The 85,518-nt window shown below is 35.7% G+C and carries 92 protein-coding genes and 1 tRNA gene (1 of these 93 running past the window's edge); 43 read left to right on the top strand and 50 right to left on the bottom strand.

Annotated features, from left to right (window positions below):
* The 7 genes from KBF89_00900 to KBF89_00930 form a co-directional block, all read left to right on the top strand.
* Window positions 1-197, top strand: the 3' portion of a protein-coding gene (locus KBF89_00900; GenBank protein ID MBP9114886.1) for a hypothetical protein. The gene continues 121 nt to the left of window position 1, outside the view; only the last 197 of its 318 coding nucleotides appear in the window; the start codon falls outside the window, past its left edge; its stop codon occupies window positions 195-197.
* Window positions 198-1,193 carry a ketoacyl-ACP synthase III gene (locus KBF89_00905; GenBank protein ID MBP9114887.1) on the top strand — a complete coding sequence of 332 codons (996 nt, stop codon included), beginning with the start codon at window positions 198-200 and terminating at the stop codon, window positions 1,191-1,193. It abuts the gene before it with no gap.
* A gap of 19 nt (window positions 1,194-1,212) precedes the next feature.
* Window positions 1,213-1,977 (top strand): 3-oxoacyl-ACP reductase FabG, encoded by a 765-nt coding sequence (gene fabG, locus KBF89_00910; GenBank protein ID MBP9114888.1) that lies wholly within the window; start codon window positions 1,213-1,215, stop codon window positions 1,975-1,977.
* A 160-nt stretch (window positions 1,978-2,137) separates the two neighbouring features.
* A complete protein-coding gene (acpP, locus tag KBF89_00915; GenBank protein ID MBP9114889.1) occupies window positions 2,138-2,380 on the top strand; it encodes an acyl carrier protein in 243 nt (80 codons plus the stop codon).
* A gap of 28 nt (window positions 2,381-2,408) precedes the next feature.
* On the top strand, window positions 2,409-3,665 hold the full coding sequence (gene fabF, locus KBF89_00920) for a beta-ketoacyl-ACP synthase II (GenBank protein MBP9114890.1): 1,257 nt from the start codon (window positions 2,409-2,411) through the stop codon (window positions 3,663-3,665).
* A gap of 13 nt (window positions 3,666-3,678) precedes the next feature.
* Window positions 3,679-5,076, top strand: coding sequence for a methylmalonyl-CoA carboxyltransferase (locus KBF89_00925; protein ID MBP9114891.1), 1,398 nt, complete (start codon window positions 3,679-3,681; stop codon window positions 5,074-5,076).
* A gap of 111 nt (window positions 5,077-5,187) precedes the next feature.
* Complete coding sequence (locus tag KBF89_00930; GenBank protein ID MBP9114892.1) at window positions 5,188-5,628, top strand: hypothetical protein; 441 nt, start codon at window positions 5,188-5,190, stop codon at window positions 5,626-5,628.
* Window positions 5,629-5,698: 70 nt separating this feature from the next.
* Here the strand turns inward: KBF89_00930 and KBF89_00935 are convergent, their stop codons facing one another.
* From KBF89_00935 to KBF89_00970, 8 genes are all read right to left on the bottom strand, one after another.
* Window positions 5,699-6,766, bottom strand: coding sequence for a Na+/H+ antiporter NhaA (locus KBF89_00935; GenBank protein MBP9114893.1), 1,068 nt, complete (start codon window positions 6,764-6,766; stop codon window positions 5,699-5,701).
* Between the two features lie 38 nt (window positions 6,767-6,804).
* The gene (gene bcp / locus KBF89_00940; protein ID MBP9114894.1) at window positions 6,805-7,269 is read right to left on the bottom strand and encodes a thioredoxin-dependent thiol peroxidase; all 465 of its coding nucleotides are present in this window, start codon (window positions 7,267-7,269) and stop codon (window positions 6,805-6,807) included.
* Between the two features lie 80 nt (window positions 7,270-7,349).
* A complete protein-coding gene (locus KBF89_00945; protein ID MBP9114895.1) occupies window positions 7,350-7,988 on the bottom strand; it encodes a fasciclin domain-containing protein in 639 nt (212 codons plus the stop codon).
* Window positions 7,989-8,065: 77 nt separating this feature from the next.
* Window positions 8,066-8,659: a hypothetical protein gene (locus tag KBF89_00950; GenBank protein ID MBP9114896.1), complete on the bottom strand. Its 594-nt coding sequence runs from the start codon at window positions 8,657-8,659 to the stop codon at window positions 8,066-8,068.
* Window positions 8,660-8,688: 29 nt separating this feature from the next.
* Window positions 8,689-9,489 carry a tryptophan synthase subunit alpha gene (gene trpA / locus KBF89_00955; protein ID MBP9114897.1) on the bottom strand — a complete coding sequence of 267 codons (801 nt, stop codon included), beginning with the start codon at window positions 9,487-9,489 and terminating at the stop codon, window positions 8,689-8,691.
* On the bottom strand, window positions 9,482-10,768 hold the full coding sequence (gene trpB / locus KBF89_00960; GenBank protein ID MBP9114898.1) for a tryptophan synthase subunit beta: 1,287 nt from the start codon (window positions 10,766-10,768) through the stop codon (window positions 9,482-9,484). Before trpB ends, trpA begins: the two co-directional genes overlap by 8 nt.
* Window positions 10,769-10,860: 92 nt before the next feature.
* A complete protein-coding gene (locus tag KBF89_00965; protein MBP9114899.1) occupies window positions 10,861-11,562 on the bottom strand; it encodes a phosphoribosylanthranilate isomerase in 702 nt (233 codons plus the stop codon).
* A gap of 25 nt (window positions 11,563-11,587) precedes the next feature.
* A complete protein-coding gene (locus KBF89_00970; protein ID MBP9114900.1) occupies window positions 11,588-12,355 on the bottom strand; it encodes an indole-3-glycerol-phosphate synthase in 768 nt (255 codons plus the stop codon).
* 36 nt (window positions 12,356-12,391) lie between these two features.
* Here KBF89_00970 and KBF89_00975 point away from each other — a divergent pair, with 36 nt between their 5' ends.
* Complete coding sequence (locus KBF89_00975) at window positions 12,392-12,535, top strand: hypothetical protein (protein MBP9114901.1); 144 nt, start codon at window positions 12,392-12,394, stop codon at window positions 12,533-12,535.
* 1 nt (window position 12,536) lies between these two features.
* Here KBF89_00975 and KBF89_00980 read toward each other — a convergent pair whose 3' ends face one another.
* From KBF89_00980 to KBF89_00990, 3 genes are all read right to left on the bottom strand, one after another.
* A complete protein-coding gene (locus tag KBF89_00980; protein MBP9114902.1) occupies window positions 12,537-13,823 on the bottom strand; it encodes a hypothetical protein in 1,287 nt (428 codons plus the stop codon).
* A gap of 67 nt (window positions 13,824-13,890) precedes the next feature.
* Window positions 13,891-14,169, bottom strand: a complete 279-nt coding sequence (locus tag KBF89_00985) for a hypothetical protein (GenBank protein MBP9114903.1) — start codon at window positions 14,167-14,169, stop codon at window positions 13,891-13,893.
* 9 nt (window positions 14,170-14,178) lie between these two features.
* Window positions 14,179-15,066, bottom strand: a complete 888-nt coding sequence (locus tag KBF89_00990) for a hypothetical protein (protein MBP9114904.1) — start codon at window positions 15,064-15,066, stop codon at window positions 14,179-14,181.
* A 129-nt stretch (window positions 15,067-15,195) separates the two neighbouring features.
* Between KBF89_00990 and KBF89_00995 the strand changes: the two genes are divergently transcribed.
* Both KBF89_00995 and KBF89_01000 read left to right on the top strand, forming a co-directional pair.
* Window positions 15,196-15,957 (top strand): hypothetical protein, encoded by a 762-nt coding sequence (locus KBF89_00995; protein ID MBP9114905.1) that lies wholly within the window; start codon window positions 15,196-15,198, stop codon window positions 15,955-15,957.
* A gap of 20 nt (window positions 15,958-15,977) precedes the next feature.
* Entirely contained in the window at window positions 15,978-16,169 is a 192-nt protein-coding gene (locus tag KBF89_01000) for a hypothetical protein (GenBank protein MBP9114906.1), read from the top strand.
* A gap of 73 nt (window positions 16,170-16,242) precedes the next feature.
* On the opposite strand, the gene nth is transcribed toward KBF89_01000, so the two are convergent.
* Window positions 16,243-16,920: an endonuclease III gene (gene nth, locus KBF89_01005; GenBank protein ID MBP9114907.1), complete on the bottom strand. Its 678-nt coding sequence runs from the start codon at window positions 16,918-16,920 to the stop codon at window positions 16,243-16,245.
* Between the two features lie 14 nt (window positions 16,921-16,934).
* Between nth and rlmN the strand changes: the two genes are divergently transcribed.
* Window positions 16,935-18,029 carry a 23S rRNA (adenine(2503)-C(2))-methyltransferase RlmN gene (gene rlmN, locus KBF89_01010; protein MBP9114908.1) on the top strand — a complete coding sequence of 365 codons (1,095 nt, stop codon included), beginning with the start codon at window positions 16,935-16,937 and terminating at the stop codon, window positions 18,027-18,029.
* 4 nt (window positions 18,030-18,033) lie between these two features.
* Here rlmN and KBF89_01015 read toward each other — a convergent pair whose 3' ends face one another.
* Window positions 18,034-18,531 (bottom strand): hypothetical protein, encoded by a 498-nt coding sequence (locus KBF89_01015; GenBank protein MBP9114909.1) that lies wholly within the window; start codon window positions 18,529-18,531, stop codon window positions 18,034-18,036.
* Between the two features lie 37 nt (window positions 18,532-18,568).
* On the opposite strand from KBF89_01015, the gene KBF89_01020 reads away from it, so the two are divergent.
* The gene (locus KBF89_01020) at window positions 18,569-18,973 is read left to right on the top strand and encodes a hypothetical protein (GenBank protein MBP9114910.1); all 405 of its coding nucleotides are present in this window, start codon (window positions 18,569-18,571) and stop codon (window positions 18,971-18,973) included.
* A gap of 83 nt (window positions 18,974-19,056) precedes the next feature.
* On the opposite strand, the gene KBF89_01025 is transcribed toward KBF89_01020, so the two are convergent.
* Together KBF89_01025 and KBF89_01030 are read right to left on the bottom strand one after the other, a co-directional pair.
* Window positions 19,057-19,725 (bottom strand): hypothetical protein, encoded by a 669-nt coding sequence (locus tag KBF89_01025; protein MBP9114911.1) that lies wholly within the window; start codon window positions 19,723-19,725, stop codon window positions 19,057-19,059.
* Between the two features lie 64 nt (window positions 19,726-19,789).
* Window positions 19,790-20,596 carry a hypothetical protein gene (locus tag KBF89_01030; GenBank protein MBP9114912.1) on the bottom strand — a complete coding sequence of 269 codons (807 nt, stop codon included), beginning with the start codon at window positions 20,594-20,596 and terminating at the stop codon, window positions 19,790-19,792.
* A gap of 221 nt (window positions 20,597-20,817) precedes the next feature.
* Here KBF89_01030 and KBF89_01035 point away from each other — a divergent pair, with 221 nt between their 5' ends.
* Window positions 20,818-21,036, top strand: a complete 219-nt coding sequence (locus tag KBF89_01035; protein ID MBP9114913.1) for a hypothetical protein — start codon at window positions 20,818-20,820, stop codon at window positions 21,034-21,036.
* 85 nt (window positions 21,037-21,121) lie between these two features.
* Here the strand turns inward: KBF89_01035 and KBF89_01040 are convergent, their stop codons facing one another.
* The gene (locus KBF89_01040) at window positions 21,122-22,888 is read right to left on the bottom strand and encodes a DEAD/DEAH box helicase (GenBank protein MBP9114914.1); all 1,767 of its coding nucleotides are present in this window, start codon (window positions 22,886-22,888) and stop codon (window positions 21,122-21,124) included.
* A gap of 171 nt (window positions 22,889-23,059) precedes the next feature.
* Window positions 23,060-25,756, bottom strand: a complete 2,697-nt coding sequence (gene aceE, locus KBF89_01045) for a pyruvate dehydrogenase (acetyl-transferring), homodimeric type (protein MBP9114915.1) — start codon at window positions 25,754-25,756, stop codon at window positions 23,060-23,062.
* Window positions 25,757-26,133: 377 nt separating this feature from the next.
* On the opposite strand from aceE, the gene KBF89_01050 reads away from it, so the two are divergent.
* Window positions 26,134-26,397 (top strand): metal-sensitive transcriptional regulator, encoded by a 264-nt coding sequence (locus KBF89_01050; GenBank protein ID MBP9114916.1) that lies wholly within the window; start codon window positions 26,134-26,136, stop codon window positions 26,395-26,397.
* Between the two features lie 13 nt (window positions 26,398-26,410).
* A complete protein-coding gene (locus KBF89_01055; protein MBP9114917.1) occupies window positions 26,411-28,039 on the top strand; it encodes an FAD-dependent oxidoreductase in 1,629 nt (542 codons plus the stop codon).
* Here the strand turns inward: KBF89_01055 and KBF89_01060 are convergent.
* A complete protein-coding gene (locus tag KBF89_01060; protein ID MBP9114918.1) occupies window positions 28,036-28,746 on the bottom strand; it encodes an SDR family NAD(P)-dependent oxidoreductase in 711 nt (236 codons plus the stop codon). The two genes, KBF89_01055 and KBF89_01060, sit on opposite strands and share 4 nt — an antisense overlap.
* Before the next feature lie 70 nt (window positions 28,747-28,816).
* On the opposite strand from KBF89_01060, the gene KBF89_01065 reads away from it, so the two are divergent.
* Complete coding sequence (locus tag KBF89_01065) at window positions 28,817-29,920, top strand: glycosyltransferase family 4 protein (protein ID MBP9114919.1); 1,104 nt, start codon at window positions 28,817-28,819, stop codon at window positions 29,918-29,920.
* A gap of 15 nt (window positions 29,921-29,935) precedes the next feature.
* Here KBF89_01065 and KBF89_01070 read toward each other — a convergent pair whose 3' ends face one another.
* Together KBF89_01070 and KBF89_01075 are read right to left on the bottom strand one after the other, a co-directional pair.
* Window positions 29,936-30,568, bottom strand: coding sequence for a LysE family translocator (locus KBF89_01070; protein ID MBP9114920.1), 633 nt, complete (start codon window positions 30,566-30,568; stop codon window positions 29,936-29,938).
* Window positions 30,569-30,596: 28 nt separating this feature from the next.
* The gene (locus tag KBF89_01075; protein MBP9114921.1) at window positions 30,597-31,286 is read right to left on the bottom strand and encodes a DsbA family protein; all 690 of its coding nucleotides are present in this window, start codon (window positions 31,284-31,286) and stop codon (window positions 30,597-30,599) included.
* 210 nt (window positions 31,287-31,496) lie between these two features.
* Here KBF89_01075 and KBF89_01080 point away from each other — a divergent pair.
* Window positions 31,497-31,573, top strand: a tRNA-Gly gene (locus KBF89_01080).
* Between the two features lie 6 nt (window positions 31,574-31,579).
* Here the strand turns inward: KBF89_01080 and KBF89_01085 are convergent.
* From KBF89_01085 to KBF89_01110, 6 genes are all read right to left on the bottom strand, one after another.
* Window positions 31,580-32,446, bottom strand: coding sequence for a hypothetical protein (locus tag KBF89_01085; GenBank protein MBP9114922.1), 867 nt, complete (start codon window positions 32,444-32,446; stop codon window positions 31,580-31,582).
* Window positions 32,447-32,465: 19 nt separating this feature from the next.
* The gene (gene dut, locus KBF89_01090; protein MBP9114923.1) at window positions 32,466-32,933 is read right to left on the bottom strand and encodes a dUTP diphosphatase; all 468 of its coding nucleotides are present in this window, start codon (window positions 32,931-32,933) and stop codon (window positions 32,466-32,468) included.
* 4 nt (window positions 32,934-32,937) lie between these two features.
* Window positions 32,938-33,519, bottom strand: a complete 582-nt coding sequence (locus KBF89_01095) for a DUF3501 family protein (protein ID MBP9114924.1) — start codon at window positions 33,517-33,519, stop codon at window positions 32,938-32,940.
* Between the two features lie 153 nt (window positions 33,520-33,672).
* Window positions 33,673-34,995: a Fe-S oxidoreductase gene (locus KBF89_01100; GenBank protein ID MBP9114925.1), complete on the bottom strand. Its 1,323-nt coding sequence runs from the start codon at window positions 34,993-34,995 to the stop codon at window positions 33,673-33,675.
* Window positions 34,996-35,165: 170 nt separating this feature from the next.
* A complete protein-coding gene (locus tag KBF89_01105) occupies window positions 35,166-35,588 on the bottom strand; it encodes a rubrerythrin family protein (GenBank protein MBP9114926.1) in 423 nt (140 codons plus the stop codon).
* Between the two features lie 21 nt (window positions 35,589-35,609).
* Window positions 35,610-36,029: a transcriptional repressor gene (locus KBF89_01110; GenBank protein ID MBP9114927.1), complete on the bottom strand. Its 420-nt coding sequence runs from the start codon at window positions 36,027-36,029 to the stop codon at window positions 35,610-35,612.
* 210 nt (window positions 36,030-36,239) lie between these two features.
* On the opposite strand from KBF89_01110, the gene KBF89_01115 reads away from it, so the two are divergent.
* The 4 genes from KBF89_01115 (at window position 36,240) to KBF89_01130 (ending at window position 40,228) form a co-directional block, all read left to right on the top strand.
* Complete coding sequence (locus KBF89_01115) at window positions 36,240-36,434, top strand: hypothetical protein (protein ID MBP9114928.1); 195 nt, start codon at window positions 36,240-36,242, stop codon at window positions 36,432-36,434.
* Window positions 36,435-36,485: 51 nt separating this feature from the next.
* A complete protein-coding gene (locus KBF89_01120) occupies window positions 36,486-37,943 on the top strand; it encodes an FMN-binding glutamate synthase family protein (GenBank protein MBP9114929.1) in 1,458 nt (485 codons plus the stop codon).
* Between the two features lie 76 nt (window positions 37,944-38,019).
* Window positions 38,020-39,444, top strand: a complete 1,425-nt coding sequence (locus tag KBF89_01125) for a GGDEF domain-containing protein (GenBank protein ID MBP9114930.1) — start codon at window positions 38,020-38,022, stop codon at window positions 39,442-39,444.
* 106 nt (window positions 39,445-39,550) lie between these two features.
* Window positions 39,551-40,228: a tetratricopeptide repeat protein gene (locus KBF89_01130; GenBank protein ID MBP9114931.1), complete on the top strand. Its 678-nt coding sequence runs from the start codon at window positions 39,551-39,553 to the stop codon at window positions 40,226-40,228.
* A gap of 2 nt (window positions 40,229-40,230) precedes the next feature.
* Here the strand turns inward: KBF89_01130 and KBF89_01135 are convergent, their stop codons facing one another.
* The gene (locus KBF89_01135) at window positions 40,231-41,019 is read right to left on the bottom strand and encodes a histidinol-phosphatase (protein ID MBP9114932.1); all 789 of its coding nucleotides are present in this window, start codon (window positions 41,017-41,019) and stop codon (window positions 40,231-40,233) included.
* Window positions 41,020-41,060: 41 nt separating this feature from the next.
* The gene (locus KBF89_01140; protein MBP9114933.1) at window positions 41,061-41,774 is read right to left on the bottom strand and encodes a hypothetical protein; all 714 of its coding nucleotides are present in this window, start codon (window positions 41,772-41,774) and stop codon (window positions 41,061-41,063) included.
* 63 nt (window positions 41,775-41,837) lie between these two features.
* Between KBF89_01140 and KBF89_01145 the strand changes: the two genes are divergently transcribed.
* On the top strand, window positions 41,838-43,418 hold the full coding sequence (locus KBF89_01145) for a Ppx/GppA family phosphatase (GenBank protein ID MBP9114934.1): 1,581 nt from the start codon (window positions 41,838-41,840) through the stop codon (window positions 43,416-43,418).
* Between the two features lies 1 nt (window position 43,419).
* Here the strand turns inward: KBF89_01145 and KBF89_01150 are convergent, their stop codons facing one another.
* The gene (locus tag KBF89_01150; protein MBP9114935.1) at window positions 43,420-44,676 is read right to left on the bottom strand and encodes a lytic transglycosylase domain-containing protein; all 1,257 of its coding nucleotides are present in this window, start codon (window positions 44,674-44,676) and stop codon (window positions 43,420-43,422) included.
* Window positions 44,677-44,763: 87 nt separating this feature from the next.
* Here KBF89_01150 and KBF89_01155 point away from each other — a divergent pair, with 87 nt between their 5' ends.
* Window positions 44,764-45,705 (top strand): helix-turn-helix domain-containing protein, encoded by a 942-nt coding sequence (locus KBF89_01155; protein MBP9114936.1) that lies wholly within the window; start codon window positions 44,764-44,766, stop codon window positions 45,703-45,705.
* 9 nt (window positions 45,706-45,714) lie between these two features.
* On the opposite strand, the gene KBF89_01160 is transcribed toward KBF89_01155, so the two are convergent.
* The 3 genes from KBF89_01160 to KBF89_01170 form a co-directional block, all read right to left on the bottom strand.
* Window positions 45,715-47,193, bottom strand: a complete 1,479-nt coding sequence (locus KBF89_01160; GenBank protein MBP9114937.1) for an alpha/beta fold hydrolase — start codon at window positions 47,191-47,193, stop codon at window positions 45,715-45,717.
* Window positions 47,193-48,476 carry a Glu/Leu/Phe/Val dehydrogenase gene (locus tag KBF89_01165; GenBank protein MBP9114938.1) on the bottom strand — a complete coding sequence of 428 codons (1,284 nt, stop codon included), beginning with the start codon at window positions 48,474-48,476 and terminating at the stop codon, window positions 47,193-47,195. Before KBF89_01165 ends, KBF89_01160 begins: the two co-directional genes overlap by 1 nt.
* Window positions 48,477-48,594: 118 nt before the next feature.
* Window positions 48,595-49,344, bottom strand: coding sequence for a 2,3-bisphosphoglycerate-dependent phosphoglycerate mutase (locus KBF89_01170; GenBank protein MBP9114939.1), 750 nt, complete (start codon window positions 49,342-49,344; stop codon window positions 48,595-48,597).
* Here KBF89_01170 and KBF89_01175 point away from each other — a divergent pair.
* Window positions 49,343-49,969: a hypothetical protein gene (locus KBF89_01175; protein ID MBP9114940.1), complete on the top strand. Its 627-nt coding sequence runs from the start codon at window positions 49,343-49,345 to the stop codon at window positions 49,967-49,969. The genes KBF89_01170 and KBF89_01175 overlap by 2 nt on opposite strands.
* Here the strand turns inward: KBF89_01175 and KBF89_01180 are convergent.
* Window positions 49,910-51,115: an acetyl-CoA C-acetyltransferase gene (locus KBF89_01180; protein MBP9114941.1), complete on the bottom strand. Its 1,206-nt coding sequence runs from the start codon at window positions 51,113-51,115 to the stop codon at window positions 49,910-49,912. The genes KBF89_01175 and KBF89_01180 overlap by 60 nt on opposite strands.
* A 78-nt stretch (window positions 51,116-51,193) precedes the next feature.
* Between KBF89_01180 and KBF89_01185 the strand changes: the two genes are divergently transcribed.
* On the top strand, window positions 51,194-52,111 hold the full coding sequence (locus tag KBF89_01185; GenBank protein ID MBP9114942.1) for a cation diffusion facilitator family transporter: 918 nt from the start codon (window positions 51,194-51,196) through the stop codon (window positions 52,109-52,111).
* Here the strand turns inward: KBF89_01185 and KBF89_01190 are convergent.
* From KBF89_01190 to KBF89_01205, 4 genes are read right to left on the bottom strand one after another with little or no spacing between them, the layout of a single operon-like run.
* Window positions 52,108-52,827 carry a hypothetical protein gene (locus tag KBF89_01190; protein MBP9114943.1) on the bottom strand — a complete coding sequence of 240 codons (720 nt, stop codon included), beginning with the start codon at window positions 52,825-52,827 and terminating at the stop codon, window positions 52,108-52,110. The genes KBF89_01185 and KBF89_01190 overlap by 4 nt on opposite strands.
* Before the next feature lie 8 nt (window positions 52,828-52,835).
* Window positions 52,836-53,573: a YceH family protein gene (locus KBF89_01195; protein MBP9114944.1), complete on the bottom strand. Its 738-nt coding sequence runs from the start codon at window positions 53,571-53,573 to the stop codon at window positions 52,836-52,838.
* Between the two features lie 11 nt (window positions 53,574-53,584).
* Window positions 53,585-54,283, bottom strand: a complete 699-nt coding sequence (locus tag KBF89_01200; protein ID MBP9114945.1) for a leucyl/phenylalanyl-tRNA--protein transferase — start codon at window positions 54,281-54,283, stop codon at window positions 53,585-53,587.
* Window positions 54,270-54,923, bottom strand: coding sequence for a DNA-3-methyladenine glycosylase 2 family protein (locus KBF89_01205; protein ID MBP9114946.1), 654 nt, complete (start codon window positions 54,921-54,923; stop codon window positions 54,270-54,272). The genes KBF89_01200 and KBF89_01205 overlap by 14 nt, the downstream gene beginning before the upstream one ends.
* Window positions 54,924-55,013: 90 nt before the next feature.
* On the opposite strand from KBF89_01205, the gene KBF89_01210 reads away from it, so the two are divergent.
* Complete coding sequence (locus tag KBF89_01210) at window positions 55,014-55,595, top strand: hypothetical protein (GenBank protein ID MBP9114947.1); 582 nt, start codon at window positions 55,014-55,016, stop codon at window positions 55,593-55,595.
* A gap of 14 nt (window positions 55,596-55,609) precedes the next feature.
* Here KBF89_01210 and KBF89_01215 read toward each other — a convergent pair whose 3' ends face one another.
* Window positions 55,610-55,831, bottom strand: coding sequence for a helix-turn-helix domain-containing protein (locus KBF89_01215; GenBank protein ID MBP9114948.1), 222 nt, complete (start codon window positions 55,829-55,831; stop codon window positions 55,610-55,612).
* Between the two features lie 159 nt (window positions 55,832-55,990).
* Here KBF89_01215 and KBF89_01220 point away from each other — a divergent pair, with 159 nt between their 5' ends.
* Genes KBF89_01220 through KBF89_01260 form a run of 9 tightly spaced genes read left to right on the top strand, consistent with a single transcriptional unit; the run spans window position 55,991 to window position 62,695 of the window.
* Window positions 55,991-56,689 carry a hypothetical protein gene (locus KBF89_01220; protein ID MBP9114949.1) on the top strand — a complete coding sequence of 233 codons (699 nt, stop codon included), beginning with the start codon at window positions 55,991-55,993 and terminating at the stop codon, window positions 56,687-56,689.
* 2 nt (window positions 56,690-56,691) lie between these two features.
* Window positions 56,692-57,954 (top strand): hypothetical protein, encoded by a 1,263-nt coding sequence (locus KBF89_01225; protein ID MBP9114950.1) that lies wholly within the window; start codon window positions 56,692-56,694, stop codon window positions 57,952-57,954.
* On the top strand, window positions 57,954-59,321 hold the full coding sequence (locus tag KBF89_01230) for a CpaF family protein (GenBank protein MBP9114951.1): 1,368 nt from the start codon (window positions 57,954-57,956) through the stop codon (window positions 59,319-59,321). Before KBF89_01225 ends, KBF89_01230 begins: the two co-directional genes overlap by 1 nt.
* A 56-nt stretch (window positions 59,322-59,377) precedes the next feature.
* The gene (locus tag KBF89_01235) at window positions 59,378-60,217 is read left to right on the top strand and encodes a hypothetical protein (protein MBP9114952.1); all 840 of its coding nucleotides are present in this window, start codon (window positions 59,378-59,380) and stop codon (window positions 60,215-60,217) included.
* Window positions 60,214-61,143, top strand: a complete 930-nt coding sequence (locus tag KBF89_01240; protein ID MBP9114953.1) for a type II secretion system F family protein — start codon at window positions 60,214-60,216, stop codon at window positions 61,141-61,143. The genes KBF89_01235 and KBF89_01240 overlap by 4 nt, the downstream gene beginning before the upstream one ends.
* 24 nt (window positions 61,144-61,167) lie before the next feature.
* Window positions 61,168-61,344, top strand: coding sequence for a hypothetical protein (locus tag KBF89_01245; GenBank protein ID MBP9114954.1), 177 nt, complete (start codon window positions 61,168-61,170; stop codon window positions 61,342-61,344).
* 33 nt (window positions 61,345-61,377) lie between these two features.
* Complete coding sequence (locus KBF89_01250; GenBank protein MBP9114955.1) at window positions 61,378-61,791, top strand: hypothetical protein; 414 nt, start codon at window positions 61,378-61,380, stop codon at window positions 61,789-61,791.
* Window positions 61,788-62,249 carry a hypothetical protein gene (locus tag KBF89_01255; protein ID MBP9114956.1) on the top strand — a complete coding sequence of 154 codons (462 nt, stop codon included), beginning with the start codon at window positions 61,788-61,790 and terminating at the stop codon, window positions 62,247-62,249. Before KBF89_01250 ends, KBF89_01255 begins: the two co-directional genes overlap by 4 nt.
* A gap of 2 nt (window positions 62,250-62,251) precedes the next feature.
* Window positions 62,252-62,695: a Tad domain-containing protein gene (locus KBF89_01260; protein MBP9114957.1), complete on the top strand. Its 444-nt coding sequence runs from the start codon at window positions 62,252-62,254 to the stop codon at window positions 62,693-62,695.
* 22 nt (window positions 62,696-62,717) lie between these two features.
* On the opposite strand, the gene KBF89_01265 is transcribed toward KBF89_01260, so the two are convergent.
* Window positions 62,718-63,614 carry a hypothetical protein gene (locus tag KBF89_01265; protein ID MBP9114958.1) on the bottom strand — a complete coding sequence of 299 codons (897 nt, stop codon included), beginning with the start codon at window positions 63,612-63,614 and terminating at the stop codon, window positions 62,718-62,720.
* A gap of 264 nt (window positions 63,615-63,878) precedes the next feature.
* Between KBF89_01265 and KBF89_01270 the strand changes: the two genes are divergently transcribed.
* From KBF89_01270 to KBF89_01285, 4 genes are all read left to right on the top strand, one after another.
* The gene (locus KBF89_01270) at window positions 63,879-64,385 is read left to right on the top strand and encodes a prepilin-type N-terminal cleavage/methylation domain-containing protein (GenBank protein ID MBP9114959.1); all 507 of its coding nucleotides are present in this window, start codon (window positions 63,879-63,881) and stop codon (window positions 64,383-64,385) included.
* A gap of 233 nt (window positions 64,386-64,618) precedes the next feature.
* Window positions 64,619-65,125: a prepilin-type N-terminal cleavage/methylation domain-containing protein gene (locus KBF89_01275; protein MBP9114960.1), complete on the top strand. Its 507-nt coding sequence runs from the start codon at window positions 64,619-64,621 to the stop codon at window positions 65,123-65,125.
* Window positions 65,126-65,748: 623 nt separating this feature from the next.
* Window positions 65,749-66,918 (top strand): PilT/PilU family type 4a pilus ATPase, encoded by a 1,170-nt coding sequence (locus KBF89_01280; GenBank protein ID MBP9114961.1) that lies wholly within the window; start codon window positions 65,749-65,751, stop codon window positions 66,916-66,918.
* Between the two features lie 261 nt (window positions 66,919-67,179).
* A complete protein-coding gene (locus KBF89_01285; protein ID MBP9114962.1) occupies window positions 67,180-67,686 on the top strand; it encodes an inorganic diphosphatase in 507 nt (168 codons plus the stop codon).
* Between the two features lie 4 nt (window positions 67,687-67,690).
* Here the strand turns inward: KBF89_01285 and KBF89_01290 are convergent, their stop codons facing one another.
* The 4 genes from KBF89_01290 to fumC all read right to left on the bottom strand — a co-directional run bounded on the left by KBF89_01290 (window position 67,691) and on the right by fumC (window position 73,257).
* Entirely contained in the window at window positions 67,691-68,905 is a 1,215-nt protein-coding gene (locus tag KBF89_01290; GenBank protein ID MBP9114963.1) for an alpha/beta fold hydrolase, read from the bottom strand.
* Between the two features lie 25 nt (window positions 68,906-68,930).
* On the bottom strand, window positions 68,931-70,079 hold the full coding sequence (locus KBF89_01295) for a class I SAM-dependent RNA methyltransferase (protein MBP9114964.1): 1,149 nt from the start codon (window positions 70,077-70,079) through the stop codon (window positions 68,931-68,933).
* Window positions 70,080-70,085: 6 nt separating this feature from the next.
* Window positions 70,086-71,765 carry an energy-dependent translational throttle protein EttA gene (gene ettA, locus KBF89_01300; GenBank protein MBP9114965.1) on the bottom strand — a complete coding sequence of 560 codons (1,680 nt, stop codon included), beginning with the start codon at window positions 71,763-71,765 and terminating at the stop codon, window positions 70,086-70,088.
* Between the two features lie 79 nt (window positions 71,766-71,844).
* Window positions 71,845-73,257, bottom strand: coding sequence for a class II fumarate hydratase (gene fumC, locus KBF89_01305; GenBank protein ID MBP9114966.1), 1,413 nt, complete (start codon window positions 73,255-73,257; stop codon window positions 71,845-71,847).
* A 52-nt stretch (window positions 73,258-73,309) separates the two neighbouring features.
* On the opposite strand from fumC, the gene KBF89_01310 reads away from it, so the two are divergent.
* Window positions 73,310-74,953, top strand: coding sequence for a DUF885 domain-containing protein (locus KBF89_01310; GenBank protein MBP9114967.1), 1,644 nt, complete (start codon window positions 73,310-73,312; stop codon window positions 74,951-74,953).
* On the opposite strand, the gene KBF89_01315 is transcribed toward KBF89_01310, so the two are convergent.
* From KBF89_01315 to KBF89_01340, 6 genes are all read right to left on the bottom strand, one after another.
* The gene (locus KBF89_01315) at window positions 74,927-76,717 is read right to left on the bottom strand and encodes a M3 family oligoendopeptidase (protein ID MBP9114968.1); all 1,791 of its coding nucleotides are present in this window, start codon (window positions 76,715-76,717) and stop codon (window positions 74,927-74,929) included. The genes KBF89_01310 and KBF89_01315 overlap by 27 nt on opposite strands.
* Window positions 76,718-76,732: 15 nt before the next feature.
* Window positions 76,733-79,099 (bottom strand): AAA family ATPase, encoded by a 2,367-nt coding sequence (locus KBF89_01320; protein MBP9114969.1) that lies wholly within the window; start codon window positions 79,097-79,099, stop codon window positions 76,733-76,735.
* Between the two features lie 178 nt (window positions 79,100-79,277).
* A complete protein-coding gene (locus KBF89_01325; protein ID MBP9114970.1) occupies window positions 79,278-80,018 on the bottom strand; it encodes a PIG-L family deacetylase in 741 nt (246 codons plus the stop codon).
* Window positions 80,019-80,028: 10 nt separating this feature from the next.
* On the bottom strand, window positions 80,029-80,478 hold the full coding sequence (locus KBF89_01330) for a hypothetical protein (protein ID MBP9114971.1): 450 nt from the start codon (window positions 80,476-80,478) through the stop codon (window positions 80,029-80,031).
* Between the two features lie 10 nt (window positions 80,479-80,488).
* Window positions 80,489-81,136: a hypothetical protein gene (locus KBF89_01335; GenBank protein MBP9114972.1), complete on the bottom strand. Its 648-nt coding sequence runs from the start codon at window positions 81,134-81,136 to the stop codon at window positions 80,489-80,491.
* 18 nt (window positions 81,137-81,154) lie between these two features.
* The gene (locus KBF89_01340) at window positions 81,155-81,709 is read right to left on the bottom strand and encodes a LysM peptidoglycan-binding domain-containing protein (protein MBP9114973.1); all 555 of its coding nucleotides are present in this window, start codon (window positions 81,707-81,709) and stop codon (window positions 81,155-81,157) included.
* Window positions 81,710-81,970: 261 nt separating this feature from the next.
* Between KBF89_01340 and lexA the strand changes: the two genes are divergently transcribed.
* The 3 genes from lexA (at window position 81,971) to KBF89_01355 (ending at window position 84,575) form a co-directional block, all read left to right on the top strand.
* Window positions 81,971-82,615: a transcriptional repressor LexA gene (gene lexA / locus KBF89_01345; protein ID MBP9114974.1), complete on the top strand. Its 645-nt coding sequence runs from the start codon at window positions 81,971-81,973 to the stop codon at window positions 82,613-82,615.
* A 148-nt stretch (window positions 82,616-82,763) separates the two neighbouring features.
* Window positions 82,764-83,495: a hypothetical protein gene (locus KBF89_01350; GenBank protein MBP9114975.1), complete on the top strand. Its 732-nt coding sequence runs from the start codon at window positions 82,764-82,766 to the stop codon at window positions 83,493-83,495.
* A gap of 135 nt (window positions 83,496-83,630) precedes the next feature.
* A complete protein-coding gene (locus tag KBF89_01355) occupies window positions 83,631-84,575 on the top strand; it encodes a hypothetical protein (protein MBP9114976.1) in 945 nt (314 codons plus the stop codon).
* On the opposite strand, the gene KBF89_01360 is transcribed toward KBF89_01355, so the two are convergent.
* Window positions 84,572-85,518 (bottom strand): succinyl-diaminopimelate desuccinylase (locus KBF89_01360; GenBank protein ID MBP9114977.1); only part of this gene is annotated, 947 nt, incomplete at its 5' end. The genes KBF89_01355 and KBF89_01360 overlap by 4 nt on opposite strands.

The following is an 85,518-nucleotide window of genomic DNA, read 5'->3' on the forward strand; positions in this document are numbered from 1 at the left end:
GTGGCCCAACATCTGGTTTCGAAGATGAGAATGATTGCCCATATACAATCAAAGAAGCTAAAGAAATTACAGATTATCAAGCTTCACCTATCTTCACTAGACAACCTGTTGGGGTCATAATTTTTTTCATAGCAATTACAAGTGTTATAACAGTTTTAATAAAAGGTCTAAAAAACCCTAAAAATAATAAGGAATAAATGTTTTCAATTTCTGGTTGGGGTAAAGCTGTTCCAAAAAATACCGTTACAAATGATGATCTGTCAAAATATTTAGACACTAGTGATGAATGGATAACATCTCGAACAGGTATTAAAGAACGAAGAATTATTGATGAATCATTAGGTGAAAGCTCTTTGTCGCTTGCTGTTGAATCAGCTGAACAAGCAATGCTGAAGTCTGGAAAGATTTCTTCTGACATCGATTGCGTGATAGTTGCTACAGCTTCAGCAACCCAACCTATCCCCTCTATGGCATCAATAGTTTCTAAACAATTAGGAATTATTGCTCCAGCATTTGATTTAAATGCTGCATGTTCAGGTTTTGTTTATGCGCTTAGTGTAGCTGCCGGATTTTTTGAATTGAAATTATTCAAAAATATATTATTAATAGGTGTTGATACACTTTCAGTAGTCGTAGATAAAAATGATCGCTCTACAGCAATTCTTTTTGGTGACGGTGCAGGTGCTGTTGTCTTAACCTCAAATGACGATCCAAGCTCTGGTCTAATCTCTGCAGATATTGGTGGTGATGCTTCTCAATATGAAATCCTGGAAGTGCCAGCTCGACCAAATACGCAATTAAAAGATCAAGACGTCAAAGAAGTAATAGAACATTTGCATCCATTCTTAGTTATGAATGGTAAAGAAGTCTTTAAAGTAGCCGTAAGAGCTGTAGAAAAATCTATATCTCGTGCTTTAGAAAAGGCTGAGATGTCGGTAGATAAAATAGACCACCTTTTATTACATCAAGCTAATGTGCGTATAATCGATGCTATATGCGAACGTTTAGAAGTGAGTAAAGATAAGGCGCATATAAATTTAGATAAATATGGAAATACATCAGCAGCTTCAATACCAATATTGCTTGCTGAAGTTGCTGACAAAAATCGATTTAGTGACGGGGATCTTTTAGTATTTTGTGGGTTCGGTGCTGGAATGACATGGGGAACATGCATATTGCGCTGGAAAAATTAAGGAATATACAGGTAATTTAATGAATAATAAAACTGAAGACACTAAAACAACTATTGCACTTGTTACTGGCGGATCAAAAGGTATAGGACAAGCCTGTGTAATTGCTTTAACAAAATTAGGTTATCATGTTGCATTTTCATATGCATCAGATACACAAGGAGCTGAGCAAACTATTAAATTAGCTAGCGAATTTGGAGAAACACCACTTGCAATAAAATCTGATGTTTCATCATCAAAAAGTGTCGACGAAATGTTTAGTGAGATAGAAGACAAAATCGGCAACGTTACGGTTTTAGTTAATAATGCAGGTATTGCAAAAGATAATTTAGTTATGCGTATGAAAGATGACGAATGGAATGCTGTTATAGACACAAACCTTTCGGGAGCTTTTTATGCAATTCGTCGTGCTTCTCGTAATATGATGAAAAATAAATGGGGACGTATAATAAATATTTCTTCGATAAATGCATACGTAGGGCCGCCAGGACAAATTAATTATGCAGCTGCAAAAGCTGGCCTTATTGGTATGACACGTTCTGTTGCTAGCGAATTAGCATCACGAAATATTACGGCAAATGTTATTGCGCCAGGTGCTATAGATACGCCAATTTGGAGTGAAACTGCTCAAGAAAGAATTGAGCAAATTACAACTAGTATACCTTTAGCTAGGTTCGGTCAACCAGAAGAGATAGCAAGTGCTGTAGCATTTCTAGCGTCAAAAGAGTCAAGCTATATAACTGGTGTCGTATTGCCAGTTGATGGTGGCGTAGGTATGGGTACATGATTAAATTTCAATTAAAGTTCAATACTTGTAAAAGAAGAGCAAACCATTTTATTTGTAATAAAGTATATGACCAAACAAAGAACTTGTTTTAGAATAATATATTCAAAAACTTAAAGATGTAAAACAAATCTAGATAAAACTAGTAAACGAAAGAGGAAAAATGGAACGATCAGAAATAGTTACAACAATAACTGAATTAGCTGTAGAACTTTTAGGAGTTGACGAATCTAAAGTAACAGAAGCAGCACGCTTTAAAGAAGATCTAGATGCAGACAGTCTTGATATTGTTGAATTTGTAATGGGTATGGAAGAAAAATTTGATGTTGAACTTCCAGAAAGCGAAGTTGAAGGTGTTGCAACTGTTGGACAAGCTGTTGACCTTATAGTTTCAAAACAAGGCTAATTTAAAAAAGGTAATCAGGTAGGCACAAATGATTGATAGAGAAAATTCGAGACGAGCTGTAATAACAGGTATGGGTGTAAAAACTCCTGCGGGTTGTGATATAGAAACTTTTTGGTCACGTATTAACTCAGGAGACTCTTGTGCATCAAAAATTAAAGGATTTGATGCTTCAAAGCTAAGTGTTGACTTTGCTTGTGAAGTTGACAATGAAGAACTTAATTTAGACAAATATGTTAATACCAAAGATGCACGTCGACTCGATCGATTTACACATCTTGGTTTAGCTGCAGCTATAGATGCAATAGATCATTCTGGTATTAAAGACTCACCATACGATCCTTTTCGTGCTGGTGTAGTTACCGGTACAGGTGTTGGTGGTATTTCAACGCTTGAAGAACAATGGTCTGTTTATCAAGAAAAAGGACCTGGCCGAGTTAGCCCATTTTTCGTTCCTTCAATGATGGCTAATGCTATTGCTGGTCATGTTTCAATTATGGCTAACTTTGCGGGAGTAAATATAAATATTACAACTGCTTGTGCTGCAGGTTCTCATGCTATTGGTGAGGCTGCGCGTCTTATATGGGACGGTACTTGCGATGTTGTTTTGAGTGGTAGCGCTGAAGCTGGTGTAACACCTTTGGTTGTTTCAGCATTCGCAAAAATGGGAGCACTCAGCAAACGTGTTGATGATCCTAAAGCTGCTTCTCGTCCTTTCGATAAAGATCGTGATGGTTTTGTGATAGGTGAAGGTGCAGGTTTTATGGTTGTTGAATCACTTGAATCAGCATTAAAGCGTGGTGCAACAATTTATGGCGAAATCGTAGGTTATGGACGTAGTGGTGATGCTTATCATATAACTGCTCCACATCCAGAAGGTGGCGGAGCGGGACGAGCTATGAAAATGGCTTTAGATACTGCCGGCGAAAAACCTAGTTTTGTAAAACATATTAATGTTCATGGTACGTCTACCCCACTTGGAGATATTGGCGAAGCAAAAGCTATCGATACTATTTTTGGAGAAGATGCACCACCAATAACTAGCACCAAGGGTGTTACAGGTCATTTAATTGCTGGTGCTGGATCAGTCGAAGCAATTATTGCTGTACTAACTATTAGAGACAAATCTATACCCCCTACTGCTAATCTTGATAATAAAGATGAGCGTATTGAATTAGATGTTGTAAGTGGTCAGCCTCGTAAATATGATGGTGGACCTGTAATGTCAAACTCTTTTGGCTTTGGTGGACATAATGCTGCTGTGCTCATTGCTCCTTATGAATCATAACTAGTATAGGTATATGGAAAATAAATTCGCTCCTATTAGTATTTCTGATAGATCAGTATTTTTAAATCATCATAGTGCTGTAACTTCATCATCTATAGAAGAAATTAATGGCCGTAAAGTCGTTGTACTTAAAGTTGGTGGCGGATCTCGACATGGTGCCATTACAGCGTATGATGCTGACACTATGAAACAAAGCGTTCAGTTAAGTGGAAAGCTTGGAATACCTTTTCTTACTGTATTAAATACTTCAGGATCTGATATCACTGAAGGTCCAATAGGTTTACACGTTTGGGGTTCTTTCGCAGGCGAACTTGCACGCTTAAGTGGAGTTGTACCAACAGTTGCAATTGTTACGGGTGCATGCGTAAGTGGACCATCGCTAATATTAGGTTTGGTAGATTTTGTTATAACTACTGCCGATGCTTTTGCTTATGTAAGTGGTCCAGGTTCAGTACTAGAGTTCACAGGGGTATCTGTGACTAAAGAAGAAATTGGGTCTCCTACTCTTCTTGCAAATTCTGGGGTTGGATCTTTGTCAGCACAAGATGAGGATGAAGCAATTGAAATCTTTGAATCATTGTTAGAATTTTTACCTGATAATCATCTTTGCGATATTCCTATTATACAAACTGATGATGAAAAAGAACGCGAAACTAAAATAGCACGCGAAACTGTTCCTGAAAATGCTCAAGCCGGTTATGATATGCACGATGTTTTAAACGATGTTTTTGATCTAGATAGTGTTTTAGAAATTCGTCCTACTTATGCACCTAATATGTTGACTTGTTTCGCATTATTAAATGGTCGCTCTGTTGGTATAATAGCTAACCAACCAATAGCTCGAGCTGGAACTATAGATATTGAAGCATCGAGAAAAGCAGCACGTTTTGTTTCGATATGCGATGCCTATAATATTCCTATAGTGACTTTTGTTGATACTCCTGGTTTTGAGCCTGGTAAAGATTTAGAATGGCGTGGAATGATCCGCCATGGTGCCGAATTAGTTTATGCTTATGCACAAGCAAGTGTACCTAGGCTATGTTTGATAATTCGAAAAAGTTATGGTGGTGCTTACATTGTTATGGATTCGAAAAACCTTGGGAACGACTGGTGTGGTGCATGGCCAACTTCTGAAATTGCTGTTATGGGAGCAAGTGGTGCTGTTGCAATTTTGAACAGAAAAGAAATAGCTGCTTGTGATAATGAACAAGAACAAGCAACATGTCGTGAAGGTTTGATTAAAGAATATGAAACTAAATTTTCTAATCCAAATCAAGCAGGAGAATTGGGTTATGTAGATGCAATTATTGAACCTTTAGCTACCCGTTCTATATTAATTCAGGTATTGGAATCACTGATTTCTAAAAAAGAAGAACCAAATATGCGCAAGCACGGTAACTCTCCCCTTTAAAAACGACAAGAGCCTGCAAGGACGGACCCTGCAAAATTAGGACAGACACTGCGGTTTTGTTTTAAAAATGAAAATTTGACTAAATCATAGTTAATTACGTAAAATACCTAGATGACTAGAAATTCAAATGCAAATATACCTTTATCTCTACAAGTTAGGTATGTAGCTCAGGCTATGAATCCATTAAATGTACCAAGAAGATTTTTCAATTGGAAAAATAATACCTCATTTAGAAAAAAAAATAATGCTTTAGGTATTGCACTGATGCTACCAGGATTTGTTTCAGTGCCTGCTGGATCTGTCATGTCTATGAAATATGAAGGGATTGTAGCTGATTGCAATATTCCGTTAAAAAATTTACATGCTGAAATGAGGGATCCTAGAACAGTGCATGAACCAGAAGTTTGTAAGGCTGCGCGCGAAGCAAGTAATCATGGAAAAGATATTTTATATGCAGGAATCGCGGAAATGACAGCCGCAACTACCCTCATTGTGTTAAGAGACTCTCCATTAAATAAACGAAGACCAGAATTATCATCAATTACTCCATAAAAGAATTATTATAATTAAGACAAGTTTTAAGCGAAACAAAATATTGATTTATTCAAATACTAAATAGTGATCAAACTGAATCTTGAACTTCTTTAGATAGGTCTTTTGCTTTATAAGTGAGTATTGAAGCGACTAATCCTGCAAGGACAGTAGCGAATATTATTGCTACCTTACCTATAATCAGCATCTCTGCATTTTCTCTTAAAGCAACATTAACTAGATACAAAGATAAAGTAAAACCAATTCCTGCTATAGCTGCACTAATAAGCATATGCTGATTATTACAATTCCTAGGCAATACTGTCCACTTCTTTTTTACTGAAATCATTGCAGTATAGTAAACACCTAATATTTTTCCAATTGTTTGAGATGTGAGCAAAGCCCAAAATAATGGTGCTGATATTATTGATGTTATTGTCAAACCGGATAAGGACACACCAGCATTTGCTAAAGCAAATAATGGCAATATCATAAAATTTACTACTAGCGTTAAATGTGTTAATAATTTACGACGTATTTTATATTTATGTATCTTTTCAGGGAGTATAAAACCAAGTATAACTGCAATAATTGTTGGAGATAATTTACCATCCAAAATTGATAACATGGCTAAGCCTCCAATGTCATCTATTACAACAAATGCAAGAACAAATATTCTAAGCTCACTAGGAATTTTGCTTGAGAAAAAGCTTAATAGAGCAAGCGCGAATACAGCATCTGTTGCAACCGGTACTGGCAATGAATGAAAAATTGTGGACGCATCAGTAGAGGAAAAAAAATGTGTAGCTATTGCCCAAATGAACATAAAGAGCATCGGTATTAACATTCCACCTAATGCACAGATAAATGGAAGTCGCCTTTGTTCTTTCGTCCTAAGATGACCATGGGTAAATTCATGCCTAATTTCTAACCCAGCAGCAAAAAAGAATATAGACATCAATACTTCATTTACAAAATCAATTCGTGATAAATGGCTAATACCAATACCATTATCCCAAAATTCAATATAAGAAGATGAAACATTAGCGAAGATAATAGCCAGAATTGCAACGAGTAAAATTAACCCACCCGCAGTTCGTTGAACTTTAGTGCTGAGCTGGTGAGAAGTAGCGAAAAGTCGTTTATAAATAAATTCCATGTACCAACAATTCTAATAGTTATATCTTAGATAGGATCTTATAGCGATTTTAATATTTCTTCGGCAAATGGAACAGTGTCTTTTGGAGATATTTTATATTTCGCACCTGCAATTTTTCCTTTTTCATCGACTACAAAACATGACCGAATAATTCCCATATATTTTTTTCCGTACATAGATTTTTCTGCCCAAGTACCATAGCTTTCTGACACATGGTGTTCATGATCAGCAAGCAATGGGAAACCCAAAGTATATTTATCATCAAATGTTTTTTGTTTTTTTGATGTATCTGGTGATACTCCGATTATTTTAGCATTAAGACTATTTAGATCACTAGTAGCATCTCTCAATTCACAGCTCTGGACTGTACAACCAGGTGTGCTTGCACGTGGGTAGAAATATATTACATAAGGCGCTCCTCTGAATTCCTTTTCAGTACGCATATTTCCGTCTTGATCTTCACATTTAAAACTTGGTGCCTTGTCGCCTACTTTGAGTTCCATCATTCTCCCTATTCTTATATACATATTAATAAAAAAAGGGGAAGCAATGCTTCCCCTTTCAATAATTATTTTTTTATTTATTAAAGTTTTAGATCTTTTGGAATCATAACTGTATCTATTAAGTGAATAACACCATTTGATGCATTAACATTAACCAAGGTAACGTTTACTACTTGACCAGTATCTGTAGTCAAAGTAACGTTTCCATCTTTGATACCAACAGTTAGTGTTGAACCTTCAACCATAGTAATTACCTGACCATCGCTTAGATCTGAAGACAAAGCTTTTGTTGCAGCAACATGGTATGTAAGTACTTGTTTTAAAGCATCTGGATTAGCTGCAAGCGCATCTAATGTTGCTTTTGGAACTTTAGCAAACGCAGCATTAGTAGGTGCGAATACTGTGAATGGTCCTTCGCTACTTAAAGTATTAGCAAGTCCTGCTTTGACAACTAAATCTACAAGTGTTGAAGCGTCTGGGTTACCTGATGCAATTTCAACAATAGTTTTTGAGTTACTACTCATTATTTTATCTGCTGGAAGACTACTATCGTCTTTCGTCATCATTACATCATCTTTTTTATCCATATCTTTAGACTTAGATGTTTCTTCTTTTTTAGATTTCTTATCATCTTTAGTATCACTATTATTGCTACAAGCAACAAGCACTAATGATAGAGCCAACATGGCTACTATTACTTTAAATATATTTTTTCGCATTTAAGCTCCCTTTTAAGAGTTACACCAGTTTTCCTGGATATATATATTACGAAGCAAAAATATTTCTTGGATTAATTTTATGTAGATATTTTTAAGGTATCTTTTGGCGAATTTTCAGAAAATGGTACAAATGCTCCCATTGTGGTTACAAGTTGTTTAAGCTCAGAATCGCTTTCTACTCTAATATGATTTTGATTTACAACAATCTCAGTTAAAATAGATTTTTCTTTGTTAGAAGTCGATGACCATCCAGCATAATTTCCTACAGTAAACCCTTGAGCATCTGAAGGTCTCTCGAATTCGCAAGTAATAGGATAAGAATAGATATCTATAAAATCCCTTGAATTATCACCAGTCTTTAAAAACCTTTGCAAAACTTCTTCACAACCAGTAGCGGTTTTAGTTGCCGGAATTAACTTTACAGATGTTCTTTTATAGTTGATAGGTACATTAATTGGTTGGTTTACATATCCTAAAGCAACAATCTTCTTCACAAATCCTTTGGTCAACCTGACATCCGTCGAAGGTGAAGATTTTTTATCTTCAGAATCGAAAACTCCACTAACGAATACAAATGCTATGGCAACAACAATTATTATCGTAGCAATCGTAACTAATCTTTTATTACGAGCTATCTTTTCATTCAACTTTTGTGATCCTTGTCGTACCATGGATACCTTTCCTGTTTTAGATCTTTCGACTACGCTAAGGATGAAGAATCAATAGCTTGTCTTAAATCTGATACAAATTTACCTATATCATCTAAATCATTTGGCTTGTTCATCAATTTTGCAACAATAGAAGACCCAACAATTATTCCATCACAATATTGCGAAATTTCTTTCGCTTGTTCGGCTGTCCTAATTCCGATTCCGCAATAAGAAGGTTGAATTGTATTTAATTCTATATCCTTGAAAAATTCTATTATTTCTTCATCAAAACTTACTTCTTGACCAGTTATACCTTTGAGTGCAATGGTATAAAGAAAGCCTTCACTTTTATCTAATATTTCTTCTTTACGAACATCATTAGTTGTAGAACTAATCAATTGTATATGTGAAATATCTGTATCATTTAATGTTTCATCTAATAAGAAGGACTCTTCATATGTCAGATCTGGAATAATTAGTCCGCTTATATTTGCGTCATTACAACTTTGTATAGCTAAATCTAATCCATGTGAATATAAAATATTCATATAGGTCATTACTACCAACGGCCTTTTAAATTTTAGCTCACTAAGTTCAGCAAGTAATTCTAAAGTATGACTGCCATTTTCAATTGATCTATATGATGCTTGAGCAATTATTGGGCCATCCATTGTTGGATCACTAAACGGGAGTCCAATCTCAATAATATCTGCACCGTTATCTATACATACAGCAATTGCTTCTTTCCAATTTTCTATACCAGCAGTAATGTATATTACTAATGCTTTATGTTTTGAAGTCTTCATCTCATTACAATAATTAGATAATGACTTATTTAATTTTTCAGACATTGCGATTCTTCTTAATTTCTTCAACGTAAGTAATAATCTGTTCATTGAAATCTTTATTCAATGTATAAACATCCTTATCACCACGACCAGACATAGTAATTACAATTTTTGATTTTTTTTCACAAATATCTTTTGCATTTCGGAGTAACCAACCAATGACATGCGCAGATTCTAATGCGGGGATTATACCTTCTAAAACCGAACATGCTGCCATACCGTAGAGTGCATCATCATCAGTTGCATTTAAGTATTGAGCACGACCCTGCTCGGACAAATATGCATGTTCAGGACCTACGCCTGGATAGTCTAAACCGGCAGAGATAGAGTGAGCTTCTTGGATTTGGCCATCATTGTTCTGAAGGAACATAGATTTCATACCATGTACAATTCCTTTGCTACCTTCGCCAATAGCAGCACCATGCTTACCTGTGGCAATTCCGTCACCTGCAGGTTCAATACCAATCAATTTTGAATTCGTATTTATAAATCCAGAAAAGGTACCGATTGCATTAGAGCCACCGCCAACACATGCCACAACATAGTCAGGATCACGTTCAAGACGAGTACGAAATTGTTCGCGTGTCTCATCACCGATGACTCTTTGAAATTCACGTACCATGTAGGGAAAAGGATGAGGTCCCATAGCGGAACCTAAACAATAATGCGAATCATCTATACGAGATACCCAGGATCGCATTGCCTCGCTCACAGCGTCTTTAAGTGTTGCACTACCACTCTCTACAGGGATAACTTTTGCTCCCAACATTTTCATTCGGAAAACATTTAATTCTTGACGTGCAACATCGACTGACCCCATATAGACAGTACATTCCAAACCAAACAAAGCAGCAACAGTTGCACAGGCCACTCCATGTTGCCCAGCACCTGTTTCAGCAATTAAATGGGTCTTACCCATTTCAACTGCCAATAATCCTTGACCCAATACATTATTTATTTTATGTGAACCTGTATGATTTAAATCTTCCCGCTTTAAATAAACTTCGAAACCACTTACTTTTGAAAGGTTTTCGCAATAAGTTAGTGGAGATGGCCTCCCTGCATATTCACTTAGTAGTTTCGCAAATTTTGTACGAAAACCAATATCATGCCAGCATCTTTCAAAAGTTTCTGAAATATCGTCTAATGCACTAATAAGTGTTTCGCCGACAAATCTACCTCCGAAATCCCCAAAATACCCGCCAGAGCTAGGTTGAGGACCGGGAGCATCTAGATGTACACCGTTAATATCAACTTCTAGATTATTTACATTTAAATCCATACATATTTCCAATAGTTACTCGACGCTTAATTTAACAACATTTTAGTCGAAACAATTCAATATATTACATCTAGTTTGATTTCAAATAGTGATTATTGGCCGTCGTCTGCCCAATCATAGATTAATGAAGCGTTTGATTCATCATCATAATCTTCACTATTTTTTTCTTTTTGAACATTTTCAGATTTTTTATCAACAGATTTAGCAATATCTATAAATTTTTGCATCTTAGATGCATCTTTTTTTCCTGGTTTAGATTCAACACCAGTAGCGACATCGACGCCGTATGGTCTTGTTCGACGTATTGCCTCTTCGATATTATCTGGGTTTAACCCACCAGCAATCATCAACCTAATTCCACTTGGTGCATTATTTACTAAACGCCAATCGAAAGTACGGCCACCACCTGGGGTTTGTGCATCTAATAAAATGATGTCAGCTGGCGAATTACCTGCACTTGATAGATGCGGATCTTCTGCTTGTAGAGCTTGAATTACAAATGGTAATCGCTTTCGAATCCATCTAACTTCACTTACAGGTTCACGTCCATGTAGCTGCGCTCCACTCAATCCAATTTGCGTGACTGTTGAAACAATCATATCTGGATTCTCATTTTTAAATATTCCAACAGTAACTGTGCCATGCGGAAGTCTTTTGATTATTGATTCTGCTTCAGTAGTTGAAATTTTCCTTGGAGATCCATGGACGAAGTTAAAACCTAAACAATCGGCTCCCATAGCAATGGCTAGTAAAGCATCTTCTTCATTAGTAATTCCACAAATTTTTACAAACACATTCTATTCTATCTTTTTTCAATGACTAAATATGTCGTATATCTTTAATAAATTTAATAGAGTTACCACTTTGGACAAGAGCTTGGCCTATTAACAGGGCATCTGCACCATATTCATTGGCCACTTGAGCGTCGGAAATAGTGCTTATTCCTGATTCCCACACGTTCACAATATCTTTATTTCTATTTAGGAGTATATATTTCATTGCTTGTGTATCTTCTTTAAACGTTTTTAAATCTCTAGTATTTATCCCAATAAGATTTGCCCCAATAATCTCATTCGCATATTTGTATTGAGAGCTATCGTGTGCCTCCACCAGCACTTCTAACCCTAAAGATTTAGCAAGTTTATAAAATATGGCGAGTTTCTCATTACCAATGGCATCAATTATTAGCAATATTGCATCTGCACCCATTAGATAACTTTGAAAGATTTGTCTCTCATCGACTATAAAATCTTTGCGTAGTACAGGCAATTTAATTGAATTTCGGACATTTGCTAAATCGTCTGTTTTTGCGCCAAAATATTCTTCATCTGTCAATACAGATACTAATGCTGCACCACCTTGTTCATATTTCTTTGCTAACGCACATGGATCAACTATTTGAGCCAATTCACCTTTACTAGGAGATTTTCTTTTAATTTCAGCAATAACATCAAGATTATTTGTCCATTCTATTTTCCTAATATCAGTTCTAGGATTTTCTTTAACTTTTCTCTTATAATTATCTAAACTATCTAATTTCTCGACTTCACTTTTCTTTGTCTCAATTATTTGCTCTAGATAGTTCATACCTAAAGTTTAGCCAGAAAAAAATATTAAAACACTGTGAAACGAACCTCCGCAACTTTACCAAAGATAAAGGTCAGGACAGAGAGTGAAACAGTCGATTCAACATTTTTAGCATTTTCAGTATTTTTAGTATTTTTAGTATTTTCAGCATTTTCAGCATTTTTAGTATTTTCTACATAATCTAATTCTGCCTACAAAGTAACTCTAAATATTTAGTACTACCAAAAGGCACTTTTTGCTTTACAACCCCATGTGCTCCTAAAGCAGTAGCCATCATGATTGTTTGATTTCCGAATACCTCATTTATATCATCTATGGTTTCTGTTATCACTTCGTCTTTAAGACGATCGTGGAAGAGTTCTAATTGCATATTAGTTTGCTCGGCTTTATGTAAATGATAACAAGTGATACTCGCCATTGAAATTATTTTATCCTTTGGACGTTGGTTAAAAATCAACATTGCATTTTCGAATAATTTCCTATCATCGCCAAATGGTTCTTTAAACAAATGTCTTTTATACCAGCTATCACCGTCTTTAAAACCCAAGTAAACATATATTCCTTTTGCCATAACTTCGTTATATCGAAGTTTTTTTGCTGTTGTATAACACAGATAAGAGAATCGTTTTACTAATTCTCTTTCATCTTTAGTCCGTACATTAAAAACGTGCTGACGACCAACGTTGCCTAAATTAGTTTGGACATCGTCAACTTCATAACCGCGCATTCTTTGATGCCAATGTATACCTATGATGCTTTGGAAAACATATTTCTTTAAAACCCGTGGTGGAGCGTTCAAGAAATCTATGGGACTGTCTATACCTCGACGGTTTAATCTTGCTTCAAAACGATTAGCAATACCAGGCAAATCAGTAAGTTTAAGACTCCGGTATTTATCTTCGAGATTATTATGGTCAATAACAGTTAGCCCATCTGGCTTATTAAAACCTGCAGCAAGTTTTGCCAAAAACCTATTTGGAGCAATACCAATATTGCATTTCATCCAGCAGCCTAGATCTTGCCTAAGGCGATCTTTCATTTCATAACCAATATCTTCTAAAGAACGATTATTAATATTATTTCTTGTTCCATGAAAGTCGACTATTCCTTCGTCGATACTTTTCATCTGTACTTTTGGAGAATAACTTTTCATAATTGCCATAAGTTTTTCGTAGGCATAATGATATTTAGGAGGATCTGTTTCGACGACTATTAGGTCAGGTATCATAGCTTTGACTTCATCAAAACGCATGCCGACTTTTGCGCCACGAAATTTCGCTTCATAGGAAAGTGCAACCATACAGCACGCTGGACTGATACGATTCGTCACGCCAACAGGACGACCGCGTAAATGTGGGTTTGCTTGCTGCTCAATAGTTGCAAAACAACTATTGAGGTCAATATGCATGACGTTTGGCTCTTCTTTATTTAAATCATCATTTACATAGCCAAAGCGAATATCATACATATGTTCGTATTATAACTATAGGGTGTGACAGTCGTCAAATCCGTTCAAGAAATCTTGCGATACAAGGCTAGTCGTCTACAACAACCTTTGAAATTAAAGTCCAAACAAGTCTTTCTGCGTCTAACTCTATGCGATAATTAGCTAGCCCATCGGACATGTCAAAGATGTGAACCATCCTGTTACCTTTAGTAGTCGGATGACGTAAACCGAGTTCAGTAAACTCCACCGTCTTGCCCCTATGTTTAATCTTTCTTGGGAAACAATAGTCTTGCTCACTTGCACCTATATTAAAAATGCATAACACTTCTATTCTTTCATTTATCAAGTCAGCGTCTATGCTCGCCATAGCCTGGCCCTAAACACGAAAGTTACCATTAACTTTATCTATCTGGACAACAGGCACTTTTTCTCCTGAAGGATCGAGTACATAAACGTTGTCCTTGCTTTGTTTCAATAGCTCGCTACCCTTCCTAGTAAATCTTCCAATAGCAGTGTACCTACCCATATACTTTTCAAAATCACCCATATCTACATCACTTAATAAAGACGACGTAACGGACCCTATTGCTTGGTTTCCTGAAAAAACTTCTAAACCTTCCAATTCCTTTTTATCAACGCAAAGCGCAAAATAAGTAAATGGTGTAGAAGCTGAACGTGAATCAATGCGACACACCAATTCTTGGCCTAAGAAACATCCTTTGTTAAAAGAAACAGACTTTTCTTCAAGCCCTGCTTCTTGCGCTATTGAATTATCTCCCAAATCTTTAAATACTGAAACTGCTCCATTTGATATTCGCAGATTTGTGTAATGGTGTTCATCACTAACTTCCACATTTTGATTTTTTGGTGATAATGAAAGCATTAAACCAATTTGGCCAAATAAGTTTTCATCGATGATAATGCTATCCTCTAAAGTCTGATCTGCAATTTTTGCGCTATATTTATCCGTAACATCCTCGATAGTTGCTTTGGTTCGTATCAAAAACCGCGCCAGAGAATCTTTTAGACTAACCACTCTATTTGGTTCCGATATAAGCAGAAATTCATCACTATTTAAAGAATATACATAAAATGCGTATATTGTCTTACCTGCTGGATTCAAGAGTAAAGATGTTTGTGATGTACCTACCTTTAACGTCTCAATATCCGCACTAATTATCGCTTGTAGAAATTTCCTAGATTCCTCACCACTAATGAGTATGATATTTGGTGAAATATTGATGGTTTTAGTTTTAAAAGTCATTTGTTTACTCTAATTGTATATAAAATCCATTACAACTCTTGGTAATTTAAATTACATTATTGCCACTTTTACAGGATAATTGTAGAAAAGAACCTTGCATATATTACTAGTTAGTAGTTTAATGTAAGTATGACGACCAGTGTAAATCGTCCCACTAGATTGCCGAGAATAGTTCGCCCCGATATAGAGGCGGAAAAAGATCGTTTCTATTTGGGTCTTGTTGAAGGAAATGCTAACACAGGCGAAGGCCCGTGTATCCGTGTGGGCTATAGAGTTCCACTTCCTACGCATGGTGATGCAAGGCCTGAAGACAGAGAATTATCCAAATCAAAATTAGTAGCTATCGCTAATGAACCCATTAAAGACGGTTTTATCCAGCCAGAGCGTAAACCTGCAACCCTTACCGTATATGGTATGTCAAGAAACGCATCAGACGATTCAACATATACCTTTGCAATGGCGCTAGGAATAGTCGACGGTGCTGCATATGGAAGAATTATAAAATCTCAAGATGGAATAAATACCAAATTTCAAGGTCGGATTATGAGTAGGGATTTACAAGGAGGACTAGCGACAGACTTTGATGGCTTCTCAACGGGTCATTCTAATCTCTTTTGCATAATCGACCCTAATACAGGAACACTAACAGACATTGACTTAGGGTTATTACTTAAGTTAACAGTCGATGCTGGTACGATCCCGCTAGAAGGTCATGGCCATAATGTGGAAATATCGGATAAAGATGTTCGGATACTACAAGGAGGTGAAGAAGTAAAACTAGGATTAGAAGAGATAGCAAGAATAGCTGAAGGTCTAAAATTTGACGCGCCTAGTACACCTTCAACGATTCCTGAACACCAACCACCTTCCGGTCACTGTATTGTATACTGACATATAACTATAATATTGAGATGTCAAATACTATTACTGCTGAATTATCTTCTATATCAACACAAGCTCAAGAACTTTTAGATCGCATAACTGCTTTAGGCGATCAATATCGCCATACTCCAGATTCTCTATTTGTTGCAGAATGTAATACTGCCGAAAAAAGTCTTACACATTCAATTAGAGCAATAGAACGAGCTCAAAAACTCATTTAAGGATTCGTCGAATTTATACTTTTTACCCATGTAAGGTCCAAACCTAAAGTATCTCGAAAAACTCTGTGTGAATTTAATGCTTTTTAGCCTTGTCAAATTTTCCAAAACTTGGACAGATATCTGACAGGAAACAAATATTGCACTTTGGTTTTTTAGCATCACAAATTTGACGACCATGTTCAATTAAGCGCAAAGAGAAATCGCCGCCTTCTGATGGGTCAATTAGTTTATTTAATTCGAATTCAATTTTTACTGGATCGGTTTCTACGGTGATTTTTAGCCTATTGCATAATCTAGATACATGGGTATCTACAGGAATACCTGGTTTAGCAAATGCAACATGGAGAATGACATTTGCAGTTTTACGACCAGTTCCGGGCAATGTGACAAGATCTTCCATATTCTCAGGGACTTCCCCACCAAAAGCTGAAACTAATCTCTGAGCCATAGCTATTATATTTTTTGCTTTATTATGAAAGAACCCAGTTGATTGGATCAATTTCTCTACGTCGACTTGTGATGCACTTGCTATGTCGCTGGGATTTGGATATTTTTTGAAAAGCGCAGGAGTAACTATATTTACTCTTTTATCAGTACATTGCGCACTTAAAATTGTTGCAACTAGCAATTGGTAAGGATTTTCATGATCTAATGCACATTTTACGACAGGATAAAATTCCTTTAATCGTTTATTTATTTCAGTTGTTCGCTGTTTATATCCCCTTGGACGAGCCATAACTACACAATACATGAGATAATGTATCTATGACGATTGATAACGAAAAATTGCTCGATATTGTGAGTAATCGTAAACCTAAAGAAAAGCCAAAACAAAGTATATATTCACTAAATTTAGATGCATTAAAAGAATGGTTTGAAGCTAAGGGCGAAAAGTCCTTCAGAGCAAAACAAGTAGTCGACCAACTTTTTGAAAAAAGAGCACCTTTAGAAGAAGTGACCACATTACCTAAAGTATTGATTGATGATCTTAAAAAAGATTTTGGCTACGCTTTGGAAGTTCAGACACTAGCTGTTTCTAAAGATAAAACAAAAAAATGGTTGTTTAAATTACATGATGGTTTATTTATTGAAACTGTATTAATGGAATATGCTGGAAGAGCAACAGTTTGTGTATCTTCTCAGGCAGGTTGTGCAATGGGATGCACATTTTGTGCAACTGGACAGGCTGGCTTTGACCGTCATTTAGAGGTAGGAGAAATATTAGAGCAAGTAGCAAGAGCTTGTCATAGTACTAGTTCTCGAATTTCCAATATTGTATTTATGGGCATGGGAGAACCATTGGCTAATGTTGATGTTGTTTATAATGCCTGTCAGCGTTTAACGCGAGATTGGGGATTCTCAGCTCGCCATATTACTGTTTCCACTGTTGGAGTTGTACCTGGTATGAAAAAAATGGCCAAATGGGAACTACCAGTAACATTAGCAATTTCTTTGCATTCTCCATATGATGATATGCGTAGCGAAATGATTCCTTTAAACAAAAGATATGATATTGCTGAGGTATTAAAGGCTGGAGAAGAAGTTTCATATTCTCACGGCCGTAGGGTAAGTTTCGAATATTGTGCAATTGATCATAAAAATATTAACGATAAGTGTGCTCACGAATTAGGCAACTTACTTAGAGATTTTCAAGGTGCTGGTGGTGCCCATGTAAACATAATCCCTCTAAATCGCACTAAAGGTTTTAATGGTAAGGCTCCTCGGCATGTTGAAATACAGAAATTTGCTGATATCGTAGAAAAATATGGCGTAACTGTTTCCATCAGAAAAAACCGTGGTACTGATATTGATGCAGCATGTGGTCAATTACGTGAACGCGAAACAACAAAAAATAATTAATCTATTAATTAGAAGGAATAATAGTGTTGGAATACCAAGGTTTATTAAATGGCCAACTTTTTAGATAGGTTTTAATATCGCTATAGAGTAATTCGTATTTTCCAGAATCAAATGCTTTTTGAGTCACCCACCAGCTCACGTCAACATCAGCTCCCATTGGTGTAATTATATCTTTATTTATTACACCAATCGGATATAAATAAAAACAACCAGCATATTCACCATTAAGTGCTCGGACAACAAATGCCATCGATCGTCTAGCTTCATTTTCTTTATTATGCCATTGTAAATCTTCTTCATTTTCTTCAATTGTAAATCCTTCAAAAGGCCATTGTGAATTTCGCGTTCGATTTATAATTTCAATACTTGACATAAATGCTTTGTAATCTTTCACTAGATGATCAATATTAAGTAATTCGATTGTAAAATTAGTGGATTCAAACTTAGGTATCTTAAAATCAATATTTAATTTCCAATTTTCTGGCAATGTGTTATTTTCCATGGGTAAATTTTACACCTTATTGAACTAGTCTATATAAATGAATAATTCTAAATTTGTTTGGTATAACCAATTTCTTCCTCAGACTTTAATGAGTGCAATGATACTTCTATATTTTAGAGGTGCTTTAGACCTTATTTTCAGCTTAAGAAGTATGTCTGTTTTATCGTTAATAGTTTTTGGTGGATATATACTTGGAGCATTTGGTATTGCTAACTTGCGTTGGTGGGGAATCATTATCGGTGTTATATCAATAGGTTATGTATTTGTTCAAGTAACTTTTATTGCACTAAAAGAAGGAGCATCAATATTTGATGTATTGGGTTTTTTCTTTAATTCAACACATATCATAAATACTTTATTTGATATAGCAATCATAGCTTTATTGGTACACCCAATGTCAATAAATTATGCAAAGCGAAATTTTACAAAAAGAATTCCGTAAACCAAATAGATTTTTCTCAATTTGACTCACGGTGTTTAGTAACTTTTTCCTAAGTTCTTTATAAACGTCGGATTTAAGATAGATTACTTAAAATCAGGATGGCCTAATTCGCCATATAATTCATCAGCAGTAGCCCAACCAAAAGCAACAACGGATTCGCCCTTTGTGTAGTCATTATTACCAACAATTTCTAAAGCCACTTTATTAGTAGATTTAATTGGCGCTGTATAAAAAAGCGGAGTTGATTTTTTAGACTTTTTAGTATTAAAAGTCTTTTCATCGAATGTAGACTCACAATCAAAACGCTTTGCTAAATGTCGACCCCAGTTACGTTCTTCTCCAGTAGGAGCATACCCAGGACGAGGAACGACATCTTGTCGTTGAGCCAAAAATGCATATGTTGAAGGAAAAGCAAGTCTTGTACCAATAAGTACATCTTCGTCGGGAAACGAGATGGCACTTCTTCTGTATAATTCTGAAATAAGTAGTTCTGCAGTTTCTTTACATTTCTTACCCGGACGGATCGCACCGAAGCTCCATAGTGTTGCGGGAGTACCACCAATACGCTCTAGAGAGCCAAATAGGAAACCATCAAGTCCTGCGTTACGAGCAGTAACAATAATTGTATACTTCTCGACGTGTTCATCGATAACAGAGTCTGGGATAATATAACCAGATTCACGAATTAGCTCACCAAACTCATCGAGCTCAGCAGGTTTTAAAGATACGGTGTCGCGGGATTCAATAATCATTAACCATCAATTCTACAACAAAATCAGCTTATGCGCGAGTCGGTTAGAGTATTATATACGACTTCTAAGCTATATCTAGCTCAAAATCATATATTCGGTGGTTTATATTCGATTCTTGAGCTGCATCACCATATTGAAATCCAGACCAACTCAAGACTATAGGGTCATCGCTAACATACCAAGTAGCGTATTCATTAGAATATCTTTTTAGTAGTTCTAATGCTCGTAATTTCGTATCAGCATTAAGACCTCTTAAGGCATCATCAAAAACTATTGGTAAAGTCACAAAACCTGTTTTTGGTCTGTTAGCAAGGATTTGAGATATTACACTAACAACCTGATCAGGTGTTAGGCCTCCTATAATATCATCTGATTTTAGACATTCATTTCGTTGTGCCAAATAGTTTGCTTTTTGAAGTATAAGTTCTTTACGCAATATTGCTTGTGAACCCTGTACGTTAGTAGAATCTGCATAAAGTGTATAGTTTGTAAATCCAGCCTTATTTAGCTCTTTAGTTAAATTTTTCTGCGCAACATCTAATTTCTTCCAATTATGTTTCGTAGAATTTCTCTCCGCTAAACGAGTTGCTTCAACTACTTTTAGTTGTGCTTTCTCTATAGATGGATATTTTATATCTACTTTGTCAACATCTAATTTATTAAATTTCTCTTCAACAATCGCAATATATGTTTCAATCATTCCTAACAATAAATTATTCGAATTATGACATTCTTTCTCTATCATTTCTCTAGTAATTATTATTTGATCTACACTTCGATCTGATTCAAACATTACAAGTAGTTCTTTTGCAATTTCTTTAGCATTATCTTGTTCATTGACTACAGTGAAATGTCCATTAATTAATCTCATGTTCTTCTCCAATATTTGTTAATAGATATTTCGACAATTTATTAATTTACTTAAAAGATTGAATAATTATTCTTAATATTCTCACTATTAGTGATATTTGAACCATTCTTAATTTTTATAATATCTGTGATTAAATTCGGCACGTGACTGAATACTGCTCTAGAATGTATCCTTCATGTAATTAACAATATTTCCGGCAGAAATATGCCAGGTGGTGCAAAATGGCCCGTAAAGGCAGAGCGAGACGATTTAAAGAGGCTCGAGAGCTAAAAGAGGGATTTGACGACGGTCTTTTCGAAGAGACGAAATCATCCTTAGCTGAAGTTGAAGAAGGTCAAGAGGGTTGGAAATCCTTGGATAAAGAGGATTCTGATACTGAAGTTGAACACGAACGTATTACAGATACGAAAGACGATGATTACGATCCTTTAATGGACTAATCGCTAAAAAGACCAGGCCCTTAAGTCGAGTTACCCTAATTAGGACAATTCAACCAAGGACCTGGTCTTTTAGTATTATTAGCTTTTATTGTTTCAAGAATGTAATTGAACGTCCTAGTTTTCCAGCACGACCTGTACGACCTATACGGTGACAGTAATCTTGATAAATTCGAGGTGTATCGTAATTAATAACGTGACTAACGTTAGGAATATCAATACCACGAGCTGCAACATCAGTAGCAACCAATACTTGAACAACGTCATCTTTAAATTTTTTCAAAGCGCGTTGACGGTGTGGTTGAGATTTATCACCATGGATAGATTCTGCACCAATACCCTCGTCATTTAAACGATCACATATTTGTTGAACAAAAGATTTTGTTTCACAGAAAATGAGAACTTTATCAACTTCTTTTTCATCAAGAATTTCTAGCAGTTTCTCCCACTTTTCCATTGTGTTACGAGCATAAGCTACATCTTGTTGGACATTAGCTGAAGTGTCCCCTGTTTTAACAGATACAGTTTCAGGATTGTTCATAACAGTTCCAAGAAGTTTTTTAATTGGTTCTGTCATTGTCGCAGAAAAACAAAGAGTTTGTCTGTCTTCTGGGATTTGAGCAATAATGAAACGAATATCGTCGATGAAACCCATATCTAGCATAAGGTCAACTTCATCTAAAACGAAAGTTGAAACATTTCGTAAATCTAAACAACCTTGTTTGAAAAGGTCTTTCAAACGTCCAGGTGTTCCGATTACAATGTGCGGATCTCTACGCAAAGCTTGCTTTTGCTTGTGGATTGAAAGACCACCAACACAAAGTGTTGAATAAAGTTTCATACCATGAGAAAAACTCTTGAACTCTTGTTCAATTTGTTGAGCAAGTTCGCGAGTAGGTGCAATCACTAAAGAGTTAACACCTTTAGAAGCATTTTGAAATAAAGAATTAATGATTGGTAAACAAAATGCTGCAGTTTTACCTGTACCAGTATTTGCAAGACCTAGAACATCTTTGCCTTCAAGTGCAAAATGAATTGTTTGGTCTTGAATAGGTGTCGGTGTAACATATCCTTTTTTTGTGATATTCTCAGTTAGTTCAGGGACAAAGTCAAAATCAACAAAAGCATGTTTAATTTCATGAGTTTGTTCTGGAGTTAGTTCTTTAACATCATTCATAAAAAGGTTTGGATCCAAAGCTTTCATTTTTGAACCGTAGCCTCCACGACCTCCGCGTCCACCACCGGAACCACCACGACCGCCGCCGCGTCCTCCGCCAAATCCTCCACCTGAACCACCACGGCTTGCGCCACTACGTGATCCACCTGAACGAGCGTTCCTTGATTCTGTACCTCGAGAATCTCCGCGATGATTTTTGAATCCTCCTGAGTTACGAGGCTTGAAGCCGTCACCATCACGAGATGAACGTTCTGATCTATCACCACGAGGACGGTCATCACGTGAACGACCTTCGCTACGCCCACGAGATTCAATGCGATCACGATCACCGCGATATTCATTACGTCCTTCAGAACGTCGATTTTGATCTCTAGCACCGCGGTCATCTCCTCGGTTACCACCGCGGGAATCTGAACGTCCTTCACTTCTTCTATTATTCGAAGATTCGCCTGAGCCTCTTGAAGAGCGGTCATTGCGATCTGAACGTTCTGATCTTTCATTGCGACCTTCGGAGTTCCGGCGCGGATCGCTTCGCCGACCTTCGCTAGATTTATCATTTGATGATACGCGCGTATTGCGAGCAGAACCTAGACCAATGCCACGACGACTACTTGGTTTTTCTCTTGAATTTCTTTTTTCGCCAGATTTAGGCGTTGAATCATTATTAATATCAGACATAAAGTCATTACTCTTTTCTATTTAATTATTTGTCTTGTAACAAGGACGAATAACAATAGAATTTTCATGATAAAAATTACTAGTAATTTATTACTCGCACGTGAGGATATACATCCTATCACATAAATACTATTTGCACTAATTGGCTATCGAAGTAGCTAAATCTGGACCTTACCTATTTCTAGGATCATCGATTTCTGTATCGATTCCAAACTTTTCTAATGCCTTAGTAACCATATGTGGTTCTATATCTCCACTTTGTGAGAGTCCATCTAATGTTGCAACAACAATATGTCCAGCGTCAATTTCGAAATGACGTCGTAAGGCGTCGCGAGTATCACTAAATCCATAACCATCAGTACCGAGTACCACGAATGGTGAAGGTACAAAACGCGAAATCATATCAGGTAAAGATTTCATAAAATCGCTAACAGCTATAATTGGACCTTGAACTGAACCCAAAGTTCTTGTTATAAATGGTACTTTTGCCATAGCTTCTGGGTGTAAACGATTCCAACGTTCACATTCCAAAGCGTCATTGCGCAATTCACCATAAGAAGTAACACTGTAAATGTCTACAGCTACATCAAATTCTTCGGCCAAAACTTTTTGCGCCTCAATCGCTGCTCCCATTGATGAACCAGAAGCTAAAATATTAGCCCTATATGAACACACTTTTTCTTCAGGTTTATAAAGATAGATACCTTTAATAATTCCATCTTCAATTTCTGTTTCACCGATTGTTCCCAATCCTGGCATTGCAGGTTGGATGATATTCTCATTGTAAGTTGTTATGTAATAGAAACCTTCTTCTGGAGCTTCCCCATACATCTTCTTTATACCATCGCGTACTATCACAGCCATCTCAAAAGCAAAAGCAGGATCATAGGCTTTACAGTTAGCAACTGTGGACGCTAAAACCAATGAATGGCCATCACAGTGTTGTAGACCTTCACCAGTAAGAGTTGTACGACCAGCGGTTGCACCAATCATAAAACCTTTACCACGCATATCGCCAAAGGCCCAAATTAAATCACCAACGCGTTGGAAACCGAACATAGAATAGAATACAAAAAATGGTATGAATGTTTCACCAAGTGTTGCATAGGCTGTACCAGCAGCGGTAAAGCTGGAAAGTGATCCAGCCTCTGTAATACCTTCTTCTAGAATCTGGCCGTCCTGAGCTTCCTTATATGAAAGCATTAGACCAGAATCAACAGGATCATATTGCTGGCCATGAGGAGCATAAATTTTAACTTCGCTAAACAATCCGTCAAAACCAAAAGTACGACCTTCGTCTGGGATTATAGGAACAATTCTTTTACCAATTTCTTTATCTCGCAATAAGGAACGCAACATACGACTAAATGCCATTGTTGTAGATGCCTCAAGCTTCTCGCCAGAACCTACAAGTATTTCATTATAAGATTTATTATCTGGCATTGGAATTTGTTTAGATCGCACAACACGCTCAGGAGAATATCCACCTAATTCATTTCGACGTTTAACCATATATTCATATTCAGGAGAATCGAAACCAGGATGGTAATATGGAGGAGCCCCTTCTGATTCAATCATCTCATCTGTGATTTCATCTAAACGTAAAGTTGTACGAAATCTTTTTATATCGTCAAGATTCATTTTCTTAACTTGGTGTGTAGCATTACGTGAAGCTATTTGGTCTCCTAGAGTCCATCCTTTAATGGTTTTAGCTAAAATTACTGTTGGCTTACCTTTAGTGTTGGTAGCTTCTAAGTATGCTGCATAAACTTTTTTGTAATCATGGCCACCACGAGGTAGGCGTTCGATTTCCTCATCGCTTAGTATTGAGAATATTCTTTGTAGTTCTGGATCATCACCACAAAACTTTTCACGAATTTCGCCGCCACTTAATGTTGATAATTTTTGGAATTCCCCATCTACAGTCTTGTTAAGTTTTTCAACAAGTACACCTTGCGTATCGAGATCAAAAAGAGCATCCCATTCTCTACCCCAAATAACCTTGATGACGTTCCATCCGCAACCATGAAAAAGCGATTCTAATTCTTGTATTATTTTACTGTTTCCTCTGACTGGTCCATCAAGTCGTTGTAGGTTACAGTTAATTACAAATGTAAGATTATCAAGACCTTCATTCGCTGCCATACGCAAAGCAGTGACAGATTCAGGTTCATCCATTTCGCCGTCACCACAAAAAGCCCAAACTCGAGAGTTCGATGTATCAACAATATCTCTATTAAGCGCATAACGATTAAACCGTGCTTGGTAACAAGCATTTATAGGACCTATACCCATTGAAACAGTTGGGTATTCCCAAAAATCAGGCATACGTCTAGGGTGAGGATATGAAGGCAAGCCTTTACCTGTAGTTTCACGTCTGAAATGATCGAGTTGCTCGCTAGAAAGTCTACCCTCTAAGAATGCGCGTGAATACATACCAGGTGCAGCGTGGCCTTGATAATAAATTTGATCGCCTACACCATCACCGTTTTTGCCTTTAAAAAAATGATTAAATCCAACTTCGTAAAGTGATGCTGCTGACGCATACGTAGAGAGATGTCCACCTAATCCATCGAAACGATGGTTTGCTCTATCAACCATTGCGACAGCATTCCAACGAATTATTGAACGAACCTTACGTTCCATATTCTCGTCACCAGGAAACTCTGGCTCTTGATCTGTATCTATCGTGTTAACATAATCCGTTGTTATTGGAGTGGGAAGATCAACACCGTTTTCTCTTGCATGATCCATAACTTGAGTAAGTACATAATCAGTTCTTTTCAATCCACGATTTTCAATCATTGAATCTACTGATTCAATCCATTCTTCCGTTTCTTGTGGGTCAATATCTGGCAATTTGGTCATACATACAATCTAGGCCAAAAGCATGTGCAGATGTGATATTTAGATACTTGATTTGCTTACTTAAGTTAATTCTTAATTCTTGAACTAACAATATATTTAATAAATGGTCAATATAGAACTTGCAACTGCTATACCCCAGGGGGTATACTAATAGTAATAAATAAGGAGAAATAAATGTGTAGAGCGACAAAGTGTAAGAACTGCAATAAAACAACATGGGCAGGATGTGGAAATCATATCGATTCTGTAATGCGCAATGTTGCAGAATCAGATAAATGTAAGTGCCAAAGAGATCAGTCTAATAAGAATAGCCACGGATTTTTATCTAAAATATTTGGTAAATAAAATCTAATTACAGTTCCGAGAAAAGAGCCGCGATGACACAAATACCAGGTGATATAACACCACAAATTATTACAAGACTTAAAAAAGTCCAAGGCCAATTAGGTGGTGTTGTTCGTATGATCGAGGAAGGACGCGACTGCGAAGAACTTGTGACACAACTAGCGGCGGCAAGCAAAGCATTAAACCGAGCAGGATTTACAATAGTTTCACAAGGTTTAAAAGAATGTGTAAAATCTGGCGACTCAAGTGGCATCGATGAAAAAAAGCTAGAAAAAATGTTTCTAGCTTTAGCGTAGAAAGTAAAATTTTATGAGAACAATAATTATTGGTGGAGTTGCTGGTGGAATGTCTGCTGCAACAAGATTACGAAGATTAGATGAGAATGCGGAAATAATAGTTTTCGAAAAGGGAAATGAAGTTTCATTTGCCAACTGTGGACTCCCCTACTTTATTGGCGATGTGATAAAAGACAGAGATGATCTATTACTACAAACACCTACAAGCCTAAATGATAGATACAACTTAGATGTACGAGTTAATCATGAAGTTATAAAAATTACTCCTAATGATAGTTCTGTATTGGTAAAAAATACAAAAACGAATATTGAAGAAAGCTTTGAATACGATAATTTAATATTATCAATGGGAGCATCACCATTTATCCCACCAATCGATGGAATAGAAAATGCATTTCCACTCCGCGATATGTATGATGTAGATCGCTTAGTTGTAGCCACCGAACAAGCAGTAATAAATAATGAATCAGCTGTAGTCATTGGCGCAGGATTCATAGGTGTTGAAGTTGCAGAAAACCTCAAAAAACGAGGACTGAAAGTAACAATAGTTGAGCTATCCCCTCAAGTACTTCCTCCTCTAGATATAGAGATGGCTTCATATGTTGCAGAAGATATCATAAAAAATGGTGTAGAGCTTAGATTAAACACTTCAGTAGAAAAAATTACGAATAAAACTGTCACTCTTTCTACTGGAGAAATAATTGAAGCAGGAATGGTTGTAGCAAGTATAGGTGTAAGACCAGAGACAAAATTGGCTAGTGAAGCCGGGCTAGAAATTGGTGAAAGAGGTGGCGTTGTAATCGATGAATTCCTCAGGACTTCAAGAGCTAACATTTACGCAATAGGTGATATGGTTGAAAAACATGATATCCAAACAGGGAATTCTGTATTAATCCCATTAGCAAATCTTGCAAATAAACAAGGTAGACGAGCAGCGGACATCATTGTAGGGAGAAAGCCAAGTTCATCTGCACAAGCATTGGGCACAGCAATAGTTAAAGTTTTTGACCTAGCAATAGCAACTACAGGAGCCAGCGAGAGATTATTAAAATCACAGGACAGAAATTTTAAAGCTATCCATACCCACCCTTTGGACCATGCAGGATATTATCCAGGTGCAGAAACTATGCATTTAAAAACACTTTTTGATCCAGAGACAGGAGAATTACTAGGAGCACAAGGTATTGGTTCATCGAGTGTAGCCAAAAAAATAGATGTTATTGCAACAGCAATATTTGGAAATATAAAAGCTAATGAATTAATAGATCTCGAGTTGGCATATGCCCCACCTTACGGATCAGCAAAAGATCCCATAAATATGATCGGCTATATATCTGAAAATATATTGCAAGGAGAAAATACGATTTCGCCAGATCAAATACCATCCGAATGCACACTAGTAGACGTACGTACTAAAGAGGAATATTATGAAGGTACAATCCCTGGCGCAATAAATATTCCGTTAGATGAATTACGATCAAGGATTAATGAATTCCCAAAGAAGAATGTAGTGGTATTTTGTCAAATGGGTCAACGGGGCCACAATGCAATAAGCATACTTAAGCAATTAAAAATAGAGAGTTCTAATTTAGATGGTGGTTACGAGACTTGGATGTCTTTTGAAAAAGCAAAAAATATTTAAATAGGATAAATGCTTCCATCATAATTTAAAAACTTTCCGTTATCATTAGGATCAAAATTCTCTATTAACTTATATAACGCGTCTGAGGCTTCTTCTGGAGTGAATTCACCATTAGGATTCATTTCTGTTATGACTTCATTCGGATGAACCGCGAATGTTTTAACATTTTCAGGCAAATAATCAACTAAACATTTAGTAAACATAACTAAAGCAAGTTTGCTTGCCCTATATCCACTAGTTCGCGTTTTCTCATTAAAATCATCTTGAAAAGAAGCACGTTTACTTGCGACGTTTACTATAAAACTATCCTTGTTTTTCATTAAATCTATAAAGTTTTTTGCAACCATCATTGGAGAAATAGCATTAACATCAAACATTAAAAGAAGTTTGTCTCTATCAAAACTAGGAATATCGCTAACAAACTCTTTGCCACCAAATATTGCAGAACTTCTCGCCAATCCTGCATTGTTTATAATTAGATCAACAGAACCCTTTTCTGTTGCAATTTTTTCTGCCGCTCTTTCAATAGAAAGATCACTAGTAACATCTAATAATATTTTTTTTACATTCTCAACTTTAGTACCATAATCTATAGCTTCGTCCAAATTTCGAACACCTGCATAAACATAAAAATTATTCTCTGCAAGATGCTGAACTAAAGCCCTACCAAGACCCCGAGCTGCTCCTGTTACTAATGCTGTTTTCATGAGTATTATTTTAGCAATAGCTTATGATAATCTTTCATTGAGTTGAGGAAATATGCGAGTTCTACAAATAATGGGAAGATCAAGTGACGCAATACATCAACATGTGGATTCTTTAAATACAATACTTAAACGTAATAAAATCACATCATCTATAATTGCTCCTGTTGGCGCTATGAATGGCTTATGCAAAGAAGATTATTGTTATCCAATTCCTAGATTATCTAAACCACTCTCACTATATTCTTGCTCTAAAGAAGTAAAGAAACTAATCAACGATTTTGAAGTGTTACATGCGCATGGAATTATAGCGGCACTCATTGCTTTGCGTGCGAGAAAATTAGCTAAAAGTAAAATACCAGTTGTTATGACTCTTCACAACTTTGCAGTGCAAAGAATCGATGGGTACAAATTTTTTATTAAATATAGAATTGAATCCATAATTCTTAAAAAAGTTGATTATATAATTTGTCCTTCTGAATATGCTGAAAGCTACGCAAGAAAGTTTACTAATAATAGAATAGACATAACTACCATCCTCCCCGTTGGTAAGACCATATTAAAGAAGGATATTATTTCAGCTAATAATATTAGAGACCTTACACGTGATCATTTTTATATAAAGCACGATGATCCCCTTTGCATTTCACTGAGCCGATATACAAGACAAAAAGATTTCACTACCTTAATTAGAAGTTTTAAATTAGTTGTTGAAAAAATTCCAAATGCTAAATTGATCATAGCTGGTCATAGTACTTATAAAAGTACTGTTAAATATCAAGAATTATTAAAAAAGATTAAACTTGAAAATAGCATTCATCTGTATGGAAATATCAATAATCCAGATAACTTACTAGCAGCCAGCGATTTATTTGTATTAGCTTCAATCTTTGAAACTGTTCCACTTGTTCTGATTGATGCTTTAAAATTTGGAAAACCCGTAGTAATGACAAAAGTTGGTGTTGCTAAAAAGATACTCGATGGAACTAATGGAATATCCGTCCCGATACTTGATCCTCAATCATTATCTAAAGCATTAATCGATTGGTTAAATAAGATTAAAGAAGGAAAAGTTGATCCTAAATTAATTGAAAAATCAATTGAGAAAACTACTGATCTTAAATATACAATTGAACCCATTATTGAAATATATAATGCTCTGTCTCAAACTAATTAGTATTTTACTTAACTTCTAGCTTCTGCTTGTAGAAGTAAGTTTATAAGCCAAACCTAAAAATATTGTCGCACTTGCACCATCTAGCCATCTTTGAACTATCCTTCGTTTCAAAAATCCACCTAATTTATTCACACTAATTGCTAAAATTGAAAACCAAATAATAGCGACAACTACTTGAATGATAGATAATGCAATGAGTTGCGGGCCAATATTTTTCTGTCCAACAACAAACTGTGGCACGATAGCTACGAAATATAAGGCTGCTTTTACATTTAGTACATTTGTTAAAAAACCTCTAAGTATATATTTCTTTGCAGAATACGTTTTTATAGCTTTAGTATTCTCCGGCTCTTCTATATTTTTATTTTTAAAAAGATCAACAGATAATTGAATAGCTAGAAATATTAAATAACTAGCACCTATCCATTTAACTATTTCGAATGCCCTTGCTGATTTTAACAATAGAGCAGAAAGTCCGAATGTAGCAGCAGTACCATGCACTATAAGACCTGCACCAATACCAATCGCGCTAAAAACAGCTTCACGTTTACCATTCCTTAGTGATGTCCTCAAGACTAGAAGAAAGTCAGGTCCAGGTATAGATACAGCAATTAAAGCTGTAGTTGCAAATAAAATGTAATGAGCCATTAATATAGTTTAGTTCAACAAAGAAAAATTAAAAAATAGGGCAGGCATCACCTTCACCAGAAATTTCTGATGAAGTATCGGGAAATAACAAAGCCGTAGACTGAACATCTGGTCCAACTTCACGAGTTCGTTTCAATTCATAAAAGGCATTTAGTGAAATCATTGTAGAAATACCATCATATAATTTAAGACTATCTTGCATAGTTGGAAGTTCTGAAATTACTGGACCAAAAAATCCTCGATCTCCTTCAGGTGTTTCAAGAATCATGATAGGAACACCAACATCATCACCTACAGTTTCCAATGCAAGTTCTATGGATTTCTTTATTGCAATATCGTAACTCTTATCATTCTCTGCTTTAGCATATGTTTTGTCTAAACCAATTTCGACTAATACATCTACTAGCCAATCTGTATTTTTAGACGACTCAACATGTAGACGTTTCCCGATCTCAGTATAAAATTTTGCAACCAAATCATTTGCTTGTTCGCCACAATCCTGTTTAATTTTTTCAATTACTCTTAATAGGCCATGAGTCATACGCGCAGCAGGACCATATCCATCTTCGCTTGTATCATCTAACACATCATTTTTTGCTGCAAGGGAAAATGAACAGAATTCAATTTCTAGATCTCTCTGAGTTGCTACTTGAGTCATCCAACGTGATGTAATCCAGCACCAAGGACAAATAGGATCAATGTAAAATCTAATTTTCATGAAAATATCTTACAATATATACTCTGTTTTATCTCACACGTATGCGAATGTATATATGATGTAACATGATAAGCTGTTGATAAGTTTCTCAAATATGGTCAATTTGACTATCTGATAAATAAATCTTTTATTTATATCTGTGCTCGCTTAGAAATATAGTTGTTTTTCGAAGTAAGATAACTTTTCAAGTTTTTGATCCAATCAAAAAATGCGGACTTGGCTCAGTCTGGTAGAGCGTCACCTTGCCAAGGTGAAGGTCGCGGGTTCGAATCCCGTAGTCCGCTCCATTAAGCCTATTCAGGCACTACTATTCGAACCCCGTCTTGAGAAACATCTAGTTTTGATACTTGAAATGAGCATCCATATTCAACTTTTTTAATTTCTTCTAATGTTTCATCTAATTTATCATCATCGACAAAAGCTGCAACGCTAGGCCCCGAACCTGAAAGCCAAGTTCCAGAACACTCTAGAGATCTAAAACGATCGTATGCGAGCTTTGAAGGTATACATGCAGCCAATCTTGAGGGCTGGTGAATATTATCTTCAGTTACAATTTTTAAAACTTCATCATTAAAAGTATTGCCAGCCAACATTGCGACTAACATTGCAACATTGCCGATATTTTCAACTACTTGGATCTTAGGAAATTCATTAGGCAATATAGTTCTAGATTCTTTAGTTGAAGTTGTTACATCAGGTCTAAAAATTACTAAATTTAAACCCTGCTCTTCTGGTTTACAATCAAATCTAATTACATGTCCACCAACGGTTACACAAAAACCACCGTACGCGCTTGGAGCGGCATTATCATCATGACCTTCTAAATCACCTGCAATGCGAAATGCTAAATCGCGAGCATTGATTTCATCTTCTCCATTTTGTATTAATGCGCTATATGCGCCAGCGACTCTAGTTGCACCAGAAAAACCCATTCCACGAGCATAAGGTATATGGCTTTGCAACCAAATATTTTTAAGTTCTGTTACACCACCGGCTTTTTTGTATGCAACTATTGCCGGGTGAGATTCCTTTGCTGGTTCCCAGAAACCACCTCTTGGTTGTTCATTTAATGCTATTGAAAAATTTACATCGACTGCTAAACCTAAAGAATCAAAACCAGGACCAATATTGGCACTAGATGCAGGGGCGGAAACTATCATGACTATAGACTAGCAAAAATTATACTCCTGTGGAGCCGAACCCGCCAGTGCCTCTATCTGAATCTTCTAAATCGTCCACAACATTCCAATTGACACTCTCATATTTCTGGATGACGAGCTGAGCGATCCTGTCACCTTTTTTTATTTCGAAAGTATTACTTTGATCCGTATTTATTAATATAACCTTTAATTCATCACGATATCCAGAATCTATCAACCCTGGACTATTTAGGACGCCAATACCATTCTTTATTGCTAAGCCACTTCTTGGTTGAACAAAACCTGCATAACCTATGGGAATGGCAATTGCTATACCAGTTGGAACAAGTGCCCTCTCACCAGGTTTTATAATCAGATCAGCCGCACTTTGTAGATCATATCCCGCATCACCACGATTCTGAGCCTTTGGCAGGTTTACACTCTCATTTAGTTTACGCACTGGAATCGTTATTGTTGTTTCTGTTGTTGTTAATAATATATCTGACATGAAATTATTCTACTAAATCATTTTTAAGTTGTGCGATTGATGCAGTACTTAAAATAGCAGTATGTGTATACTGAGGATGATTGATGCTCAAGCTTATCTCATTATCACATTTTAAGAATTTTTCTCTTTGATCATCAGGAAATTCAAAGAATATATAGTGAACAGCAGAAGTCGCTTCATCATCACGTGTCAACCGTTCTTCGTCAAGTTCATATGCTTTTACAGTTTCATCACCAAAATTAATCTGAATATATTTCTGTATTCCTGCAAGTTTAGGGAGCCATTCCCTCAACTGAGATTCATTTGTTAATTCAATAAACATCGTAGATTTTAATATATTGCGAGAAGGGATTAAATCATTATAAACCTTTAACTCACCTTCTATTTTTTCATCTGTATAAAGTTTTTCTGCTCTTGCCATTTCTTGAATTTGAAAACGCATTGTTTCCTTATTCTCGAACATGAATGTTAAGAATTTACCTACATGAATCCGTCTTATCTTTTTGATAGCTATAATATTTTTACGAAATTCTTCTCGCTCTTTCTCATAGGCTCTTACATCTTTAATATCATCTAGCGTTAACATAATTTCTCTTTTCCTTAACTACACTCGGAATAACCTAAAGCCATTCCTCCATCTTTAATATCATCTAGCGTTAACATAATTTCTCTTTTCCTTAACTACACTCGGAATAACCTAAAGCCATTCCTCCATCTTTAATATCATCTAGCGTTAACATCATTCTTCTTCTCTTTTTTTTGTAGCTTTCACTTCTCCGTTAAACATTTCATTTCCATAAGCCGCATTAAGCACTTGTATGGGATGTACGGGCAAACGACCTGTACCTTCCTCAATTGCAGTATTTGCTAAATTGCAATCTCCTGCAACTAAGTTTGATTCTTTTTTATTGACAAAATCCATAAGTGGTTTTGCTATTTTTCTAGCCATAGAGACATTTTCTTTTCTTAGACCCCACGTGCCATCTATTGCAGAGCAACGCGTCGTCATTTCCACTTTTGCGCCAGTAAGTTTCATCAATAATGACGATTGCGGGCCCATATTTTGTGCTCCATAGTGACATGGTTGGTGCCATGTGATTGTGTCAAATGTTTGACCATCAAAATCCTTATTTAATGGACTGATTTTATGTTGCTTCATCAAATATTCACTTACATCATAAGTATTATCCGCCACTTTTTGAGCATCTTTTGAACCTAGATAGTCGATGTAATCTTTTTTCAAAACGTAACCACAAGTTGGTTGAGGAACAACAATATCGTATCCTTCATCGATTGCTTTTGATAATATCTCAACATTCTTTTTTGCATTTTTTGTAAAACTTTTTGTATCTCCTGCATCAAGATGTGGCATCCCACAACATACCTGACCTTTTGGCAATGTACATTCAATCCCATTTTTTTCGTATACACCAACAACGGCTTTACCTATATCAGGGTTTTGATATTCAACTAAACACGTTGGAAATAAAGCAACTTTCACATCACGCTTATTAGTAATATTGCTTGTACGTTTTTTAAACCAACTAGAAAATTTAGTAAATGTAAATGTAGGTAAAAGTCTTTCTTTGGAAATACCCGTTGCTTTTTCTATGATAACTCGCACTGGTTTTATCTCATTTGTTTTATTAAAGATAGGTGCAACTTTTGTTACTAGTTTTCCTTGCATATCTGTCTTAGCAAGAAGTTTTGCGGAACGCGTTGTTTTACCGTCTTGATTCATTATAGATAATGCACGTAACATTAAACGAGGAAAATCTATATTCCATTCTGTATCGGTTTCTGGATTATAAGGACAATTCGTGTAGCAAAGTTTACATTGGAAGCATTCATTGACTATTCGGTCATTCTCTTTTTGAGTTATAGCTGATGAATCACCTTCATGAATTTCATCTACCATTTGAAATAATGATTTGAAGCTATAACAATATTTAATGCAAAGTCGACAGTCGGCACATTGATGAAATGTTTGATCTAATTCTTTTTTTAAGTCTGCTTTATCGAAATATAGATCATCTAGTGGATCATATAATGAAGTTGTCATCTGTTTCCTTATATTTTAATTTTACCTATAATTAGCTATTGTGAGCATCGATCGTTCTTAAATAAACGCAATTACAATTTAGCTATTTAAGCAACACGACTAAGACCTATATATTTTCTGAACAAAGTGGAAAACTAAATTTTCCACTTCGCCCAGTATTAATAATTAGTTTATGCGTCTAAGTTTTCTAATGCTTTCGCAAAACGACCAGCATGGCTTGTTTCGGCGCGCGCTAATGTTTCGAACCATTCTGCCACTTCGTCAAAACCTTCATCTCTTGCGGTTTTTGCAAAACCAGGGTACATCTCACTGTATTCATAAGTTTCACCTACTACTGCAGATTTAAGATTATCTTCTGATGAACCAACAGGTTCTCCAGTAGCTGGGTCTCCACAATCCTCTGCTAAAAAGTCAAAATGGCCAAAAGCATGCCCAGTCTCACCTTCTGCTGTTGAACGAAATACTGCTGCAACATCTGGGTATCCTTCTACATCAGCTTTCTGGGCAAAATACAGATACCTTCTATTTGCTTGGCTTTCTCCAGCAAATGCTTCTTTTAAGTTTTCTTCTGTTGATGTTCCTTTTAGGGTCATCTTCTCTCCTTTGTTGTTTATTTACATTCTTTTCGCACATGACTTACAAATCCCTTTATAAATCACTTCGGTTTTATCAATTTTTCCATATTCTGATATTTTATTATTTATATAATCTTCGTTTCTTAAAACATCATAGACTGATTTACATTCGGAGCAGACAAAGTGGTCATGATCATCTTCAACGTATGGATCTACTCTTAGTTGCCCCATCCCCAAATCTATTAAATTAATAGCTCCAAGCGTATCTAAATCGCTGACTATCTGATAAACAGTCTTTAAAGATAGTGTTGGCTGATCTTTTGATACTTTTGCGAAGATCTCATCAATTGTAGGATGACTGTGGTTACCAGAAATAGCCTCTAAAACAGCTACGCGTTGTGGAGTAATACGTCCACCGCCACTTCTTAATAAACTCACGAGTTCAATAACTGATTGCATATCAACAATATATCACTATTAACAATCATTGTCAACAAGTGTAAATTTCCAATAATATTTAACAAAGATATTTAGGCTCCAAATAGCATTCATTGGTTTATCTGTCCACAAGCCAAAAACCTTATAATGGACATTTGTTGAAATAAGCCACAGAAAATCCACATAAAGAGGTACTTGTGATCCACAAAGTCTTCATGGGATAATCAAGATATGACTTTCCAAATAACACTCACAGACAACAAATATGAAACAATCGACTTAGCTGACGGATATGAACTTGAAGGGCCTTTAACGACTTTCTTTGCTTCTGATGGGCATACTATGCGACTTTCATCTTGGTCAACACGCTTAGCAAGCTTTAAAACATCTGAAATAATCTGTATCAGGAAAATTGACGAAAAATAAAATAGTCTGCCAGAACACATGTGATAACTATACAAAGTCTATAATTTTTAAATGGAATTTAATTATATACTTATAGGCATTTTAGTATTTTTATTAATTATAGCTATTTATGATCTAATTCAAAATAAACATACAGTCACACGCAACTTCCCCATTATTGGCCATTTAAGATTTCTCCTTGAAAAAGTTGGTCCAGAAATCAGACAATACCTAATCACTGATAATGATTCAGAAAGACCTTTTTCAAGAGATCAGCGTAGGATGATTTACTCAACAGCCAAGAAACAAAATACCAACTTTGGCTTTGGTACAGATCAAGATTTAGACAATACATCAAATTATATAATAATCAAACAATCAACATTCCCATTTATACCAGACAAAGATAGCGCTACAGGTGTTGGGCCAGATTGGAATTTACCATCTAAAAAAATTATTGGTGAATATAGAAATCGCGAAAAGAAATTTAGACCAAATTCTATATTCAATATTTCAGGAATGAGCTATGGCGCACTTGGTCCTTCAGCAGTCACCGCATTAAATAAAGGTGCAAAAATAGCTGGAGTTATGCAGTCGACTGGTGAAGGATCTATTAGCCCATATCATCAAAATGGAGGTGATTTAATTTGGCAAATTGGAACAGGATATTTTGGTGCTAGAAATCTTGACGGTACTTTTAGTGAAGAAAAATTTTTAGAAACTGTTGGAAAAAATCCTACGATAAAAGCAATTGAAATAAAATTAAGCCAAGGCGCTAAAGCAGGTTTAGGCGGTATATTACCTGCATCTAAAATCACTAAAGAAATAGCGGAAATACGCGGTATCAAAATGGGGCAGGATTGCCATTCACCAGCGAGACATAGTGCATTTTCAAATGCTGACGAAATGCTAGATTTCGTTGAAAGAATTAGTTCCTTAACTGGTTTACCTGTTGGTATTAAATCTGCTGTTGGCGATATATCATTTTTTCAAGAATTAGCATTTAAAATGTCCCAAGATCCAAGTAGAGGAATTGACTTTTTGACCATAGATGGTGGAGAAGGTGGAACAGGTGCAGGCCCGTTAACCTTTACAGATCATGTTTCATTACCATTTATGATAGGTTTTCCAAGGGTTTATAATATTTTTGAAGAGAATGATTTAATAAAAGACTTAACATTTATTGGTTCTGGTCGACTTGGATTACCCAGCCGTGCAGTTAGAGCCTTTACTTTAGGTGTCGACATGATTAATGTTGCACGTGAATCTATGCTTTCGATAGGTTGCATTCAAGCACTTAGATGCCATACTGGCCATTGCCCAACGGGAGTTGCCACATCTAATCATTGGCTGAATAGAGGACTGAACATTGATCGTAGTGCACTTAGGTGTGCTAATTATCTCATAGAGATGAGACAACAACTTGCTACGCTTTCTCACGCATGCGGTTTAGCTCATCCTGGTGAATTCACAGATAAAGACATCGAAATCATTAACGCACAACAAAATAGTGCAAATAGGACAGAATAATTTTTTCACCGGTATTTCTACTTTATAGGCCATATTGCCTATAATTTTACGATAAATTTGTGTCGATATAATATAGGTGAAAACTATATTAGAGAACTCGCGTACGACAAGGCTTGGTGCCACAGCTATCATTTTCATGATGTCGCTTTTAAGCAGTTTCATTCCTGATTTTTATAAATCTTCTGGCGCCATAATCTTAATATCTACTGCGCTATTTGCATGGCAGATATTTGAATCTATATTAAAAAATATAAAAACAGGAATCATATCTTTATCTGTTTCTGCATTATTATCCTGTTCATTAATATCTTTAACAATTATTAATTCAACTAACCCGAAAGATTTAGAAGCATTTACCATAGCTGTCGTATATTCATTTTTAACATTATTTTGTATTAGTATAGAAAACAACAGGTCATATTTTTGGATCTTTTTCACATTAATAATCATTTCATGTACGGCATCAAATTATTTATACAACGAAAGTAAGAATACGACATTAATTTCTATATTATTAGCATTGTCTTTAGCATGTTTTGGATTCATTGTGCATTCCAACTATATTCCACTTTTGAAAAAATTAGATATCGCCAAAAATAGAGCCGACGTTATGACAACAATTACAAAATTCTCACGAGAATTTCACACCCGTGAGCCTGAAGAAGTTATACGCAATATTGTCTCTGTAACAAAACAATTAGGATATATTTCTGCTGCTATTGTTTCCTTCGATCGTAGAAGTAAAATTGTCGAAGATGGCGTTAAAATTAATGATTTGTTACTATATGCTGAAAAGGCATCATCATTGAGAAGAGTGGTTATTGAATCAGCAAAGAGTCATAATAATTCACAGCAAAATGATATTGCATCTGCACCAATCTGGTTTAATTCCAGATATAGCGCGGCATTGATAGTACAGTCAGCAGCAAACAAGAAAATAACAGATAATGATTCTGCTGCATTAGAACTATTAGCTGATCAAGCTGGTAGAGCATTAGAAAATGCTGTAAAAACACAAAGTGATAGAAGAGCTGTTGAACGTTTACTCGATGAGAGCCAAAGAGATAAATTAACAAATATCGGAAATAGACGTTATGCGGATATGATGATATCCACAATGGAACCTGGTGATGTACTAGCCATGATTGATATTGATGGCTTAAAATCTACTAACGATAGATTTGGCCATGATGCAGGCGATGAATTATTAAAATCCGTTGGAACATTCTTCCAGGAACAAATTCGTGTACCAGATTTATGTGCCCGATTAGGTGGTGATGAATTTATAATTTTACTAAAAGGTGCTAAATCAGGGGCTCCGCAGATTTTAAACCGTCTCATTAAAATGTGGCAAGAAAAACAAATATATGAGACTACCCTTTCTATAGGTATGAGTGTTCATTGGCCTCACAGGGAGATTAATGAGACTATAAAAGCTGCTGATTCTGCACTCTACCAGGCAAAACGAGAAGGTAAAAACCGTCTTATAACAGCGAGTTAAGAGTTAAGTTAATATTAATTGGATAAAAAGTAGTACGAATATGACGCACTAGACGAATAACGCGAAATGGTTTAATATTATAGGTAACATATACCTAAGGAATGATTTGAGCGAAACATTTTTCAATAATGATACTGTAGATTTTGGTGGATTTATACTTAAATCAGCACGTGAGACTGAAGCAAATGGAGATATGAGATCTGCTTCAAAAACATATGCCCATGCTTGGCGTGCTGGCGCATCGGCAAATAATTTAGAGATTTCAAGTATTTCACGTTTAGAACTTTTCTCAGTTGTATTATTAATAAACGATTTGGTATTTACTTCAGTTTTATATAGAGATCTTATTTCAACTTTTTCATTAGATAATAGATTTCATTCTGCATGTGCTCACTATGATTTAGGAAAGCTATACCGCAATTCATGGGAAAATAATGAAATACTAAATCCATCAGATGCGACTAAACATTTATTAGCTGCAAAAGATGAGTTTTTTGATCTAAACGAATTGAGAAATACAGCGTGCGTCGAAATGGATCTTGCTCATATATATATGCACATAGATAAAATTGAACATGCTACTGAATTGCTCAGTTCAGCAAGGAACAAATGGGAAGAACTTTCTGAATTAAATGGGATGGCTGAATCTGCTTTAAGTTTGGGTGACTGCAATACATTAATAGGAAAGAACGAAGTAGCCGAAAAGTTTTATAGACAGGCATCAAATGAATTTGACCAAGCTGGCAACAATCTGATGAAACTAACTGATCGTAATTCTAATTAAGACTACTTACCAGAAATAATTATTTTTATTATTTCATCATGAATTAAGCCGTTTGTTGAAACGAATGTTGGTTCTCTAAAAGAATCTTTACCATCAAATGAAGTTGTACGTCCGCCTGCTTCTTCAACAATTAATTTTAAAGGTGCAACATCATAAGGCTGTACATGAGTGTCCAATCCTAAATCTATGGCACCTTCTGCCACTAACATATGCGACCAAAAATCTCCCATACCTCTTGCCCGCCATATGAATTTATTAAGATTATTTAGAGATTCTGGATAACCAGCTTTTTCGAACCCTGTAACATCGCCATAACTAGCTTGTACATCTTCGAGTTTAGATGTTTTACTTACCGATATACTTTCTCCATTAACAAAGGCTCCACCATTTTTTAAACCCATCCATCTTCTATGAAGACTGGGAGCAGATGCGGTTCCAGCCATTGGAATATCATCGACGCAAAAAGCAATCAATGTTCCCCAGACCGGTACACCTCTCAAAAAATTTTTAGTTCCATCAATCGGGTCAATAATCCATGTACGCGACTGAGAATGAATCTCTTTGCCAAATTCTTCACCCTCTATTTTATCATCTGGAAAAATGTCAAGGATTGCATCACGAATCTTAATTTCAGTTTCACGATCGACTTCCGTCACTGGCGACATATCATCTTTTGTCATTACAGAAAAATCTCTATCTTTAAATCTCTTTAGTGTAAATTTATCTATTTCATCACATAGTTGGGATATGAAATCGAATTCTTTTTGATATTTGATTTTCTCGCTAGCCATTACAACATTCTAGCTTATCTATTAGAGTTCAAATACAAAATTCAAGCTTTTAATAATGCAGCAAATGGTTTACCAAATTTCTTAAGTTCGCTTGAAGTAATTGTCTTAAAAAGAACAGTACCATGCATACGCATAAGAGATACCGTCTTGTTCGCATGTTCGACCATCATATCTTCAATTTTATCAGCCGCTATATCAATCAACGCTTGAGGCATGAAGCGAATATCTCTTAATAGGGTTGCAACGCCAATTTTACTAAGGCTCCACACAGTTTTCTCCATAATTTCAACTATCATCTGATCATCATTTTCATCTAACTCAATGAACATTTGCATTAGAGCAGTACCTCTTTTAGGTATTTTAAGTATCAATTTATCTACATCGTTATTAGTTGAAGTAATAAAACAAGTTTCGGTTGAAGTATTTTCTAAAACATATTTTCTTATATCGCTATATTTTGAAATTGAATCATAAATTTTTATTTTCATTAGAAGGATACCATCAACATCGCTAAAAGTCATCGTGCCTTTTTTACGATCTATATCGCACATACCTTTTACAGCATCGTATACTAAAGTTTCATCTTCTACTAAAACATCAAATGAGTTTTGAAAGTTTCGCTTAAATAACAATGCTGAGAGAAAAGATCCACAAGAGCTATAAGGTATTGGCTCGATACATGCCAATAAATCCCGTAGGTACGGGATGCTCTTAAATTTATCTTGAGATATAGTTACTTCATACTGGTAATTCATAATTATATATAGATTCTACGTCTTAATCTAAATAAATAAAGTATTTTCTTCTATAATCAATTTATGAGAGTATGCGCCATTGACTGTGGTAGTAATTCATTCCATTTACTAATTGCTGATGTTGAAAGAAAAGATCAATTTGAAATAATTGTAGAAGATAAATCGCTTCTATATTTAGGCGCGGAAGTAGCAACTAGTGGAGAGATATCGAAATCTAGCTTATTGCGCGCGAAAAGAGTTATACGACATTATAAGACTCTAATATTAAGACATAATGTTGAAGTAGTGAAATGTGTGGCTACTAGCGCAATACGCTCTGCAAATAATGGTGACCTAGTAATAAAGTCATTAACAAAAACACTAGGTCATGAAATAAAAGTGATCTCAGGTGTAACTGAAGCTGAATTAATTTTTCGTGGTATTTCTGCTGTTTCATCACTACCAGAAACAAGAGTATTAAATGTAGATATGGGAGGTGGTTCTCTCGAATTAATGGTTGGTCAACGTAATTTTTTAGAGTATGCAACTAGCGAACCATTAGGCGCCAGTCGACTTTCACGCACCCTTAAAGTATGCGACCCACTTAGTAAAGAAGATATAAAAGAGATAGAAAAACAATGCTCTAAATATTTCATAGATTTTAAGAAGCATTTTAGTAAAAGTTCATTTTCTAATATTGTTGTTTCATCTGGTACTTTAAATAATTTAGTAACTATGGCAAGGTCAATGACAGATAGCTATGTACCGGCTACTAACTCTAATGTTTCTGCTTCATCGAGTGAGCTAAAAATAATATGTGATCTTTTGATTTCAAGTAATAAAAAAGATCGTAATAAAATAATAGGTTACGACAACAATAGAGATGAATATATTCAAACAGCTGCAGTAATTTGTAATTACATTTCTACTATGGCCCTAGATGACTCTCCTTGGTACTCATCATCATTCGCTTTAAGAGAGGGTCTTGTTTTAAAAGTTGGTGATGAAATATTTAAAGAAGAATATACATCTCAAAAAGATATTGCAAACGCAACAATTAATACCATTGATAAGAAATTATTAGCATTAGAAAGAACAATAATAGCAAATAACAAAAAATCGAAGGTAAACATATATGAACATGGCCAATATGTGGCCAAGCTCACTTCAATAGTATTTTCTGAACTAAGTGAATTACACACATTGGATAATAACGAACTTGATATTTTGGAATATGCAGCAAGACTACATGACTTAGGTGAAACTATATCTAGAACAAAACATGATGTTCATGGAGCCTATATCCTCTTTAATACTCCCCTTCCAGGATTCTCGCCAAATGAAGCAACAATGTTACGTTCTATAGTTAGATGCCATAGGACAAAGAATCCGAAGACTTCAGATAAATATGTAGGACGCCTAAATGATAAAGATTTAGAAAAAGCGAAATGGCTAATTGCAATATTGCGTATTGCAGATGGTGCTGATGCTGGCAAATCAAATTTAGTCGAAAATATCAAAATATCAATAAAGCCTGATGTTATTTATATCTATCTTTTTTCAAAGTTTGATCTGGAATTGGAAGTATATTCAACACGTAGGAAACGTTTGCTTCTAGAAGAGTTATCTAATAGAGATGTCATTGTATCTCAAAGTGAATATTAATTTATGGGGCGACGTTTTCGATTACAGGAGCAGCTACAATAGGCATAGGATTTAATCTTGGAGCCCCTAATAACTCATACTCATGACCTTTTGCTAACACAAAATCAACATAAGAATTTGAATGATTATAGGCATAGACGGCTTGTCTTCTATATTCATCATTAGTTAAATTCGGAGCAGAAGAACATAAATACTGAGCTGTTGCTAGTGCTCCATCATAAAGATTTTGAGGGTCAAATAATCCATCACCATTGCCATCGCCTTTCCATCTATTCCAAGTGCCAGGTATAAACTGCATAACTCCCACTGCTCGATCCCATTCAGTGTCGCCATCATATAAACCTTTATCTGTGTCACGAATTGCAGCGAAGCCCTGACCGTTAAGAGGCACACCTATAATGCTTGGAGTAACTGTTCCGTTTGCACTAATAACAGCTCCACCGAATCTGCCATGATTAGATTCAGCCCTACCAATACCGGCTATCAGCCACCACGGAATAGCACATGTAGGATTATTCTGTGCAATAGTTTTCTCTGCTCGTAAATATGAGTCCATTGTCAGAACTGGTATGTCAAAGCCATCGAGTGAAGCTACTGGCAATACTGACCCAACTATACTTTTGGTAGAGTTAACTTCTTTTTGTTTAGCTAACATATCAGCAGATATAGTTTTTAAAATATTATTAATTTCTGTTACTTTATTATCTATTTTTACCTTATATGAATTGGCATCATCAACGCGTTTTTTTGTTTTATCCATTTTCTTTTTTAAATAGAACAAAACTTGATCAGCCTGCGAAGCACGTCTTTGAACATCAACAATATTTTCATTTGACTCCTTGTAGGCATCAGAGCTTTTTTGATATTGCGATATTACTATTGAATTAAGAGAATTTTGTATATTAGATAATTGCAGTTTTCTTGCAGCTAGATTATCTGTGGCAACAATTAATTCTGGTTGTAACACAACAGATTGATCTAATAGAGAATTCTGATTTTTTGTTAAAGCAGATAATTCTGCCTCGGCTTTTGAATAGCTAATCAGTGCTGTTGCAAGCTCGGTCTTCTTAATCGGCATACCTATTAATCGAGCATCTAAAAGTGGGAATGAATCTGGTGTAGATTTAGGAACAAAACCATCAGCATATGAAGGCGAGACATTTACACAGGCGATAGTTACAAATATGCTTATCAGCATGATATTAATAATGATTGTTCTGATAGAAACTCTTTTTTGCATCCCATTATATGTCGGCAACTAGATCTCATCTATGAAATAGTTTTAAAGTAATTCTTATTCGCAATATTCGTTTTATTACATCTATCAGGTAAAATAAACAAAATAATGCTTTCATTTTTATTAATTATGCGTTACATTAATGATGATATGTCGGATTTTTCAGGAAAAGCATTAATTGCCGCAGGGCGGATGATAAAGGCAAAAAGACGTCAACTTAATATTAGCCAAGAAGAGGCAGCCCGACTTGCAGGTATAAGTGTTGGCACTTGGAGTCTTTTAGAACGTGGTATCCATAGGCCAAAACCAAATACAGCTGAACAAATTGAAGAAGTATTGCAGTGGGATGATAATCGTTTACAAAAGATATGTGTTCAAAAAGAAGATAATAAAGAATTAATGATGGAGTTTGGAAATAGAGTTAGAGCAAGAAGAAGAGAACTTGGTCTCTCACGTCAATCAGCATCCTTCCAAGCGGGCATCAGTGTTTCGGGATGGCAACATATTGAACGTGGAAGAATTCGACCACGTCCACATACAGCTAAACGAATTGCAGAAGTACTCGAATGGGAGCTTGATGAATTTGCATTATTGCATGAACATCCAGTTCCCCCATCTACGATTCCTGGACTAAGTGAAGTTCAAACGAAACGTCTTGTAGATTTTGGTGAAAAAATTCGTAAAGCGAGAAAACGTGCGGACTTGACTCAAATTTCAGCGGCAAAAAAAGTCAATCTCAGTAATGCAACTTGGTCACCTTTAGAAAGAGGAAGAGTCCGCCCAGTATTATCAACACTCTTAAAAATTTGTTCACTCTTTAATTGGGACTATCGGGAATATGCAGATTTAGTTGCACCAAATTCTGGAGCATCTATGATTTTTCTAGATAATAAAATGCAGGAGCTCGAAGTTAATAGTATTCCAGGCACATCACTAAATGCACATATTAGTTATAATGGTGCAGAATACTATACAACGATAGATGATAAGTATAAAAATATTACAGAAGAGTTACTAAATCAAGACTCAAATCGCGCTTCCAACGAGTAAATCCTTAGATCAGCAATAGGTTGTTTTCTTAGAAGCCACCCCAGTTAAAATATATTTATCTACAGTTTCGCTTACACAATTATTAGATCTACCATATGCAGTGTGGCCTTCGCCTTTGAATTCCAGCAAAGAACCATGTTGTAATTTCTTCGCAACGTCACGTGATGCTTGAACTGGTGTCGCTGGATCACCAGTAGTTCCAATTACCAAAACTGAATTTCCCTTAGAATTATTTACTTTAAATGCTTTTGCATCACCAACATTTGGCCAATACGAACATTGAATTCCAAAAAGTACAACAGCTTCACCTATAAGTGGTGCTTTTATTCCAATTTCTTTTGCAAAAGAATACAGATCATCGCCTGAAGCTAGTTTACCGTCGGAACAGAGTATTGATAAAAAAGACATATAGGAACCATCATATGTGCCATCATAATCTCTACCTAAATAAGAATTGTATCCATTAATTATTCCGGAACTATCGCCTAATTCTACTTCCGATAGTGCATCATCTAGTGATGGCCATTCTTCAATACCACCATAAAGATAAACGCCCGTGCCTAAGTCGAATTGAGCAGGACCTAGAGTGCTTCCTGATCCATCATCTGAAACTATTGGATTTGCATCGATCTCAGAAGCAATTCTACTGTAAACAGTTTTTGGGTCTTCCCCATTTGCATACTTACATATTGTTTCTTTACAGTAGTTGAAAAAACTGTCAAATGCATTAGAGAATCCAATACCTTGATCGCCCGCAGAGGTCAAAGGATTAGCACCTACATCGACAACACCATCTAAGATAATTGTACGATAGTTTTTTGGGAATAATGTCGCATATATTTGACCAAGTACAGTACCGTATGAATACCCTAAATAATTTAATTGCTTTTCATTTAAAGCTTGACGAATCTCATCCATATCTCTCGTAGCTTCGATAGAAGTTAAATGTTTGGCTAAATCTTTATCAGTATTGACACAATCTTGTCCAACTTTTTTATTAACATCAAGCATTGCAGTTAATTCAGTTTCGTTATCAGGCGAATAATCAATACCATCAAAAAGATAATCTAAATTGGCAGAAGTACATTTAAGTTTTGTAGATTGACCGACACCTCTTGGATCCCAACCAACAATATCAAAAGAATCCAGTATTTCAGGAGAAATAAGCGAACTTGCATATTGAACAAAGTCGACACCAGAACCACCAGGGCCACCTGGATTTATCAACATTATGCCTTTACGTTTTGAAGGTACAGCAGCGCTTAGAGTTCTTAATGCAATATCTATTTTCCTACCTTTTGGTTTTTTATAATCCAAAGGAACTTTTATACTCGCACACAAAAAATTTGAACATTTCTTATAGTTGACTTTTCCAACTTTAAAATTTCCGTTGTCCTTATTTGGAGTCCCATTTGAATCTTTTTTACCAATAGAGCAACCGCCCAAGACCACGCTAAGACATAATATTGCTAGAAATATTTTCTTCATTAATAAATGCCTCTAGCTGTAATGGAATCTTGCAACATTTCTAATGCAACAGCCATTGCAGCTCTTCTCATAGACACATTTAATATATCTGCTTTATCGTGTACAGCACTATAAGCCTTTATCATTTGGTCATGAAGTCCAGTAGCAACTTGTCCAGCTGACCAAGCATAACCCTGACGATTCTGGACCCATTCAAAATAACTTGCTGTTACACCACCAGCATTTGCCAAAATATCTGGAACAACAGATATGCCTCTATCCATAAATACTGCATCAGCAGCTTCAGATGTAGGACCATTCGCTGCTTCTACAACGATCTTACAATCAAGCTTTTCTGCAATATTTTCATCAACGGCTAAGGCTAGTGCAGCCGGTACAACAACATCACAGGACACTTGCCAAAATTCAGAAGCGGAGATTGTTTCACCGCCATCAAAACCAATTACGCCACCAGACTCCTTAACATGTTCACCTAGAGCAGGTATATCAAGACCACCAGGATTTGTTACGGCTCCAGTAACGTCAGCAATAGCAACAACACGCATACCTGCACTATGAAGCAAATAAGCGAGTGGCCCACCAACTTTACCAAATCCTTGAATCGATACCCTAGAACCATTTAGATCCCAACCATTTTGTTCAAAAGCTTGTCGAACACATGTAACAACGCCATTCGCTGTTGCACCAACGTGACCAAGTGAACCACCAATTGAAAGCGGTTTACCAGTAACTGAACCAGAAGTTTCTTGCATTTTCATCATTGAAACAGTATCCATCAACCAACCCATAACTCTGTCATCGGTATTTATATCAGGTGCTGGAACATCTCTATCGGGCCCTAACATTGGCATCATTTCAATTGTATATCGTCTTGTTAATCTTTCAAGCTCTGCTAAAGAGAGTCTTGTAGGGTCAACTCGTATTCCACCTTTGCCTCCACCAAATGGAAGATGTGAGATTGCAGTTTTATAAGTCATACCTGCAGCTAGAGCTGTGGTTTCTAGAGCATCAACTTCCATATGGAAACGTATGCCACCTTTTGCAGGTCCACGAGAAGTATTGTGATGTACTCTCCATCCGGTAAAAACTTCTATTTCGCCATCATCCATACGCACAGGAATTGCAGCTTCAAAAACTCGTTGAGGCATCTCTAAAATTTTAACTACCCAAGGTTTAGCATTAATTAATGATGCAGCATCATGTAATATATTCAACATCTCATACCAACGTTTAACAGCGCCAGGAGAGCTATTACCTATTAAATGTTCTGCTTCTTTATCCACGATTCCTCTTTCGTTTATAATTTGCCTATTTCAGTTTAATATTAAGCATAAAAGCATAATCTTTTTTCTTATATGAAAACTCTATTATTGCAATATTTTGTAAATACTAACATATAAATCATTTTTTTGACGTTTGGGCCTTAACTTGTTTAGATCGAATTGAGACCACTTCTTCATCTTCTATATATGAAGCAGACTCTATTGTTAAATCATTATTGAATTTGTATAATCGTGGTGTACCAGTCGGTAATTCAAAATTTGCAATATCTTTATCTGGAATATTTTCTAATGTTTTAATTAGTGCTCGGAGTGAATTCCCGTGAGCTACTAGCATCACATTATCACCATCTAATAACCTTGGTGCCACTACACTTTCGTAAAAAGGCATAACCCTTTCGCATACATCTTTAAGGCATTCAGTCATTGGTATTAGTTTTGTAGGTATATCTGAATAGAGAGGATCATTTCTAAAATTATATTTTGAATTTTCGGAGACTTCTGGTGGCCTGATATCGAAGCTCCTTCTCCATTTCAATACTTGCGCTTCACCAAATTTCTCAATTGTTTCTTTTTTATCAAGTCCTGTTAATTCACCATAATGTCTTTCATTTAACCTCCAGGTTTTATGCGTTTCAATATCTTTTAAACCTAGCTCATTCAATATAATATTTGACGTATCGATTGTCCTATCTAAAACCGATGTATATACGACATCTGGTTGAAATTTAATTTCCGATATAACCTGAGCACATCGTTTTGCTTCTTCTATGCCAATTGCTGCTAATGGCACATTTTCCCATCCTGTAAATAAATTCAATTGGTTCCAAGTACTGAAACCGTGTCTAATAATCATAAGCTGTGAGTTCATGAATAACAGTCTACGTCCTGTGAGGGATTCTCAAAGGATTAAAGTTTATAGAGCAAATACTGGCGTTTTAGGTACTGCCTATCCAAGCATGCTTGATATTGAAAAATTTTGTGTACAAGTGCAGACAAGCAAAATATGGAGTGAACTATTCCCAAGAGATAATTCCACAAAACCACCTATCTTAAAACCTGGTAAAGGTGCAAAAACTGCACATGTAATTTGGCATCATGACGGAAGAATAGAAATCGCATTCCCAAAAGCATATCGCTATGGAACTTATGTATTGCATGAACTTACACATTACGGAATTGGACTTCGGTACGATATAGCTGCGCATGGTCCCGAATTTGTAGGATATTTTCTATCATTAGTAGATGAATTCTGTTCGACAAGAACATCAAATGCATTGCGCAGAGCAATGACAACGCACAAAGTGCGCGTATATATCCCCCACAGAATGTCTTTAATGCCTAATGAAACCCGAGCTATTAAAGATAAAGAAAACCAAGAAACTCAAGGTAACTTAAATAATGACCGTTCTAAATCTAGCCTCGGTATTGAAGAACTAAAACTTTTCGATGATCATGGCCATACCTTGACCTCCACCAACGCACATAGTTTCTAGGCCATATCGAGCATCGCTCTCATTCATATTATGAATAAGTGTTGTCATAATTCTTGCACCTGTTGACCCAAATGGATGTCCTAATGCTATTGCTCCACCATTAACATTTAATTTCTCTCGATCTATATTTAATTCGCGCATACATGGAATAACTTGTGCTGCAAAAGCTTCATTTAGCTCAACAATATCAATATCATCTATTTTTAATTTAGTTTGAGCCAATACTTTCTTAACAGCTTCTATAGGCCCTAGTCCCATAATTTCAGGATTAAGTCCTGTCGAACTTGCACCAACAATACGGGCCAAGGGTTCAAGTCCTAATTGTATAGCTTTGCTTTCGCTCATAACTACTACAGCTGCCGCCCCATCATTTAATGGACAAGCATTGCCGGGTGTAACTCTTCCATCTGATCGAAATGCACTTTTTAATTCCGCTAATCCTTCCAATGTTGTGGAAGGACGTGGACAATCATCAATAGATATAATTGTATTCTCGTCGAGAATATATGGTGTGATTTCTTCTTTATAGAAACCTCGCTCAATTGCACTCGCTGTTTTTTGCTGAGATTCAAAAGCATACTGGTCCATCTCTTGACGAGTTATACCAAATTGATCAGCAACATTTTCACTTGTTAACCCCATTGTTATATAAATGTCAGGTAAACCTTCAGTATCACTCCATACATAACCCTGCAAAGCTGAATTTGATAAGACTCTTTTTTGCGCTTCATCGAATTTCGGATTCATGGTGTTAGGCAAAGAGTCAGAAGTTCCCATAAGAAATCTTGATGTACATTCAACGCCACCAGAGATATAAGTATCACCGAAACCCGCAGCTATGTTTCCCGCTGCTATAGCAATGGCTTGTAGAGAGGATGCGCAGTATCTATTAACTGTTGTAGCGCTTGTATTTTTCAGACCTGCAAGTAAAGTTGCAACTCGCGCAATATTATATCCCTGTTCACCTCCTGGCAAACCACAACCAATGATTATGTCATCGATGGAATCTGGATCCAAATGAATTTTATCCATCACATCACGTATATAAAAGGCCATTAAATCGTCAGGTCGAACCCCTATCATTGAGCCTTTAAATGCTCGGCCTATAGGTGAACGTGTTGTTGATACTATTACTGCTGATTCCATCTGTATATCTTTGTATCTTTTCGAGCATAACTCAAGCATTAAACTAGATTACATAAAATATTATTTAAGGGGAAATTTATGCATGACGGTGGGAAAAAGGCGATACTTGCTGCTTTTAGTGCCAACCTTGGCATAGCAATTATGAAGTTTGTAGCTTTTATTTTTACTGGAGCTGCTTCTTTGCTTGCAGAAAGCCTCCATTCTTTAGCTGATACAGGAAACCAAGCATTGCTATTACTTGGGTCTAAAAGAGCTAGCAAACTACCTACATCTGAGCATCCTTTTGGTTTTGGTTCAGAAAGATATTTTTGGAGTTTTGTAGTTGCACTTGTATTATTTTCTATGGGTGGATTATTTGCATTATACGAAGGTCTCTCCAAATTATTTTCCACCTCGCATGAACTTGAATCTCCAATTTGGGGTTTTGTTGTTTTAAGTATCGCCATAGTTTTAGAAGGATTTTCACTTAGGACTGCTATGACTGAATCCAAAAGAGTTAAAGGAAATAAAAGTTACTGGCAATTTATTAAACAAGCAAAATTACCTGAGTTACCTGTTGTTCTCCTAGAAGACGTCGGTGCGCTTTGTGGTTTAGTTTTTGCACTTCTTGGTTTAAGTGTTGCAACTATAACGGGTGATTCGCGTTTTGATTCTATGGGATCAATAGCTGTTGGTTTATTACTAATTGTTATAGCATATATTTTGGCCGTCGAGATGAAATCGCTACTAATCGGTGAGGCTGTGGATTCAATAGATATGAATAATATTCGTGCGGCAATACTTGACGGCAGTGAAGCAAAAAGTATTATTCATATTCGTACAATGCATTTAGGTCCTGAAGACATATTGCTTGGTGTGAAAATCGAATCGGGGGCAAATAATTTGCGTGAAGTAACGAATGATATTAATACTATCGAGTCGAGGATCAGAGCAATTTTACCATCGGTCAAAACTATCTACATAGAGCCAGATATTTTAAAGAATAAAGATATTTAAAGACACCACTGCATTGAACATACAATAACATTAGATGCTTTTAACCAAGCATTATATCCATTTTCAATACTCGATATCAATACAGTTAATTCCTGATCTACGTCAATAGGTCTATGATATTCTATATAAATTTTCGTAAAATCCTTGAATTTATAAATTATGCTCGCTTCATATAATACAATAAATGCGAATGAATTATTAGCATGGTCATTAATATCGATATCGCATTGTCTAATTTTAAATTCAAAGGATTTTATCGAATCGAGTAATTCTGTTTTTGGAACTAATGGAAGAACTCTTTTAGTGGAAATGTTAATTGCTTCAGGATATGTCTTTTCTAACCAATCCGGAATTTCTTTTGGCTTATAATTTTCATCTAATGACACCCATATAGTTTTTGCTGAAATACAATTATCATTATCTTTAAAAATATTGACATCTCGTTGTGCTGAAACTTTTCCAAGCCCACCACAATGAGTTTCTAATTCAACAATATCATTTCTCATTGGCCATTGCTTTTGGTTTATTGTTCGATTTAATATTTCTATAGATCTTGCTACCCATATACCTCCATCACCAAGACCAAGATCGTTTGTATCGTCAAAACCTATGTCTTGTAAATATCTAGCTATTGAATCAATTCTAAGTTTACCTTTAGAATCACAGTCCGTGATTCTAACTCTTCTATTAGTTTTAAAAACCCTTTTTATATTCATATTTAATACTATTTATCTTTAAGTGATTCTATAATTGTTCTGAGTGAAGCTAATTCATGATTTAATGTTGAGACTTCTGATTCTAAATTATCAACTCTATATAACAGATTTTCTGATTCATCTAGAGTATAGTCATCTTCATTTCCATTATTTATATCCTTACCCTCACCTTCAATAAGTTGAAATGAAGGTTTACTAGGCACAGCATCCAATCTATCTTCAGTATTTAAACCGCTAAAAAAACAATGGTTAATTCTGCCTTCTTTCTGCCCTGGTTGCTTTAACATACGTGTAACTAATGCAGGTTCACATTCCACCAATTCTTCAATCGCGTCATCACAATCTTGTAAAGTTTGAAAATCGGCCATTCGATCTGTTCTCGCTTTTATTTCACCAAGAGTTTGTGGACCACGTAATAATAATACTGCGAGAACTGCTTTTGCATCTTCTGATATTGCAAATATATTTGTAATATCATGTCTATGCTTTGGTACTCTTGAGCCAGCATAAACACCGCGTAAAGCTAAACCCTTTTCTCTTAATATTCCCAAGGTTCGTTCGATTAGCATCTCGTCATAATTGACAATCGGATGACGATTTGTTGTTTGGTTACAGGCTGAAATGATTGTATTTAAAGTCAGAGGATAATTATCAGGTATAGTTTTCTCTTTTTCTAATAATACACCTAGAACTCTTATCTCTTCATTGCTCAAATTTAACGCTTCTTTTGTTATTGGATCCATCATTATAGATTAACTTATATTTGCGCCCAATTCATTGAGGGTTTAATTAATGCTTCATTTAATTGTATTGAATACTCATTTCGCGATATTTCGATTGCACCTAAACTGGCCAGGTGAGGTGTTAGCCATTGAGTATCTAATAGTAATGCTTTTTGGTCCTTTAGAATCTCAATCAATTTAATTAAAGCTACTTTAGAAGCATCGCTTTTTGTAGAAAACATTGATTCCCCAGCAAAAAATGCGCCAAGGGACACTCCGTATAATCCACCCACTAATTCATCATCTTCATATACTTCAACTGAATGGGCGAAACCTAATTCGTGTAATTTAGTGTAATTGTAGATAAATTCATCATTAATCCAACCTCCTTTTCTTGGAAGTTCTTTGCATTTCCTCATGACCTTCTCGAATTTTTGATCAATTTTATATGTAAATCTGTTGTAACTCTTTTTCATTGATTTAGTTATTCGTAAATTACCTAATGGAAGCACACCACGTTTTATAGGCGAAAACCAACCCAAAATCATATTTCCATTTTCATCTGAAACTTCCATTGGGAAGTACCCGCTCGAATAAGCTTTAATGAGCGTACTAGTTTCTAAATCAGCACCAATAGAAATTAAGTCACCGAGGTTTTTATCTATTTTATTAATATTTGGAAATTCATACTGACTTAGTTCAGCTAAGTTTTGCCATGTTTTATTTACGTTCATCAGCTAATTTCCAACAATACCATGCAACAATAGTTCGATAAGGCTTATATTTGTTTGCTAAATCCTTCATTTCTTTTTCCGTTGGCATTATTCTTTTTTTAAAAAGTATTTGTGAACCAGCCCTCACTCCATAATCACCAGTGGGCCATACGTCTAATCGTTTGAGTCTATCTATAAGAAACATCTGTGCGCTCCAACGCCCTATACCTCTAACCTGTACCAATTTCTCTATTACTTGTTCATCATCATATTTTCCTATGGATCTTAGGTTCAATTTAGATTCCATAACATGTTCTGTTAAAGATCGAATTGATAATAATTTATTTTGAGATAAGCCTGCACTACGTAAATCTACATCGCTTGTTGACATTACATTTTCAGGCGTAACTCCACCTAGTGCTTTTAGCACTCTTGTATGAATTGACGCAGCAGCTTTACCTGCTAACTGTTGATAACAGATTGTTTCAACCAATGATGCAAAATGAGTTGATCTATCTTTTCTCCAATTAAGTTCACATGGACCAAACTTTTTTACGATTAGAGAAAAATCTTTATGTTTTTTGGCAAGGCATAGCGTAGCCTCAATAGGTGATTTAATCATAGCTTCAACATTTTTAGTGCCGTCAAGTTTTATACTCAAAATTTGTCCTTTACAAGGTGTTAAAAATGATACTAGTCTTTAGTATACGAAGCATATTAATGCATTGTATATCAGGGATGATTTATGAGTATGACAGATAGATCAACACTTGCACGTACTTTGCGGACCTTATGGAGAGACGAAGAAGAGGGACAAACTCAAGAATCCTTTGAATACGTTAAACGAAACACCGCACTACTTGAATATTTAGGATATGTTGGAAATGAAGGATTTTCCGTTCAAATCACTACAGCGTTAAAGCAATATGAAGGAAGTATTTCGTTCATAGGCAAAGATTATTTTTCCATAACCCAGCAAAATCAAATGAAATCCATATCTACAAGTACATTTCCAATACTAAATACAAATTATTTTATTATTTCAATAGGGAAAAAAACTAAAAATATAGTTGAAGCACATTGTGTACCTATTGAGAATATAAGTTTTAATTCATTCATAAATGAGACTTCCCTACTAAATTTAAATTGCGATATCGAATTATTAAATCAAGAATTTGCGCTAGGACAAATAGAAATATTTAAAGATTTCTTAAAAATAGTACCAAAGCATTATTTAAAAGACAGAAGTGACAGTGTTAAAGAATTTATCACTTCTCATACACAACTGATTTGCAAAAAATCGATTATTGCAGTTTCTACAGTAAGCAGCTAATAAAAAATTTATTGTTATTTGTTTTCTGACTTGGTTTTAGTTTTTGCACCAGGCTGTTCCTTAATCCAGTCAACCAACTCATCTCGCAAGAATCTCCAACCTCGACCTCCGGGTATTTTATGAGCAGGCACACGGTCATCTCTAACCATTTGCCTTAAATACTCTGGGTGGACACTAAGAAATTCTGCAGCTTGAACAGCTGTCATGATTGGTGGAAAATCGCTATATTCTGCCATATCCAGTAATCTATCACACTTATAGACTATTTACCACAAGATATTTATGAAATTTATAACCAAATACTCTTAAAATATGCATTTGACATATTAAATAAAAATTAATTATCATCTATTAGGATCTACTTTTGTTGTAGAAATATTCGGGGGGATATTTTAATGGCATGGACGCAAAAATTATCTAAAGCACATATTATTATTATAGTAACTGGTGTCTTAGCATTTACTTCAACTTTCACTTACTTAAATTCACTAAATACAAAAATTAAAATTACTCAGTTAAAAAATGATGTTGTAGCGGGAGAAGTTATTTCCAAAGAAGATGTTAACTACATTTCTATAAATAATGATTCAATAATATCAGACTTGATGATTTCTCAAAAGAGTATGGAGAAGAGTCCATTAGTTGCTAAATTGGATTTAAAAAAGTTAGATTTTCTAACATCAACGAACACTATAAGACGTTCTACAAAAACAGGCTTACAATCACTTTCCATCACACTTGATATTGGCCGAGCAAACGGCGGAGATATTATTCCTGGCGATATTATAGATATATACGAAACTGGCGAAAATGCACGACTAGTAGCTTCCTCAGTTACAGTACGTTCTATAAAAAAACCTAATAATAGACTCGGAATATCGACGTCTAAAGAACTAATCATTGTTATTGCGTTAAAAGGAAATCAAGCTAGTGAATTATCGAAAATCATAGGTTCACAAGACATAATGGTTGTCTTATCAACTGGATCAAAAGATGTAGCCAAAACAAAAGGGGCTGAAACTTCAATGGTCACTACAACTCTTGTTCCTTCCAACTTTCAACCAATAGAGTTGAATCCAGCCATGGACAATTAATAATGCCAAATATTTACGACTGCGCCCTTGTATATAGCCCACATCTCTGGGTTGAAAAGTTCCATAGGCATTGTACGAATACTGGTCAACTAAAAATAAGATCATTCATATATGATTCAACAGTATTATTTTCAGATGAATATGATGTTGTTATAGTATCTGATAGCTGGCCTGCCTTAAGTCGAGCTCTCGTTGAAAAAATTCAAAAACGTAATGCAAAGGTTATTGGTTTATGCGAAGCAAATGATGATTCCAGAGAATTTTTAAGTTCTGTTGGTGTAGATGGAATTATTGATTCAACCAATGATGCGAAGTCTATTTGCGATGAGATCATCAAGTTGCTCGATACATTAAAAGTCTCTGAAAAAGTATTAATAGATAATGAATCCTATAGAGAAATCAAAACATTAGACATATTGGTAGATGGTCCAACAGATAATTGTTCAAGTAGAAAATGTTCTAATATATCAACAGTTATTGGTACAGGTGGAACAGGCTGTACCGAGCTAGGGATAGTATTAGCTAGTCGTTTAATCGATTCATTAATGATTGATATGGATTTTGAACATCCATCTTTAGCTCCAAGAACAAATTTAGATATTGAACCACATATAATCGATGCTATTGAGACTGCTCAAAACAACAAAGAAAATTTTTTAGCTTGTATAAAACAAACAAATAAATTTTCTGCAATAGTTGGTTTGACACATGCTTCATTAGCAACAGATATAAGAGACTACGAGATGCAGGTTTTGCTTGATGAAGCAAGAGTACATTTTTCAAATATAATTCTTGATTGTGGATCAATATCACAACATTCTTCGTTTTACTATCTTTATGAGACTATTTTTTCAGAAAGCAATTCATTTATTATCATTGGCGATTGTTCACCGCATGGAATTATCAGAATATTAGAAACTTTGGTAATCGTAGTTGATTTTATTAATACAAAAGATACAGATAATTCAAATAATATTATTGAAATCATAATTAATAAAACAATTCAAGATAAGAATCTCCAAAGACAAATTGAGGATGAAATTAAATTCTGTTCTAATAAAGTAAATATTACTTTCATAGCTGAAAATCAGGAAATACATAAATCAGTATGGCTAGGCAACATCAATTACCCAAAAAAATGGTTGAATAGTTTTAACGATATTCTATATCGACTTAATGAAGTTTCTAAATCAAGTAATTTACTTAATGAAAATGAATTAGCTGATTTAATGGACAATCAAAAAATTACTGTGGTTGATTCCTAATGAACGAAAGATTAACAACAATTAACCATGATGATAAATCCTTAAAGATTCCTGTAAATATTAATATAGTAGAAAATACAGAAATCGATATGTACGATCGACTTAGACACAGTGTAATGATAATTGCTGATAAAAGCAGACTCGATCCTATACATAATCAAAATGAACTTTTAGAAGTAATAAAGAATGTAGTTAACCAAGAAATATCTAATAATGCAATCGCTGGCATATCGAGTATTATTGATTTTGAAACTACAACAAATCGATTATCGAATTCTATTTTTGGATATGGGCCTTTACATTCGTTATTAGCCAGAAACGATATTGAAGAAATATTCATAGAAGGTGAGAGAGTTAGCTATATAGATTCGAGCGGTTTTCTAAGAGGTTTAAACGAGCCTACCACTGCATCCGAGAACCGTCATATAATTGAACGACTTTTATCCGATACAGACAGAACATTAACTGTAAAAGCTCCACTTACTCAAGCTCGTGTATTAAATGGAACAGCCAGATTAACAGCATCTATCCCACCAGTTAGCGACAAACTGAGTGCTACGTTACGAAAATATATTGTAAAAAATATTTCACTACACGATTTAACAAAAAGGAATGCTCTTTCAGAGGAATCAGCTGGCTTCTTACATGCATTGATGCAAACTAGATCAAGAATTGTAATATCTGGTGAACCTGGGGCAGGCAAAACTACTTTACTAAGCTCAATGTTGTCTAGCGCTCCCCCTCAACATTGTATTAGGTGTTGTGAAGAAATCAGAGAGATTGCAGTTAATTTTACACATGGTGGATATTACGAAGTTAGACCTCAAGGTATTGACGGCACTGGAGAGATATCTTTACGTGATCTTGTAAAATTCTCACTTGCAATGAGACCTGACAGAATTGTTTGCGGAGAAGTAAGAGGTGCAGAAGCATTCGAGCTTTCTCGTGCAGTTAACTCAGGTTGCGGTTTCGCATGTACTGTTCATTCTAATAATGCAGTTGAAGGATTAGAAGCACTCGTTAACGCATCATTGATGGCTGGCGAAAACGTTAGTGAAAATATCATGCGTAAAATATTTTCTTCAGCGATTGATGTGGTGGTCCATGTAGATAGAGAAGAAAATGCTTCTATTTCTGATGGTCTTATGAGAGGAGTAACAGAAATTATTGCTGTTGAATCAAGCATTAGTGACAGCTTTACAACTACAACTTTGTTTTCAAGAAAGACTTTACAAGAACAGTTGAAATTTTCAGGTACAATTCCAGATAGATTGATATCGCGTATTGAAAAATCGCTTCCTAGTGAAGTAACATTGAACAAAATCTGTACTGGTGAAATCAAATATTTACAAAGTAGATACTCATGATTTTTTTCTTATGTTTTCTATCGGCAATCCTAGTTTCGACTTTTGTGATTCAAATAATGACACGATTATTTTCAATTAAACTATATAAAAAAAGAGAAGTTAAAACCCAATCTAAATTTCTTCTAAAGCGTGCTAATTGGCTTTCCCAAGCTGGTTTAAAAATGACACCGCAACAATATTTGTTGATGACGCTAGGAAGCATATTATCAACTTTTATAATCATCATATTATTCTCAAAAACACCACTTGTAGCTATAGTACCATCGCTAGCTGCAGGTGGACTTCCTTACATGTCTATATCCAAGAAACGTAATTCCAGAATGAGGGAGCTATCTATTTCGTGGCCGGATGCACTACGTGATATAAGTGCAACACTAAGTTCTGGCCATCCACTTTCATTCGCACTTTCTACTCTAGCGACTACAGGACCAGATGCCTTAAAACCATATATGAAAAGATTTTCTACTCTAGAAATAACTATGGGTTTTTCGCCAGCATTAGTAACCATTCGAGAAGAGATGTGTGATGCTACAACTGACCGTATAGTAGAAGTTCTTATTGTTGCTAATGAAAGAGGCGGAAAGATCATACGAGAGATAATTGATAATCTAATAGAATCAACATCAGAGGATATTGCTTTAGCCGACTCTATGCAATCTGAGTCTCTAGAAATGAAAATTAATTCTCGCGCTGTTGTCGTATTACCTTGGTGTGTTTTAATTTTACTTACTTTAAGTGGTGGAGTTTTCCGTGCATTTTATTCATCGAAAACAGGTGCTGTAGTCATTGGCATAGGTGTGATCTTAAGTGCAGTGGGTATTTACATTCTTAGTAGATTTTCACGTGTTGATGTGGAGCCACGCGTATTCGCATCTATTGGAGAGTTGACAATATGAATATACTTATAATCTCGACTCTTAGCATGATATTTTTCTCTTCATTGGCATTTATACTTCATAGACCAATGCCTAAAATAGCCAAAAGGTTAGCTCCCTATAACAACGTAGTTAGAGTGCGTTTAAATACTACAGCTAATAAATATATTGTGAAAGAAAATACTCAGTTGGTTTCTTTACCTATTGCTTTAGAATTCTTTAAACCTATGTACGAATGGTTTTTAAACATCGTTGCTAAATTATCATTTTTAGGTGACGAAAATACTGCGAATCTTCGTTTACGTCAAGCAGGCTTTGAAGGTGATTTAGTAAAATATAGATTTGTACTAGCTAAACGTGCACTCACAGGGATCGGCATTGGATTACTATTTGGGGCAGGACTCGCCAATGGCTTCGCATTAATATTCTTCCCATGCTTGTTTGGGTTTGTGATTCTTTCTAAATCTCGTGGATATATCGACAGACAAATTTCTATACGCTGCGCAACTATTAGGTTTGAACTTTATACTATTGACCAACTTCTAGCATTGCATATTCGCACAGGTTCTGGCGTTGTTCAATCTTTACAAAATATAGCCACTCGTACTAAAGGTATAATTTCAAATGATATCGATGAAGTTTTATCACGAATTCGTACTGGTGTTTCAATAGATGAATCATTGTATATAGCAGCACGTACGACACCTGAGCCACATGCCTGTCGAACATATAAACTATTAGCTGCTGCTAGTCATCGTGGTATTGACTTAACCGGCGGACTTTTAGATTTAGCTAAAGATCTTCGACGCACTTTGCGTGAAGATATAAAGACAACTAGTGCAAAAAGAAGAGCAGCAATGCTTTTGCCAACAATTGGAATCCTAGCCCCTATCATGTTGCTCTTCGTTGCTGCGCCTATACCCTCAATCGTCCTAGGTGGAAACTAATTAGTAGATATAAGAAAGGAAAAAATGGATAATATAAGTAATGATATATCGGATTCGTTTAAAGATGAATCCGGAATGACTACTGCAGAATTATTAGGCAATGCCGCACTTGCAATAGCTGCACTTGTCGGTATATGGCTTTTACTACAGCAAATTGGTGTTGACGTAATGGGTTTTATCAGGAACCAAATAGGTATTTAGTGTCAAATGATGTTGAATAGATTTAATTTCTATATGAAAAGAAAAAAAGATATTAGTCAAGAAGGCATGACAACCATAAGCTACGTTTTGGCATCTGCTTTATCTCTTGTCATAATTTCTTGGGCTGTTGTATTTGTCGTTTTTTCTTATACCCGTGCTTCGATTCGAGGTGCTTCAGAGCGTGCATCTCGCGCTGGTATTGTTGAATATTCTCTAAGTAAAGATCCAATTCTGGCCATTAAGGCTTGTACAGAAGCTTATACGTCAGATATCGATCAAGCTATTAAAGGCGAAATTAGAAATGATCTATATTTTCATTGTGAAATTCAGGGAAATGATATACATGTCATTTCTACAACTTCTGTTCGTTCACTTTCGGCTTTATTCCCTAATCTAATTGTAAACGAAAATACATTTAGAACTTTTGAAAAGGTTCCTTCGACATGAAACCATTAAAATCATTTAAATCAAAAAAACAAAGTGGATATGTTGCATTAGAATTCGCTTTAGCTATGGGACTACTAGTTATTCCCACAATGATGCTAGTTTTACAAATACCAAATTTCTTAGAGAAACGAGATCGACTAGATGCCATTGTTTCAACTATTGCCCAAAGTTGCGCTAATGATGCAGACACGATCAATGAAGGCAGAAATATTGCAACAGACTTAGCTACTCGCGAACTTTCATTTAGTACAATTTTTCATCAATCCAAACTAAAATCTGCACGTTGTATTTATGATGCAGGCTCGGTAGAACCGAATACTAGAGTCACTGCATATATCGATCTAGAAGTGCCAAGTGCAATACTTCCGGGTATACCCGGCCTTAATGGGAATACAATATGGACGTATCATGTACAACATAGTGTAATTATTCCACCATACAGAAGTAAGGAAGAATAAATATGCGGTCTTGTAGGATACGGTTTAATGAAAAAGGCACTTTTACTATCTGGGCAATAGGTTTATGTATAACTCTCTTTATGATTGGTGGTTTTAGTGTAGATCTTTGGCGCGCATTTTCCCAACGTAGAATTCTAACTGAGATAGCAGATAGCGCTGCAAGGAGTGGTGCCAATAATATAGATATTGATCAGCGTGTACTTTATGGAAATGTAGTTATTGATTCTAATAAGGCAAAGCTTTCTGCTAAAGAATCAATCGAAAATAACGTGAGAATAAATAATGTCTATTTAAAAGATATGATTATTACAATAGACCAAGCTTCGAATGAAATAGATGTAGAAATAAATTCAAATTATTCTTTTTTTCTTTTAGGATTTTTTCCTGGAGCCAGCGACACTAATATAAAGGCTCATGCACGAGCAAGGCCAGTTGAGGGACAGTAGTTTTTTATAAAATTTAAAAGATTTAACTAGCTTTTGAATTACTACCAGCATCGTCATTAGATCGAGTTGTAGATTGGTCACCATAGTGTGAACCCAATTTTTCCAACAATGCTGGGATATGTTTTTTAAGTTGCCGAATGATAGGTCTAGGTGCTCCACGATTTCCATTTACATGATCCATAGCCCAACCATATGCCTTGTCGCCTAAGCCTTCTGGTAAAGAATCTAACCAAGCATGAACAATAGAAACATATTCACTATTAACACATTCATCCTCTGGAGAAAATGAAGTATCAGTTAAGGTATTATCAAAAACTTCATTCCAACATTGTGGAGCAAATTGTTTCTGTAAATCACTCTCCCAATTTATTCGAGCCCCATCTGGTGAAAGCTTTTTAGCAATTTCACGTTTTTCGACATCTTCAAGCTCACGTCCTAATTTTTGTTGTCGCTCATCAACTTCAGTACGAAAAGAATTTAACATTTTTCTGTGTCTACGACTTAACCAATCATCATGACGAGCAGATTCAATAGTTGCACCTTCAATACGAAGACGTAGCAATGGCGCAAAAGTCTCTGTACGATTCCAATCTAAAGAACGACAAGCTAATAATGCTGATTCATGAACCCGTGATTCAAGTTCACCTAAATCGGCAGACGCTGGAAGATTTCTAGATTTTGTTGCAATAAAACGATTCAACCATGAATGTATTGAAAAATATAATTGATCTGAAAGTTTAGATTGTGGTGCCCCAACTAAATATCTTTGTTTCAGAGGCAGTAATACCTGCGTATGGAATTCAGGCATATAAGGTGATAATAACCGTGATGTTAATCTTCTTTCAATTGATTTGCTAAATGAAAAAGAAATACTTTTATCATTTATTTTCGATATATTACCACTTTTTATTGAAGTCATTTGGGGGACGTCTTCCTATAAATACTTGAATTACACATCGGTCGGTTGGGTTGAACGGCCTATATAGTCATTATGTACTATATAGCGACATTTTACAAGTAGGCCTTTAGGACTATTTACCAGAATCTCATAAAATATCATAGGTAATATGACCTATCTTTAATTTTTTATAACTCTAAATTAAAGAAGTAGATAACTTTTGACGAAAGTTAAATCAAACCCCCGTTCTCGAGGGATAACACACATAGACCATAGGAGACCCTAATGAACATTAAAAAAAGAATACAAGAAGCATTGACACGTCGTCATAAGAACGAAGATGGTTTCACACTCATCGAGCTCTTAGTTGTTATTTTGATCATTGCAATCTTAGCTGCAGTAGCTATCTTTGCTTTACTATCATCACTTGACTCAGCAAAGAAATCAAATGCAGCAAGTTTAGTAAGCTCAGCACAAGTCTCTCTTGCAAGTATCCAAGCTAGCCAAGGAGTAACAGACTATACAGGCATCACATCAAGTGATTTTACTGACTCTGAAAAAGATATTACATTCACATCAGCAATTCCTGTTGCACAAAATAGTAATACCGTTGCAGTAGTAAAAACAGCTGGATCACCAATAATTAACTTGTATGCAGCATCAGATAAATTCTGTTTCAAAGCAACAATGCAAGCTGGCGTTCAAACTACCTACGGCAAATATAATGTTGACTGTACAACTCTTGCTACAGGTTCCACAGTTGGATCAGACAAAAAAGCAGCCTGGAAATAAAGATACTCAAATATAAAAATACTATCAAGACGGACCTTCTAAGGTCCGTCTTTTTCCATATAAGAAAAGGTAACTTACTGTAGTCTCAGTTATTGGTACAGACTTAACGATGAAAAACAAGAAAAACTAGAAAAACTAGAAAAACACTCTAGTTAACCAAAACAAGTGACGATAAAAGAATATATAAACCCCCGTTCTCGAGGGATAACACACATAGACCATAGGAGACCCTAATGAACATTAAAAAAAGAATACAAGAAGCATTGACACGTCGTCATAAGAACGAAGATGGTTTCACACTCATCGAGCTCTTAGTTGTTATTTTGATCATTGCAATCTTAGCTGCAGTAGCTATCTTTGCTTTACTATCATCACTTGACTCAGCAAAGAAATCAAATGCAGCAAGTTTAGTAAGCTCAGCACAAGTCTCTCTTGCAAGTATCCAAGCTAGCCAAGGAGTAACAGACTATACAGGCATCACATCAAGTGATTTTACTGACTCTGAAAAAGATATTACATTCACATCAGCAATTCCTGTTGCACAAAATAGTAATACCGTTGCAGTAGTAAAAACAGCTGGATCACCAATAATTAACTTGTATGCAGCATCAGATAAATTCTGTTTCAAAGCAACAATGCAAGCTGGCGTTCAAACTACCTACGGCAAATATAATGTTGACTGTTCAACTCTTGCTACAGGTTCCACAGTTGGATCAGACAAAAAAGCAGCCTGGAAATAAAGATACTCAAATATAAAAATACTATCAAGACGGACCTTCTAAGGTCCGTCTTTTCTACGCTATAAAAGGCGTATCATGTATGGTCAGACGCTACAAGACATAGACTACAAGCCAAGCTACACGAAGAAATTCAAGAAAAACACTCTAGTTAGCCAAAGTGGCCGACGATAAAAGAAGCATATTTACAAATTAGTCAATAAGAGTATTTACATAAATTGCATAATTAGGAGAATAAAATGACATACGTGAACCCAGAAGATAGCAGCTTCGCAAACAATCAAAATCCGCAACAAATGAATTCACCTTATGCACAACAACCTATAGCCCAGCAAAATTTTCATGATCAATCGATGGGAAATGCAGATTTTTATCCGGAAAACGGTAATAAAAATACTTACCCAGAAACGCAAGCGACACCAGACACTATTCTTTATGAACAAGCACGTAATGCTGGAATACCAATTTTAGATAACCCTAATCACGAATTAGACCCAAGTGCAGTAAGAGCAATTGAACCAGGGCAAGAAGTAATAGGTATTGGATATCACGATGGATTTCTTATAGTTGCATGGCCACGTGTTCCACGCCCATACGAAATAGACGATATCCAATCAAAGGCAGGAATGCCAATAAGAATAGCTGTTGCGACTGCGGAAGTATTCCAAGCTTTATATGAACAAAGCGAATTGTTAAGAAACTCTAGACTTTCATTAGTTGAAGATATTCTAGAGTCAGCATTAAAACATAATGGTTCTGATATACACTTAAGCGTTGGTACTCCCCCTCTAACTAGAGTTGGTGGACACCTTGGCCCACTTGATGATTTTGACACACTTTCGACAACAGATCTTCACGAAATTATTGAATACTTGGCAGGACCGGAACCACTGCGAGAAGGATTTTCAGGTGACTTAGACCTTGCATGCGTCTATGGTAACTGGAGATTCCGTGCAAATATATTCCTGCAAAGGGATTCTTTAGCCGTAGCGCTTCGTGTAATCCCTAACAAGATACCTCCACTGAATTCTTTAGGCTTGCCAGAATCATTACTTAAGTTTACAAAGCTTAGACAAGGTGTTGTATTATTCTGTGGACCAACTGGATCTGGTAAGTCAACATCATTAGCATCTTTAATAAATGTGATTAACCACGAGCGTGATGAACACATTATTACTATTGAAGATCCTATTGAATATTTACATGCAAGTGTTAAATCACTAATCCACCAGAGAGAAGTTGGAGAAGATACAGAAACTTTTGGCGCAGCAATGCGTTCAATACTTCGACAAGATCCAGATGTTATTCTTGTTGGAGAGATGCGTGACCTTGAAACTATTTCTTGTGCTTTAACAGCTGCTGAAACCGGCCACCTTGTATTTTCAACATTACACTCTACCGACGCTGCTGGAACTATCGATCGTATAATCGATGCATTTCCAAAAAATGAACAAGGACAAATTCGTATACAACTAGCTAATACTCTAGAGGGCATTGTTTGTCAATCGCTATTGCCTCATGCTACCGACCCTAATAAACGAGTTGTAATTACTGAAGTTATGTTTGCTAGTAACGCAATCAAAACGTATATACGTGAAGGATCTACACATCAGATTCCAACTGCTTTACAAACTGGAATTGATGATTATGATATGTTACCGCGAGACCTTTCCTTAGCTCGAGCAGTTGATGCAGGAGATATTACTGATAAAGTTGCAAGGAGTTGGGCAAGAGATTTGCCTAGTTATAGAGAATATTTAAATAAAGTGCGTCAAATAAAAAATGCGGAAAGATAATTAATACTTCTAAAGGTTAAATAATCATTTATTTTTTAATAGTTATAAGAGATTTTAAGAAAATACTTATGACTATTTACGACTCAAAATAAAAGAACCCCGATTTGTTATAAATCGGGGTTCTTTATGTTCTCTTGGATAAATTTTAAACCTTTTTGAAATCCCTTTCTTCTCATGCTTGCTTGTAAATATACTATCGACAATTACTCTATATGACTTTAGCTTTCTAGATAAATATTTGATATTTTGTAGAATATAAGGATGACTAATAATGATAATTTAAACGAAATAACCGTAGTAATCGAAATTCCGACAGGGTCGCGAAATAAATATGAAATAGATCACGAATCAGGCGAAATCTGGTTAGATAGATACTTATTCACCTCTACTCAATATCCTCACGATTATGGTTTTGTGCCCAATACACTTTCCGAAGATGGCGATCCTATTGACGCATTCGTCCTATTAGAAGAACCAACTTTCCCTGGATGTCATATCCATGTTCGAGCAATTGGTATGTTAGAAATGACAGATGAAGCAGGCTGTGACGAAAAATTATTATGTGTACCGTCAACAGATCCAAGATTTAGTAGTGTTCAAGATATCACCGATGTAAAACCACATGTTTTAGAAGAGATAAAACATTTTCTGGAAGTATATAAAGATCTAGAAAAGGATAAGCATGCCATTCTTGGAGATTGGCTTAATGCTGAACAAGCACGAACTGCTATTAATTCTGCAATTAAAAATTTCAAAAACAAGAATTAAACAATCATTTACAACTAGAAAAGAATTCTTTTTTATCGAAACGCTTTCTCACAAAGGATAAAACATCATTACGTGCTGATTTTAAAACTCCAGAATGATCAGCATTAGGATAAAGTTTTTTGTTCGCAGGAGTATCTAATGTACAATATTTATCGTGAATTTCTTGCGAAATAAATTCAGGAACAATGATATCATCAGTTCCCTGCGCTATAAATACAGGGACATCTATTTTTATTCCACCAGGAGAATTTTTTTCCAGGTAGGTAGCCCATGGTTCAATCGTACTTGGATCTGCGACTAATGTTGTGCCAGTATCATCTTTAAAAGTTAATATATTGAGAATTAAACAACCTGTTTCCAGTTCTGGACTCTTATCAATGACAGATCGCGTCAACACTGCATCAAGATTTAGATCTTTATATGCTGCCTTAAAGCCAGCAGCTCCCATAACTACAAATCCATTAGTGATTCCTAGTTTAGATACATTATTTATTAGCATATTCAATTCACCCGCAGGGGCTATCCCAACTACGCCAGATAATTTTGCTGTAGGCGCATAGGTATTATTTAATTGACCAGCAAAAAGAGCGCCTTGGCCACCTTGTGAATGACCAACAACCACTGCACCGGAAATTGCATTTATTGGGCCAAATTTCTGTGCAACTAATACAGAATCTAGAATTGACCTACCTTCACTAATTCCTACAAGGTAAGGATGAACTCCCGGCGTACCTAAACCTTCATAATCAGGAGCAATAATTGCATACCCATTGTTAATATAGTCATCAAAATAAGAAATTTGCTTAGTCCCATCTTGTGCAAGAGAAGGCGCACAACCATCAGCCAAACCAGTAGTACCATGTGCCCAAGCAATTACATGATGTTTCTTATTGTCTTTTGGTGAATAGATTAAGGCTGATGCAACACTTCGACTACCATCTAACGAAGTAGTCGCATATAAAACTCTCCAACCCATGACATTGGCTTTTAAATCTGTTAAAACTTGTGAATATATTAAATCGCCATTAACAAACTTAGACAAATCTGATGGTCCATCATAAAATTCGACGAGAGATAAGGGCGCATCCTTAATCTTTCCGGGAGTTTCTAGTTCCAATTTTTTAAGAGGTTTGACACTTGAATCATTCTTAGGATCAGCACAAGAATTTAAAAAAAGAATTGCAATAACAAGAAATACAAACATACTCTTAAATTTCATCTTAAACCTATTTCTATATAAATCTTCAACCATTGTCCATGGTCATATATGAAACTGTTTCTACATGATGCGTATTTCCAAAAAGATCAAATGGTTTTGCAGATTCTAAAATATATCCAGCATTTCGTAGTAATAATATATCTCTAGCACCAGCAGCTGGATCGCAACTTATAAGAATAATAGATTTGGCTTTTGTACTTAAAACTCCATCAATTGAAAGTTTCGTTATTCCCTCTCGTGAAGGATCAGCAATGACAAGATCGCAAGGAGATAACTCTGCTTGATAACGATATTTTGATACATCCTTATTCACAACTTCAACATCTAAATTTTTACAATTAATTTTTGCATCCTTAACCGCAATTGGATTACCTTCTATTGCAATAACTTTATGACCTTGCTTTGCTAAAGCAATGGCAAAGATGCCAACGCCTGAATATAGGTCCACACAATTTAAGCTACTACCCAATGGCTTAATTAATTCAAGTATATATTCTGTTAGAACTTGAGGTGCATCGATGTGACTTTGATAAAAGCTTTTTGGCGAAACTCTAATCGGATCACCCATAAACAGATCTGGAGATCTACGTATAGAAATCTCATGTTCTCCACTTTCTTGGGCATATGCTACAGCAGCATCCCTTGCTAATTGTTCAGTCTCAGGATTTAATACTATACATTTTTCGACAAATACAGTGTCGTTAGAATGGCTTTTTTTAAAGCCCCAATTTTCGCCACGAGTAAAAATACGAGCAGAAGTACGATAGTTAGTTCTAATTTGTTGGCTTGTATTTAAAACTATATCCTCGACTTGTTCTATAGTACCAACTTTAGCAATGCGTACAAGTGCATCGATAATAATTTCGCGCTTGAAATCAAGTTGTGCATTTGGATCTATATGTTGCCAATCGCAACCACCACAACCTCTTGCAACATACTCACAAGGTTCTTGAACTCTTAACTCAGATTTTGTTATTAATTTCTCTATTCGTGCAAATCTTGTTTTTCCCTTACGATAAGTTTCTGCTACAAGAGCATTTTCTCCCGGTAAAAGTTTCTCAACAAAAAGGATCTCCCCCGCATTATCACGCGAAAGAGTAAGGCCTGAAGCAACCAGCTTTTCGCCAATAACTTCATATTGATATGGATTGTCTTCATAATATGCCAAAATCATTTATCGCTAACTGGTACTTAGTTTTTTATATGTAACACGATGGGGTTGGTCTGCATCAGTACCCAAACGCTTATGGCGATCATCTTCATATTCGGTGAAGCTGCCTTCGAAATATGTAATTTCACTATCGCCTTCAAAAGCCATAATATGAGTACAAACACGATCAAGGAACCATCTATCATGACTAATTACTATTGCACAACCAGGAAAACCGAGTAAAGAATCTTCAAGTGCACGTAAAGTATCGACATCTAAATCGTTGGTTGGTTCGTCCAGCAACAAAACATTGCCTTCGCTTTTTAAGACTCTAGCAAGTTGAACACGGTTGCGTTCTCCACCCGAAAGGTCACCAACACGTTTTTGTTGTGTGGATCCAGTAAATCCAAAACCCGCAACATATGCACGGCCATGCATTTCACGACCACCAGCAATAATACGGTCAACACCTTCACAAATTTGATCATAAACACTTGAATCATCATCAAGAATATCTCTAGATTGATCAACATAAGCAAGTTTCACAGTTGAACCAACTTCTATGTCTCCGCTATCAGGTTTCTCAACCCCAGTGATCATTTTAAACAAAGTAGTTTTTCCAGCACCATTAGGTCCAATGATTCCTACAATCGCACCAGGTGGAATAGAAAAATCTACACCATCGAGTAATAATTTATCACCAAATGCTTTCGTCAAATCTTTAGCCTCTATTACCTTGTCTCCAAGACGAGGTCCTGGCGGGATTAAAATTGAAATAGGATCGCCATCATTTTTTGCTGCGTTAGCTGCAACAACTAAATCCTCATATGCAGTAATACGTGCTTTAGATTTGGTATGCCGACCTTTAGGCGACATTTTCATCCACTCAAGCTCGCGTTTTAAGGTTTTTTGTTGTGCGTTATCATGTTTATCTTCCAATGATAGGCGTTCTTCTTTTTGTTCTAACCAAGAAGAATAATTACCTTCCCAAGGGATACCTCTACCTCGATCCAGCTCTAAAATCCAACCTGCAACATTGTCTAAAAAATACCTATCATGGGTAATGGCAACAACCGTTCCAGCATATTCTTTTAAGAATCTCTCCAACCATGCAACTGACTCTGCATCTAAATGGTTTGTTGGCTCATCAAGTAATAATAGATCTGGTTTAGATAAAAGGAGTTTACATAAAGCAACACGACGTTTTTCGCCACCTGATAAATTTACGACAGAGCTATCAGCACTAGGACAACGCAACGCATCCATAGCAATTTCCAATGTACGTTCTATATCCCAACCATTGGCGGAATCAATTTTATCTTGTAAATCAGCTTGTTTTGCTAACAACTTATCGAAATCTGCATCAGGCTCACCCATTGCGTCGCATACATCTTGATATTTTTTCAGCCAATTAGCCAGTTCTCCAAGACCATCAGTAATATTTTCACCTACAGTTTTACTTTCATCAAGTTGGGGTTCTTGTGCCAAATATCCAACCGAAAAACCAGGAGTCATTCTTGCTTCACCAGTATATCCGTCGTCTAGCCCAGCCATGATTTTTAATAATGTGGATTTACCTGCACCATTACCACCAATCACGCCAATTTTTGCTCCAGGATACATAGACAAAGTTATGTCTTTTAAAATGTCGCGATCAGGTGGAATAAACCTACATAAATTATGCATAGTATATATAAATTGTGGTGCCATAATATAAATAGTTTAGTTCTAGTAGTTCATCGAAAGCGAAAAGGTTAAATCTAGGATCAATAAAAACAAATAGATGCGATTAAATCATTTCTGCAGGTACTACCCAACTGTCATAATCAGAATCTGAAACATATCCTAGCTTTAATGACATTTCTTTTAATGTTGTATTTTCTTTGTGAGCTTTTTTAGCTATTTCTGCAGCCTTATCGTATCCAATATGAGGAGCTAATGCAGTTACTAGCATTAACGAACTTTGAACGTAGCTTTCAATCTTTTCTTTATCTGCCTGCAGTCCTTCAATACAAAATTCTCGAAAAGTATTACAAACATCTGAAACTATTTGCACTGATTGAATAAAGTTAAAAATTATCACAGGTTTAAAAACATTTAGTTCAAAATTCCCCTGAGAGCCGGCGAAAGTAATCGTATTATTATTACCAAATACTTGAGCACAAACCATAGTCATAGCTTCACTTTGTGTTGGGTTCACTTTACCAGGCATTATTGATGATCCCGGTTCATTCTCCGGCAACACTAATTCACCAATACCACAACGGGGTCCTGAACCTAACCATCTAATGTCATTTGCAATTTTCATAAGATCAGTTGCAAGAGTTGTAATTGCACCATGCGCAAAAACAATATCTCCATGCGAAGCAAGTGCAGCAAATTTATTTTCTGCAGAAAAAAAGTCAAGACCAGAAATATCACTTATATGCATCGCACATCTATAACCGAACTCAGGATGAGCATTTAAACCAGTACCTACTGCAGTTCCACCGATAGCTAGTGCAGAAAGATCTTTAAGCGTGGATTCTATCCGTGCTATTGAAGATGCTAACTGTGCTACATAAGCAGAAAATTCTTGTCCCAAGCTTAAAGGAACAGCATCTTGTAAGTGAGTACGACCAATCTTTACAATAGGATCAAACTCTTTTCTACGCGAATCCAATTCATCTTTCAATGATTTAACAGCCGGCAATAGGACTCGAACCGTTTCTTCAACTGCGGCGATATTCATTCCAGTCGGAAAAGTATCATTACTAGATTGGCTCATGTTTACATGATCATTTGGATGTACAGGAGATTTACCCCCACGAATACCTGTTGAGATTTCATTAGCTCGAGAAGCAATTACCTCATTTACGTTCATATTGGTTTGAGTGCCAGATCCTGTCTGATAAATATATAATGGAAATTCACCATCCAATTTATGGTCAATAATTTCATCTGCAGCTTGCACTATTAGATCACATAAATCTTTATCTAATTTTCCTAAATCCCTATTTGTTAAGGCTGCTGCTTTTTTCAATATCGCCATAGACCTTATGACACTTTTAGGCATCAAATCATTTCCTATAGAGAAATGATGAAGACTTCTTTGTGTTTGTGCGCCCCAATATCTATTAGCAGGTACTAAAACAGTCCCCATTGTGTCTGATTCCTCACGAGTCTCAGTATTTTCAAGATTATTTAAATTATTTTCTGTCATATCTAAAAGATTACCACCTACAACACATAAAATTGTATAAGAATGGTCGTGTATGAAAAAATCTCATGAAAATCGTGATCCAGAGGATCGAGAGATATTTAATATTGCAGATGATTTTCTTAAAAAAATTAATGATCTAAATCCATTGGAAGCTTCTGAAGAGGGATTCTCTGCATATGATGATCAAATTGGAGATTTATCACCATTAAGACATGACAATACTGCGATTCTAGCTAAAGATACTATTAAACAATTAAATAATCATTTACCAAAAGATTTTAATGAGAAACTATGTTCGGATGTACTTGGTGACTATTGTAAGGATTTAGTTGATGAATATGACTCCTTGGATTATCTTCGTGGCATTTCATTCATTGACAATCCATTGGATCTTATTCATGTATCAACATTAAATATCGATTTTTCATCGAAGCGAGCTAGAGAGAACCTCGCTATAAAAATAGCAAAAATTCCAGAGTCATTAAACAGCTATAAAGAGACATTATTGTTCGCTAAAAATAAAAAGGCTCTGCCACGCAACCGTCAAATAGCGCGTATGATTGGAAATTGTGATATATATGCAGCTGAACCGTTATTTCAAAATTCAGTTGCACCATCTGCTTTTTTAGATTTTAAAAAATTTCTAGAGTCTAAAATTATAAATTCAACAATTGAACGAGATGCTGTAGGTATTGAATATTATAAAAGGAGTGCTCAGCGCCACTTGGGTAAAGAAATTGATGTTTATGAAACATTTCTTTGGGGTTTCGAGGAAGTAAGAACTCTACTTCGTGAAGCCGATACCGTTGCAGCAAAAATTACACCAGGCGAAGGTTATTTAGCTGCTGTAAATTTCTTAGAATCGGACCCAGAATATACATTACATACTCCTGGAGAGCTTAAATCTTTTTTAAAAATGTTAATTGTTGAAGCATTGGACGACCTAGACGGTAAGCACTTCGATATTGACCCTAGATTAAAGAATATTGAAGCAGCAACAATTGAAGAGTCTGCAACTTATTCTATGTTTTATGTTCCTGGTTCAGATGATTTCACTCGTTCAGCTAGAACCTACTATCCCATAAATGGAAAAACTAAATTTTCTACTTGGGCTGAAGCCACCACCTGTTTTCACGAATCTGTGCCGGGACATCATTTGCATTTAGGTTCTATTAAATGTTTGGGCGATGATCTATCGCACTTTCAAAAAACTCTAGCGTGTAATAATGGTATGGCTGAAGGCTGGGCACTTTATGCTGAGCGTCTCATGGTGGAATTAAACCTTATGCGCGACCCCGGTTATGTCCTAGGTATGTATGCAGCTTCACTATTTAGAGCACTAAGAGTTGTAATCGATATAGGATTACAATGTGGATATCAAATTCCTAATGATGCTCCATTAATTTTTGAACGCGGTTCTTATTTCAATCGTAAAATGGCAGTTGATTTACTAATTAAATATGCAAGAGAAACACCTGCTTATTGTGAAGATGAAGTTGATAGGTACTTAGGTTGGGTTGGTCAAGCGATTTCTTATAAAGTAGGTGAAAAAACAATCCGTGAGATCCGCGAAGATGAACGTGAACGTTTACAGGGTTGGTTCTCACTTAAAGACTTTCATTCAAGAGTTTTAAGCTATGGTCATGTTGGTCTTGGCCGATTAGAGAAGCTATTTTCTGCTAATCTCCAAAGCTAAACTTTCGGCACTATTTACCATATCTTCAATTATGCTAAGACCATTATTCCAAAATTCAGGGTCTTCTAAATCAACACCTACAAGCTTTGCCAATTCCACAGGTGAGTTTGATCCACCAGAAGAAAGCATCTCTTCATATTTAGAAACAAAACTTTCGCCTTCTTCTTTATATTTCGCATATACACTTAACGCTAATAACTGTCCATATGCGTATGCATATACATATCCTGGCACCTCAAAAACATGAGAAATATATGTCCACCATGAAGAGTAATCATGGTTTGGAATAATTGATTCGCCGAACATCTCTTGTTGTGTTTCTGACCAATATCTTTTAATATCTTCAATACTTAGCTCGCCAATTGTTCTGCGATGATTATGAACCTCTGTCTCAAATCTATGCATAGCAATCTGTCGAAATACTGTTGCAATTTGTCCATCTATATATTCTGCAAGCAGCACTAATCTTTCCTCTTTATTTTCAGTCATATTTAACAATCGATTAAATGTGACTGATTCAGCAAATACAGATGCAGTTTCTGCGAATGTTAATCCAGTATCTTGATGGAATGGTCCTTGTTTTGCTGCCAATACAGCATGACAGGCATGGCCCATTTCGTGTGCAAGTGTGAGAACATCATTCCTTGAATTTGTCCAGTTTAATAAGACAAATGGATGGTGATCAGATACTCCGGGAGCACAAAAAGCACCGCCAGTTTTGCCTTCTTTAACAGATGCATCTATCCAATCATTATTCATGAAATCTTCGAATATTTTTGTCATCTTGTCTGAGAAACTCGAATATGCATCATGTACAATATTACAAGCGTCAGCGTAAGTGACTTTAACTTCTACGCTTGATAAAGGTGCATATCTGTCATAGTATTCAAGTTTATCTAAACCTAATAATTTTGCTTTTAACTTATACCATCTTTGAGCTATGTCGTAACGCGATGTACAAGATTTAACTAACACCTCAACAGATTCATCACTGGCATCGTTTTCTAAATTTCTAGCACTGATCCAAGTTGGATATTTACGCAATTTATCTTCTATATAATGATCATTTATTAATGTATTGAAAATAAACGTATGCGTTTTTAATGTTTTTTCAAAAGAGTCCGATATCGCTTTTGCTACATGTTTTCTTTTTTCACGATCAGGAGAATGGAGAAATGCTAATGCATTAGATAGCATTACAGGTTCATCTTCATCTTTTATGTCTACTACAATTGCTGAAGATAGCTCTTCGTATAGCCTCGACCATGCAGATTCACCAGTTACACTTAATTGCGATATTAAAGATTCTTCTTTTACACTTAGTTGATATTTTTTAGATCTCCTAGTTTGAATTAAAGAATATGAACAAAATTTTGCTTCCGGCAGCGATATTATACTTTGAAATTTATCATCATCAATATCATTAATTTCAATATCTATAAAAGATAGTTTTGCAGAAAGCTCGCTAAATTGTTCATCAATTTTTTGCATTTGTGCAGCTACAATTTCATCATTGGTTGCAACACTATATCGAAGAGTTACATAGTCCATAGCTCGAACACTTAATTCGTAGTACTCCCCATAATCTTTCATAAATGTTAAAAATGATCCGATATCTAATTGTGCTATTTTTCCTTCAAATTTTTTAAGAACAGTGGCTTTTGATTCAACTAATCCTGTTAGTTGTTCTAAGGATTCATATTTCTTAACAATATCACTAACATCCCAGTTTACATTTTGTATTTCTTTGACTTTAAATACCATAATTTTTACCTTACTTTACTTTTGATGAGATCGAATAATTTTTGCTAAACGGTCATCGTATTTTTCATCCATTATGACAACCAAAGACTGCGTTGCCCTGGTTAGGGTAACGAAAAGCGACTTCCACCCTGCTGGCCGTTTTACATCACCTACTATTTCGTGTGGATCATAAATGATCACGTGGTCAAACTCTAAACCTTTTGCATCTACAGCTTGGAGTATTGCTACCTTTGTATCAATTGATTTTGAATTTTCAGCACTCGCATCGAATTCTTTTAATATTTCTTCTAGTTCTTTATGTATTTCTAGATTCGCTATAACTGCAATGGTACCTTCATCGTTAAAATTTGATTTCACATATTTAACGACACTATTTATGTTTATGTCTCCGATTTCAACTATTGGGTAATAACCAACTTCTCGCACAGCTTGAGTTTGTGCCAGTTCAGGTGAAACCTCGCGCATAATGTCATGAGCGAAATCCATCACCTCTGCAGGTGTACGATAATTGACACTCAACAATACTGTTTCATCATTAGTCTTAGCTACACCATTGAGTATGTTTAATACTTCATCCCAATTTTTACATGTACCGGGATGAGAGGCTTGTGCAAAGTCACCTACAATCGTCATTGACATTGATGGCACCCTCCTTGCAATCATTCGCCATTGCATTGGTGAAAAATCTTGTGCTTCATCGATAAGAACGTGACCAAATGTTTTTATTGTATCACTTGAAGTTATTTCACTATTCGATTTTTCGCCGTAACGTTGTGCCAACTCAGATGCTGTCATGTAACCTTTTAGACCAAGTTCTCCAATAACCCTTGAGGCATTTTCTTCTTCGCTATCGTAGTTTGTTCTTTTCCTAGTATTCCTCGATGAAGTTAATGGACCGCATATAGAATCCGCTTCATCTATAAGTGCTATATCGTAATCTGTCCACTGAACAGATTCTATATCTTCTGCCCGATCTTTATATAGTGCATTTTGTTCATTTTCTGTGAGTATATTTTTAGATGCGCTTGAAATGAGCGCTTTGAACGAACACATATCGTGATACAGCTCTGACCCACTTAGTGCTGGCCACATTCGTTCTATGGAAATTTTTACTTCATCGTTATGTCTAATACGGTCATCCATCTTTTCGAGCCATACTTCAGGTATGTGCTGTTTATCGAGTATTTTTTTTACAATATCTGGATCAATTACCTTGTTACCCAATGATCTTAAATTGCTTTGTACTGCAGAATTTTCAATTTTTTTTGTTGATGAATTTTGATATGCGCGTACCATCTGTTTTTTATATTGTGAAATTAATTCGTTTACTATAGACCTTATAAACATAGGTCTTTTTTGATTATGAGTACCTGGACGTTCCTTTAAGTGATTTATTATTTTTTGTGTATTACGCTTATTTAGATTTAATTTATAACCATCTATAGTTATATCTTTTGGTTTATCTAATGGATGTTGTCTATCAGATAGAGCATTTTTTAGAACAGATACCATGCGAATATCACCTTTTAGTGTTGCATTTTTTCTCGTATCATATTCATGAATTTGTTGTGTTGTTCTAATTGTATTTATTGTTCTTAAGAACACATCGTTCTCCCCTAATGATGGGAGTACTTCATCTATATATCTAAGAAATGTTTTTGAGGGCCCGACTAGTAATACGCCAGAATTTACAAGTGTATTTCTATAGGTATAAAGCAGATATGCTGCTCGGTGTAGGGCTACTGCTGTTTTACCTGTACCTGGCCCACCTGTAACAATTAAAACTTTGTTTAATTGTGCTCGTATTGCACGATCTTGCTCTTCTTGAATCGTAGCAACAATATCGCCCATACGACCTGTACGTTTTTTAGAAACAGCACTTAATAATGCTGCTTCGCCTACAACATGTAATTTATTTTTTTCTGCCTTATTTTCATCGAATACTTCATCGTCCATCCTGATAATTTTTTTATCCGACATATGGAAGTGTCTTCTTCGCACAACTCCATGAGGGTCTATTGGCGTTGCTCTATAAAACGGTTCCGCTACTGGTGCTCTCCAATCGATAACTAATGATTCTTGCTCTTCATTAGAAATTGAGATTCTTCCTACATAAACTGTAGTTTTTTCTTCAATTGCATTATCGTCTTCTAAATCCAGTCTTCCAAAACAGAGTGGTTGTGAATTAATATTTAACGAACCTAATCTTTGCCTAGCAACAGAAATTGCGGCATCTTTTTCATATTTTGCTTGGTGGGTTCCCCCTCGTCCTACTTCTGAGTATGACGTTTCGATAGCTTGAGCACTTTTACGCATATCTTCAAGCCTTGCATATATTGAATTTATAAAGTCTTGTTCACTAGCCTGGTCGTCTTTTCGCACGTATACTCCTGTTTTGTTGCAATCCGTGTTTTAATTGCTCAACAATCTAAACATTGAGTATATTTGAAATGTTAATTTTCGAAAAACTCAATTAGTAGAATCTAGTCTAGATTTATGGTTCCGTGCATATTTCTTTTAATTAAAGGGATTTCTTTATATTATATTATTGTTTTTCATGCTACTGAGTATTAACAAATCTGAATCCTTCACAATATTTACCCTTTTCCATTCCTGCTAAACTCGCCATATCTCCGGTCCATTCTTTTATCATTATGGTAACTTTGGCGTGATCTTGAATTTGGCTTTTATGTTCAAACAATGCATCTAGTTTCTTATCAATAAGTACTGTAATATCAATAAACGTGTCGGGATTTTCATCTGCCATTACCCAAATATTAGGAACAAGGTGTGGCATGCAATTTTCATCTAATAAGTGCCCAAACGCATTTGGATTTCGTGAGTCTGGATATACAGCACAAAATGTTGCTTCACCTGTAGCTAGATGGTCAGGATGACTAGCATAAATCCGATCGTATCTTCGTTTTGGTGATTGTGTTATCACTAGATCTGGTTTTTCTTTACGAATGATTCTTGTAATTTTTTCACGCAAATCAAGTGTTGATTCAATCATTCCATCTTTTTGTTTTAAAAAATGAATTTTATCTACACCAACGATTTTTGCAGCATTAGTTTGTTCAAGTTCTCTTATCTCAATTCTTTGTACATTTGATAGACCATCATTGTCTCCACCAGCATCACCGCTAGTTATTAGGCAATAAGATACTTCCTTGCCTGCTTCAGTGAGCCATGCGACTGTCCCTGCACATCCGAAATCTATATCGTCTGGATGTGCGACAACTACTAATACCTTATTGATACTTTCAATTGATGGGTTAATTCCATTTATTGATTCGTTCATTGTGTCCTAACTATTTCGTACAATCTATTCTCTCAATTGTTACAGATGCATCCAGCACCTTCTCATCTTTTTTTAATGCGTTTTCAATGCGTTTTTCTTCATCACGAACTTTAATGTTCTTGCTATCTAGTTCATCCTTACAAGAAGTTATTATTATTTTAACATTTACCGCATTTTCTACTGCAGGTCTTAAATTTACTGGGCTTACCTGTGTGAAATATACATAGAGTCTAAAAAATGAAAAACATATAAAAGCTATTACGAGTAGCCAAACTGGAAGTTTTGTTTTCAATATTTTCTTAGTTATTTTTTTAGATAATTCTTTTGACTTATTTGGTTTTTCTTCTTGATTCTTATCGAATTTTGCATCGTTATCATGCATGTCTCTTCTTATTTGCTCTCCAAGAGTTTCGTCTCTTTTAAAACCATCGCCATCATCTTTTGTATTGTCGTTTCCCATTTTACCTCACTTATTTCTTGTTTAATTTTGCCATAGTGTTACCCGTGAACTCAGCTAGTTTATTTGCATCAGGTATTAATGTAGTATTTTTATCTATTGTCTGGTTCGGCATTATTGATGCTATTGAAATAGAAAGTGCTATTCGTTTATCACCAGATCGTATAGCTACTATTCGCTCGATTTCTATCTTTTTCTCACGCATTGCATAATAGCCGTCATCTACATTTGTTTGTATTGTAACTCCATTATTGGCTGTCTTTGTAGAGTTATATGCTTTTTTTGTTTTGAATACATATACATTTACATTTAAAAAGTATTTACCATCTGGTGTAATTGAATCATATCTACATCGCATAGTGTCTTCATCTATATCTGCTTTTACTCCGTCTTTTGTAGTACTTCCTAGTAATGTAGTTGCTTCAGTTGCTGTCAATAGCGAACATGGTTGAGCTATATTTGGAGTATTTGACGGCACTGTGACTTCTGTTGTTGATGTAGTAGTTTCTTTAAAGCCAGATTTATCTTCACTACCTCCAGAAAATAGAAATATTATTACTCCTATTACAATCACGACAAGAACTGCTATCGCAATCTGAACTTTTCTGTTAGTTATATCTATTTTTTTTAATAAGGATAAGTTTATTTCATTTATTTTCACATTAAAAGACTAATACATTTATTTCGCCCATTCGATAGTTTCACCAACTATTAAATTTGATGTACCACGAGCCTTTACTAAAGTGTCTACTACACCTCTTGGATCTTTGTTCGGTTCAAGATGTGAAGCTATTGACCAAAGTGTATCTCCACTTTTAACAACAATAGTTTTTACGGTATCATTTTTATTGACCACAGCCGAGCTTTTAGAAGACCCGAGGGAGAGTCCGCCAAAAGCCTGGCTTGCGGGGATCAGCACTGCAAGAAATGAAATAGCAACTAATAATGTAACTACTATTCTCTTACGTACTTCACTACTAAAGCGTGTGTTTTTAGCACTAAAACGGGGGGATGCTTTAGTACTACGAACCTCTTTTGGTTCCACACTCTTTAGAGTCTTTGGTGATTGTGAACTGACAGAAACCCTTCTATCTTTATAGATTGATGAACTCAATGAGTTTTTATATGCAGCGAAGTTACCTTTAATTGAATTATCTGATGCAAAACTACTAACAAAATGGCCTTGTATTTGACTATTTAAATCTGCTTCTCTTAATGAAACTGCTTTACCCATTTCTAGCTCCTTATGTCTTTCTATAAGATTTATTTAAAACGATATTTCTACCTACCGTCTACTGTTTTATTAAACCACAGGGGTGTGACATTAACGAACAGATGTTTGTAAGTACACATGTACTTTAGGACGAACATTCGTTCGTGTCAAGTTTATACGAACAAATGTTTGACTTTGATGTTATGCAGAGCTATAGTAAATAACGTCAACTAAAAGAACCGTGATAAACCTGTTAACTAAATACTTTAGAAAGTGACTAACATGGCTGAAACAAAACACAGAGCAGGCTTAACTTCTCGTCAAAAAGAAGTTCTTGAGTTCATAGACGAGAACTTAAAAGATAAGGGCTATCCGCCAAGCGTAAGAGAAATAGCAAAGGCATTGAACCTGAAATCTCCTGCCACAGTTCAAAACCATCTTACAACCCTTGAATCTAAGGGTTTTCTAAAACGAGATCCCACCAAACCAAGAGCAATAGAAATGTCATATGAATCGGGATCTGGTGCAATTGCCGAGCGAAGGCCCGTAAAACATATTCCATTAATTGGATCTGTATCTGCTGGAACAGGAGTCCTAGCCGACCAAACAATTGATGAAAGCTATCCCCTCCCAGAAGATTTTACTGGTGATGGAGTTTTATTTATGTTAAAAGTAAGAGGCGAATCCATGATCGACGCTGGCATTTTTGATGGTGATTATGTTGTGGTTCGTCAGCAGAATACGGCAAATAGCGGCGATATTGTCGTTGCTGGTATCAATGACGATGAGGCAACTATAAAAACATTTATCAAGAAAGATAGAAAAATAATTTTAAGGCCCTCGAATCCATCAATGAGTGATGTTGTACTAAAAGAATACAATTTAAAGATATTCGGTAAAGTTGTGACCGTTTTACGTCGTATATAAGACATATTTAAATGTTTTAACCACAATAAGTTACCCATTGGAAATAAATATGTCCAAAAACTTGTATTATTGCATATAGATAAGTTATAATTAAGTTAACCTCTTCGATAGGTGTAGACCTACTAAACAGAAGGATCGGAGGCATGCAATGAGAAATCAAACTGATGTCGTAGTAAGCAATGTTAATTCATCTAACGCGAACACTCCGAACACGACTTATTTTTTTAGCCAACTTGGTACGACACCAAAAGCACTCAGAGATCTTGCACGTGCTTTAAACCCTGATCTTGCTAGTTTAAACCCTGATGCTTATGTTTCTGGGAAGAAGAAAGAAAAGGGAGTTACATTCCCTACAGGTAGCGACACTGAAAGGACAGTCGCAATTACAGATACCTCTACTTTTCTAGATCAATTAGCAACTCCAAGACCAGATTTTGCAAATACGACTCGACACAATAGTGCTGCTACTTTACATATCTCACCTAGTGAACAATTAGAAGAATTAAAAAAATTAAAATTATTAGTTGATCAAGTAACTGAGAATCAAGAACTTCTTATAGCCGAAGGATTTTCAAAAGAAGTTGTACAAACAATGAGTGCAGAAGAATTAGCACAACGAGCAGCAGAACTACAACAAGTAGAAATCCTAAGAGCTACAGAGGCATTACGTTTACAACAAATAGCAGATTTACAAGCAGCTGAAATTGCTAAACGTGCGAAAGATACTGATACACCAAGTTTTATAGAAACTCTTGGTGGTTCATTTGCTGTAGAATTATTAGAAAAAGCAGCTAAAATTGGTCTTGGTGTCACTGTAGCAAGTGCTGTTGCACCTATAATTGCGCCGATTGCTTTAGGTTCATTTGGTCTAGGAGACTAGTTTTATTTATTATCAGTTTTTATAATATTCTTCCTAATTGTTTAAACACAAAATTTACAAATATTTGTAGCGTTTTCTTACAATAAGGTATATAATCGGAGTGTTACGACCTAGTTCTCAAAGGAAGTGTTTTTAGTGGCTGTATTAAAAGTAAAAACACCTCGTTCTATAGATTGTGCTGCAAGAAGAGCAGCTGAAATGGAGCGATTAGTGACTATAGGTAGATTAAACGAATTAAATCAAAGTCAAAATCGTCGACCAGAATTAGCCGATCGTTTAGTTGCAATAATTCCAGTCCCTACTATTAAGAATTCTGTACAAAAAACAGTTGATAGCGCTACAAAAGAAACTGCTAAATTAGCAAAGTTGACTGAGTTGACTAGATTAGCAGAATTAGAAGCAAAAACTAAGGAATCTACTGAACGACAAAGCCGAATCGAAGCAAGATTAAAAACGCAAGAAGTACGAAGACAAGAAATAGCTAGAGCTAAAGCTAAAGAACTAGCAAAAATTCGAACTAACGAAATAGAAAAAACTAATGCCCAATTGGCTAAAACTGAAAAATCACCAACAGAACTTACCCCAGAGGAAAAAATAAATAATAGAGTACCTACAAATAACTTAGTTACGACACTAGATGGTAAGCAAGCATTAAATCAAGTAGATCCTGTAACTGGTCAGATTGTTGGTGGGCGAATCCCTCCAACAACAGGACAAGTAACAAAACAAGATTTACCCAATATGGATCCTAACAGTACACCAGCACTAGAAGCTAAAAAACGAAATGAACTAATTGGTAATGATCGTGTAAATGTAACTGTCAATATGCCAGGTGCAGGAGGTGCGCACCTTGGATCAGCAGCATTGGCTGAACATGCTAAGGCTGCGAAACGAGAAGGTCCTGATGCAGTAAATACTGACTTACCTACCACTGGTATTGAAACCAATGCGGGTTTAAATACCAATAATGCTTCCGGTGCTACTTTCGTCCCAGATGATCAATTACCCGATGCTCCGACACCGCTTGGTATGGGAATAGAGCCAATAACTTTACAAACACAAAGTGCTCAAAGCAATTAATCAGCATTAACTAATTCGTTTAACAAATTATATGTTGAATCTAAAAGTGTTATTGAAGTATGTTCATCAGCACGATGACACATTTCTACTAAACCCGGCCCACAATTTAATGCCGGCACACTTAAAGCATAAAAACGTGCAACATCAGTCCATGCTACTTTAGCCAAAATATCGATATTTTTAGATTTAGCAAGTTCAATAAGTGGATGATCAAATGCGGGCATTGCTCCTTCTAAAACATCGTAGATATCTATAACATCTGCATCTTTGCATAAATCAGAAATAAACCCAATAGCTGCTTCTTTAGTTTTAGATGGTTGATAGCGATAGTTCAAATTAAAAGTCAAATTATCTGGAAGTACATTTGTCGCATTACCAGCTTGCAAAACTGTAATCTGCAGACTCTCAGCATAATTCAATGAGTCAATTTCAAGAATCTCTAAATTTTTAGATTGAGTTTTAATCTTATTTAAAGTATCCATAGATTTATAAATAGCATTATCGCCTAAATGTGGTCGTGCACTATGAGCAGCTATACCTTTAAAACTAATGTTGGCATTTAAGCTCCCCTGGCATCCCATTTCTAAATTTCCATCGGTTGGCTCAAGAAGGATAGCCCATTTTCCTTTTAACAATTCAGGGTTATTTTCAGAAAGAAAACAAAGACCATTAAATTCATCAGAGATTTCTTCTCCCTCATAAAAAATAAAAGTTGATTTCTCGTCAATATTATGCAATAGACGCAACATAATAGCTAAACCACTTTTCATATCAGAAGTACCCAAACCATAAAGTTTGTCACCATCAACTCTAGAAGGATTAGCGCTATCACCAGAAGATGCAGGTGGGACAGTATCGCTATGTCCTGCAAATATTACTGGTAATTCTTCATTTTTATCATGATTCAACTGGACAATTACAGAATTATTTATGCGGATTACAT

Source organism: Acidimicrobiia bacterium, from assembly GCA_018057765.1.
Classification (GTDB): domain Bacteria; phylum Actinomycetota; class Acidimicrobiia; order IMCC26256; family JAGPDB01; genus JAGPDB01.

Bases quoted from the DNA above. Each gene is read 5' to 3' on its own strand.
- KBF89_00905 (MBP9114887.1), top strand. From the start codon at position 198: ATGTTTTCAATTTCTGGTTGGGGTAAAGCTGTTCCAAAAAATACCGTT.
- fabG (MBP9114888.1), top strand. From the start codon at position 1,213: ATGAATAATAAAACTGAAGACACTAAAACAACTATTGCACTTGTTACT.
- acpP (MBP9114889.1), top strand. From the start codon at position 2,138: ATGGAACGATCAGAAATAGTTACAACAATAACTGAATTAGCTGTAGAA.
- fabF (MBP9114890.1), top strand. From the start codon at position 2,409: ATGATTGATAGAGAAAATTCGAGACGAGCTGTAATAACAGGTATGGGT.
- KBF89_00925 (MBP9114891.1), top strand. From the start codon at position 3,679: ATGGAAAATAAATTCGCTCCTATTAGTATTTCTGATAGATCAGTATTT.
- KBF89_00930 (MBP9114892.1), top strand. From the start codon at position 5,188: ATGACTAGAAATTCAAATGCAAATATACCTTTATCTCTACAAGTTAGG.
- KBF89_00935 (MBP9114893.1), bottom strand. From the start codon at position 6,766: ATGGAATTTATTTATAAACGACTTTTCGCTACTTCTCACCAGCTCAGC.
- bcp (MBP9114894.1), bottom strand. From the start codon at position 7,269: ATGGAACTCAAAGTAGGCGACAAGGCACCAAGTTTTAAATGTGAAGAT.
- KBF89_00945 (MBP9114895.1), bottom strand. From the start codon at position 7,988: ATGCGAAAAAATATATTTAAAGTAATAGTAGCCATGTTGGCTCTATCA.
- KBF89_00950 (MBP9114896.1), bottom strand. From the start codon at position 8,659: ATGGTACGACAAGGATCACAAAAGTTGAATGAAAAGATAGCTCGTAAT.
- trpA (MBP9114897.1), bottom strand. From the start codon at position 9,489: ATGTCTGAAAAATTAAATAAGTCATTATCTAATTATTGTAATGAGATG.
- trpB (MBP9114898.1), bottom strand. From the start codon at position 10,768: ATGGATTTAAATGTAAATAATCTAGAAGTTGATATTAACGGTGTACAT.
- KBF89_00970 (MBP9114900.1), bottom strand. From the start codon at position 12,355: ATGAACTATCTAGAGCAAATAATTGAGACAAAGAAAAGTGAAGTCGAG.
- KBF89_00980 (MBP9114902.1), bottom strand. From the start codon at position 13,823: ATGTATGATATTCGCTTTGGCTATGTAAATGATGATTTAAATAAAGAA.
- KBF89_00985 (MBP9114903.1), bottom strand. From the start codon at position 14,169: ATGGCGAGCATAGACGCTGACTTGATAAATGAAAGAATAGAAGTGTTA.
- KBF89_00990 (MBP9114904.1), bottom strand. From the start codon at position 15,066: ATGACTTTTAAAACTAAAACCATCAATATTTCACCAAATATCATACTC.
- KBF89_00995 (MBP9114905.1), top strand. From the start codon at position 15,196: ATGACGACCAGTGTAAATCGTCCCACTAGATTGCCGAGAATAGTTCGC.
- KBF89_01000 (MBP9114906.1), top strand. From the start codon at position 15,978: ATGTCAAATACTATTACTGCTGAATTATCTTCTATATCAACACAAGCT.
- nth (MBP9114907.1), bottom strand. From the start codon at position 16,920: ATGTATTGTGTAGTTATGGCTCGTCCAAGGGGATATAAACAGCGAACA.
- rlmN (MBP9114908.1), top strand. From the start codon at position 16,935: ATGACGATTGATAACGAAAAATTGCTCGATATTGTGAGTAATCGTAAA.
- KBF89_01015 (MBP9114909.1), bottom strand. From the start codon at position 18,531: ATGGAAAATAACACATTGCCAGAAAATTGGAAATTAAATATTGATTTT.
- KBF89_01020 (MBP9114910.1), top strand. From the start codon at position 18,569: ATGAATAATTCTAAATTTGTTTGGTATAACCAATTTCTTCCTCAGACT.
- KBF89_01025 (MBP9114911.1), bottom strand. From the start codon at position 19,725: ATGATTATTGAATCCCGCGACACCGTATCTTTAAAACCTGCTGAGCTC.
- KBF89_01030 (MBP9114912.1), bottom strand. From the start codon at position 20,596: ATGAGATTAATTAATGGACATTTCACTGTAGTCAATGAACAAGATAAT.
- KBF89_01035 (MBP9114913.1), top strand. From the start codon at position 20,818: ATGGCCCGTAAAGGCAGAGCGAGACGATTTAAAGAGGCTCGAGAGCTA.
- KBF89_01040 (MBP9114914.1), bottom strand. From the start codon at position 22,888: ATGTCTGATATTAATAATGATTCAACGCCTAAATCTGGCGAAAAAAGA.
- aceE (MBP9114915.1), bottom strand. From the start codon at position 25,756: ATGACCAAATTGCCAGATATTGACCCACAAGAAACGGAAGAATGGATT.
- KBF89_01050 (MBP9114916.1), top strand. From the start codon at position 26,134: ATGACACAAATACCAGGTGATATAACACCACAAATTATTACAAGACTT.
- KBF89_01055 (MBP9114917.1), top strand. From the start codon at position 26,411: ATGAGAACAATAATTATTGGTGGAGTTGCTGGTGGAATGTCTGCTGCA.
- KBF89_01060 (MBP9114918.1), bottom strand. From the start codon at position 28,746: ATGAAAACAGCATTAGTAACAGGAGCAGCTCGGGGTCTTGGTAGGGCT.
- KBF89_01065 (MBP9114919.1), top strand. From the start codon at position 28,817: ATGGGAAGATCAAGTGACGCAATACATCAACATGTGGATTCTTTAAAT.
- KBF89_01070 (MBP9114920.1), bottom strand. From the start codon at position 30,568: ATGGCTCATTACATTTTATTTGCAACTACAGCTTTAATTGCTGTATCT.
- KBF89_01075 (MBP9114921.1), bottom strand. From the start codon at position 31,286: ATGAAAATTAGATTTTACATTGATCCTATTTGTCCTTGGTGCTGGATT.
- KBF89_01085 (MBP9114922.1), bottom strand. From the start codon at position 32,446: ATGATAGTTTCCGCCCCTGCATCTAGTGCCAATATTGGTCCTGGTTTT.
- dut (MBP9114923.1), bottom strand. From the start codon at position 32,933: ATGTCAGATATATTATTAACAACAACAGAAACAACAATAACGATTCCA.
- KBF89_01095 (MBP9114924.1), bottom strand. From the start codon at position 33,519: ATGTTAACGCTAGATGATATTAAAGATGTAAGAGCCTATGAGAAAGAG.
- KBF89_01100 (MBP9114925.1), bottom strand. From the start codon at position 34,995: ATGACAACTTCATTATATGATCCACTAGATGATCTATATTTCGATAAA.
- KBF89_01105 (MBP9114926.1), bottom strand. From the start codon at position 35,588: ATGACCCTAAAAGGAACATCAACAGAAGAAAACTTAAAAGAAGCATTT.
- KBF89_01110 (MBP9114927.1), bottom strand. From the start codon at position 36,029: ATGCAATCAGTTATTGAACTCGTGAGTTTATTAAGAAGTGGCGGTGGA.
- KBF89_01115 (MBP9114928.1), top strand. From the start codon at position 36,240: ATGACTTTCCAAATAACACTCACAGACAACAAATATGAAACAATCGAC.
- KBF89_01120 (MBP9114929.1), top strand. From the start codon at position 36,486: ATGGAATTTAATTATATACTTATAGGCATTTTAGTATTTTTATTAATT.
- KBF89_01135 (MBP9114932.1), bottom strand. From the start codon at position 41,019: ATGGCTAGCGAGAAAATCAAATATCAAAAAGAATTCGATTTCATATCC.
- KBF89_01140 (MBP9114933.1), bottom strand. From the start codon at position 41,774: ATGAATTACCAGTATGAAGTAACTATATCTCAAGATAAATTTAAGAGC.
- KBF89_01145 (MBP9114934.1), top strand. From the start codon at position 41,838: ATGAGAGTATGCGCCATTGACTGTGGTAGTAATTCATTCCATTTACTA.
- KBF89_01155 (MBP9114936.1), top strand. From the start codon at position 44,764: ATGCTTTCATTTTTATTAATTATGCGTTACATTAATGATGATATGTCG.
- KBF89_01160 (MBP9114937.1), bottom strand. From the start codon at position 47,193: ATGAAGAAAATATTTCTAGCAATATTATGTCTTAGCGTGGTCTTGGGC.
- KBF89_01175 (MBP9114940.1), top strand. From the start codon at position 49,343: ATGAATAACAGTCTACGTCCTGTGAGGGATTCTCAAAGGATTAAAGTT.
- KBF89_01170 (MBP9114939.1), bottom strand. From the start codon at position 49,344: ATGAACTCACAGCTTATGATTATTAGACACGGTTTCAGTACTTGGAAC.
- KBF89_01180 (MBP9114941.1), bottom strand. From the start codon at position 51,115: ATGGAATCAGCAGTAATAGTATCAACAACACGTTCACCTATAGGCCGA.
- KBF89_01185 (MBP9114942.1), top strand. From the start codon at position 51,194: ATGCATGACGGTGGGAAAAAGGCGATACTTGCTGCTTTTAGTGCCAAC.
- KBF89_01190 (MBP9114943.1), bottom strand. From the start codon at position 52,827: ATGAATATAAAAAGGGTTTTTAAAACTAATAGAAGAGTTAGAATCACG.
- KBF89_01195 (MBP9114944.1), bottom strand. From the start codon at position 53,573: ATGATGGATCCAATAACAAAAGAAGCGTTAAATTTGAGCAATGAAGAG.
- KBF89_01200 (MBP9114945.1), bottom strand. From the start codon at position 54,283: ATGAACGTAAATAAAACATGGCAAAACTTAGCTGAACTAAGTCAGTAT.
- KBF89_01210 (MBP9114947.1), top strand. From the start codon at position 55,014: ATGACAGATAGATCAACACTTGCACGTACTTTGCGGACCTTATGGAGA.
- KBF89_01215 (MBP9114948.1), bottom strand. From the start codon at position 55,831: ATGGCAGAATATAGCGATTTTCCACCAATCATGACAGCTGTTCAAGCT.
- KBF89_01220 (MBP9114949.1), top strand. From the start codon at position 55,991: ATGGCATGGACGCAAAAATTATCTAAAGCACATATTATTATTATAGTA.
- KBF89_01225 (MBP9114950.1), top strand. From the start codon at position 56,692: ATGCCAAATATTTACGACTGCGCCCTTGTATATAGCCCACATCTCTGG.
- KBF89_01230 (MBP9114951.1), top strand. From the start codon at position 57,954: ATGAACGAAAGATTAACAACAATTAACCATGATGATAAATCCTTAAAG.
- KBF89_01235 (MBP9114952.1), top strand. From the start codon at position 59,378: ATGACACGATTATTTTCAATTAAACTATATAAAAAAAGAGAAGTTAAA.
- KBF89_01240 (MBP9114953.1), top strand. From the start codon at position 60,214: ATGAATATACTTATAATCTCGACTCTTAGCATGATATTTTTCTCTTCA.
- KBF89_01245 (MBP9114954.1), top strand. From the start codon at position 61,168: ATGGATAATATAAGTAATGATATATCGGATTCGTTTAAAGATGAATCC.
- KBF89_01250 (MBP9114955.1), top strand. From the start codon at position 61,378: ATGAAAAGAAAAAAAGATATTAGTCAAGAAGGCATGACAACCATAAGC.
- KBF89_01255 (MBP9114956.1), top strand. From the start codon at position 61,788: ATGAAACCATTAAAATCATTTAAATCAAAAAAACAAAGTGGATATGTT.
- KBF89_01260 (MBP9114957.1), top strand. From the start codon at position 62,252: ATGCGGTCTTGTAGGATACGGTTTAATGAAAAAGGCACTTTTACTATC.
- KBF89_01265 (MBP9114958.1), bottom strand. From the start codon at position 63,614: ATGACTTCAATAAAAAGTGGTAATATATCGAAAATAAATGATAAAAGT.
- KBF89_01270 (MBP9114959.1), top strand. From the start codon at position 63,879: ATGAACATTAAAAAAAGAATACAAGAAGCATTGACACGTCGTCATAAG.
- KBF89_01275 (MBP9114960.1), top strand. From the start codon at position 64,619: ATGAACATTAAAAAAAGAATACAAGAAGCATTGACACGTCGTCATAAG.
- KBF89_01280 (MBP9114961.1), top strand. From the start codon at position 65,749: ATGCCAATAAGAATAGCTGTTGCGACTGCGGAAGTATTCCAAGCTTTA.
- KBF89_01285 (MBP9114962.1), top strand. From the start codon at position 67,180: ATGACTAATAATGATAATTTAAACGAAATAACCGTAGTAATCGAAATT.
- KBF89_01290 (MBP9114963.1), bottom strand. From the start codon at position 68,905: ATGAAATTTAAGAGTATGTTTGTATTTCTTGTTATTGCAATTCTTTTT.
- KBF89_01295 (MBP9114964.1), bottom strand. From the start codon at position 70,079: ATGATTTTGGCATATTATGAAGACAATCCATATCAATATGAAGTTATT.
- ettA (MBP9114965.1), bottom strand. From the start codon at position 71,765: ATGGCACCACAATTTATATATACTATGCATAATTTATGTAGGTTTATT.
- fumC (MBP9114966.1), bottom strand. From the start codon at position 73,257: ATGACAGAAAATAATTTAAATAATCTTGAAAATACTGAGACTCGTGAG.
- KBF89_01310 (MBP9114967.1), top strand. From the start codon at position 73,310: ATGAAAAAATCTCATGAAAATCGTGATCCAGAGGATCGAGAGATATTT.
- KBF89_01315 (MBP9114968.1), bottom strand. From the start codon at position 76,717: ATGGTATTTAAAGTCAAAGAAATACAAAATGTAAACTGGGATGTTAGT.
- KBF89_01325 (MBP9114970.1), bottom strand. From the start codon at position 80,018: ATGAACGAATCAATAAATGGAATTAACCCATCAATTGAAAGTATCAAT.
- KBF89_01330 (MBP9114971.1), bottom strand. From the start codon at position 80,478: ATGGGAAACGACAATACAAAAGATGATGGCGATGGTTTTAAAAGAGAC.
- KBF89_01340 (MBP9114973.1), bottom strand. From the start codon at position 81,709: ATGGGTAAAGCAGTTTCATTAAGAGAAGCAGATTTAAATAGTCAAATA.
- lexA (MBP9114974.1), top strand. From the start codon at position 81,971: ATGGCTGAAACAAAACACAGAGCAGGCTTAACTTCTCGTCAAAAAGAA.
- KBF89_01350 (MBP9114975.1), top strand. From the start codon at position 82,764: ATGAGAAATCAAACTGATGTCGTAGTAAGCAATGTTAATTCATCTAAC.